This window comes from Catellatospora aurea, from assembly GCF_042663325.1.
GTDB lineage: Bacteria > Actinomycetota > Actinomycetes > Mycobacteriales > Micromonosporaceae > Catellatospora > Catellatospora aurea.
The window spans coordinates 1-91753 of record NZ_JBHTAC010000021.1 but is presented as its reverse complement, the minus strand read 5'-3'; the positions used below and the strand labels follow the sequence as shown (position 1 = coordinate 91753).

Annotated in this window: 60 protein-coding genes and 1 pseudogene; 25 read left to right on the top strand and 36 right to left on the bottom strand. The window is 72.4% G+C overall.

Translation table 11 applies throughout. The features are described 5' to 3' along the window. Positions 1 to 157: 157 nt before the first annotated feature. Positions 158 to 421, bottom strand: a complete 264-nt coding sequence (locus tag ACFQO7_RS21085) for a GlsB/YeaQ/YmgE family stress response membrane protein (protein ID WP_376807939.1) — start codon at positions 419 to 421, stop codon at positions 158 to 160. A gap of 283 nt (positions 422 to 704) precedes the next feature. On the opposite strand from ACFQO7_RS21085, the gene ACFQO7_RS21080 reads away from it, so the two are divergent. The 3 genes from ACFQO7_RS21080 (at position 705) to ACFQO7_RS21070 (ending at position 2325) form a co-directional block, all read left to right on the top strand. Beyond that, on the top strand, positions 705 to 1268 hold the full coding sequence (locus ACFQO7_RS21080) for a signal peptidase II (RefSeq protein WP_376807938.1): 564 nt from the start codon (positions 705 to 707) through the stop codon (positions 1266 to 1268). A gap of 50 nt (positions 1269 to 1318) precedes the next feature. After that, on the top strand, positions 1319 to 1585 hold the full coding sequence (locus ACFQO7_RS21075; RefSeq protein ID WP_376807937.1) for a DUF2283 domain-containing protein: 267 nt from the start codon (positions 1319 to 1321) through the stop codon (positions 1583 to 1585). Positions 1586 to 1755: 170 nt separating this feature from the next. Beyond that, a complete protein-coding gene (locus ACFQO7_RS21070) occupies positions 1756 to 2325 on the top strand; it encodes a tetratricopeptide repeat protein (RefSeq protein ID WP_376807936.1) in 570 nt (189 codons plus the stop codon). A gap of 292 nt (positions 2326 to 2617) precedes the next feature. On the opposite strand, the gene trpD is transcribed toward ACFQO7_RS21070, so the two are convergent. The 3 genes from trpD to ACFQO7_RS21055 form a co-directional block, all read right to left on the bottom strand. Beyond that, complete coding sequence (trpD, locus tag ACFQO7_RS21065) at positions 2618 to 3523, bottom strand: anthranilate phosphoribosyltransferase (protein WP_376807935.1); 906 nt, start codon at positions 3521 to 3523, stop codon at positions 2618 to 2620. A 217-nt stretch (positions 3524 to 3740) separates the two neighbouring features. After that, the gene (locus ACFQO7_RS21060) at positions 3741 to 7451 is read right to left on the bottom strand and encodes a family 78 glycoside hydrolase catalytic domain (protein ID WP_376807934.1); all 3711 of its coding nucleotides are present in this window, start codon (positions 7449 to 7451) and stop codon (positions 3741 to 3743) included. A 204-nt stretch (positions 7452 to 7655) separates the two neighbouring features. Beyond that, positions 7656 to 8990 (bottom strand): M23 family metallopeptidase, encoded by a 1335-nt coding sequence (locus tag ACFQO7_RS21055; protein ID WP_376807933.1) that lies wholly within the window; start codon positions 8988 to 8990, stop codon positions 7656 to 7658. A gap of 191 nt (positions 8991 to 9181) precedes the next feature. Between ACFQO7_RS21055 and ACFQO7_RS21050 the strand changes: the two genes are divergently transcribed. Then, complete coding sequence (locus tag ACFQO7_RS21050) at positions 9182 to 11983, top strand: AfsR/SARP family transcriptional regulator (RefSeq protein WP_376807932.1); 2802 nt, start codon at positions 9182 to 9184, stop codon at positions 11981 to 11983. Positions 11984 to 12010: 27 nt separating this feature from the next. Here ACFQO7_RS21050 and ACFQO7_RS21045 read toward each other — a convergent pair whose 3' ends face one another. From ACFQO7_RS21045 to ACFQO7_RS21015, 7 genes are all read right to left on the bottom strand, one after another. Continuing rightward, positions 12011 to 13012: an endonuclease/exonuclease/phosphatase family protein gene (locus tag ACFQO7_RS21045; RefSeq protein WP_376807931.1), complete on the bottom strand. Its 1002-nt coding sequence runs from the start codon at positions 13010 to 13012 to the stop codon at positions 12011 to 12013. Between the two features lie 81 nt (positions 13013 to 13093). Then, positions 13094 to 14095, bottom strand: a complete 1002-nt coding sequence (cydB, locus tag ACFQO7_RS21040) for a cytochrome d ubiquinol oxidase subunit II (protein WP_376807930.1) — start codon at positions 14093 to 14095, stop codon at positions 13094 to 13096. A 7-nt stretch (positions 14096 to 14102) separates the two neighbouring features. Beyond that, on the bottom strand, positions 14103 to 15497 hold the full coding sequence (locus ACFQO7_RS21035) for a cytochrome ubiquinol oxidase subunit I (RefSeq protein ID WP_376807929.1): 1395 nt from the start codon (positions 15495 to 15497) through the stop codon (positions 14103 to 14105). 151 nt (positions 15498 to 15648) lie between these two features. Further along, positions 15649 to 18165 (bottom strand): DUF4832 domain-containing protein, encoded by a 2517-nt coding sequence (locus tag ACFQO7_RS21030; protein ID WP_376807928.1) that lies wholly within the window; start codon positions 18163 to 18165, stop codon positions 15649 to 15651. A gap of 71 nt (positions 18166 to 18236) precedes the next feature. Next, positions 18237 to 20909 (bottom strand): fibronectin type III domain-containing protein, encoded by a 2673-nt coding sequence (locus tag ACFQO7_RS21025; RefSeq protein ID WP_376807927.1) that lies wholly within the window; start codon positions 20907 to 20909, stop codon positions 18237 to 18239. A gap of 107 nt (positions 20910 to 21016) precedes the next feature. Continuing rightward, positions 21017 to 22381 carry a DUF4832 domain-containing protein gene (locus ACFQO7_RS21020; protein ID WP_376807926.1) on the bottom strand — a complete coding sequence of 455 codons (1365 nt, stop codon included), beginning with the start codon at positions 22379 to 22381 and terminating at the stop codon, positions 21017 to 21019. Positions 22382 to 22448: 67 nt separating this feature from the next. Next, entirely contained in the window at positions 22449 to 25331 is a 2883-nt protein-coding gene (locus tag ACFQO7_RS21015) for a fibronectin type III domain-containing protein (RefSeq protein ID WP_376807925.1), read from the bottom strand. A 258-nt stretch (positions 25332 to 25589) separates the two neighbouring features. On the opposite strand from ACFQO7_RS21015, the gene ACFQO7_RS21010 reads away from it, so the two are divergent. The 5 genes from ACFQO7_RS21010 (at position 25590) to ACFQO7_RS20990 (ending at position 31674) form a co-directional block, all read left to right on the top strand. After that, positions 25590 to 26471: a carbohydrate ABC transporter permease gene (locus ACFQO7_RS21010; RefSeq protein ID WP_376807924.1), complete on the top strand. Its 882-nt coding sequence runs from the start codon at positions 25590 to 25592 to the stop codon at positions 26469 to 26471. A 14-nt stretch (positions 26472 to 26485) separates the two neighbouring features. Continuing rightward, positions 26486 to 27370 (top strand): carbohydrate ABC transporter permease, encoded by an 885-nt coding sequence (locus ACFQO7_RS21005; RefSeq protein WP_376807923.1) that lies wholly within the window; start codon positions 26486 to 26488, stop codon positions 27368 to 27370. Positions 27371 to 27399: 29 nt separating this feature from the next. Further along, positions 27400 to 28749, top strand: a complete 1350-nt coding sequence (locus ACFQO7_RS21000) for an ABC transporter substrate-binding protein (protein ID WP_376807922.1) — start codon at positions 27400 to 27402, stop codon at positions 28747 to 28749. 93 nt (positions 28750 to 28842) lie between these two features. Continuing rightward, entirely contained in the window at positions 28843 to 30339 is a 1497-nt protein-coding gene (locus ACFQO7_RS20995; protein ID WP_376807921.1) for a glycoside hydrolase family 36 protein, read from the top strand. 165 nt (positions 30340 to 30504) lie between these two features. Continuing rightward, entirely contained in the window at positions 30505 to 31674 is a 1170-nt protein-coding gene (locus ACFQO7_RS20990; RefSeq protein WP_376807920.1) for an ROK family transcriptional regulator, read from the top strand. A gap of 98 nt (positions 31675 to 31772) precedes the next feature. On the opposite strand, the gene ACFQO7_RS20985 is transcribed toward ACFQO7_RS20990, so the two are convergent. Continuing rightward, a complete protein-coding gene (locus tag ACFQO7_RS20985) occupies positions 31773 to 32408 on the bottom strand; it encodes a response regulator (RefSeq protein ID WP_376807970.1) in 636 nt (211 codons plus the stop codon). Then, a complete protein-coding gene (locus ACFQO7_RS20980) occupies positions 32402 to 33631 on the bottom strand; it encodes a sensor histidine kinase (protein WP_376807919.1) in 1230 nt (409 codons plus the stop codon). The genes ACFQO7_RS20985 and ACFQO7_RS20980 overlap by 7 nt, the downstream gene beginning before the upstream one ends. A gap of 108 nt (positions 33632 to 33739) precedes the next feature. On the opposite strand from ACFQO7_RS20980, the gene ACFQO7_RS20975 reads away from it, so the two are divergent. From ACFQO7_RS20975 to ACFQO7_RS20965, 3 genes are all read left to right on the top strand, one after another. Next, positions 33740 to 34504 (top strand): ABC transporter ATP-binding protein, encoded by a 765-nt coding sequence (locus tag ACFQO7_RS20975; protein WP_376807918.1) that lies wholly within the window; start codon positions 33740 to 33742, stop codon positions 34502 to 34504. Then, positions 34501 to 36822, top strand: a complete 2322-nt coding sequence (locus ACFQO7_RS20970; protein WP_376807917.1) for an FtsX-like permease family protein — start codon at positions 34501 to 34503, stop codon at positions 36820 to 36822. The genes ACFQO7_RS20975 and ACFQO7_RS20970 overlap by 4 nt, the downstream gene beginning before the upstream one ends. A gap of 91 nt (positions 36823 to 36913) precedes the next feature. After that, a complete protein-coding gene (locus ACFQO7_RS20965) occupies positions 36914 to 37417 on the top strand; it encodes a ribosomal protein L7/L12 (RefSeq protein WP_376807916.1) in 504 nt (167 codons plus the stop codon). 6 nt (positions 37418 to 37423) lie between these two features. On the opposite strand, the gene ACFQO7_RS20960 is transcribed toward ACFQO7_RS20965, so the two are convergent. Then, positions 37424 to 38176 (bottom strand): SDR family oxidoreductase, encoded by a 753-nt coding sequence (locus tag ACFQO7_RS20960; protein WP_376807915.1) that lies wholly within the window; start codon positions 38174 to 38176, stop codon positions 37424 to 37426. 298 nt (positions 38177 to 38474) lie between these two features. Here ACFQO7_RS20960 and ACFQO7_RS20955 point away from each other — a divergent pair, with 298 nt between their 5' ends. Both ACFQO7_RS20955 and ACFQO7_RS20950 read left to right on the top strand, forming a co-directional pair. Beyond that, entirely contained in the window at positions 38475 to 38678 is a 204-nt protein-coding gene (locus tag ACFQO7_RS20955; RefSeq protein WP_155368292.1) for a cold-shock protein, read from the top strand. 95 nt (positions 38679 to 38773) lie between these two features. Then, positions 38774 to 39739 (top strand): acyl-CoA desaturase, encoded by a 966-nt coding sequence (locus ACFQO7_RS20950; RefSeq protein WP_376807914.1) that lies wholly within the window; start codon positions 38774 to 38776, stop codon positions 39737 to 39739. Positions 39740 to 39747: 8 nt separating this feature from the next. Here ACFQO7_RS20950 and ACFQO7_RS20945 read toward each other — a convergent pair whose 3' ends face one another. After that, a complete protein-coding gene (locus ACFQO7_RS20945) occupies positions 39748 to 40731 on the bottom strand; it encodes a hypothetical protein (protein ID WP_376807913.1) in 984 nt (327 codons plus the stop codon). A gap of 129 nt (positions 40732 to 40860) precedes the next feature. Here ACFQO7_RS20945 and ACFQO7_RS20940 point away from each other — a divergent pair, with 129 nt between their 5' ends. After that, positions 40861 to 41247 (top strand): DUF488 domain-containing protein, encoded by a 387-nt coding sequence (locus ACFQO7_RS20940; RefSeq protein ID WP_376807912.1) that lies wholly within the window; start codon positions 40861 to 40863, stop codon positions 41245 to 41247. A gap of 91 nt (positions 41248 to 41338) precedes the next feature. Here ACFQO7_RS20940 and ACFQO7_RS20935 read toward each other — a convergent pair whose 3' ends face one another. The 7 genes from ACFQO7_RS20935 to ACFQO7_RS20905 form a co-directional block, all read right to left on the bottom strand. Further along, a complete protein-coding gene (locus tag ACFQO7_RS20935; RefSeq protein ID WP_376807911.1) occupies positions 41339 to 42703 on the bottom strand; it encodes an alpha/beta hydrolase domain-containing protein in 1365 nt (454 codons plus the stop codon). A gap of 81 nt (positions 42704 to 42784) precedes the next feature. Further along, a complete protein-coding gene (locus ACFQO7_RS20930; protein WP_376807910.1) occupies positions 42785 to 43531 on the bottom strand; it encodes a DUF4184 family protein in 747 nt (248 codons plus the stop codon). Positions 43532 to 43600: 69 nt separating this feature from the next. Then, on the bottom strand, positions 43601 to 43828 hold the full coding sequence (locus tag ACFQO7_RS20925; RefSeq protein ID WP_376807909.1) for a helix-turn-helix domain-containing protein: 228 nt from the start codon (positions 43826 to 43828) through the stop codon (positions 43601 to 43603). A gap of 227 nt (positions 43829 to 44055) precedes the next feature. Beyond that, positions 44056 to 45990 carry a GGDEF domain-containing protein gene (locus tag ACFQO7_RS20920; protein ID WP_376807908.1) on the bottom strand — a complete coding sequence of 645 codons (1935 nt, stop codon included), beginning with the start codon at positions 45988 to 45990 and terminating at the stop codon, positions 44056 to 44058. A gap of 90 nt (positions 45991 to 46080) precedes the next feature. Then, positions 46081 to 48165 carry a putative bifunctional diguanylate cyclase/phosphodiesterase gene (locus ACFQO7_RS20915; protein WP_376807907.1) on the bottom strand — a complete coding sequence of 695 codons (2085 nt, stop codon included), beginning with the start codon at positions 48163 to 48165 and terminating at the stop codon, positions 46081 to 46083. Between the two features lie 31 nt (positions 48166 to 48196). After that, positions 48197 to 48661 carry a GAF domain-containing protein gene (locus tag ACFQO7_RS20910; protein WP_376807906.1) on the bottom strand — a complete coding sequence of 155 codons (465 nt, stop codon included), beginning with the start codon at positions 48659 to 48661 and terminating at the stop codon, positions 48197 to 48199. A 145-nt stretch (positions 48662 to 48806) separates the two neighbouring features. Further along, a complete protein-coding gene (locus ACFQO7_RS20905; protein WP_376807905.1) occupies positions 48807 to 49304 on the bottom strand; it encodes a hypothetical protein in 498 nt (165 codons plus the stop codon). Between the two features lie 205 nt (positions 49305 to 49509). Here ACFQO7_RS20905 and ACFQO7_RS20900 point away from each other — a divergent pair, with 205 nt between their 5' ends. From ACFQO7_RS20900 to ACFQO7_RS20880, 5 genes are all read left to right on the top strand, one after another. Continuing rightward, a complete protein-coding gene (locus ACFQO7_RS20900; protein ID WP_376807904.1) occupies positions 49510 to 50511 on the top strand; it encodes a glycosyltransferase family 4 protein in 1002 nt (333 codons plus the stop codon). Between the two features lie 178 nt (positions 50512 to 50689). Further along, the gene (locus ACFQO7_RS20895; protein ID WP_376807903.1) at positions 50690 to 51814 is read left to right on the top strand and encodes a glycosyltransferase; all 1125 of its coding nucleotides are present in this window, start codon (positions 50690 to 50692) and stop codon (positions 51812 to 51814) included. Beyond that, the gene (locus ACFQO7_RS20890; protein WP_376807902.1) at positions 51811 to 52821 is read left to right on the top strand and encodes a glycosyltransferase; all 1011 of its coding nucleotides are present in this window, start codon (positions 51811 to 51813) and stop codon (positions 52819 to 52821) included. Before ACFQO7_RS20895 ends, ACFQO7_RS20890 begins: the two co-directional genes overlap by 4 nt. Then, complete coding sequence (locus ACFQO7_RS20885; protein ID WP_376807901.1) at positions 52818 to 54290, top strand: glycoside hydrolase family 130 protein; 1473 nt, start codon at positions 52818 to 52820, stop codon at positions 54288 to 54290. The genes ACFQO7_RS20890 and ACFQO7_RS20885 overlap by 4 nt, the downstream gene beginning before the upstream one ends. A gap of 129 nt (positions 54291 to 54419) precedes the next feature. Next, on the top strand, positions 54420 to 55733 hold the full coding sequence (locus tag ACFQO7_RS20880) for an alginate lyase family protein (RefSeq protein WP_376807900.1): 1314 nt from the start codon (positions 54420 to 54422) through the stop codon (positions 55731 to 55733). On the opposite strand, the gene ACFQO7_RS20875 is transcribed toward ACFQO7_RS20880, so the two are convergent. After that, entirely contained in the window at positions 55682 to 57061 is a 1380-nt protein-coding gene (locus ACFQO7_RS20875) for an outer membrane protein assembly factor BamB family protein (RefSeq protein WP_376807899.1), read from the bottom strand. The genes ACFQO7_RS20880 and ACFQO7_RS20875 overlap by 52 nt on opposite strands. A 206-nt stretch (positions 57062 to 57267) precedes the next feature. Here ACFQO7_RS20875 and ACFQO7_RS20870 point away from each other — a divergent pair, with 206 nt between their 5' ends. The 3 genes from ACFQO7_RS20870 (at position 57268) to ACFQO7_RS20860 (ending at position 60467) form a co-directional block, all read left to right on the top strand. Further along, positions 57268 to 59271 (top strand): LVIVD repeat-containing protein, encoded by a 2004-nt coding sequence (locus tag ACFQO7_RS20870; protein ID WP_376807898.1) that lies wholly within the window; start codon positions 57268 to 57270, stop codon positions 59269 to 59271. Positions 59272 to 59350: 79 nt separating this feature from the next. Next, positions 59351 to 59728, top strand: a complete 378-nt coding sequence (locus ACFQO7_RS20865; RefSeq protein WP_376807897.1) for a VOC family protein — start codon at positions 59351 to 59353, stop codon at positions 59726 to 59728. A gap of 55 nt (positions 59729 to 59783) precedes the next feature. Further along, complete coding sequence (locus tag ACFQO7_RS20860; RefSeq protein ID WP_376807896.1) at positions 59784 to 60467, top strand: DUF305 domain-containing protein; 684 nt, start codon at positions 59784 to 59786, stop codon at positions 60465 to 60467. Between the two features lie 23 nt (positions 60468 to 60490). Here ACFQO7_RS20860 and ACFQO7_RS20855 read toward each other — a convergent pair whose 3' ends face one another. The 6 genes from ACFQO7_RS20855 to ACFQO7_RS20830 all read right to left on the bottom strand — a co-directional run bounded on the left by ACFQO7_RS20855 (position 60491) and on the right by ACFQO7_RS20830 (position 66803). Continuing rightward, the gene (locus ACFQO7_RS20855; RefSeq protein ID WP_376807895.1) at positions 60491 to 61105 is read right to left on the bottom strand and encodes a M23 family metallopeptidase; all 615 of its coding nucleotides are present in this window, start codon (positions 61103 to 61105) and stop codon (positions 60491 to 60493) included. Between the two features lie 312 nt (positions 61106 to 61417). Further along, positions 61418 to 63895 (bottom strand): DUF4132 domain-containing protein, encoded by a 2478-nt coding sequence (locus ACFQO7_RS20850; RefSeq protein WP_376807894.1) that lies wholly within the window; start codon positions 63893 to 63895, stop codon positions 61418 to 61420. 83 nt (positions 63896 to 63978) lie between these two features. Continuing rightward, positions 63979 to 64701 carry a VOC family protein gene (locus ACFQO7_RS20845; RefSeq protein ID WP_376807893.1) on the bottom strand — a complete coding sequence of 241 codons (723 nt, stop codon included), beginning with the start codon at positions 64699 to 64701 and terminating at the stop codon, positions 63979 to 63981. Positions 64702 to 64840: 139 nt separating this feature from the next. Next, positions 64841 to 65503 (bottom strand): 4'-phosphopantetheinyl transferase family protein, encoded by a 663-nt coding sequence (locus tag ACFQO7_RS20840; protein WP_376807892.1) that lies wholly within the window; start codon positions 65501 to 65503, stop codon positions 64841 to 64843. Continuing rightward, the gene (locus ACFQO7_RS20835; protein ID WP_376807969.1) at positions 65500 to 66342 is read right to left on the bottom strand and encodes a metallophosphoesterase family protein; all 843 of its coding nucleotides are present in this window, start codon (positions 66340 to 66342) and stop codon (positions 65500 to 65502) included. Before ACFQO7_RS20835 ends, ACFQO7_RS20840 begins: the two co-directional genes overlap by 4 nt. 80 nt (positions 66343 to 66422) lie before the next feature. Continuing rightward, positions 66423 to 66803: a winged helix-turn-helix transcriptional regulator gene (locus ACFQO7_RS20830; protein ID WP_360526602.1), complete on the bottom strand. Its 381-nt coding sequence runs from the start codon at positions 66801 to 66803 to the stop codon at positions 66423 to 66425. Between the two features lie 101 nt (positions 66804 to 66904). Between ACFQO7_RS20830 and ACFQO7_RS20825 the strand changes: the two genes are divergently transcribed. After that, positions 66905 to 67543: an NAD(P)-dependent oxidoreductase gene (locus ACFQO7_RS20825; protein ID WP_376807891.1), complete on the top strand. Its 639-nt coding sequence runs from the start codon at positions 66905 to 66907 to the stop codon at positions 67541 to 67543. Between the two features lie 49 nt (positions 67544 to 67592). Here ACFQO7_RS20825 and ACFQO7_RS20820 read toward each other — a convergent pair whose 3' ends face one another. Both ACFQO7_RS20820 and ACFQO7_RS20815 read right to left on the bottom strand, forming a co-directional pair. Next, positions 67593 to 70049 carry a helix-turn-helix transcriptional regulator gene (locus tag ACFQO7_RS20820; RefSeq protein WP_376807890.1) on the bottom strand — a complete coding sequence of 819 codons (2457 nt, stop codon included), beginning with the start codon at positions 70047 to 70049 and terminating at the stop codon, positions 67593 to 67595. Positions 70050 to 70348: 299 nt separating this feature from the next. Beyond that, entirely contained in the window at positions 70349 to 71128 is a 780-nt protein-coding gene (locus ACFQO7_RS20815) for a thioesterase II family protein (RefSeq protein WP_376807889.1), read from the bottom strand. Between the two features lie 155 nt (positions 71129 to 71283). Here ACFQO7_RS20815 and ACFQO7_RS20810 point away from each other — a divergent pair, with 155 nt between their 5' ends. Continuing rightward, positions 71284 to 72540 (top strand): RNA-guided endonuclease InsQ/TnpB family protein, encoded by a 1257-nt coding sequence (locus tag ACFQO7_RS20810; RefSeq protein ID WP_376807888.1) that lies wholly within the window; start codon positions 71284 to 71286, stop codon positions 72538 to 72540. On the opposite strand, the gene ACFQO7_RS20805 is transcribed toward ACFQO7_RS20810, so the two are convergent. The 5 genes and pseudogenes from ACFQO7_RS20805 to ACFQO7_RS20785 form a co-directional block, all read right to left on the bottom strand. Further along, positions 72515 to 72871: a nuclear transport factor 2 family protein gene (locus tag ACFQO7_RS20805; protein ID WP_376807887.1), complete on the bottom strand. Its 357-nt coding sequence runs from the start codon at positions 72869 to 72871 to the stop codon at positions 72515 to 72517. The two genes, ACFQO7_RS20810 and ACFQO7_RS20805, sit on opposite strands and share 26 nt — an antisense overlap. A gap of 32 nt (positions 72872 to 72903) precedes the next feature. Next, a complete protein-coding gene (locus ACFQO7_RS20800) occupies positions 72904 to 74127 on the bottom strand; it encodes a cytochrome P450 family protein (protein ID WP_376807886.1) in 1224 nt (407 codons plus the stop codon). A gap of 27 nt (positions 74128 to 74154) precedes the next feature. Further along, the gene (locus tag ACFQO7_RS20795) at positions 74155 to 78108 is read right to left on the bottom strand and encodes a type I polyketide synthase (RefSeq protein ID WP_376807885.1); all 3954 of its coding nucleotides are present in this window, start codon (positions 78106 to 78108) and stop codon (positions 74155 to 74157) included. Continuing rightward, positions 78108 to 83453 (bottom strand): annotated as a pseudogene (locus ACFQO7_RS20790) (SDR family NAD(P)-dependent oxidoreductase); the annotation flags it as partial. The pseudogene ACFQO7_RS20790 and the gene ACFQO7_RS20795, both read right to left, overlap by 1 nt. Before the next feature lie 21 nt (positions 83454 to 83474). Further along, a complete protein-coding gene (locus ACFQO7_RS20785) occupies positions 83475 to 91730 on the bottom strand; it encodes an SDR family NAD(P)-dependent oxidoreductase (RefSeq protein ID WP_376807884.1) in 8256 nt (2751 codons plus the stop codon). Positions 91731 to 91753: the final 23 nt, after the last annotated feature.

Here is a 91753-nt window from a genome sequence, read left to right as displayed (position 1 = left end):
TGACCCTCGAAGCGATCGCGCAACTGGTCACCGCGGCCAACCCCTGACCCAAGATCGCGACGATCTTGCGCGAACTGTTGCCGATACGCCGGAATCGAGCGTGTCGTCCCCACAGGTCGCGCAAGATCGTCGCGGTGGGATGAGGGGAGGCGGTGGGTTAGCGGGCGCGGCGGCGCTGGAGGGCGCCCCAGATCAGGAGCACGATGACGGCTCCGATGACCGAGCCGATCAGGCCGGACGGGCGCAGGGCCAGGCCGTCGCCGCTCAGCAGGCTGATGCCGAGGCCGCCCACGAAGGAGCCGATGAGGCCGGCAGCCACCGCCTGCGGCCAGCGGACCTCGCGGAAACCACCGCCGCGAACGATCAACCACGCCAGCCAGCCGACCAGGAAGCCCCACACCAAGATCGCAAGAATCAGCACGTAACGCACCCTTCACGTCAGCGGTGGACATACCCCGATGCCAGTGTCTCGTATGGTTTTGAGATGTTATGCACGAATCGGTAATACGTGCCGCCCCCGGATGATCACTGCGGGCGGCGGCGGCTGTCCCAGGCTCCCCGGGTGACCTGGTTCCGGGAGGCAGTCCATGAGCACGTCCCGACCGGTGCGGTGCCCGCCCTGTGATCACTACTGCCTGGGCGACTCGCGCGTAGGTTAAGGTTGCCAGCCGGCGAGTCGGTCAACGGTGTACGGAGAGATCGTGATGGCAACAGGGCAGTCTGCTTCCACCGTCCCGGCTGCGGAGCGCCGCGGCCCGCGGCTGTTCGTGCTGGTGCTCGTGTTGGCCGCGGTGCTGGTGGTGGTGGATCAGCTGACCAAGTGGTGGGCGGTGGCGGAACTGACCGGCCGTGCGCCGATCGACGTCATCGGCGACCTGCTGCAGCTGCGGCTCACCTACAACCCGGGAGCGGCCTTCTCGATCGGCACCGAGTACACCTGGGTGCTGACGCTGATCGCGGCCGCGGCCGTCGTGGCCATCACCTACGTCTCCCGCAAGGTGCAGTCGCGGGCGTGGGCGATCGGGCTCGGCATGATGCTCGGCGGGGCGTTCACCCACCTGCTCGACCGGCTGTTCCGCGAGCCCGGCTTCATGCGCGGCCACGTTGTGGACTTCATCGACTACGGCCCGTTCGTGGGCAACGTCGCGGACATCGCGCTGGTCGGCGGCGTGGCGCTGATCCTCGTGCTCAGCATGCGCAACATCCCGATGGCTGGACCCGCCGCCGAGCCGGAGACCGCACCCGATCAAGCCGCCGAGACGCGGTAACCGCGCGGCGGGGCAGCGGTGACAACCGGTTCCATGCCGGCCTGACGGCCATGTACATCAAGGCGCGAATCCCGCTGGTCTGCTCCTACGACAGCGAAGCCGATGCGGCGTTCATCTACCTCGATCACCCCATCGCATCCGGGGCAGCGAAGCAGACGATTCCGTTCAACCCCGCGGACGGCATGTTCAACCTGGATGCCGACGCCGAGGGCCGCATCCTCGGCCTGGAGATCCTCGATGCCCGCAGACACCTACCCCCTGCTTTCCTGCAAGCGATCCTGGACAGCAGTAAAGATCGAGTACAGGAAACCCCATGACCTGCCCCGGATCTAGATGATTTGTTGTCGCCTGGACGACCAAAAAACATCTAGATCCGGTTGTATGCCGAAGGCGGGCCGGGATTGGCGCCGGTTCAGGGGTTTGCTGATGCGCCGCCGGGCGGAACGCTGGTCTGTGCGGCGGCGCAGGGTCGCATATCGTGGCTGCCGTGAACGACGCTCAGGTGTGGTTCGACCGGGCTGACGACCTCGCCTCGCAGGGCGGTCATGAGGAAGAGGCCGAGCGGCTTCTTCGCGACGCGATAGCGGCCGGGCATCGACCTGCGCTGGTGCGGCTGGCCGAGTTCCTGTGGCACGAGAGCGGCCGCGATGGGCAGGACGTCATCGTCGAGGTCGAGGAGTTGCTCGCGCAGGCGATCGGCGACGTGCCTGGAGCAGCCAACACGTACGGCAACGTCCTGGCCGACGCCGGGCAGGATCAGCGAGCGGAAGCGATGTTCCGCCGAGCAGTCGCCGACGGCGACCGATACGCCGCGACGAATCTGGCGTCCGTGCTGCATGACCGCGGCGACGACCTGGCGGCCTACGAAGTATTGGTGTCGGCGGCCAAGAACGGCGATGACCTCGCCTACCAGATACTCGGCCACAACCTCGATCCGGCCGAACCGGCATGGGCCGAGATCACCGCCGCCTGGTCGGCCGCACGGCCGGCCGACGAGCCGCCCCAGTTCTACTGCTATATCCGTGGTACATGGGACCTGGGCTTGACCCCTCGCTGAGCGAACCGGAGCGACCGGTACGAGGCCGGTCGGCGAACTATCGCGGGAGGGCCATATGCGAGACGATCACCCGATCGACCGGCTCAGCGCCGTGGTGGAAGGCCGGACGTCTGGTCCGGTCGCCGACGCGGATGCGAGTGTTGTCTCAGCAGTTGGCCCGCCGTCGGCATTGGATCCTCGGGCCACCTGAACTGTTGAACGATTCAGGTGGTCGCCGGGGTTCGTGCTGTCGATCCACGCTGCGCGGCCACCCTGGGGCGAGGAGATGGACCCCGTAGGCCCGTTGCGGGAATCAGCAGCTGGAGGCGGCTATCCAGCGGTGCAGGGTCGCCTCGGCCGCTCCGGTGTCGATCGCGGCGGCGCAGCGGATCAGCGCGGCCGCGATCCGCTCGTCCAGATCGCCGTCCCCGTCGGCCGTCGCGCAGGCCGCGGCCGCGTTGAGCAGCACCGCGTCGCGCACCGGTCCGCGCTCCCCCGCGAGCAGCGCGTGCACGACCTGCGAGGTGGTGCCCGTGGACAGCTTGTCGAGGCCGTCGTCGCCGCGGACGACCAGCGCGCGGCAGCCGCGCCCGGCCAGCACGTACGCGAGCACCGACACGAACCGCGGGTCGGCCACCCCGACCAGCGCGTACGCGGGCCGGGCCGGGTTGATCAGCGGCGCGAGCACGTTGAAGATCGTCGGTACGCCCAGTTCGCGGCGTACCGGCCCGGCGTGCCGCATCCCGGCGTGGAAGGCCGGGGCGAACAGGTAGGCGATCCCCGCCTGCTCGGCCACCTTCGCGACCCGCGCGGGCGGCAGGTCGAGCGGGATGCCGAGGCGTTCGATGACGTCACCGGAACCGGCCGAGGTCGACGAGGCCGCCCGACCGCCGTGCTTGGCGACGGTGAGCCCGGTCGCCGCGACGACGATCGCCGCCATGGTGGAGATGTTCACGGCCCCGGTGCCGTCGCCTCCCGTGCCGACGATGTCCACCGCCGGGCCGGGAAAGTCGACGGGCGCGGCGTGGGCCAGCAGCGCGTCCGCCGCACCGGCGACCTCCACGGCCGTCTCCCCCTTGGCGCGCAGCGCGACCAGGTATGCGGCGAGCTGCACCGGGGTGGCCTCGCCGCGCACGATCTGCGTCATCGCCCACGCGGACTCGGCGGCGGTGAGATCACGTCGGGCCAGCAGCGTGGAGAGGATCGTGGTCCAGGTCATCGTCAGTCCTCGAAGGTCGAGCCGACCGGTCGAGGCCTGTCAACGACGACGGCCGCCTCGTCCGGAGGCGGCCGCGGTGTACGCGTGCAGGGAGTGACCGCCTAAGTGGCGGGCCACCAGCCCTGTCGACGCGCGATCATGCGCGAACGGTAGCACGTATCGACGGGCGGGACCGCCCCGGACGGGCCGGGGCGGTCCCTGGTTCAGCGACGTGGGGTCACGCCGGGGCGGTGAACACGTAGCTGCCCGAGGGCAGGTGGTAGGACGCCGCGCCCTGGCCGTAGCCGAACGGCACGGCCTGCGCCGGGGCGGTGACCGCGGCGGCCGAGGTCGCCGGGACCCGTACCGTCGCCGAGGTGCCCGCCGGAACGGTGACCCGCAGCGTGAGCACCCCGCCGGACACCGACCAGTCGCTGACCGCCTGCCCGTAGGGCGTCTGCATGGCCGACTTCGCCGAGGTCAGCCCGCCGCCGGGACGCGGCGCGACGAGCTGCGTCTGGTAGCCGGGGCTGGCCGCGGACAGGCCGCCGACCTGCCGGTAGAGGAAGTCCCCGACCGAGCCCAGGCCGTAGTGGTTGAAGGAGTTCATTCCGGGGGTCTGGAACGCGCCGTTGGTCTGAATGCCGTCCCAGCGCTCCCAGATCGTGGTCGCCCCCTTGCTGAGCATGTAGCCCCAGCCGGGATAGCCGGGCTGCAGCAGGATCTGGTACGCGATGTCGGCCCGCCCGTTGTCGGCGAGCACCGGCAGCAGGTTCTCGACCCCGAGGAAGCCGACGGTCAGGTGCCCGCCCGCTGCCGCGACCTCGGCGACGAGCTTGTTGACCGCCCCGGCGACCCGGTTGGCGGGCAGCAGCCCGAACGCGAGCGCCAGCACGTACCCGGTCTGGGTGTTGCCGGCCACGGTGCCGTCGGCGGCGACCCAGCGGTTGGTGAACGCCGTGGCGACCTGGTCGGCGAGCGTGCCGTAGCTGCTCGCCTGCGCGGTGCGGCCGGTGGCCGCGGCCATCCGCGACACCAGGCGCGCCGACCAGGAGAAGAACGCCGTGGCGATCAGGTCCCGGGCGGTGTCGTCGTTGACGTTGAGCCAGTCGCCGTAGCCGCCGGTGTTGCGGATCAGGTCCGCGCCGGAGGTGGACCGCAGGTAGTCGACCCAGCGGGCCATGGCGTCGAAGTGCTGGTTGACGACGTTGAGGTCGCCGTAGCGCTGCCAGAGGGTGTACGGCACGATCACGCCCGCGTCGCCCCAGCCGGCGGTGCCCGCGCCGCAGCAGGCGTCGGGTGCGGTGTCGGTGAACGCGCCGTCGGCGTGCTGGGCGTCGACCAGGTCGTCGGCGAACTTGTCCAGGAACGCCTGCATGTCGATGTTGAACGTGGACGTGGCCGCGAAGGAGGCGATGTCGCCGGTCCAGCCGAGCCGCTCATCGCGGTTCGGGCAGTCGGTCGGGATGGACAGCATGTTGGACCGCTGCCCCCAGACGATCGCCTGCTGGAGTTGGTTGATCAGGGTGTTGGAGGTGGTCAGCGTGCCCGGTTGGGAGGCGCTGGTCCAGGCGGCGAGGCCGGTGACGGTGTCCAGGTTCGGGGTGCCGGGGAAGCCGGTGACCTCGACGTAGCGGTAGCCGTGCACGGTGAACCGCGGGGTCCAGACCTCCTGGGCGCCGGTGCCGGCCAGGGTGTACCGGTCGGTGGCCAGTCCCGCGGCGCGCAGGTTGTCGGTGTAGATGGTGCCGTCGGCGTTGAGCACCTCGGCGTGGCGCATGGTGACGACGATCCCGGCCGCGCCGGTGACCCGCAGGCGGTTCCAGCCGGTGAAGTTCTGGCCGAGGTCGAACACCCATACGCCGGGCTTGGGCTGGTTGAGCGAGAGGGGGCGCAGCTCGCTCTGCACGGTGACGCCGTTGTCCACCTGCGACACCAGCCGCGGTGCGGTGCCGGTGCGGGCCGTGGCGGTGGCCCATGAGGCGTCGTTGTAGTCGGGGCCGTCCCAGCCGTTGACGGTGAGCCGGTTGTCGTACTCCTCACCGGCGTACAGGTCCTCGGCGCGGATCGGGCCGGTGGTCACCCTCCACGTGTTGTCGGTGCGGATCACCGCGCTGGTGCCGTCGGTGTAGCTGATGTGCAGCTGGGCGGAGTACCACGGCTGGGTGCCGTAGCGCTGCGAACCGGCCATGCCGAGGCTGCCCGAGTACCAGCCGCTGCCCAGCCACGCGCCGAGGGCGTTGGTGCCCTGCCGCAGCTGGCCGGTGACGTCGTACACCTTGTACTGCAGGCGCTTGTTGTAGTCGGTCCAGCCGGGTGCGAGCGCGTCCGCGCCGACCTTGGCCCCGTTGAGCCGGGTCTCGTGCAGGCCGAGCGCGGTGGTCAGCAGGCGGGCCGAGGCGACCGCCTTGCTGATGGTGAAACCCTTGCGCAGCAGCGGTGCGGCGCGGCGTACGACCACGTTGGAGCCCCACGGGCCGGTGCCGTACGCGGTGAGCGCCCGCGCAGCGGGCCAGGCGCTGTCGTTGAAGCCCACCTGCTGCCAGCCCGACGGGCCGGACTGGAACGCCTTCCAGCTCGCGTCGGTGGTGGCGGTGGTGCCGCCGCCGATGGTGAGCTTGGCGATGACACCGGTCGGCGACTGGGTGGTGTTCTGCGCGGCGACCGCGATGACGTTGTTCCCGGCGGTCAGCCGCCCGGCCAGGTCGACGACCGTGGCCTGCTTCCACGAGTCGACGACCCGCGGCGAGCTGCTGACCTGCGTGCCGTTGACCCATACGTCGGCGGTGTCGTCGCCGGTGACGACCAGGCTCGCCTGGGTGGGCGCGGTCGACAGGCTGACGGTGCGGCGGAAGTAGCGGGTCATCGGCGGGAGTCCGGCGATCGGGTCGCCTTCGGGATACCAGATCCAGCTGGCGCCGCTCAGGCCGTCGGTGACGGCGGGCTGGCCGATGTAGGAGGCCTGCCACTCGGAGGCGGGGTTGCGCAGGCCGGTCTCGAAGAACTGGGTGGTGCTGTACGCGCTGACGCGGCCGTGGGTGTCCCAGACCCGCACGCGCCAGTAGTAGCGGCGCAGCGAGGTCAGCGCGGGACCGGCGTAGGCGACATCGACGGCCTGGCGGCCGACGACCCGGCCGCTGTCCCACACGTCGCCCGTGCCGCTGCCCGCGTTGGCGCTGCTGCTGGCCACGATCACCTGGTACGCGGCCTGGAACTGCTGCCCGGTGCCGGAGGTCAGCTTCCAGCCGAACCGGGGCACGGCGGCGTCGACGCCCAGCGGGTTGACGCGCCGCTCGACGGTCGCCTCCCCCACCGCGAACGGCGACGTGCCGGAGCCCGCCGGTGCGACAACGGAACTGTTCCACGGGGCGACGCCGTAGGCGCCCAGGTCCATGGCGGCAGGCCAGCCGCTGTCGTTGAAGCCGGGCTGCTCCCAGCCTGTCGCCGGGCTCTGCGACGCCTTCCAGCCGCCGTCGGTGATCAGGTCGGTGGTGCCGCCCGCCGTGGTCACCTGCGCCCGGCCGAGCAGGCCCGCCGGGCCCGACGCGGTGTTCTGCGCGGCGATCGCAAGGGTGTTGGTGCCGCTGACCAGGGCGGGGGCCAGGTCGATGTAGAGGGCGTTCTTCCAGGAGTCGACGGCCCGGGGCGACCCTGCGAGGGGTTTGCCGTTGAGCCACACGTCGACGGTGTCGTCGCCGGTCACGACGAGCTGCGCGTCGGTGACCGTGCCGGAGGGCGCGGTGAAGGTCTTGCGGAAGTAGCGGTGGGCGGCGGGCGCGGTGGTGCGCGGGTCGCCTTCGGGATACCAGATCCAGTGCGCGCCGCTGACGCTGACCGGGGTGGCGGCGGCAGCGGGTACGGCCAACAGGACGGCGGTGGCGGTGAGCAGGACGGCGAGGACGGCTGCCACGCGTCCTCGGGGGCTGGGTGCGGGATCGGGACGGTGCATGGCGACTCCTTATGAGAAGATCGCGTCGATTAAAACGTTTCATTTCACGGCCGGTGCCCAGACCCTAGGGCTCTCAATTAACGCTGTCAATATCCCGTCGTAACCCCCCGGCACATCCAGCAAGGTCAGCTAGTGCGACCTCGCCAAGTTGCGGGCCGGAGCCGCTTTCCGGCATGGTTCGGACGGCGGCTCCGGCCCGGGTCTTCAGTTGGAGTAGAGGTACTTCACTCCGCTGAGGGCCAGCACGCTGGTCCGCGAGCCGGTGACGCCCGAGTTGAGGTTGCGCCATCCGTTGTTGCTGCTCGCCTCGTGCACGTAGCCGCCGGCCATCGTGTAGATCAGCTTCTCGCCGTTGAGGTTCGCGGCCGCGACGGTGGCGCTGGAGACGCCGGAGATGCCGGTCCACACGTTCGCCCAGCCCGCGTTGCTGGCCGCTTCGTACACCGAGCCGCCGTTGACGACGTACAGGATCTTCGTGGTGCCGACCGTGATCGCGGCGACGGCCGAGCCGGGCACGCCGGTGTTGAGGTTGCGCCAGCCGTTGGCGCTGTGCGCCTCGTGCACGTAGCCGCCGACGATGCTGTAGATGTACTTGACGCCGTTGAGCGCGATGACCGCGATCGACGAGTTGCTCACGCCGCCGATGTTGGTGTTGAGGTTGCGCCATCCGTTGTTGCTGCTCGCCTCGTGCACGTAGCCGCCGACCACGGTGTAGATCAGCTTCTCGCCGTTGAGGTTCAGCGCCGCGAGCGCCGTGCCCTGCGCCCCGTTGATGCCGGTCCACAGGTTGTTCCAGCCGGTGCTGCTGCCCGCCTCGAAGATCTGGCCGCCCTTGCTGCTGTAGATGATTTTGGTGCTGCCGACCGCGATGGCAGCCGTGGCCGACGCGGTCACCGGTCCGCTGGGGCCGGACACCGGCAGCATGCGCCAGCCGTTCGCGCTGTGCGCTTCGTACACCTGCTGGCCGCCGTTGCAGTTGGCGCTGGTGACGTTGCGGGCGGGCGACACCGGCCCGCTGACGTAGATCGGTCCGGTGGCGGCGCTGCCGTCGGAGGTGATGCCCGACGGGGAGCCGTTGAAGTACGCCTCGGTCTTGCCGCCGTCGCGGGTCACCTCGTAGTGCAGGTGCGGGCCGGTCGAGTTGCCGGTGCTGCCCACCCAGCCGATCGGGGTCCCACCGTTGACCCAGCCTGAGCTCTGGATGGCCGGCTGGATCATGTGCATGTACGTGGTGCGCCAGCCGCCGCCGTGGTCGATGACCGCGTAGTTGCCGCCGCCGCTGCTCCAACCGGCGCTGATGGTGCCGCCGGCCGCGGCCAGGATCAGACGGCCGCTGCTGCCGCCGCCGGTGAACGTCATGTCGATGTCGTAGTCGTCGTGACCGGCGTACGTGGCCAGCCGCCACGTCTCGCCGCACGGGAACGGCAGCTGGAAGAAGGGCATCGGGCCGGCTGCCTGGGCCGGGCCGGCCCCGACCGCCGACACGGCCAGCAGCAGGGCGCACACGCCGGTAACGGCGCGCAGAAGTCCTCTGGACAAGGGGGTGCCTCTCAGTGCGGCAGGCCGTGCCTGCGAACGGGGGTGTCAGGCGCGTGAAAGTCGCGCGGTGATCGATGTGTTTCGAAGGATCAGGCGCGGCAGGATGGTACGGTGGCCGACCTACAACCCGCGCACATCGCCGTACAACCGGTGGGCCGCGACCCCCGGCGCACTGCACGCTGAGGTGAGGATTGTCCGTCCACTTCGACCTGCTCGGCCCGCTGGCGGTGACCCGGGACGACCGGCCGGTGCCGCTGGGATCGACGAAGCAGCAGCTGATCCTGGCGGCACTGCTGCTGCGGCCGGCTGAGGCGATCAGCACCGACGAGCTGACGGCGATGCTGTGGGGCGACCGGCCGCCCGCATCCGCGGCCGCGAACGTGCGCACCTATGTGCGCGGTCTGCGGCTGGCGCTGGCCGGGGAGCAGCGCGCCGAGCGCCGCATCCGCACCACACCGGGCGGCTACCTGCTGCGGGTCGAGCCCGGTGAGCGGGACGTGGACCGGTTCGACGCCGCCGCGGCGCGGGGCCGGGCGGCGCTGACCGGCGGCGACCCCGCGAGCGCGCAGGCGGAGCTTGCCGCCGCGGTCGCGCTGTGGCGCGGTTCGGCGCTGGCCGGGCTGCCGGTGCCGCGCCTGCTCAGCGGTAGGGTCGGGCAGCTGGAGGAGCGGCGGCTGCTGGCCGAGGAGGACTACGCGGTGGCGCGGATCGCGCTCGGCGAGCCGGCCGTGGTGATCCCGCGGCTGCGTGCCCTGCTCGACCGCCATCCGCTGCGCCAGCGGGCCTGGGCGCAACTGATGACGTGCCTGTACCAGATCGGCGACGTCTCGGGCGCGCTCGCGGCCTACCGGCAGGCCTGGCACGTGCTCGCGGAGCAGACCGGGATGGACCCCGGGCCGGAGCTGACCCGGTTGCACGACGACATCCTCCATCACCGCATCGCGGCAAGGCCGGCATCGCCCGGCGGTCGCCCCTCCGGCACGGCGTACGCGCCACCCCGGCAGCTACCGTCGGTGCCTGCGGGTTTCGCGGGCCGCGGCGCCGAGCTGGCCCGGCTCGACGACGAGCTCGACCACGGTGCGGCGCGACCCTCCGGAGTGGGCATCACCGCGGTCAGTGGCATGGCCGGTGTCGGCAAGACCACCCTCGCCCTGCACTGGGCCCACCGCGCGGCCGTGCACTTCCCCGACGGCCAGTTGTACGTCAACCTGCGCGGCTACGACGACGCCGACGCCGTGTCCCCGGCCGACGCGCTGGTCGCCTTCCTGGAGGCCCTCGGTGTGCCGACCGGCCGCATCCCGAGCACCACCGACGCCCGGACCGGGCTCTACCGGAGCCTGCTGGCCACCCGACGTCTGCTCGTCGTGCTCGACAACGCACGCGACGCCGACCAGGTGCGCCCGCTGCTGCCCGGCGCGGGCCGGTGCGTCGTCGTCGTGACGAGCCGGGACCAGCTCAGCAGCCTCGTGGCCACGGAAGGGGCGCGGCCGTTGACGCTGGACGTGCTCACCGCCGAGGAGTCGGCGGACCTGCTGCGCGGTCGGCTGGGCACGGACCGGCTCGCCGCGGAACCGGCGGCCACCGCCGAACTGATCGAGGCGACCGGCCGCCTGCCGCTCGCCCTGTCGCTGGTGGCCGCGCGGATGGCCGGCAAACCCGCCTTCCCGCTCGGAGCCGTCGCGGCGCAGCTGCGTCCGGCCGAGGGCAGGCTTGCCGCGCTGGCCGACGGGGACGTCCGGCGCGTGTTCTCGTGGTCGCACCGTGCGCTGAGCACGGACGCGGCACACCTGTTGCGCCTGCTCGGCCTGCATCCGGGCCCCGACATGACCGGCGACGCCGCCGCGGCGCTGCTCGGGCGGCCCCGAGCCGCCGCGGTGCCGCTGCTGCACGAGCTGACCCGGCTCCATCTGCTGACCGAGCACCAGCCGGGGCGCTACGCGCTGCACGACCTGCTCCGGTCGTACGCGGCCGAGCTGGCGCAGGCGTCCGAGCCCGCCGGCAGCAGGCATGCGGCGAGCAGCCGCCTGTTCGACCACTACCTGCACAGCGCCCATCCCGCGGCGCTGCTGCTCCAGCCGACGTGGACGTCGGTCGACCCGGTGCCGGCACTGGCGGCGAACCTCCACGTGCCGATCCCGGATCGAGCCGCAGCGGTGGCCTGGTTCGCGGCAGAGCATCCCGTCCTGCTGCGGGTGCTGCGGCAGGCCGTCGAGACCGGCTTCGAACGGTACGCAGGCCCGCTGGCCTGGGCGCTGGCGGCGTACCTCGCCCCGCGCGGGCTGTTCGAGGAGCAGCTCGCCGCCCAGCAGGCCGCCCTGCTCGCCGCGGAGCGCATCGGCGATCTGCCCGCACAGGCGCTCGCCGGCCGGATGCTCGCCCGCGCGCTCATGCGGCTCGGCGACCACGATGCCGCCGAGCACCATGTGCGGCAGGCGCTCAAGCTGTACGAGCAGATCGGTGACCTGGACGGTCTCGCGCTGACCCTGCGCCACCTGACCGAGCACTGCACCGCGCGCGGGCGCCTGGCGGAGGCTCTCGCGCACAGCGTCGAGGCGCTGCGGGTCTCCCGGCTGATCGGCAGCGGCTACGCCGAGGCGCGCGCCCTGAACACCAAGGGCTACCTGCACGCCCTCAACGGCGACTACCGGCAGTCCATCGCCGACTGCGCGGAGGCGCTCACCCGGCAGCGGCGGATGGCCGACCGCGTGGGCCAGGCGGCGACGCTGGACAGCCTCGGTTTCGCGCACCACCGGCTCGGCGACCTGGCCCAGGCGGTGACGTGCTACGAGCAGTCCATCGAGCGTTTCCGGGAATCCGCGAACCGCTACCACGAGGCGGAGACGCTGACCCGGCTCGGCGAGGCACACGAGCAGCTGGCGGACCGGCCCGCCGCCGCCGAGGCCTGGCAGCGGGCGAAAGACATCTACGAGGAGCTGGGCGACCCCGCCGCCAACGCGGCCCGGCAACGGCTGGCCCGCGTGCTGTCCGGCTGACCGGGCACCCGTTGTGCGGTGTGGACGCTACGCGGGTGGCAGGGCGAGCACGGCGACGACCGCCCGGTGGTCCGTGCCCGGCACGGTCCGTTCACCGGCGGAGACGCCGACCAGGCCGGGGCCGTGCAGCACGTGGTCGAGCTGCACCAGCGGCGGTACGAGGGTCCTGCCGACCGGCCAGGTGCGGGCCCAGCCGCGCCCCAGCTCGGCGTGGGTGTCGGCCAGCCCCGCCGCGAGCAGGTCGCGCATCGGGGCGTGGTCGAGCGTGGCGTTGAAGTCGCCCAGGAACACCATGTCCGGTCCGGCCATGCGGGCGACGTCGGCGAGCGCGGCCATGTCCCGGGTCCACCGCTCCGGGTCGCCGACCGGGTAGTAGGTATGCACGGCGACCAGGCGTACGGTGCGCCCGCCGACGGTCACCGCCGCGGTGGTCTGCGGCCAGGCCGTGTCGGCGTGCAGCGGGCCGCCGAGGAACAGCGGGAACCGCGAGTAGATCGAGGAGTCGTACTCGGGGCGCAGTTCGTGGTGGGGCAGCAGCCTGTCCAGCCCGGCTTCGGTGAGCGCGGCGATGCCCGCGGTCGGCAGCTGCTGCACGGCGAGCACGTCGATGCGCTCCTCGCGGACCAGGCGCACCAGTTCCTGCGGGTCCGCGCCGCCGACGTTGGCGTTGATCGTGGCCACCCGCAACTCGACCGCCCCGGGCGGGACCTGCCGCCCGTCCGGCAGGAACCGGGGAGCCAGCACCGCGACCTGGCCGGCCACGAGCAGGGCGGCGGCGATCACCGCCCAGCGCGAGCGCAACCCGGGGACGGCGAGCAGAACGCCCAGTCCGAGCAGGCTGAGCACCGCCGCGTACGGGACCAGCACCACGGGCACGGCCAGCGGGGTTCCCGCGTCCAGCCCGGCGAGCCGGACGAGCAGCAGACCGCACGACACCACGAAGACGACGCCGAGGACACAGCGGGCGAGCACGATAGCGACCCGCGCACGCCGCCTGCCGACCACAGGAGTGACGGCGGTGTCTGTCAACTGTCCTCCCCCAAGACCGGAACCCGGCGATCGTAGCGCCTTTTGATCACGCGGCCAGGCCGAGGACCCGGGCGGGGCAGGTCACTCGTCGCCGAGGTCGGTGGCCGTGACGCGCTGGCGGAAGACGTGGTACGTCCAGGCCTGGTAGAGGATGACGACCGGGAGCATGACGACCAGGACGACGGTCATCACCTTGAGCGCGTACGAGCCGGACGCGGTGTTCGCGAGGGTGAGGTCGTTGGCCGCGCCCATCGTGGAGACCATGACGCGCGGATACAGGTTGGTGAAGACGACCAGCACGCTGGTGGCCATGGCGAAGGTGGTGGCGGTGAACGCCCAGCCCTCCTTGCCGTCGCCCGCCAGCCAGGCGGCGGCGAGCACGGCCAGCACCGCGGCGATCTCGATGACGTTGGGGAGGAAGCCCTTGCCCGAGATGACGTGGGACCAGGTGATGTAGACCAGCACCGCGAGCGCGGTGACCGGGGCGAGGCGGCGGGTCAGGCGGGTCGCCCGTTCGCGCACGTCGGCGGTGGTCTTCAGGGCCAGGAACGTGGCCCCGTGCAGCGCGCACAGCAGCACGAAGGTCAGGCCGACGAACAGCGAGTACGGCGGCAGCAGGTCGGCGAACGTGCCCGCGAACTCCTGGTCCGCGCCGATCGGCAGGCCGTGCAGGAGGTCGCCGAGCCCGACGCCGAGCAGGAACGGGGCGATCACGCTGCCGATCGTGAGCAGCACGCTCCAGGTGCGCCGCCAGCGCGGGTGCTTGTCCTTGTCGCGGTACTCGAAGGACATGCCGCGCACGATGAGGCCGACCAGCACCAGCACCAGGGCCAGGTAGAGGGCGGAGAACATGGTGGCGTACCAGCCGGGGAAGGCGGCGAACATGGCCGCGCCGGCGACGACGAGCCAGACCTCGTTGCCGTCCCACAGCGGGCCGATGGAGCTGACCGCCATGCGCCGTCCGGCGTCGTCGCGCCCGACGACCCCGTGCAGCATGCCGACCCCGAAGTCGAAGCCCTCCAGGATGAAGAAGCCCGTCCACAGCACGGCGACGGCGATGAACCACAGGTCGGCGAGTGTCATGGCGGCCTCAGCGGGAGAAGGTCGGCTCAGGCGCGGGGACGTCGTCTTCGGCGGGCACGGTCGGCGGCGGGGCCTTGCGGGCGTAGCGCAGCATCAGCACCAGCCAGACGACGGTCAGCGCGTTGTAGAGCAGGAAGAAGATGGTCAGGCTGATCGCGACGGTGGTGGCGCTGACCGACGGTGAGACGCCGTTCTTCGTCAGCATGAGGCCCTGCACGATCCAGGGCTGGCGGCCGTTCTCGGTCAGCATCCAGCCTGCCGTGTTCATCAGGAACGGCAGGACCGCGGCCCAGGCGGCGACGCCCAGGAACCGGTGCGCGGTCTCCAGCCGTTTGCGCCGCATCACCCACAGCCCCCACAGCGACAGCAGGAAGGCCACCACCGCGGTGTACGCCATCACGCGCATGGCCCAGTACTGGATGAACACGTTGGGCACGTAGTCGCCGGGGCCGTACTGCTGCTGGTACTGGGCGTTGATCTCGTTGAGCCCGATGACCTGGCCGTTCCAGTGGTTGGTGGCGAGCAGCGACAGGATGTGCGGCACTTCGATGATCTTCGTGGGGGTCTGGTCCTGCTTGCCCCCGCCGATCTGGATGATCGAGAACGAGCACGGCTGGCAGGTCTCCCACTGCGCCTCGGCGGCGGCGATCTTCATCGGCTGGTACTTGGCCTCGACGACGCCGAGTTCGCTGCCCACGAACATCGCGAAGATCATGGTCGGGGCCAGGACGATGAGCGAGAGCTTGGCCGTGGGGGCGAAGACCTCGGGGTGGGACTTGCGGCGCAGGTGCCAGGCCGACACGGCGAGCATGAGGGCGCAGCCGGTGGCCGTCGCGGCGAGCAGCACGTGGGCGTACCCCCACAGGAACACCGGGTTGGTCATCACCGCCCAGATGTCGTTGAGCTGGGGACGGCCGGTCGTCGGGTTGATCTCGTAGCCGACCGGGTGCTGCATCCACGAGTTCGCGGCCATGATGAACGCCGCCGACCCGGCGGCGCCCAGCGCCACCAGCCAGATCGCGGCGAGATGGATGCGCGGCGACAGCTTGCCCCAGCCGAAGATCCACAGGCCGAGGAAGGTCGACTCCAGGAAGAACGCGGCCAGGCCCTCCATCGCCAGCGGCGCACCGAACACGTCGCCGACCATCCGGGAGTACGCCGACCAGTCCATGCCGAACTGGAACTCCTGGACCAGGCCGGTGACCACGCCGACGGCGACGTTGATCACCAGCAGCACGCCGAAGAACTTCGTCGCCCGCAGGTACTCGTCGCGGCCGGTGCGGTGCCAGACGGTCTGCAGGATCGCGGTGAGGAAGGCGAGCCCGATGGTGATCGGCACGAAGATGAAGTGGTAGATCGACGTCATCGCGAACTGAATCCGGGCCAGATCTACGTTCGACATGATTGCCACGCCTCCGCCACCAGGGAGCCTTCGTGCTCATTCTGCCCAGGTGACCGCGCCGAGATGACAAAACTGGCAAAATTCTCAGATCCGTCGTAAGGGGCCGGTCGGGCGCGCCTTGAGCGGGTGCGCCCGACCGGCCGGTGTCGGCTTACTGGAAGGTGATGTGGTCGATGGTGACGGTGGAGTTGCCGCCGTACCAGAAGCCCATGGCCAGCTGGGACGGCGAATTGCGGTTGATGCCGTTGGCGACCATCGGGATCTTGATGTCCTGGTACGCAGTGGTGATCGCCGGGTGTGCTCCCCCGTCGAGGGTGAAGTCGGCGAACACCTTCGTCGACCCGCCCAGGCCCAGGTTGAAGTGGGTCTGCTCGCCGCCGGCGGTGCCCTTGATGCGCACGACCAGGTAGGTGTAGGCGCTGAGGTCCACGCCGACGTCGGAGCCGAACCAGCCGCAGTTGTTGTAGCGCAGGCTCAGCGCCCCGCCGGTCACGACGCCGGAACCGCCGCCGTCGAGGAAGCAGTTGCCGCCGGTCCACTTACCCAGGTCGTTCTGGCTCGCCGACGGGTACGCCGGGGTGCCGTCGTAGTTGTCCAGCACCAGCCCGGTCGGCGGCTGCGGCGTCGCATCCGTCGTGACCGTGACCGTGTTGCTCGTCGCCGACCGGTTGCCGGCGGCGTCCCGGGCCTTGACCGTGTAGGCGTAGGCCGTGGACGCGGTCAGGCCGGTGTCGGTGAACGAGGTGCCCGTCGGGCTGCCGACCAGGGTCGCGCCCCGGAACACCTCGTAGCCGGTCACGGCCACGTTGTCCGTCGACGCCGTCCACGACAACGACACGCTCGTGTCGGTCTTGCCGGTCGACGACAGCGTGGGCGCGCTCGGCGCGGTGCAGTCGCCCGAGCAGCCCGTCGTCGTCGCCGACACCGTCGCCGACTGCCCGGACACGTTGCCCCCGGCGTCGACCGCCCGGACCGTGTACTGGTACGTCTGCCCCGGCGAGCGGCCCGAGTCGGTGAACGACGTGCCCGACGCGGTGCCGACCTGCACACCGCCACGGAACACCTGGTAGCCGGTCACGCCCACGTTGTCCGTCGACGCCGACCAGGACAGCGACACGCTCGTGTTCGTCACGCCGGACACGGTCAGGCCCGTCGGCGTCGACGGGGCCGTGCAGTCACCCGTGCAGGAGCCTACGGTGACCGAGGACGCGAGCACGTTGTAGCCCTTGGCCGCGTCCCAGGTTCCGGTGTTGGCCAGCCGGATCGAGTACTCCGGCCGGGACTGCAGTGCCGCGGTCGGGTCCGGCAGCCACAGCGCCAGCTTGTAGTTGCCCGCGACCGCGCCGCCGGGCACGGTGACACTCGCGGTGACGGTGCTCGCGCCGGCCAACCAGCTGCGCGGGTCCACGCTGCTCAGCGGCAGGTTGTAGCGGTTGGTGCCATTGTCGAGCACCAGGTAGGCGGTCCGGCTCTTGATCAGACCGGACCAGCCGTCGTTGTTCAGGTGCGCGGTCAGGGCCAGGCTGCCGCCGGGGGCGACGGTGGTCGGGAAGGTGGCGTCGAGCAGCCTCAGGCGATACCCCATCTTGCGCTTGATGCGGGTGAAGCAGGTCTCGGCCGGGTCGTTGCCGCTCGCGGCGAGGTTGGCGGCCTTCCACTTGTCGGTGTTGACGGCCGCGTAGTCCTCGTTGATCTCGGTGAAGTTGAGTCTGTTCATCTCGGTCTGCGCGTTGACGCAGGCGGCGTCGTTGTAGCCGTCGGAGCCGCAGGTCTCCCCGCCGACCATCTTGTTGAACCCGGTCGAGGTGGCCAGGTCGTACATCCACTGCTTCTTCTGCTCGATGTAGTACCAGCCCATCCAGGACGGGTTGTCGTAGGTGCCCATGTCGTTGACGTCGGCGAGGAAGCAGTCGTTGTGGAAGCTGATCCGGTCCTTCTGCGCCTGGGTCAGCCCGCAGCCCTCGGGCACGACGCAGGACGTCGGGTCGATCATCTCCTTGATGTAGATCGGGTAGCGCATCGCCAGGGGGATGCTCGCCGGGGTGGTGTCGGCGATCTTCTTGACGATGCGGTACCGGGCGGGCGCCTCCTCGACCGAGGACGAGTTGGTGAGGGTGCCGGTGTGCCACTCCCCCCACGCGCCGAGATAGCCGGTCTCCAGGTGCAGCACGACGTCGGCGTTCGCGCTGATCACGGCATTGACCTGGGCGATGTGGGCGAGGATCTGCGACTCGGCGACGCTGGCGTAGCCGTCCCAGGTGTACGCGGGCCGCAGGACGATCTTCATCCCGGCGGTGCGGACGGCGGCGAGGCCGGAGGCGAGGTTGTCGAGCAGCGCCTGCGGCAGGGCCTGGGTCTTGTACTTGTCCAGGTGCAGGTAGCTGTGCACCAGGGTGTTGCCGTTGGCCTTGGCGCGGGCGAAGGTCCGGTCGAGCAGGTCCGGGTTGAAGCCGGGGATGGTGGCGGCGTTGACGTAGTCGTTGACCGCCGGGTCGTTGATGATCTCGTAGCGGTTGTGGTAACCGCGCTCCGGGTTGGCGAACGCGGTGGCCAGGTCGGCCGAGTACGTGACGGTCGCGGCCTGGGCCGGCGTGGCACCGAGCGCCACGGCGGCGACGGTGGCCAGTAACGTTGTCGCGGTGAACATCCGCATGAAGCGGGTGGGCATGGCAGCCTTCCTGTGCATCGGGAGGGTAGGCCGCCTGGCCGGGTCGGGAGCCCTGCCAGGCGGCCGGGCGGTCACTGGAACGAGATGTGGTCGATGGTGATGGTCGAGTTGCCGCCGTACCAGAAGCCCATGGCCAGCTGGGACGGGCTGTTGCGGTTGATGCCGTTGGCGACCATCGGGATCTTGATGTCCTGGTAGGACGTCGTGATCACCGGATGCGCGCCGCCGTCGAGGGTGAAATCGCCGAACACCTTCGTCGAGCCGCCCAGACCCAGGTTGAAGTGGGCCTGCTCGCCACCGGCGGTGCCCTTGATGCGTACGACCAGGTAGGTGTACGAGGACAGGTCCACGCCGACGTCGGAGCCGAACCAGCCGCAGTTGTTGTAGCGCAGGCTCAGCGCGCCACCGGTCACGACGCCGGAACCACCGCCGTCGAGGAAGCAGTTGCCGCCGGTCCACTTGCCCAGATCGTTCTGGCTCGCCGACGGGTAAGCCGGGGTGCCGTCGTAGTTGTCGAGCACCAGGCCGGTGGGCTGCGGCGGCGCCGCGTTCGTGGTGACGGCGACCGTGTTGCTGGCCGCCGACCGGTTGCCCGCCGCGTCACGTGCCTTGACGGTGTAGCTGTAGGCCGTCGACGCGGTCAACCCGGTGTCGGTGTACGACGTGCCCGTCGGACTGCCGACCAGCGTCCCGCCCCGGAACACCTCGTAGCCCGTCACGCCCACGTTGTCCGTGGATGCCGTCCACGACAGCGACACACTCGTGTCGGTCTTGCCCGACGAGGACAGAGTGGGAGCACTCGGGGCAGTGCAGTCACCCGCGCAGCCCGTGGTCGTCGCCGACACCGTTGCGGACGAATTGGACACATTGCCCGCCGCGTCGACCGCCCGGACCGTGTACTGGTACGTCTGTCCCGGCGAGCGCCCGCTGTCGGTGTACGTCGTCCCGGTCGGGGTGCCGACCTGGACGCCGTCGCGCAGCACCTGGTAGCCGGTCACGCCGACGTTGTCGGTCGAGGCGGACCAGGACAACGACACGCTGGTGTCGGTGACGCCGGTGACGGCGAGGTTCGCCGGGACCGACGGTGCGGCGCAGTCGCCGGTGCAGGTCCCCGAGGTGCTGACCGCGCCGAGGTTCACCCAGCCGTCCGCGCCCTGGTTGCTGTTCGCGAACGACAGCGGCAGGCGCGGCCGCCACTGATCGATGATCCAGTCGGTGAGCCTGCTGGCGGCGGGACGGGCTCGTAGCACGTCCTGGGTCACCGCCTCCAGTGGGTTGCGCACCTTCAGGACCAGGCTGTAAGCGCCTGCGGGCACGCCCGCGGTGCTGACGGTCGTGGCGAAGTTGACCGGCCGGCCGAAGTCGAGGTACTTCGGGTCGGCGCCCACGTTCCAGTCCGGGAAGGCGCGGATCTTCAGGGGCTGCACGGTGCGCAGGTCCCAGCTGGTGTCCCAGGTCTTCACGACTGTGCCCGCGCTGTTGCGCAGGCCGAGCTGCACCGTCCACGGGTAGTAGAACGGGGCGACGCCGTCGTTCTGCATCGTGACGCCGACCTTGAAGGTGCCCGAGGCGGTGGCGTTGAAGTTGGCCTGCGGGATGTGCAGGTTGTAGCCCATCTTGCGGACACCGGCGGAGACCTTCGGGTCGCTGGTGCTGTACCCGCCCGCGCCGGTCTGGTTGATCATCCAGGTGATGTGGGTGAGCTCGGTCGCCGCGAGCACGTCGTCGACCTGCCCGGACCCGCCCGGCCAGTTGGCGTAGAGGGTGCCCTGGATCTCGGGCCGGGCCTCGCCGCCGATGGACTGGGTGACCCACCGGTTCTCGGTGCCGGTGTTGAGCTGCAGCTGCAGGAACGCGTCCTCCCAGCCGTTCATCGACATCGGCAGCGTCATGCTCTTGAGCTGCCCGCCGCTGCGGAACTCCTTGTACGGCCAGGAGTCGTCGTGGAAGCCGATGTTCGCCGTCTCGGTGCCGGCGAGCGGGTAGCGGACCTCCAGCTGGATGTTGTCGAACGCGGTGTCGTACGCGCCGATGATGGTGCGGATGGTGGTGTCGGTCGGCATCAGGTTCGGGTAGCCGTCGGCCAGGTCGCGGTCATACGGCCAGGTGTGCCACTCGCCCCACAGGCCGACCAGGCCCAGCGACATGAACCCGATGCGCGGGTCGGCGGTGCCGCCCGGCCCGGCCTTGTCGTAGCGGGCGGCGAACGCGTTGATGAAGGTGACCAGCGCGCTGATGACGTCCGGGTCGTCGTAGTCGGGGCTGACGGTGCCCCAGAACCCGTTGGTGCGCAGCGCCATCTTGCCGTTCAGGCACGGCGGGATGCCGTTGCCGGGGTGGGTGCCGCTGCCGCCCGGGTACTCCAGGTAGAAGCGGAACGCGGTCTGGCGGCTCCAGACGGCGGCCTCGTCGAGCGCCTTCTCGAACACGCTCCAGTCGATGTTGGCGCAGTCGGCCGGGTCCTTCATCACCTCGTTGAGGGCGAAGTAGCTCCAGACCAGGCCGCCGGGGTACTTGGTGGACAGGTTGTCACCGGGGAAGAGATAGGGGGCGAACCCCTTCAGCGGCTGGCCGAGCGCGGCGTCGGCGTAGGTGTAGGTGTGGGTGGTCAGGCTGGTGTCGGGGCCGGGTCCGGCGGGCGGCCGGGCGGGCGGACCCGCGGGTGCGGCGGCCGCGCTGGTGGCGACCAGCGCGATCGTCAGCGCTGCCGCCGTGGTGGCGAGCAGCTTGCGTACGGATGGCATGAACCGTTGTTCCCTTCGGGACGAAGTGCAGGAACAGCAAGGGGTTCGGTGCGGGCGCCGCCGACGGGGTGCCGGCGGCGCCGTGGTGCGGTGGTGCGTCGGCGTCGTCAGCGGGTGGTGACGGCTCCGAGGTGCAGCCAGCCGGTGTGGATGTCCTGGCTGGTGTTGGCGAACCGCAACGGGATGCCGTTGGGCAGCGGGTTGGCCACGCGCAGCACGATGTCGTAGCTGCCGGGGCGCAGGCCGCGGGTGTCGATGCGGCTGGTCAGCTCGGCGGGGTCCTGGCCGGGCTGGATGCCGGTCACGGTCCAGTCGGTCTTCCAGCGCTTCACCAGACGGCCCTGGCTGTCGACGGCGGCCAGTTCGGCGCGCCAGTCGTAGTAGAAGGGCGCGGTGCCGCGGTTGGCCACGCGCACCGAGACGCGGTCGCGGGACAGCGCCGCCTCGGTGACGGTCAGTTCGTAGCCCAGCGACTTGGCGGCGGCCAGGGCGCGGAAGTACTCGTCGCCGGTGTAGCCGTCGGGGGCGAACGCCGCGTGGTTGATCATCCAGCTGATGTGGGTCTGGTCGACGGACTGGGTGAAGTCCTCGTACTGCCCGCAGCTGACCGGATGCTCGAACAGGCAGGACTGGATCTCGGGGCGCAGCTCGCCACCGATCGGCTCACGCTGCCACTTGTCGGTGACGCCCTCGTCGATGAGGCGCTGCACGAAGTGCCACGACTGCACGGGCAGCGTCTCGAAGGCGAACGAGTCGTCGTGGTAGCCGATGCCCAGCTCCTTGTTCTGCGCGCTCGGATAGCGGGCCAGCAGCCGGGTCTCGTCGAACGAGGTCTCGAAGTCGTTCAGGATGCCGGTGAGGATCTCGGTGGACGGCATCCAGTTCTCCGGCTTGGTCCAGCCGTCGTAGGGCCAGGTGTGCCACTCGCCCCAGAAGCCGATCAGGCCGAGGGTGAGGAAGCCGATGCGCGGATCGCCGTCGTACCTGCGCCCGAGCGCGGTGATGAAGTTCTGCAGAGCGCTGACCAGGCGCGGGTCGCTGTAGTCGGGGGCGACGCTGACGCCGTTGTTGCCGAAGTCGTCGTAGGCGTGGGTGTCCAGGCCCTGGTCCAGCAGGTACTGCGGGATGCCGGTGGGCTTGCCCGGGTAGTCGAGGTAGAACCGGAACACGGCCTGGTGGCCGCGGGCGGCGATGGCGTTGAGCTGCCGTTCGACGGCGTCCCAGCGGAACTGGTTCGGGCCGGTCATCACGTCGCGCACCGGCAGGTAGAACCATTCCATGCTGTACGGGAACGTCTGGTAGCTGCCCGCGTATGGCATGAAGCCCTTGAGCGGGTTGTCTGCGGGCGCGGAGGTGTAGGCCAGCGGCGTCCACGCCGGTGTGGTGGGCGCGGGCCGGGCCGCGGCGGGGGTGCCCGCGGCGAGGGTGAGGGCCGCCAGCAGGGCGACCGTGAGGCGGATTGTTCTTCTCATGTGGGTTTCCTCGGTCGGGGGTGGGCCGGCCAGGCCCCCGTCGCCTGGCCGGAGCGTGCGGGCAGGGTCAGCCGACGGTGATGCGGTCGATGTCGGGAGCCCAGTCAGAGGGGTTGGCGAAGGTGATCGTGTTGTTGCCGGCGCCCAGGTTCAGGGTGACCGTGGTGGTGCCGACGGTGTCCCAGTTGGCGGTGGGCGCGAAGTTCACCGTCTGGCCGTTGACCGTGGCGGAACGCGCCACGGCCGACAGGTAGTGGATCGTCACGGTGCGCGCGCCGCCCGTGCCGCCGGCGACGTTGTTGAACGACAGGGTCGCGCCGCTGCCGACGTAGCCGACCTTCGAGCCGCCCGAGCAGGCCGCGCAGGATGCCACGGCCGCTGTGCCGGTGCGGGTGTTGCCGGAGGACTCGGCCTCGTAGCTGACCGGTGTCGTGCCGCCCGCGTTGGTCGTCACGGTCAGCGGGCTGGATGCGGCCGAGTAGTTCCCGGCGGCGTCATAGGCCTTGATCGTGTACGTGTAGGAGGTCGACGCGGCCAACCCGGTGTCGGTGAAACCGGTGGTCGTCGACGTGCCGACCGGGCTGCCGCCGCGCAGGATCTGGTAGCCGGTCACGCCGACGTTGTCGGTGGAGCCGCTCCACGACAGCGTGACGGAGCTTGCGGTCTTGCTCGGCGAGGCCAGGCCGGTGGGGGTGCTCGGCGCGGTGGTGTCGCCACCGCCACCTGCCGTGGACACCGTGATGCGGTCGATGTCGGGAGCCCAGCCGGACGGGTTGGCGACGGTGATCGTGTTGCTGCCTGCGGCGAGGTTGAGCGTGACGGTGGTGGAGCCGACGGTGGTCCAGCTGCCGGTGGAGGCGAAGTTGACGGTCTGCCCGTTGACCGTGGCGGTGCGCGCCTCGGCCGTCAGGTAGTAGACCGTCACCGTGCGCGAGCCGCCGGTGCCTCCGGCGACGTTGGTGAACGCCAGCGCCGCCCCGTTGCCGAGGTAGCCGACCTTCGACCCGCCCGAGCATGTGGAGCACGCCGCCACCAGGGCGCCGCCGGTGAGCGTGTTACCCGAGGCCTCCGCCTCGTAGCCGGTGGGCGTGCCACCGCCTGACGTGGTGGACACGGTGACGGTGTTGCTTGCCGCGGACCGGTTGCCGGCCGCGTCCCGGGCCTTGACGGTGTAGCTGTAGCTCGTCGAAGCGGCCAGGCCGGTGTCGGTGAACGAGGTCCCGGCCGGGCTGCCGACCAGCGTCGCGCCGCGGAACACCTCGTAGCCGGTCACCCCGACGTTGTCGGTCGAGGCGGACCAGGACAGCGAGATCGACGACGACGTCTGGCCGGTGGAGGTGAAGCCCGTGGGGACCGAGGGTGCGGTGGTGTCGCCGCCGCCGGTGCCGACGGTCACCGCGCCCAGGCCGAGCCAGCCGTCCGCGTTCTGGGTGGTGTTGGCGAAACGCAGCTTCTTGGCGTCGGCGTCGACGGCCTCGAGGGGGTTCTTCACCCGCAGCACCCACTGGTAGCTGCCCTGCGGCACCGCGGAGAGGTTGACGCTGGTCTGGAAGTACTGCGGGTAGCCGAAGCTGCGGTAGGTGGGATCGGAACCCACGTTCCAGTCCGGGAACGCCCGGATCGACAGCGGCTGCACGGAACGCAGGTCCCACGGGGTGTCCCAGGTCTGCACCACGGCGCCCGAGCTGTTCTTGAGCCCGAGGGTCATGGTCCAGGGGTAGTAGAACGGGGCGACGCCGGTGTTGCTGATCTGCACGCCGACGTTGGTCGTGCCGCTCGCGGTGTCCTTGAAGTAGGAGTTGCCGACGGTGAGGTTGTAGCCCATCGCCCGCACCGCGGCCGAGACGTTCGCGTCGGTGGGCGAGTAGGCGGCGCTCCCCTCGTTGATCATCCAGGTGGCGTGGGCGAGCTCGATGCACGCCTTGAGGTTGTCGACCGTGCCGGAGCCGTTCGGCCAGGACTGGAACGCGAACGTCTGGATCTCGGGGCGCAGCTCACCGCCGATCGAGCTGCTGATCCACTTGTTCTCGGTGCCGGTGGCGATGTTGCGCTGCAGGTGGGCGTAGGAGGCGCCACCCATCGACTGGGGCAGGGTCACGCCCTGCAGCGGCGAGCCCTCCCGGAAGCAGAACGAGTCGTCGTGGTAGCCGATGTCGCGGGAGTTGGCCGCGCCGCCGGCCGCGTCGGCGTAGCGGATCTCGACCTTGGTGGTGTTGAACGCGGTGTCGAAGGCGGCGACGAGCTGCGCCCCGTTGGCGTCGGTGGGCATGTAGTTGGGCAGCCCGTCGCCGGTGTCGGTGTCGTAGGGCCAGGTGTGCCACTCGCCCCACAGCCCGACCAGGCCCAGGTGGATGAACCCGAGCCGGGGGTCGCCGTCGTAGCGGGCCCCGAACGCGGCGATGAAGTTCTTCAACGCGTTGATCAGGAACGGGCTGTCGTAGTCGGGGTGCGTGACGTTCCAGGTGGCGTCGGCGCGGGTGGCGACGTTGCCGTTGAAGCACGGCGGGATGGCGTTGGCCGGGTGGCTGCCGGTGCCGCCGGGGTAGGTCATGTAGATGCGGATGGCGGCCTGGTTGCCGTAGCCGGCGGTCTCGGCCAGCATGCTGTCGATGATCGACCAGTGGTAGCTGCCGCAGTTCCCGGCGTTGGTCATGATCTCGGACAGGCCGAAGTAGCCCCAGGTCAGCGCGTGCGGGAAGCCGTTGTTCTGGTCGCCGCCGGGCGTGTAGAACCGGGCCCAGCCTTTGAGCGGGTTGTCCACCGGCCCGGGGGCCGCGGTCAGCGCGTGGACCTGCAGGGACGAGTCGGGACTGGCGGGCGCCGCGGGACGGGGCGGCGGCCCGGCGGGAGCGGCTGACGCGCCGGACGGGCTGGTGAGCGTCAGTGCCGCACCGAGGGCGGCAGCGGCGAGGGCGGCCAGGACGGTACGGCCGCGTGAACGTGATTTCACGGTGATCTCCGGTGGGAGTCGGGCTGTTCTCCGGGCGGTGCGGGGTGCCTGTGCCACGCGGGCACACCACTGAGCCGACTCGCAGGGTCCACATAGTCCCTGGTCGGAGCATCGGCACAGCAGTTCTGAGCTGGTCGTCCTCCTCGTCGTTACCGAAGTAATACGAAGAGGTGTTGACAAAATTTCGAAGGTCTACATCATTATTCGAGAGCGGGGCGGCTGGCAAGAGCCGACCGATAGACGGATCCGAGGACGTTGATGAGCTCGACAAAACCGCGAGACGACCGGCGGGCGGCGTGGCTGTTCCTGCTGCCGGTGCTGGTCGGATTCGCCGTCTTCTACGGCTACCCGGCCGCCCGGGGCGTGTGGTACTCGGTCACCGACTACAACATGCTCAACACCGCGACGTACGTCGGCGCGGAGAACTACACCAAGCTGCTGGCCGACGAGCAGTTCTGGAACGCCATGCTGGTCACCGCCTGGTACGTGGTGCTCAACATCGGCTCGCAGACCCTGCTGGCATTGGGCATCGCCTCGCTGATGCACCGGCTGACCCGCTCGGTCGTGCTGCGGGCGACGCTGCTGCTGCCGTGGCTGGTCCCCAACGTCACCATCGGCCTGCTCTGGATGTGGCTGCTGGACACCAACCTCGGCTTCGTCAACCAGCTGCTGCACACCGTAGGCCTGGGCCCGGTCGGCTTCTTCACCGACGAGACCTGGGCGATGCCGACCGTGGCCGGCATCAACACCTGGGCCTACACCGGCTACACGGCGCTGCTGCTCTACGCCGGGATGCTGCAGATCCCGCAGTACCTCTACGAGGGCGCGTCGATCGACGGCGCGGGCGAGTGGCGGATGTTCCGGCGGATCACCCTGCCGCTGCTGCGGCCGGTGCTGGCGCTGGTGCTGGTCGTGTCGCTGATCGGCTCGTTCCAGATCTTCGACACCATCGCGGTCACCACCAAGGGCGGCCCGGTCTCGGCCACGCAGGTCATCTACTACTTCATCTACCTGCAGGCGTTCAAGTACTTCCACATGGGCTACGCCGCGGCGGCGGCGGTCTTCCTGGCCCTGATCCTCGGCGTGCTCACCGCGATACAGATGCGCCTGCTGCGCGCCTCGCGCTCGGACCTGGCGTGAAGGGGACGACAGCCATGACACCGAAATCCTTCAACCTCGGACGCGCCCTGGCCTGGGTGGCGATAACCGTGGTCATCGTGGTGACCGTCTTCCCGTTCTGGTGGATGATCCGCACGGCGCTCACTCCGGCCGCCGACATCTACACCGACAACGCGAGCCTGCTGCCCGAACATCCGACACTGATCAACTTCCTGCGGGTGCTCGGCCTGACCACCGAGGCCGAGGCCCGCGCGGCGGGCGGCTCCGGCGCGCACCTCAACTTCGCCGGCTACCTGTGGAACTCGATCGTCTACTGCGGACTGATCGCCGCGGTGCAGACCCTGTTCTGCGCGATGGCCGGGTACGCGTTCGCCCGGCTGCGCTTCCCCGGCCGCGACCTGGTGTTCGCGATCGTGATCGCGGCCCTGATGGTGCCGCCGATCTTCACGCTGCTGCCCAACTTCATCCTGGTCAAGGACCTCGGCTGGATGAACACCATGGCCGGCATGGTCGCCCCGACGATCCTGATGACCCCGTTCGCGGTGTTCTTCCTGCGCCAGTTCTTCCTGTCGCTGCCCCGCGACGTGGAGGAAGCGGCGATCCTCGACGGCAACGGCCCGTGGGGCATCTTCTGGCGCATCGCGCTGCCGATGAGCCGCGGCCCGCTCATCACGATCGGGCTGACCACGACCGTGTGGGCGTGGAAGGACTACCTGTGGCCGCTGCTGGTCGGCCGGGACGAGGAGAACCGCCTGGTCACGGTCGCGCTCGGGGTGTTCCTGCAGCAGTCGCCCAACACCCAACCCGACTGGACCGGCCTGATGGCCGCCTCGACGCTGTCGGTCCTGCCCGTGCTGCTCCTGCTCGTGTTCGTGGGCAAGCGGCTGGTCCAGTCCCTGAACTTCACCGGAAGCAAGTGACACACCCACCCCCGAGAAAGAAGGAAATGATGATCCGCACATCACGGGTCGGGGCGGCGCTGCTGACCCTGGCTGTGGCGGCCGGCATGGCCGCGTGCAGCAGCAGCACCGAGGAGGAGCCCGGCGCGGCCGTGACCCTCGACTACTGGCTGTGGGACGACAACCAGAAGGCGTCCTACCAGCAGTGCGCCGACGAGTTCACGAAGGCCAACCCGAACATCACCATCAAGATCAGCCAGGCGGCCTGGAACGAGTACTGGCAGAACCTGACCACGCAGATCGCCGCGGGTGACGCGCCGGACGTGTGGACCAACCAGGGCTCGTACTACCCGCAGTTCGTCAGCTCCGGGCAGATCCTCGACATCCAGCCCTACGTCACCGCCGACAAGGTGGACCTGTCGCAGTACCAGGGCGGCCTGGCCGACCTGTTCACCAAGGGCGACCAGCGCTTCGGCCTGCCGAAGGACTGGGACACCATGGCCCTGGTCTACAACACCGAGCACCTCAAGGCCCAGGGCATCGACGCCGCGTCACTGGCGAACCTGACCTGGAACCCGACCGACGGCGGCACCTTCGAGCAGCTCATCGCGAAGGCCACGGTCGACGAGAAGGGCCGCAACGGCCTGGACCCGGCGTTCGACAAGACCAAGGTCAAGGTGTTCGGCTACCTGCCGGAGTGGGCCGACGGCTCGCAGGGCCAGAACGGCTGGGGCAACCTGGCCGCCAGCAACGGGTTCACCTACCTGGACAAGAACCCGTGGGGCACCCAGTACAAGTACGACGACCCCAAGCTGGCCCAGACCATCGACTGGTTCAAGTCGCTGAGCGCCAAGGGTTACGCCCCCGCGCTGGACAAGGCATCCACGCTGAGCCGTGACTCCCTGCTCAACGCGGGCAAGGGCGCGATCACCTTCGCGGGCTCCTGGATGATCAACAGCTACCTGGGTGAGGGCGCGAAGCTGAAGTTCGCGTTCGCTCCGCTGCCGGCCGGCCCGCAGGGCCGCAAGACGGCGATCAACGGTCTGTCGGACGCGATCTGGGCCGGCACCAAGCACAAGGACGAGGCCTGGAAGTGGGTCAAGTTCCTGGGCTCGGCCGAGTGCCAGAACATCGTGGGCGGCAACGGCGTGGTCTTCCCCGCCATCAAGACCGCCAGCGAGAAGGCCCTGGCCGCGCACACCGCCAAGGGCCGCGACGTGAAGGTGTTCGTCGACGAGGCCGCCGCGCCCGGTGGCACGTTCTTCGTGCCGATCACCGAGCACGGCAACGAGGTCAGCCAGCTCGTGCAGGACGCCATCCAGTCGGCGATCCTCGGCCAGAGCGACTCGGCCACCGCCCTGAAGAAGGCCAACGACCAGGTCAACGCCCTGTTCAAGTAGGCCCCGCACGAACCGGTGCGGCGGGACGCGCTGATGCGTCCCGCCGCACCCCCACACCAGCGACTCATTGCATCTCACCCGCCAAGGAGAACCATGGCACTGCTCATCGAGCTGGCCGGCCACACTTTCGCCCTCGAACACGACGGCCCCGGCAGCCCGCAAGCAGCCGACGGGGGCCTGGTCCTGCCACCGGGACGGGTCGCGTTGCTGCACGGACTGGGCGATGCCCTGTTCTACCGGCACGGGCACAACTCATGGAGCCCCTGCGGCTGGCGGCGGCTGAGCGAGGCTCCGCTGCGCATCGCCAACCCGCAGCGGCGGCTCACCGCCGACGACACCGTCTGGGACGACCCGGCCCGCCACCACTCCTCCGCGGTGGCCGCGCTGGACGCCGGTGACGGCAACGTCCTGCTGCTGGGCGCGCTCGGCCTGGGCGTGCCGCGGCTGGCCGCCGACCGGGACACCATCTCCGGCTGGTACGAGACCGGCGCCCACCCCTGGTTCGCCGCGTACGGCCCCGAGGACGAGGTCTTCGCCGCGTACACCCGGCAGTTGGCGCAGCGCCTGGGCAGCAGCGGCCGCCGCGCCGGCAACGTCTGGTGCTCCTGGTACGCCTACTACGAGACCATCACCGAGCAGCAGCTCGCCAAGGACGTCGACGACCTGCGCGGGCTGCCGTTCGACGTGGTGCAGGTCGACGACGGCTGGGAGCGGCTGGTCGGTGACTGGCAGCCCAACCACAAGTTCCCGTCCGGCATGAAGGCGCTGGCGGACCGGATCACCGACGCGGGCATGACAGCCGGGCTGTGGCTGGCCCCGTTCATCGCCCTGCCCGGCTCCGAACTGGCCCGCGAGCGGCCCGAGATGCTGCTCCGCGACTCCCGCGGGGAGCTGGTCATCGCCGGCAACAACTGGGGCAGCGGCTACCACGCCCTCGACCTGTCCCGGCCCGCGACCCGCGAGTACCTGACCGAGTTGACCCACCGGGTGGTGCACGAATGGGGCTTCAAGTACCTCAAGCTCGACTTCGTCAACGCCGGGGCCGCGCCGGGCGTACGCGCCGACGGCGGCGAGCGCGAGCAGTCCTACCGCGACGCGCTCGCGCTGATCCGCGAGGTCGCCGGGGACGACGTCTACCTGCTGGGCAGCGGCGCGATGCTGCTGCCGTCGCTGGGCATCCTCGACGGGCTGCGCAGCGGGCCGGACGTCGCACCGATGTGGCAGAACTACGCCAGCGACGACCCGTCGGACGCGATGGCCCGCAACGCGGTGGTCAACACGCTGCACCGGTTGTGGCAGCAGCCGCTGGCCGAGGTCGACCCGGACGTCATCTACTTCCGCAGCCGCCTGAACCTGCTCACCGAGCAGCAGCTGGAGTGGCTGCGGGACCTGGCCGACATCTGCCGGTTCCGGGCCGTGTCCGACCCGCCGAGCTGGCTGTCGGCCACCGAGCTGGACGACATGACCGGTTACCTGGCGGCGCGCCCGGACATCCGGCAGCTCGGCCGGTACGAGTACGCCGTCGACGGGCGGCGGGTCGACTTCGCCCCGGCGGTGACTCCCGCGGCGCAGGCCTACCCCATCTCCTGAAGGCGCTCCGGCCGCGGCGGCCCGGTTGCACTCCCCCGCCAGGGGGAGCACGCAGCCGGGCCCGGATCGTCAGCTCACTGTCCGTGGGCTTGCCATCACTTCACGATTTTGTAAAGATCAAAGCGTATTGTGCGGGTCTTCCCGCACGCAAACAAGGGACAGAACGTGACAGAGCTAGCAACGACCGGAACGGATCTGCCGCGGCTGCGCGAGCTCAACTCGTTGAGCATCGTGCGGGCGCTGCGTGACCACCCGCCGTCCACCGTCACCGAGCTGTCCCAGCGCACCGGCCTGTCCCGGCCCGCCGTCGACGTCATCGCCCAAGGGCTGGTCACCGACGGCTGGGCCACCGTGCTCGAACCCGGCGCGAGCAGCGCCGTCGGCCGCCCCGCCCGGCGCTACCAGTTCCGCGCCGGTGCCGGGTATGTCGTGGGCGTCGACGTGGGCGTGCACAAGATCCTGGCGCTGCTGGCCGACCTCGACGGCAACATCGTGCACTCCGTACGGCAGTCCGTCGCCGCCGAAGCCGCGCCCACCGAACGTCTCGCCGTGCTCGACGCCGTGCTCGACGCCTGCGTGGCCGGGGCCGGCAAGTCCCCGGGCGACATCTGGGCCGTCACCGCCGCGGTCACCGGCGCCGTCGACGCCGCCGGGCGGACCAGCTTCTTCACCCCGCTGCCGGGCTGGAAGAGCGTCGACCTGGCCGGGCACCTCGGCGGGCGCTTCTCCTGCCCGATTGTGGTGGAGAACGACTGCAAGCTCGCGGCCCTGGCCGAGCGGTGGAAAGGCGCGGCGACCGACGCCGACGACATCGTCTACCTGCTCGGCGGCATGCGCAACGGCGCCGGCCTGATCATCGACGGGGTGCTGCGGCGCGGGTTCGGCGGCGCGGCCGGCGAGATCGGCGCGCTCAAGCACGTACGCTGGCTCAACGCCCCCTCGCACCTGCAGAACTGCCCCGGCGTGCCCGACACGGTCAGCCCGGACGACGCCGCGGCCTGGGTCTTCAACGCCGCGCGGCAGGGCGACAAGGCGGCCCGCGGCGCGGTCAACCGCTACGTCAAGGACCTGGCCGTCGGCGCGGCCGCGCTCGTGCTGACCCTGGACCCGCAGGTCGTCGTGTTCGGCGGCGGCTTCTCCCGGTCGGCCGACCTGGTGCTCGACCCGCTGCGCCAAGAACTCCAGCGGCTGTGCCTGCGCATGCCCGAGGTGCGCGCGTCCACGCTGGGCGCGGACTCGGTCGCTCTCGGCGCGCTCAAGCTGTCGCTCAACGAGGTCGACGCCCGGCTGTTCAGCGCCGGCCTGTCCGCCCCCGTCGCCCCCCGCCGCCAGTGACGCCCGCGGCCCGCACCGCGCCCGGGGCCGCTTGACCCCCGCACGAAGGAAGCGCACCTTCACATCGCTATGCGTTGTAGAAGGTGCCCTTCCTTTCCTCAGGCGCGGAGGAAGGCGAGCACGGCCAGGACGCGGCGGTGCTGGTCGCCGGCCGGTGGCAGGTCGAGTTTGATGAAGATGCTGCTGACGTGCTTGTTCACGGCCGCCTCGGTGACGAACAGGCCGCGGGCGATGGCCGCGTTGGCCTGGCCCTGGGCCATCAGCTCCAGGACCTCGCGCTCGCGAGGGCTCAGCCGCTGCAGCGGGTCCTGCCTGCGGCGCAGCAGCTGCCGAACGACCTCGGGGTCGACGACGGTGGCCCCGGCCGCGACCCGCTCAGCGGCCTGCGCGAATTCCGCCACCGCGCCGACCCGGTCCTTGAGCAGGTAACCGACGGCGTGACCCCCGCCGGTGTCGAGCAGTTTCGCGGCGTAGGACTGCTCGACGTACTGGCTGAGCACGAGCACGGGCAGGGCGGGGTCGGCGTCGCGCAGGTTGACGGCGGCGCGCAGGCCGTCGTCGCTGTGGTCCGGCGGCATACGCACGTCGGTGACGACCAGGTCGGGGCGGTCCGCGGTGACCGCGGCGACCAGCGCCGGGGCGTCGCCGACGGCCGCGGTGACGGTGTGGCCGAAGCGTTCCAGCAGGCTGGTCAAGCCTTCGCGGAGCAGCACGCTGTCCTCGGCGATCACGATCCGGAGTGGCACGGCACCTCCACGTGCAGCAGGGTCGGCCCGCCCGGCGGGCTGGACAGGCGCATCCGTCCGTCGAGGACGGACAGTCGGTCGGCCAGCCCGGCCAGGCCGCTGCCCGCGGCGGCGTCGGCCCCGCCCGTGCCGTCGTCACGGATCTCCAGTACGAGCAGGTCGGTGTGCAGCCGCCCGGTGACCTCAGCCCGCATCGCGCCGCTGTGCTTGGCGATGTTGGCCAGCGCCTCGGCCACCACGTAATAGGCCGTTACCTCGACGGCGGCGGGCAGCCGGTGCGGCAGCCGGATGTCGACCCCGACCGGGACCTGCGACAGCGTCGCCAGCTCACCGACGGCGTCAGCGAGGCCGTGGTCGGTGAGCACCTGCGGGTGCACACCGCGGATCAGCGCCCGCAGCTCCTGCAACGTCAGCGCGACCTGGTCCTGCGCGGCGGCCAGGTGCCGGGCGACCGGCGAACCCGGTTCGGCGTCGAGCCCGGCCAGGCCCAGCTGCACGCTCAGCGAGACGAGGCGCTGCTGCGCGCCGTCGTGCAGGTCGCGCTCGATGCGGCGGCGCTCCAGCTCGAACGCGTCCATCAGCCGGGCCCGGGAGGCGCGCACCTCGCGCAGTTGCGCGCCGAGCTCGTCGTCGCGCGGGGCGAGCACGGCGCGGGTGAACGCGGCCCTGGCCCCGGCCCAGGCGGTGATGGTGTACGGGGCGGGCAGCAGCAGGACGAACCCGAGGATGGCCAGCCCCCACACGTCGGAGTCGTCGACCGGCGAGAGCATCACGATGACGGGCACGGCGAGCGCGCCGAACAGCACGCCGAGGTCCATCCACCACAGCCCGACCAGCGACAGCGCGGTGAAGCCCAGCTCGCGCCAGGTCGCGGGCTCGCGCAGCCGGGTCGTCAGCCAGGCCCGCGTGCCCGGTTGGGCCGGCTGCTGGTGCGGGTCGGGGGCCGGGTCGAGGTCGACCAGCCGCAGCCGCCAGCGCTCGAACCGGGCCACGTAGATGCCCGACAGCAGCAGCGCCAGGATCGCCAGCACGCCGACCAGCACGATCAGCAGGACCAGCCCGGCCGCGGCGAGCATGAGCACGACCGCGCCGACCAGCCCGCCGACGAGCACCCCGGAGACCAGGTACGCCAGGGACCGCCACGGCCACCAGGAGGTCAGGAACCGCAGCGGCCGCTGAGCCAGGGCCTGCCAGGCGGTACGCGCGTGCACGGCTCGACGGTACCCGCCGGTTGATCTCTTGACGGTAGTGCACGCACTACCTCCGAAGTCCCGTCCACGCCAATGCGCCCGCCCCGCCGCACGAGTGGACTGGACGCCATGACGATCACCACATCCCCCGTCGCCGAGGCGGTCGGGCTGACCGGCGCCCGCAAGGTGTACGGGACCGGAGCCCAGGCCGTCACGGCGCTGGACGAGCTGACCCTGGCCTTTGCATCCGGGACCTTCACCGCCGTCATGGGCCCGTCCGGGTCCGGCAAGTCCACCCTGCTGCAGTGCGCCGCCGGGCTGGACCGGCTGACCTCGGGCACCGTCCGCGTCGGCGGCGTGGACCTGGGCGGGCTGAGCGAGCAGCGGCGCACCGTGCTGCGCCGCGAGCGGATCGGCTTCGTGTTCCAGGCGTTCAACCTGGTCGCGTCGCTGACCGCGGCACAGAACGTGGAGCTGCCGCTGCGGCTGGCGGGCCGCCGTCCGGGCGGGGCGGCGGTGCGGGCCGCGCTGGCCGAGGTGGGGCTGGCCGACCGGGCCGCACACCGGCCGGCCGAGCTGTCCGGCGGCCAGCAGCAGCGCGTCGCCATCGCCCGCGCCCTGATCACCCGCCCGGACGTGGTCTTCGCCGACGAGCCGACCGGAGCGCTGGACACCGCGGCCTCGCGGGAGGTGCTGGGCCTGCTGCGGTCTGCCGTGGACGGCCACGGGCAGACGGTCGTGATGGTCACCCACGATCCGGTCGCCGCCTCGTACGCCGACGAGGTGGTGTTCCTGCGCGACGGGCGGATCGCCGACCGGCTGGGCGGGGCCGCGCTGGTGCCCGGCCGCGCCGAGCAGATCGCCGGCCTGATGGCACGCCTGGAGCAGCGATGATCGCGCTCGCTGCGGTTCGCGGCCGGGCCGCGTCGCTGGCCGGCACGTTCGCCGGTCTCACCCTCGGCGTCGCGCTGATCGCGATGACGCTGCTCGTGCACGTGGCGGCGCAGCCGCGCACCCCGCAGCGGCTGGCGGCCGCGCCGGTACTGGTGCACGGGCCGGTCGCGCCGGACGCGGCCGGGGTCGGCAGCGGCGTGCGGCCGTGGGCGGCCACCGACGCCGCCGCGCTGGCCGATCGCTTGGCCGGGCTGGCCGGTGTCGCGGCGGCGGTGCCCGACCGGTCGTTCTACGCGCAGCTCGTCGTCGGCGGCAGGCCGGTCGGCGACGCCGAGGACGCCGGGGCGGGGCACGGCTGGTCCAGTGCCGCGCTGGGCGGATACCCGCTGGTCGCGGGTGCGGCCCCTGCCGCCGATGGGGAGGTCGCCGCCGACGTCGCGAGCGGGCTCGCGGTCGGCGCGCGCACCACGCTGCTGACCGCAGGCGGTCCGGCCGAGGTGACCGTCACCGGCCTGGTCGGCGGGCCGGGGGTCTACACGTCCGATGCCGTGGCGGAGCGGCTGTCGCCCGGCGTGCCGGTGATCGGCTTGCTGCTGCGGGCCGGGGCTGATCCCGAAGCCGTCGCGGCCGCCGCGCGCGACGCCGTGCCCGCGGCGGTCGTCGCGACCGGCGAGCAGCGGGCCGCGCTCGAACCGGTGCAGCAGGCCAAGACCCGCTGGCTGGGCACTCAGCTGTTGATCGCGATGGCGAGCCTGGCGGTGTTCGTGACCGTGTTCGTGGTCGCGTCGACGTTCGCGCTCAACGTCGCGCAGCGGCGGCGTGAGCTGGGCCTGCTGCGCACGGTGGGGGCGACCCCGCGCCAGATCCGGCGGTTCGTGCTGGGTGAGGCGCTGCTCGTCGGGGCGGCCGGTGGCGTCGCCGGGGCGCTGCTCGGCACCGCGGCGGCCGGTCCGGCGGGCGGGCGGCTGGTGCGGTGGGGCCTGGCCGATCCGGGGCTGCAGGTCCGGGCGCAGCTCATGCCGGTGCTCGCGGCGGTCGCTGTCGGCATCGGGGTCGCGCTGGTCGGCGCGTACGCGGCCGGGCGGCGTGCCGCGAAGGTGCCGCCGATGGCCGCGCTGCGGGAGGCCTCGGTCGAGGCGCGGGCCATGGGGCCGGGCCGCTGGCTGCTCGGCGGCGGCGCGCTGCTGCTCGCCGGCTTCCTGGCACTGCGCACCGCGACCGCCGCCGCCGACGAGCGCGTCAACACGGCGCTGTTCGCCGCGATGGCGTTGACCGCCGCCGCGGCGCTGCTCGCCCCGGTGCTGGTGCCGCCGCTGGTGCGGCTGGTCTCCTGGCCGCTGCGCGGCACCCGGGGAGCGGGACCGATGCTGGTGCGGGCCGAGTCGCTGACTGCGGCGCGGCGCACCGCCGCCACCGCGGCCCCGGTGATCGCCACGGTCGGGTTCGCGGTGCTGCTGTCCGGCATGGTCTCCACCATGCGGGAGGCGTACCCCGCCGGACAGGCTGCGAAGCTGGCCGGGATCACCGTCGCCGTGCCCAACGGCACCCCGGGGCTGACCGAAGCCGCCGCGGGCGGCCGATCGGTCCTGCCGAGCCGGGTGTACGCGAACGGCCTGTCCATCGCCGCGTTCGGCACCGCCACCGGCCCGGTCAGCTTCGCGGCCGGCGTCGCCGACGCCCTCGGCGTGCGGGTCGGCGGCACCGTCGACGTGGTGTTCGCCGACGGGAACGCCGAGCGGCTGACCATCGCGAAGATCACCCCCGACGGGCAGGTCGACGACGATCTCATCCTGCCGCGGGACCTGGTCCGCCGCCACGATCCGTCCGCGCTGGCCCAGTCTGTGGTGGGAGTGGACGCCGTCGCGCTGGCCGGGCTGCCCGGGGTCGAGGTCCTCGACGCCAAGGCGTACGCCGACCGCAGCAGCGGCGAGGACAGCCGGCTGCTGTGGCTGTTCGCGACGGTGCTGATCGCCCTGTCCGTCGGCTACACGGGCATCGCGGTCGTCAACACGATGGCCATGTCGGCCGAGAGCCGACGACCTGACCTGGCCGTGCTGCGCCGGGCCGGAGCCACACCGCGGCAGACGCTGCGGTACGCGGCGGCCGAGGCGTTGCTGGTGGTGGCACTGGGCACGGGCCTCGGCCTGGCGGTGACCGTTCCGCCACTGCTGGGCATGGCCGCAGGTCTGGAGCAGGAGGTCGGCGTGCCGGTCGCGCTGCGCCTGCACTGGCCGGTGCTGGTGGCGACCGTGCTGGCCACGGCCGCCGTGGCGGTGGCCGCGTCGTTGACGGCGACCAGACGGGCATTGCAACGGTGACATCGTCCTGAAACGGCCCGCGTCGACCTCCCGACGCGGGCCGTTCCGCGCACCCGATCACGACGGGCGGCCGCCCGCTACCGTGTGCGCCATGACCGAGATCATGCTGGCTGCCATCGTGGTGCTGCTCGTCGTCATCGCTGTGCTGCTCGCCCGGCGGAGCCGCCGCGACTCGACCGACCTGCTCGGATCCGCGATGGCCGCCCGCGAGGACGAGCACGCCCGCGCGAGCGGCACCGGCTCCGCAGTGGCCGGCACACCGGAGGCCGAATTCCTGGTGCAGCAGGTGCGGATGCTGATGAACCAGCGTAAGAAGATCCCCGCCGTGAAGCTGTGGCGCGACGCCACCGGGGCCTCGCTCGCCGACGCCGTCAAGGCTGTCGAGCAGATCGCGGCCGGTGGCACACCGTCGGTGCCGAAGGCGGGCGTGCTGCCGACAGCCGGGTTGCCGGTCGGCCCGATGCTCGGACCCGAGCTGATGACGAACGCCCGCGACCTCAAGCGCCAGGGCCGGGCAATCGAGGCCATCAAGCTGGTGCGCCAGCACACCGGCCTGGGCCTGCGGGAGGCGAAGGACGTCGTCGACGAGCTCTGAGCCGCCTCAACCGGGCAGGAGCTGCTGGCCGCCGTCGATGTCGTACGTCGCGCCGGTCAGCGCCGTGTTGGCCATGAGGTGCACGGCGAGCGCGGCCACGTCCGCCGGTCCGACCACCCGCCCGATGGGCAGCGTGGCGCGCAGCTGCTCGCGGCGCCGGTCGAGGTCGTCGCCGAGCAGTTCCGCGGACAGCGGGGTGTCGACGAACCCGGCGGCGATGAGGTTGACCCGGATCGGCGCGAGTTCCAGGGCCAGGTTGGCGGTCATCGCGGGCAGCGCCGCCGTGCCCATCGCGGCGACGGTCAGGCCGGGACGCGGGCGGCGGGCACCGGTGCCGCCCATGAAGATCAGCGTCCCGCCGGGCCGGACCCGGCCCGGGGCCAGCCGTGCCACGTTGATGGGCAGCCACATGTGCTCGTCGAACGAGCGGCGCGCCTGCTCCACGTCCATGTCGGCGAGCAAGCCGTAGTAGGGCCGGCCGGCGGTGATCATCACGTGGTCGACCGGTCCGGGCAGGTCCTGGAAGAACCGTTCGAGCGCGGCCGGGTCGGTGGCGTCGAACGCGGCGCTGCGTAACGCGCCCAGGTCGGCGGCGGCCCGCGCGAGGCGGTCGGCGTCACGGCCGGTAAGGATGACCTCGGCACCCTCGTTGCGGGCCAGCCGGGCGGTTTCCAGGCCGATGCCGGCGCTGCCGCCGATCACGACGACCGTGGCCCCGGACAGGACGGGCTCGCGCGGGTCGGTGGATGTGATGGCCACGACTCCTCCTCGACCGCTATTCGACAGTGCTCAGCATCTCCCCGGAGCGTAGCCGCAGACCGGCTCCGACCGGGCTGGCCTGCGGTTTCCGGGAATCTGGAGCCGCGTGCCGGGAATCGCGGCGGGTGTGGGAGAGTTGTAGTCATTCAGTCGTGATTTTGCGTGTTCAGTAGTTGATCTTTTGACGCCCGCGAATCAGGTCACGCGGGTGGTTTCGTCTTCCTCTTGGGGCGGATGTTGCCGCCGGGACAACGGCTGGGTGCCGCAGAGTGCGGCCCCATTCCTGAGGAGGAACGACATGGCACAGGGCACCGTGAAGTGGTTCAACGCCGACAAGGGCTTCGGCTTCATCTCCGTGGACGGCGGCGGCGCTGACGTCTTCGTCCACTTCTCCGAGATCCAGTCGAACGGCTTCCGCAGCCTCGAGGAGAACCAGAAGGTCGAGTTCGACATCGTGCAGGGCCAGAAGGGCCCCCAGGCGGCGGGCGTTCGCGTCCTCTGAGCAAACCTGATCACGGCCGGGAACCCATCGGGCTCCCGGCCGTGTCGTATACCGGCCTGCTCGCACCTCACCACCGGATCTCAGACAGGAGTCGCATGGGCGCGACCACACCGACCGCAGTCGTCGATCACCTCGATGTCCCCCGTACCGCGCAGGGACCGAAGCCGATGCTCGCCCCACCGCAGAGCAGAGCAGGCGCGATCGCGATCTGGATCTTCGTGGTCACCCCGTTCCTCGCCCTGCTCGCGGCCGTGCCGATCGCCTGGGGCTGGGGCCTGTCCGGCGTCGACCTGACCCTGGCGATCACCACGTACCTGGTCAGCGGCTTCGGCATCGCGGCCGGGTACCACCGCCACCTGACCCACGGATCGTTCAAGGCACGGCGCGGGCTGCGCGTGGCGCTGGCCGTGGCCGGATCGCTCGCCGTCGAAGGCTCGCCGACCCAGTGGGTCGCCAACCACCGCCGGCACCACGCCTTCTCCGACCGGGAGGGCGACCCGCACTCCCCCTGGCGCTACGGCACCAGCGTCGGCGCGGTGCTCAAGGGGCTGTTCCACGCGCACATCGGCTGGATGTTCCGGCGCGAGGTGAGCAACCGGGCCCGGTTCGCCCCCGACCTGGTCGCCGACCGCGACATCCAGGTGGTCGACCGCCTGTTCGGTCCGCTGGTCGCGGTGTCGCTGCTCTCCCCCGCCCTGATCGGCGGCCTCGTCACCGGCACCTGGGCCGGTGCGCTGAGCGCCTTCTTCTGGGCCGGGCTGGTCCGGATGGCCGTGCTGCACCACGTCACCTGGTCGGTGAACTCCATCTGCCACGTCGTCGGCGACCGCCCCTTCGTCAGCAAGGACCGGGCCACCAACTTCTGGCCGCTGGCGCTGCTCTCCTTCGGCGAGAGCTGGCACAACTCCCACCATGCCGATCCGACCGGAGCGCGGCACGGCGTGCTGCGCGGCCAGCTCGACCCGGCCGCCCGGCTCATCTGGATCTTCGAGAAGCTCGGGCTCGCACGGGACGTACGCTGGCCGGTGCCCGAGCGACTCGACGCCAAGCGCGCGCGATAGCGCCCCGGCTACTTCGCCAGTTCGGGCAGGAAGGCGGCCAGGGCGCTGGTGGCCAGCGGCGCGAAGACGCTCAGCGCGGTCAGCGGCGAGCGCAGCAGCGAGACGTCCAGCTGCAGCAGTCCCTCCCACCGCTTGCGCTGGTCGTCCCAGGCGGGATCGAACACGAGCGTGTCCGGGATCGGCACGATCGTGTCGACCGCCAGGGCCGCCCGCGCCCGCCACGCGGCGAGCATCGGCACGGTCACCAGCAGCAGCAGGAACGCGAACGCCGCGCCGTACAGCAGCACGTAGCTCGATGGGAAGGGATCGGGCCCGTCCTTCGGGGGCGGGAACGCCTCCAGGGTGACACCGCGCATGGCTCCGGTGGTCACGATGGCGGCGATCACGGTGAGCGCGAAGGCCAGCGCGCAACGCGTGATCACCTCCCAGAGCGCGAGGAGCTGCTGCAGCGGCGCGTGCAGCGGCGACGGCCCGGCCTGCGCGGTGGTGGGCTCGGCCGCCGCCTGGCCGATCTCCCGACCGAGGTCGCGGATGCGCGCGTGCACAAGCCAGACCTGCGCCAGCCACGGCACCAGGACGAGCGCGCCGATGGCGACCAGGCCGGAGGTTCGCACACTGACGTAGCCGATCGGCACCGGCTCGCGGTGCGCGGCCACAGCGCGTGCCCCCAGGGTCACCGCGGTGGCGGTGACGGCGACAAAGAGCAGCGCCAGCCAGGTGAACACCGTGATGCGCCGTCGTCCGGCCGGATCGGACTCATGCCTGCTCTGCCGGAGCTGCGCCACGCCGCGTGAGCCGACGACAATGAACAGCAGCAGGCTGGCGGCGCCGACGGCCCGCCAGAGCAGCCAGCTCGTCGAACCGGTCACCGCGTGGCTGTGCGCGGTGCCCGTGTCCGCGCCCCAGCCCAGCAGGGGCACGGCGGCGACCAGCACCACCACCGCCGCGAGCGTGTTCACCGCCGGGGCGAACGGCACGAGCTTCGACGACATGACCGGTCCTCGGGTCAGCGCGACATGACTGCCGGTGACTGTACGGTCCACCATCGACGCCCGCCATCCCCTACGCGACACGTCCGGCATCGCGCCTCTGCGGGTCGGTGCCGTGGCGACAATGGGCGTATGCCGACAAGACGCGCCGACCCGGCGGCAAACCTGCGGATGCGCCGCGTGTACGACCCGCCCTCGCCCGAGGACGGCCTGCGCGTGCTCGTGGACCGGCTGTGGCCGCGTGGCCTGGCCAAGGAACGCGCCGAGATCGCGCAGTGGCCCAAGGACCTCGCCCCGTCGAACGAGCTGCGCCGCTGGTATCACGAGGCTCCCGACGAGCGCCAGGCCGAGTTCGTGGCCCGCTACGAGGCCGAACTCGACGCCACGGCCGCGCAGCAGGCGCTGGCCGAGCTGCGTCAGGCCCTGCACGACGGCCCGGTGACGCTGCTGACCGCGGTGAAGGAGTTCCCCGGCAGCCACGTCGACGTGCTCAGCCGGCACCTGACGGCAAAGGGCTGACGCGGCGCGGGTGGCGCGCCGCGTCAGCCCGTCCGGGCCGGTCAGCTGATGGGTGCGCAGCCCGGCGCGGTGACACGGTGAGCGGTGCGGCTCACCCACCCACGCCCGAGGCGAGGGCGTCGCGGAGGTTGCCCAGCGCGTCGGCGGGGAGCAGGTAGCCGGAGCGGACGTTGCCGAGGTCGGCGTGCACGACCTTCGCGACGTAGCCGCCCCGGGTGCGGTACAGCCCGTCGAGGGTGGCCTGGTCGAACGGCTGGTGGCTGCCGAACAGGAAGCAGAACGACTGCCCGGCGTTGTCCCCGGTGTTGCGCGCCGTCGGCACCGTCACCTGGGAGTACCGGATGCCGCCGAGGGCCAGCCCCAGTTCGTCCCTCGCCTTGGTGCCGTCGGCGTTGAACAGCAGCGGCGGGGCGGTCGGCGGCGCGACGCCGGTGCGCACCCAGCGCACCAGGTGGTCGTAGGCCGCCGCCGTGGCGTGATCGACCGGGACCCGGCTGAACGGCGGCTGGGCGCAGTCGTAGACCGGGGCCGCCCCCAGGTCGCGCACCGAGATCGGGGCCCGGTACTGCTGGCCGCGCCAACCGGAGTGCGCGCCGCCGGCGACCTCCCAGCGGCGGAACTGCGCGGTGTCGGGCAACGGCCGGACCGGGGTGCGCACGTCGGTCTCCGACAGCACCTGGAACACCGGCTCCGGGCCGACCCGGGTCGGCGCGCTGCCGACGATGAAGGCGTACCCGTCGAACACCGGCTCGACCTTCGGCAGGATGCTCTGGTAGTAGACGGTCATCCGCGCGGCGGACTGCGATGCGCCGATCGCGAGGACGGTGCGGACGTCGAGCCGCCCCAGCGGCGAGCCGCCCGCGCCGACCGCCTTCGCGGCCTGGGCGAAGATGTCGTACGACAGCTCGTCGGCGACGTACTGCCCGCCGCCGGTGACGTCGAGGCCGCCGTACCGTGCGGGGCTCCAGCCGCGCAGCTGGTCGACGCCGACCCGCTGGGCGGACACGCCGATCCAGGCGTACCCGGCGCGCATCATGGCAGCGCCGTTCCACAGCGCGTCCAGGTCGTAGCCGGCGGTCACGTTCTGCCACTCGACCAGCGCCGTGCCGTTGAACCTGCGGTCGGCGGACGGGCGGCGCACCACGATCCGGGTCCGGTACGGCACGTCGGTGGCGACCTGGTTGCCTGACGTGTCCCAGCCGTCGGCGACGCCCGACAGGTAGAACTCCTGCTCGACGTACCCCTTGGCGGCGAGGTCGTCGGGAGTGGAGAAGAACGGATAGGTGTCCTCGACGGCCGGCGCGAGCCGGTCACCGGGCACCGTGCCCGGGATCGGCGCGGAGACCACCGGAACCGGGACAGGCGACCGCTCGCCGGCGACCGCGGGCACGGCCGGGACGAGTGTCACGATCACAGCGGCGGCGACGGCCGCGCGGTACGTGCGACGATGCTTCATACACCAGCATCCTGGACAGCCGCACTCGCGCACGCATCGGCGATGTCACCAGCGTCGATCGCCGTGCAGCACGCGGCGAGGTCAGGCCGTGGCCGGGTCGTCGGTCCGCCGCGAACGCGACCACCACACCGCGGTGACGGCGACGAGGCCGAGGGTGCCCGGCCCCGTACCCCACGCGAAGGCGGCGAACAGGGAGTTCGTGAGCAGCCCGTACAGGAATCCGACCGCGGCCGGGACTCCGATCACCGCCCAGGCGAGCACGCGCAGCCGCAGCGGCAGCACGGCCGCGTCCGCGCGTACCGGCGCACCACGCCACCAGGCGACGACCCACCCGGCGACGATCGCGGTCCCGGCGACGTCGCTGACCCGCTGCGCCCACTCCCAGCCCAGCAGCGAGCCGTGCCGAGCCGCCAGCCATGGCACGTATTGCGGTCCCCACATCCAGTCGTGGGTGATGCCGTCCCAGATGAGGTGGGTCGCGGCTCCGATCAGGAGCGCCGCGAGCACCCGAAGGACCCGGCCAGACGACGCGCGGTGGTAGGCGAGTCCCCGGGGCGCGTCCCGCGGAACGCGGGCGGCGATCGTGTGCGGCGCGAGGGCGAGCACCACCGGAGCGAACACCGCCTGCCACAGGATGAAGGCGAGCGTGCCGAGCATCAGGTCCGAGGTGACCAGGCCCCAGGGCGTGTGCCCGAAGTGGACGATCTCCGGGAACGGCAGCATCATCGGCAGATCGGGGGTGACGGTGCCGATCACGAGAGCCGAGCCCGGCAGACCCCAGCGGGTGAGGGCGAGTACGGCAGCCGGATGGCCTGCGGTGAAGGGCATCGCACATCCTAACCTCGCGCGCGTGCCCCGGATGGCCCGCCGGAGTCCGGCAAGCTCGCCACAGCGGGCTCAGCGAAGTTCGTTGCGGGTGATCGCGTTGCGGGCCATCGCCGCGTTGGCCAGGCGCACCCGCCGCCGCTCCCCCTCGCCGACGATGCCGAACTTCTCGTACAGGCGCAGCAGGTGCTGCTTGACCGCGGCCTCGGTGACGACGAGCGCGGCGGCGATCTCGCGGCTGGACGCGGGCTCGGTGAACAGCGCGCCGTCCAGCAGCGGCCGGCACAGCTGGACGAGCACGTCGCGTTCGCGGCCGGTGAGTTCCGGCGGGGCGGCGCTCGCCTCGGTGACCTACCCGGCGGGGACGCGGCCGGAGCGCAGCACGAAGCGGGAGGCGCCGGCGCGGATCTCGTCGCTGGCCGCGAGGTGACAAATCCGGGTCGGCGGGACAGGCCCGTCTTACCTTCGGGTAAGGCCGGGGCGGCGGGAGGCCGGTCGCGACGGTTCCGTGGCGGCCGGTACGCAAGTCAAGGGGCCCCGGTCGGCCTGGTGTCCTGGGTCAGCCGCAGTATCCGCACCGGCCCCTGGAAGTCCTGGCCGTTGTACCGCTCCCGGGCCTGGTACATGGCCGCGTCGGCGCGGGCGATCAGGTCCTCGATCGCGTTCGGGGCGTCCTGGTCGACGAAGGTCGCGCCGACCGTGAGCGCGAGCCGGTAGGGCTGGCGGCTCGTCTCGTTGTGCCGGGTGACCTGCTCGCGCAGCCGACCGGCCCACAGGTCGACGTCGGAGTCCCGGCCCGCCTCGGTCAGCAGCAGGCAGAACTCGTCGCCGCCGATGCGCCCCAGCACGTCGCGGCGGCGGATGTTGGCCCGCAGCAGCTGGGAGGTGCTTTCCAGGGCGTGGTCGCCGACGCCGTGGCCGTAGGTGTCGTTGATGCGCTTGAGCCCGTCGACGTCGACGAACAGCAGCACGCCGGGCCGTTGCGCCTGCTGGGCCAGGGCCAGCTCCCGGCGGGCGGCGAGCAGGAAACCCCGGCGGTTGTTGACGCCGGTGAGCTCGTCGATCACGGCGAGCTGGCGCAGCTCTTCGGCCATCCGCCGCTGGTCGGTGATGTCGGAGAAGGCGGTCAGCACATAGCTGACCTGCCGGCCGTCCCGGATCGGGGTCGCCACCACCCGCAGCTGCCGGCGCTGGGCGTCGCGCTCGACCTCCATGTCCTCGACGGCGGCGACGTGGCCCTGCCGGGCCTGGGCGGCGGGCAGCCGGTCCGGCGGATAGGGCTCTGCGGTGCCGCCGGTGTACAGGTGGGGCAGCTGTGCCGGTGACTGGACCAGCCCGGGGTCGTAGCCGAGGATGCGGCCGGCCACCTGGTTGACGTAAACGGGCCGGCCGGTGTCGGCGTCCCGGACGTCCACCCCGATGGGTATCGCCTCCAGAAACTGCTGGAGGCGGTCCCGCTCGCGCCGGGCCGCAGTGACGATCTTGGTGAGCAGGTCGCCCACCCGCAGCATGAGCAGGACGAACATGATCGCCGAGGCGCACGCGAGCACGATCGGCTCGAGCTGCTGCCCGTGCCGGACCGAGTCCACCACCAGCGCCGGCACGGCCAGTCCGCACAGGCCGAGCGTGACCAGGCGCGCGCGGCCGGCGGTGCTGGCCCCCTCCCGTTGCGAGGTGACGTCCCGCATCGCCGGATGGAGCGCGGCCACGCCCACGAACAGGAACGACACCAGGTAGCCGTAGAACGGCCAGCCACCGTCGTCGTCGACCCCGCGGACCTGCTGGAGGCCGTACACCAGGTCGGCCATGAGCAGGGCGGCTGCCCAGGCGGCGAGCGGCGCGAGCGCGTGGCGTGAACTCCCCGCGCCGAAGAACAGCCTCGTCGCCAGCATCAAAAAGATCATGTCCAGGAACGGGTAGACCCCCGCTAGCAGCTGGCCGAACAGGGACAGCTCCGACGTGGCGAGCAGCTGCGCGACGACGAGCACGAAGTAGGCGCTGGTGAACGCGATGGTGACGATGAGGGCGTCGAGCAGCGCCGACCAGTCCCCGCCGGCCCGCCGGGCCCGGATGAGCAGCAGCAGCGCCAGCCCGTTGAGCACGTACGAGGCCAGGTAGACCTCCATCGCGGGCGAGGGGAACGCGGTCGGTCTGCCCTGTGCGGCTGCCACGACGTACCAGCACACGTTGCCGACCGCGTAGGCCGCCTGCCCGGCGGCGAGCAGGTACCACGCCCCGGGGCTGGTGGGCCGGTTCAGATGGATGCCGGCCAGGATCGCCACGACGGCGGCCAGGCTCGAACCGGTGAATATGATCGCCTGCGCCAAGCCGTGGCCGGCCGTCGCCGCGTACGCCGCCAGCAGTGCCAGCGACACGCCGACGTACCAGATCCACACTTTGCCGCGCTCGCGCAGGCGGGAATCCTCGCCGGCCGCAGTGCCGGAGCTTGCGTCGGTGAACATTCGAGACCGCCTCCGAACCGCGACCATCGTCCCCAGGATGCCCCAGCCCTCGACTCTGAACAAATGGGAACTCAATAATGAAACCGGATGCTAGGGCGGCGGAGCGCGGCGCGCCTCGGCGAGCCAGCCGGCGGTGTCCGTTTCCGGCATGGGAACGGCGAAGAGGTAGCCCTGGCCGTAGGTGCAGCCGGTGGCGATGCAGCCCTGACGCTGCTGCTCGGTCTCGATGCCCTCCGCCACGACGTCCAGGCTCAACGCCCGGGTCAGCGTGACGATGCCCTCCACCAGGTCCCGCTGCCGCCGGGAGGTGGTGAGCCCGCGGACGAACAACCGGTCCAGCTTCACGATGTCCAGCGGGATCTGCCGCAGGTAGCCCAGCGCGGAGTAGCCGGTGCCGAAGTCGTCGATGGCGATCCGCACTCCCCTGGCCCGGAGCAGTTCGAGCGCGTGCCACACCTTGTCGTCGTCGCGCAGGAGCAGGCTCTCGGTGATCTCCAGGACCAGCCGGTGCGCGTGCAGCCCGGTCTGCGCGAGCAGGCCCACGACGGTGTCGACGAAGCCGTCCGACCGGAACTGCTGGGCCGAGACGTTGACGCTCACGTACGGAGCGCGTACCCGCGCCGCGTCGCGCCACCGGCCCGCGGCCCGCATCGCCGCCGCGAGCACCCACTCGCCGATCGGGACGATGAGCCCCGAGTCCTCGGCGATCTCGATGAACTCGCCCGGCAGCAGCCGGCCCCACGTCGGATGCTGCCAGCGCAGCAGCGCTTCGAAGCCCACCGTGCGGCCGGTACGAAGAGCCACGATCGGCTGGTACTCCAGCAGCAACTCCTCGCCGTCGACGGCTGCGCCCAAGGCCGCGCGCAACTCCGACTGCCGCGCCTGGTCGGTCATCGACGGCTCGTACCGGCGCCACTGCCCCGCGCCGGCGCTCTTGGCGCTGCGCAGGGCCAGATTGGCGTTGCGCAGCAGTTCGTGTGCGCTGCCGCCCGGTGTGCTCGTGGCCGCCCCGATGCTCGCCCCGCAGACCACGACCGTTCCGCCGCTGGTCCGCATCGGCTCGGCCAGTGATCGGCAGAGCCGGGCCGCGACGCGCTCGACGTCTGCCACGGTGTCGGCGTCCTGGATCAGCACGGCGAACTCGTCGCCGCCGTACCGGGCGGCGACGCCGTGGTCGCCGACGACGTCGCTCAGCCGCCTGCTCGTCGTGTGGAGGACCTCGTCGCCGACGGCGTGGCCGAAACTGTCGTTGACGGACCCGAAGTCGTCGAGGTCGACGATCAGCACCGCGGTGAGACCCGCCCCGGCGGCGACCGCGTGTTCGGTGCGCTCGGCGAACAGCATCCGGTTGGGCAGGCCGGTCACGGCGTCGTGGAACATGCGGTCCGTCAGGTCGTGCTCGAGCCGCCGCTGCGCGGTCACGTCGTGCAGGGTGAGCGCCAGATCACGGGCCGGGCCGGCCGGGCACAACTCCCGGCAGGCGACCTCGACCATGGGCGTCCTGCCGTCCAGCGCCTGGACGGTCCAGTCGGCGCGGCTCTCTCCCGCACCGGCGCCGCCGGAGCGCACGTGCTGAAGCAGGAACTCGGCCGCTGGTCGCTGCGTGACGTCGATGAAGTCGAGCAGCCTGGCATGGAGCAGCGCAGAGGTGCCGAAAACGTGCCGCGCCGACGGGCTCGCGTACCGGATGCAGCCGTCCTCATCGATGATCAGCACCACGTCGCGGGTCTGCTCCATCAACGCTTCGATCTCACGGAAACTCCGGTGGCGGCTGACCTCCGCGGCCAGCCGTATCCTCTCCACCGCCAGCGCGGCCTGTGCCGACATGACCTCCAGGGCCGGCCGCAGGTGGGGTGTCGCCGCGGTGGCGCGGTCGATCAGCAGGATGCCGACCAGCCCTGACCGGGGCGTGTCCACCTCGATCAGCACCAGCCCGGCAACCTCGTCCGGGCCCGGCAGCCGGTCGGCGGACCCGGCAGAGTCCTCCGGCAGCAGGATGCGCAACTCGTGCGGCGAACCGGCCGGGACGAGCCGGGTGACGGCCCGGTCCAGCGCCTCGACCACGTCCTCGGCGCTCGCGGCCACGGCCAGTTCGGCCGCGACGTCGCGCAGCACCCTGTCCGCGTCGACCCGCTCACGCGGCGGGGAGGACACGTCTGGCTCGTAGGCGGTCATCCACGCCGCCGCGGGGAGTCCGGTTCCGGCCTCAGACGGCCAGGACGCCCGTACGCCCGGCGGGCGCCGAGAGCCTGGCCAGCGCCCGGCCCGCCGCCTCCGCGAGCCGCTCCAGCACGGCCGTCTCGCCGGCGGTCGCCCGGTGCAGGTCCGCCCAGTAGGCCCCGATCGCGCCGACCGGCACACCGGCGACCCGGATGGGCACCATGAGCAGGCTGCGGACGAACGTCGGGCGGTAGGCGGCCTGCGGGATGCGGTCGTCGGCGCGGATGTCGGGAATGGCCACGGTCTGGTCGTGCAGCATCGCCCATCCGCTGATGCACGACGTGGCGGGGAAGCGCTGGCCCTGCCACAGCGGGCTCATCGCGTCCTCGCACAGGTAATGGCACTGGCCGTCCTCGAGTTGCACGACGGTCACACCCTGAGCCTGCACCGCGGCCCGCCCACTGCATCGCAGGGCGGTCTGGACGTCCTCGACGGTTTTCGCACCATCCATCATGTCGATCGCCCAGTCAATGGGACTGACCGAAATAATCTGCATATTCGCCCCCTCCCACTCCCGCTTAACATTCAATATTATATCGGCTGAAATCGCCGCGCATGCGGTCCGGGTGAAACCGCAGTCTGACCGGCGGCAGCGGTCAGACCAGGTTGACCATCTTGTACCCGGAGTACCGGCACTTGCGGATGAGGACGAACTCGGCGGAGACGGTCAACTGCTGCATCGCACCGAACTCGGCGAACGTGGTGAACGACGCCGCCGTCGACGCCGCGTCGGCCAGGTCGTTCAGTGCCAGCTCCACCTCGGCGTCGTCCACTCGGTCCGCCGCCTCGCCGAACTTCGCCGACACGGCGAGGAACATCGGCTCCAGCGCCGCCAGTTCCTTGGCCACCGTCGCCGTGTCGCCGCGCTTCTCCGCCGCGAAGCCGCGCTGGATGTGCGCCTGCGTCTGCTGGTTGAGCGTGGCGTACAGGCCGTCGGCGGCCTCGCAGGCGAACGCGAGGCTCGCGACCGGGTCCGCGGCGGCGCTGCTCGCCGGGGCAGCCGAGGGCACGGCCTGCGGCGCGGCTTCGTCACCGCAGGCTGCCGCGCCCAGCATCGTGAGGGCCAGCAGCACGGAGACGGCGGTACGGCGCATGGGGGAGGCTCCTCGAAGGTTCACGCCGGCACGGCACGGTCCGGACAAAGTGGATGGCACCCGTGGCACCCTAGATGATCGTGACGATCGGCGGCAACGTGATCCACCAGGTCCCGGACTGATCAGCGCGGCCCGCTCCGCCTCCACGCGGCGCCGCGGTCGCGCGGTCCCGTAGGGTGAGCCGCATGCCTCGAACCAGGTCGGCGTGAAGGTAGCCCTGCTAGGACCGGTGGCCTGGCGTACGCCACCGCACCACTACGGGCCGTGGGAGCAGGTCACCAGCCTGCTCGCGGAGGGCCTGACGGCTCGCGGCGTCGACGTCACCCTGTTCGCCACGCTCGACTCGCGCACCGCGGCGACCCTCGACGGCGTGTGCGCCCACGGCTACGCCGAGGATCCGGCGATGGACGGCCGCGTCTGGGAGGCGATGCACGTCGCGCACGCGTTCGGCCGGTCGGCGGAGTTCGACCTGGTGCACAACCACCTGGACTGGCTGCCCTTGGCCTTCTCGCAGCATTGCCGCGCGCCGCTGCTGACCACCGTGCACGGGTTCTCCGGCGCGGCGATCCTGCCCGCATACGCGCGCGCCCGGTCGCGGTACGTGTCCATCTCCGACTCGGACCGCTCCCCCGACCTCGACTACGCCGCGACGATCTACCACGGCATCGCGTTCGACCAGTTCCCATACCGGTCCGCAGCCGGACACGGGCTGGCCGTCTTCGGCCGGGTGCATCCCGACAAGGGCACCCGGACCGCGATCGAGATCGCGCGGCGGGCCGGGCTGCCGCTGACCATCTGCGGCATCGTCGCCGACCAGCGCTACCACGAGGAGCAGATCCTGCCGCACGTCGACGGGGAGCAGGTCGTCTACCTCGGCTCGGTCGGACCCGAGCAGCGCGGCGAGATCCTGTCGTCGGCCGCGGCGCTGCTGCATCCGATCGCCTTCGCCGAGCCGTTCGGGCTCGCCGTGGTGGAGTCGATGGCCTGCGGCACACCAGTGGTGGCGTACGCCCGGGGTTCGATGCCCGAAGTCGTCGACGAGGGCGTGACCGGGCGCCTCGTGCACAACGTCAGCCAGGCGGTGGCGGCCGTGTCCCGCATCGGCGACATCGACCGGCAGCGCTGCCGTGACCGGGCCAGGGAGCGGTTCTCCGCCGACCGTATGGTCGACGACTACCTGCGGCTGTATCACACGATCGTCGATTGACCTCTGCTTACTGCTACTGTCGAGATGCTGAGACGCCCGAAAGGGTGCAATGTGGTTCCCGGGCGACGTCCCGGGAGACCCGGACCGCTCGCCGCACACGCAGGCCGAGCGGACGCCTTCACCGCGTGAGGCCGCCTTCCCGTGTGGAGGGACGCCGATGAACCGGAAGGCATCATCAATGCCCACCAGTTATGGCTTTGTCAGCACCCATCCGCCGACCGCGTGCGGGCTCGCCACGTTCAACTCCGCCCTGTCAGCCGCGCTGTGCCCGGACGGGATGCCCGGCGGCATCGTGCGCGTCACCGCCGCCCGGGAATCGGGCACCGCGGACCCCAAGGTCGTGCACACCTGGTCCGGCGACGACGCCGGCGGCTGGCAGCTCGCCGCGAAGGCCCTCGGCCACTTCGACGTGGCCGTCGTGCAGCACGAGTACGGCATCTACCCCGGCGCGGACGGCCACGACGTGGTGCCGATGCTGAACCAGCTCACCGTGCCGAGCATCGTGGTGCTGCACACGGTCCTGGCGGCCCCCACCGCCCGGCAGAAGTCGGTGCTCGAACAGGTCGCGCAGGCTGCGAACGCCGTGGTCGTCATGACCGCGACCGCCCGGGACCGGCTGGCGGCCGGCTACGACGTCGATCCCGCCAAGGTCACCGTCATCCCGCACGGAGCCCACGACCATGCCGCCGCCCCCGCCGTCAAAGGCTCGCGCCCGCACCTGCTCACCTGGGGACTGCTCGGGCCCGGCAAGGGCATCGAATGGGCCGTGCGGGCAATGGGCCGGCTCCGGAACCTGCCGCAGCGGCCGGTGTACACCATCGCGGGCAAGACCCATCCGCGCGTGCTCGAACAGCACGGCGAGCAGTACCGCGACGGCCTGGTCGAGCTGACCCGCGTGCTCGGCATCACGGACTCGGTCCGCTTCGACCCCGTGTACCGTGACGACGCGTCGCTGGGCCGCCTGATCCGCTCCGCGGACGTGGTGCTGCTGCCTTACGACTCGCGGGAACAGGTCACCTCGGGTGTGCTCATCGAGGCGGTCGCCGCGGGAGTCCCCGTCGTGGCGACCCGCTTCCCGCACGCCGTCGAGCTGCTGACCGGCGGTCCCGGCGTCCTGGTGCCGCACGGCGACGCCGCGGCCATGGCCGATGCCGTCCGCGCGATCCTCACCAGTCCCGACGCCGCGGGCCTGGGCGGCGTGCCCGGCCCTGCCATGCTGTGGCCCGCCGTCGCGGACCGGTATGCCACGCTCGCGCACCGGCTGCTGGCAGCCGACCGGGCACTGACCGCGGCCGCCGTGTGAAGGTCCCCGAACCGAACTTCGCCCATCTCGTCCGGCTGACCGACGACACCGGCCTGTTCGAGCACGCCAGACTCGCCGTCGCCCGCCGTGAGCACGGCTACTGCACCGACGACGTCGCCCGCGGGCTCGTCGTCACCAGCCGCGAGGCCGATCCCTCGGCGGAGCTGGTCCGGCTGGCCGAGTGCTACCTGACCTTCCTCAACCACGCGCAGGCCAAGACCGGGGCGTTCCACAACCGGCTCGGCCATGACCGGCGCTGGGCCGACCCGGCCGGGCTCGGCGACTGGTGGGGACGGGCGCTGTGGGGCCTGGGCACGGCGGCGGCCCGCCACCCGGTGCCCTGGATACGCGACTCCGCCCTGACCGCTTTCAGGCTCGGCACCTCGCAGCGGTCCGCCTACCCGCATGCCATGGCGTTCGCCGGGCTGGGCGCGGCGGAGGTGCTGCGCGCGGACCCGGGCGACGTCGACGCGGCCGCGCTGCTGTCCGACGCCGCCACGGCGGTCGGCCCACCGGGCGCGGATCCGGACTGGCCGTGGCCGCTGCCCCGGCTGACGTACGCCAACGCGGCGCTCGCGGAGGTCGTCATCGCCGACGCGGCCGCGCGCGGGGACGACACCGCACTCGGCACGGGCCTTCACCTGCTGGCCTGGATACGCGATGTGCAGTCGGGCCCGCGGGGCTTGCGCGTCATCCCGGCCGGTGGCTGGGCGCGCGGTGAGGAGCGCGCCGGCCGGGATCAGCAGCCGATCGAGGTCGCCGCGCTGGCCGACGCCTTCGCCACCGCCGCGGCGGTGACCGGGGACCGGGCCTGGGAGGTCGATCTGGATCGGACCGTCGCCTGGTTCCTGGGCGTCAACGACGCCGGTGCGGTGATGTGGGACGAGCACACCGGCGGCGGCTACGACGGGCTGACCGCGTACGGCCCCAATCTCAACCAGGGCGCGGAGTCGACGCTGGCACTGCTGTCCACGCTGCAGCACGCGCGGGCGAAGGTGCCGGCATGACGCCCGCCGAGCTCGCCGTCAGGCACGACGTCACGCTTTCCCCCGACCCGCGGCGCGTGATCGTGAAACTGTTCGTGCCCGGCGAGGACGCCGCGCTCGCGCGGACCCGCGCCTCCGGTCTGGTCGAGCGGATCACCGCCCTCGACGACCGGTCCGCCGCGCAGCTGCTGGACGAGGTAATGGACGGCTACGGCAGCCGGCATCACGAGCTGGCGGCAACCTTCCGGCACCACTTCGACCTGGTCAGGCACCGGGTGAGTCCGGACCGTGAACTGCCGGACACGATGCGCACGCTCATCGGCGCGTTCTTCAGCCACGAGTACGCCGTCGAGGGCGCGGCCCTGTGCAACCCGTCGATGGTGCCGCATCCCGACCAGTCCGGCCTGGCCGACGGGCAGCTGCGGGTCGCGGTCAGCCTGCGGCAGATCGGCGAGGGCCACCTGTCCTCCATCGGGTTCGCGACCGCGGTGCTCGGACCGGGCCGGGACCTCGCCCTGGCTCCGCGACCCGGCCCGCTGGCCGTCGGGGCGCGCGTCGGTGTGCTGCACCGGCGCGACCTGCTCGCCGCCGGGCTGGACGAGGGCGCCTACGACGACGAGGTCTGCGCCACCGTGCTGGGGCTGCTGCCGGAACGCTTCGACGACCAGCAGTTCGAGCGGACGCTGGCGTCGATCCCGCCCGACCTGCTGCATCGGGCCACCGCGCAGCGCACGATGGAGCAGCTGCGCCGTACCATCGCCGACGGCTACTCGGTGGTCTTCCCGGAGCAGGTGCCGCTCAGCGGGCGGGTGCTGTGGCCGAACAACCCGTCGGAGAGCAACGGCATGGAAGACGCCCGCTTCGTCAGGGTCACCGGTGCGGACGGCGAGGCGGCCTACCGGGCGACCTACACGGCGTACGACGGGCGGCAGATCGCGTCGCGAATGCTCGACAGCGCCGACCTCACCCGATTCGAGGTGACCCCGATGCGCGGGCCGGGCGCCCGCAACAAAGGCGTGGCGCTGTTCCCCCGAACCATCGACGGCCGTCACCTGGCCCTCTGCCGGGCCGACGGCGAGACCCTCGGACTGACCGCGCTCGACGGCGACAACCGCTGGGCCGAACCCGTCCCCCTGCTGCGGCCCGGACGCAGCTGGAGCCTGATCCAGGTCGGCAACTGCGGCTCGCCGCTGGAGACCGACGCGGGATGGCTGGTGCTCACGCACGGCGTGGGACCGATGCGGCAGTACGCCATCGGGGCGATCCTGCTGGACCTGCACCGGCCGGAGCGGGTCGTCGCCGAGCTGCCGGGCGTGCTGCTGGCTCCGGCGGAGGCCGACCGCGACGGGTACGTCCCCAACGTCGTCTACTCCTGCGGCGGGCTGCTGCACCGGGGCGAGCTGTGGATGCCCTACGGCGCGAGCGACGCCCGGGTGGGTTTCGCGACCGTCGGCGTCGCCGGGCTGCTCGACGCCATGCGAGCGGCCTGACAGCACGCATCGACGACGGCATGTCGAGGGTGTTGACAGTCTCCGGATCGGCCCTGTTTAGTAAGGAAAGTTACCTTACAGTTCATGGCTTGGCCGCTCCCGAGCCCTGGAGACTTCAGGGAGACGCCGATGCTCCACACCCGACGGCGGATGCCGCTTGCCCTCGCCATCGCACTGATCGCCCTGGTCGGCACCGCGCTCGCCGTGGTCCCCGCCGGGCCGCAGCGCCGCGCCGAGGCCGCTCCCGCCACCTTCGCCCACCCCGGCGTGCTCGTCAGCCGCGCCCAACTCGACTTCGTCCGCAGCAAGGTCAACAGCAACGCCCAGCCGTGGCGGCAGGCCTACGACCAGATGATGGCCAGCCGGTACGCCTCGCTGACCCGCGCGCCGAAGCCGCGCGCCGTGGTCGAGTGCGGCTCGTACTCGAACCCGAACCTCGGCTGCACCGACGAGCGCGAGGACGCGATCGCCGCGTACACCATGGCCCTGGCCTGGTACATCACCCGCGACAACCGCTACGCGGACAAGGCCGTCCAGCTGATGGACGCCTGGTCGGCGGTGATCGTGGACCACACCAACAGCAACGCCCCGCTGCAGACCGCCTGGGCCGGGTCCACCTGGCCGCGCGCCGCCGAGATCATCCGCCACACCTACACCGGCTGGCCCAACGCGACCCGGTTCGCCACCATGCTGCGCAACGTGTACCTGCCCGAGGTGGTCAACGGCAACACCACCAGCAACGGCAACTGGGACATGTCCATGATGGAGGCCACCATGGGCATCGCGGTCTTCCTGGAGGACCGCAGCGCCTACGACCGGGCCGTCACCAGGTTCCGCAACCGCATGCGCGCCTACTTCTACCTCGCCTCCGACGGCGCGGTGCCGTACGGCCCCGGCGGCGGCATCGACACCCCCAGCGAGATCATCGACTACTGGCAGGGGCAGAGCACCTTCGTCGACGGCCTCTCCCAGGAGACCTGCCGCGACTTCACGCACACCGGATACGGCATCTCCTCGGCCACCCACATCGCCGAGACCAGCCGCATCCAGGGCCAGGACCTCTACCCGGAGTTCACCGACCGGCTGCGCCACGCCCTGGGCCTGGCACAGCAAGTACCAGCTCGGCACCGCCGCGCCGTCGTGGCTGTGCGGCGGCAGCCTGCACCTGGGCCTGGGCCCGGTCACCGAGGTCGGCTTCAACGCGCTGAACTTCCGGCTCGGCATCGGCATGACCAACACCCAGACGCTGACCCTCAACCAGCGTCCGGCCGGCACCAACAACCTGTTCACGGCCTGGGAGACCCTCACCCACGCCGCCAACCCGAACTGAAACCCCCGGGCGGTGCCCAGGTGGGACCGGCCTCACCTGGGCACCGCTCGCGCGGCATCGCTCAGTACGCCGACGCGGCGACGCTCCACACCCCCAGCCGGTCGCCGTCGTAGACGCAGGCGATCCGTTGCCGGGTGTGGAAGCAGCGATTCAGTCGGGGCGGCAGCGTGCCCAGCAGCCGGACCTGCCCGTCCTCGATCCGCGCGACCTGGTAGCGGCCGAGTTCGGTCCGCGTGTCCTGGCGGCGGACCGTGCCGTCGTCGGACGCGGAGAGCTGGATCCCGCTCGCGGTCGACCGCAGCAGCAGCGCGTCCCTGCTCCTGTCGGACGAGAGCTGGACGCGCCAGCCTTCCAGATCGAGCAGGGTCCTGCCGTCGGCCAGGTCGATCAGCCGGTCGGCGGTCGCGCCCAACTGAAGCGCGCTGTCCGTCCGGACCGTGATCGCGCCCTGCGCGCTCGGCAGCAGATGCAGGTGGGGTGCGAGCCGGTAGCGCACGGTCAGGGTGTCGCGGTCCAGCACGGCCAGCGGCGAGGAGGTGCCGCCGTCGTCGGCCACCTCGCACAGGTAGTCGCCGCACGCGAAGCGCGTCAGCGACGCGCTCACGTCGATCCCGCGCAGCGTCCGGGTGTCGTAGCGGGCCTCCATGTGCTGGCCGGTAGGCAGGATGGCGGACAGCACGAGCATCCCGCCGTACACCGTGGCAAGCACCGGTCTGCCGGGCGGGAACGCGGCTGTGCCGGTGCGCAGCACCCGCCCGTCGCGCAGATCGCGCACCGTGAACTCGCCCCGCTCGGAGACCGACCACGCCTCCAGCGCCCCCTCGTCGACCGCGGCGTACGGCGTGCCCTGAAGCACCCACCGCACCCGGCCGGTGCTGAGGTCGCGCACGATCATCTCCGTCGGCGCAGGCGCGGACAGCTCGCCCCCCGGCTCCGCCGACATCATGATGGGCGGGCTGTCCAGGGCGTACTCGCCGATCACCCAGACGTACTGCCGCGTGCTCCAGCGCACGGCTCCGGTGTGCACGTCCACGGCGGCCGAGGAGGTGCTGCCGTCCGCGAAGTCCTCGTTGATCACCAGCACGTCGGGGACCTGGGCCGCGACCTGGATGTCGCGCCCCCGGCCGGCCGAGGCCGGCAGCCGCCAGCGCAACGCGCCGCTGTTCATGTCGTACGCCGACACCGCCTTGCTGTTGCGGACCAGCAGCAGGTCGCCCGCCACATCGACGCCGCCGGTGACCGGCCCGTCGACGTCGCCCAGGGCCACGTCGGCGAGCTGCGTGAACATCGGCGTCATCGGCGCCGCGGCTCCCAGCGCGCCCGTGAGCAGCAATGCGATCACCGCGGCCAGCGGCCTGAGGCCTCGGACCGGCCGGCTCCGGCCAGGCGATGGCTCCACTCCGGCCCGGACCTCGCCCAGCTCGATGATCTCCGTATCCACCCAGTGCCTCCCCCGCCGAGATGCGCACGATCACCGCACCATGAGTCAGCGCAGACTAATGCAGGGGCTTGCCTGCTGGGAGGCGAGGCGGCCGGCCCTCTTGCCCCGATCGCCCCACTTCGATACCGTCCGGTGAGGTGCGGCGACCGTCCCACTCATTACACGCCGCGCCGAGTTGAGCCCCCTCCACAAGAGAGGCGCGATACATGCCGACCACTCCACGACGCACCATCCACCGCGTGCTGGCCGCAGGCGCGGCCACCCTACTCATCGCCGCGCTCACGCCGGCCGTAGCTCATGCCGACGAACCGGATCCCCGCATCGGACTCGGCGCGGGCTGGCTCGACGCGCAGTCGGCGATCGGCAATCTCGAACACCTCGCCCACCTCGACAAACCACCGGGCTTCGTCAATCCGGCCAACCCCGGCGACTTCGGCTTCGTCACCTCGGACCTCGCCTTCACCGGCCACTACGCGATCATGGGCAACTTCAACGGGTTCAACGTCGTCGACATCGCGAACCCGGCCGCCCCGGCGGTCGTGACCAGCGTCGTCTGCCCGGGCGGGCAGGGTGACGTGTCGGTCTACGGCGACCTGCTGTTCATGTCGGTCGAGGAGAGCCGCGCCCGCGTCGACTGCGGCGCCAACCCGACCGTCGGCGAGCGCTTCCAGGGCGTGCGCGTCTTCGACATCAGCGACATCACCACGCCGACGCAGGTCGCGGCCGTCCAGTTGTGCCGCGGGTCGCACACGCACTCGGTGGTGTCCGACCCCGACGATCCGGCCAACGTGTACGTGTACGTCTCCGGCACCGCCGGGGTGCGTCCGGTCGCCACGATGGCGGGTTGCAACAACAACCCGGCGAACGGCGAGGACCCTTCGCGCTGGCGGATCGACGTCATCAAGGTCCCGGTCGCCGACCCGGCCGCCGCCGCGGTGGTCAGCGGTCCGCGGCTGTTCGCCGACCCGGACACCGGCGCGGTCGACGGGCTGCAGAACACGCCGCCCGCCCCGACGCACCCGTCCGGCGCGAACTGGGGTCCCACCCCCATCACCGACGCCTGCCACGACATCACCGCCTACCCGGCCCTCGGGCTGGCGGCCGGCGCCTGTGAGGGCAACGGCATCCTGATCGACATCTCCGACCCCGCCCACCCGGTGCGCCTGGACGAGGTCGCCGACCCCAACTTCGCGTACTGGCACTCGGCGACGCTGACCAACGACGGCAAGAAGGTCATCTTCACCGACGAGTGGGGCGGCGGCACGGGAGCCCGATGCCGCCCGACCGACCAGGCCAGCTGGGGCGCGAACGCGGTCTTCGACATCGTCGACGGCAAGATGGAGTTCCGCAGCTACTACAAGCTGCCGGTGCCCCAGACGCTGACCGAGAACTGCGTCGCGCACAACGGCTCGCTGATCCCGGTGCCCGGCCGCGACATCATGGCCCAGGCCTGGTACCAGGGCGGCATCTCGCTGGTCGACTACACCGACTCGGCACACCCGAAGGAGATCGGCTACTTCGACCGCGGCCCGATCTCGGCCACCGCGCTCGTGCTGGGCGGCATGTGGTCGGCGTACTGGTACAACGGCGCGGTCTACGGCAGTGAGATCGCCCGCGGCCTCGACGTGTTCGGACTCAAGCCGAGCGTCCACCTGACCGAGGCGGAGATCGCCGCGGCCCGGCAGATCCAGCTGCCCGAGTTCAACGCCCAGCACCAGACGAAGATCACCTGGGCGCCGAGCTTCGCGGTGGCGCGGGCGCGCTTCGACCAGCTGGCCCGCACCTGCACCACGACCATCGACGGCCGCCACAACGGCCCGCTGACCGTCTCGGGCGTGACCTGCCTGGACGGCGCGACCGTCAACGGCCCGGTCGCGGTCCGCAGGGGCGCGACGCTGCTCGCGATCGACTCGACGATCTCCGGCCCCGTGTCGGCGTCGTCGGCGGCCGCGGTGCACCTCTACCACAGCACCGTCCGCGGCCCGGTGGCCGTCTCCGGTGCGACGGGCAGCGTGGCGGTCGTCGACACGACCTTGCACGGTCCGGTCTCGCTGTCGGGCGGCAGGACGACCGGCGTCGAGCCGATCATCGCCGACAGCACGATCAACGGCCCGCTCGCCTGCTCCGGCAACACCCCCGCGCCGATCAACCTCGGTGCGGCCAACACGGTCAGCGGCCCCGCCGGCGGCCAGTGCGCCACGCTCGACTGAGCACGGCGCGACAAAGCGCAGGGGCGGTCCACCGGTTTCGGTGGGCCGCCCCCTCCGCGTTTCGGGCAAGATGGACGTCATGCCCGTACAGCTCAATCACACCATCGTCATGGCCGCCGACCGCGACCGGAGCGCGGACTTCCTCACCGACCTGCTGGGCCTCGCGCCGGCCGCGACCTACGGCCCGTTCCGGGTGGTCGCCCTGGCCAACGGCGTATCGCTCGACGTCGTGCGCGCCGACGGTCCGATCCGCACCCAGCACTACGCGTTCCTGGTGACCGAGGACGAGTTCGACCAGATCTGGACCCGCATCCGCGAGCGCCGCCTGACGTTCTGGGCCGACCCGTTCCACAGCCGGCCGAACGAGATCAACCACAACGACGGCGGCCGCGGCCTCTACTGGGAAGACCTCGACGGACACAACCTCGAGATCATCACCCGGCCGTACGGCGGCTGACCCGGCCCACTCCGGACGGTCGCCGCGCGGCCGCACATCGGCTACCGTCTTGACCATGCTCGGCTCCCGCCGCCTCGCCATCGCCGCCGTGGCCGCCGCCGTCGCGACCGGAGTCGCGGTGGCCCTGATCGTCCTGCTGCCGGGCGACGACGCCGCCCCGGGCACGGCCGCGCCGACCCTGCGCGTGGTCCAGCCGGGCGCGCCCGGACAGTCCGCGCGCACGCTCTCCCCCGCGGACGTCGCCGGGCTGTCCGCGCCGCCGCACAACGCGGCGGACACCGCCTTCATGGCCAAGATGATTCCGCACCACCGGCAGGCGCTGGAGATGACGGCGCTGGTCGCCGGGCGCAGCCGGAGCACCGAGATCGCCCAGCTCGCCGAGCGGATCACGATCTCGCAGCAGGACGAGATCGCGCTGATGGAGCGGTGGCTGACGGACCGCCGCGAAGCGCTGCCGTCGCCGCACGCCAATCACGTCGGCCACGGCGAGCTGATGCCCGGCATGCTCGACCAGAGCGACCTGACGCGGCTGGCCGACGCCGACGGCCCGGCCTTCGACCGGCTCTTCCTCGACTACATGATCCGGCACCACCAGGGCGCGGTGACCATGGTCGACCAGCTCTACCAGGCCGGTGGGGGCGTCGAACCGGCCAGCGACCGGCTCGCCCGCGAGGTCAACGCGGATCAGCAGATCGAGATCCGCCGCATGAAGGAACTGCTCGCCAAGCTCGCCGCCTGACGGCCCCGGCTCGGCGGGCCCCGTCAGCTGGGCAGCGCCTCGATCTCCAACTCGAAGTCGACGCCGCGCTCCTTGAACCACGACAGCGGGTCCTGCAGCACGCCGTCGACGTACAGCTCCAGGTGCAGGTGCACGTTGCGGGACAGGCCGGTGTTGCCGAGCAGCGCGATCGCCTGGCCGGCCTCGACCTGCTGACCGCGCTTGACGAGGACGTGGCTGGCGTGGGCGTACACGGTCTGCACGCCGTCGCCGTGGTCGATGATGACCGAGTTGCCGAACGCGCCGTTCCAGCCCGCCTGCACCACGGTGCCGGCCCGCATCGCCGCGAACGGCGTGCCCTCGGGCAGCCCGGTGAGGTCCAGCCCGTGGCGCGAGTGGCCCGCGCCGGCGCTGACGCCGGCGGCCAGGTCGTAGTCGTGCAGCGGCAGCTTCCAGGTGACGGTGCTCTCGGCCGTGGTCTCGGTGGTCCGCTCGGCACGGTTGGCGCGGTCCGCGGCCTGCGCGCGGTCGCTGGTGGCACCGCCGGCCTGGACGTACGCGGCTACCGCGCTGTCGGCGGCGTCGCCCTTCGCGTCGTCGACAGCGGCGCCGGTCGCGAACGCGACGACTCCCGCACCTGCCGCAGCCGTCGCCAGCACTGCGGTGTACCTGCGCCGGGACGGGACGTCTGCCCGTCGTCGACCCCGGTAACGGTCGCCTTCGCGGACAACTTCCGGCCGATACTGCACGTGTGCTCCCCGTCATCTCCACCACCGGCCGGCGAGGTCCGCCGGGCGTAGGTGTCCGAACGTCAAGTGAGACTTGAACAAACTAGCCACCCCGCACCCCCGGTCACAAACCGTGATTCGTGGTCCACTGGTGACTGTGCGTTGTCCTCGCTGGTACAGGGCGAGCGGGCCACAACTATCGTTACCTAAGGAAGCGAGCGATATCACCCACCGCGTCGGGCGTCAGTCCCACAGATGCTGGCTTCCGCACATGCTGCAGGCCGGCACGGTCCCGTGCGGCAGCAGACCCAGCTTCTCCAGGGTCCACTCGTCGGTGATCTTCTCGTCCTCGGCCAGCAGCAGGATCCGGGTGAGCAGGCGGGCGGTCGCGTGGTCGGCGCGCTCGACGGGCTGGAACAGCGCAGGATGCGGCGTGTCACCGAAGCCGTACGACAGCTCGCGCGGCCCCGGACGGTCGCCGATCACGACGGCATCGGTGCCCAGGTGCAGCCGGTAGACGGCGCGCGTGCCATCCACCACCACGGTGTCGCCCTGCCGCGTGATCCGGTCCGGTCCGCCGTCGCCGAGCACGGCGGCCAGCAGTTCCGCACGGGACCGCGCCAGGCCCGTCGAGTAGTCGCCGACGCTGCGGCGGCCGGCCCAGGCGGCCTGGTCGAGATCGCGCACCGCCTCGGAGAACACCACCGGCGGCACCCGGTCGGCGGGCACGGCGGTGTCCCGGTCGCGGAACTCCAGCCGGGTGAAACCGACATCGCCCGCTGCCCAGTAGCCTTCCGTGACGGTGTGCAGCACCGCGGTGTGCTCGCCGCACTGCCTGGTCGCGTACGGCTGGGCGGTGTCGTGAAGCGACCAGCCGCGTGACGCCAGTTCCCGGGCCGCCGCGCCGCCGTCGATCACCCGGCCGGTGAAGCGGGTCGCGTCGCCGGTGATTTCTTCGGGCGTCGGCGCGTACCACTCGCGGAACAGCTGCGGCACCGGCTGGCAGAGCCTGCGCCGGGCCGCCTCCGCCTGCCAATGCCCCAGCAGCCCGGCGGCGGCCAGCGAGGCGGGATGCGCCGCGCTGACCGGACCGGTCGCGTCCACGTCGTCGAGCAGCCCGAACCGACCGCCCTGGTCCTGCCACACCAGCAGCGGCAGCAGCCCCGCCCCGGTCGGGGTGGCGCGCAGCCGGGCCAGCTCCGCGGGCGGCACCGGCGCGCCGGTGGTGACGAGCCGGTGCAGCCTGCCGCGCAGCCGCGAGGCGTGGCCGCGCACCAGTTCGTGCTGTTCGCGCAGCGCCGCCACGCCCGGGTCTTCGCGTACGGCCTTGGGCAGCGACTTCAGCACGCGGCCGCCCTTGCTCGCGACGACCGCGGGTTCGCCGCCGACGAAACCGACGGCGGCCGTGTACGGCCCGACGACCAGCGGCGCCGGCACCGGCGTGGGCGAGTGGGCCTCCCCCGCTTCGTCGAGCGCGGCGGCGTCGGCATATCCGCCGACCTGGGCCAGGTGCTCCAGCGCGACGTCCAGGGCGACCGCGTGCTGACGTCGCCGCTCCGGGGAGAACTCCATGCCCCGCCGGTGCACCTCGCGCAGCGCCACCCAGCGGTCCAGCACGGTCTCACCGTCGGCCGGCGGCAGCATCCCGTACGCCGTGAGGCCCACCGGCGAGTCCTTGGCCACCCGGGTCATGACCGGTCCACGACGCAGGCCCAGCGCCGCCGCGACCACGTCGTTGGGCACCAGTTTCAGCAGCCGGGCCACGTCCGCGCCGCCCGCCTCGGCCGCCGCCGCGAGGATCGCCGCCCGGTCGTTGCGCACGACGCGGCTCGTCGCCTGGCCGGTCTGGATCAGACGCAGCAGGCGCTCGGCCCCGGCCAGGCCGAGCAGCGGCAGCAGCGCCTGCGCGTCCCCGGCCGCCAGGCGCAGCGTGAACGCCCGCTCCTGGCGCTCCACGGGCGCGTCGCGCAGCAGTTCGATCAGGTCCGCCCGCTCGGCCGAGGTCAGCGCCGCCGCGCCCAGGTGCCGGGCGACCCGCCAGTTGCCGGTGAAGTCGAGCGCCCACCGCACGAAGCGCAACCCGCGCGGCACGGGCAGCGTCAGCAACCGGTCCTCGTCGACGTCGGCGGCGCAGGCCAGCTCCCACATATTGTTGTGCAGGGCGGGCCGGAACCGGTCGCCGGTGGCCGCGGCGACGACCGGACTGCCGCGGCCGACCAGTTTGCGGACCGTGTCGGCGTCGGCGGCGAACCGCTCGACGACCTCGTCGTCCAGCTCCCCGGCCGCCTGGAGCGCGTCCAGCAGCAGGGCGCGCGAGGTGCCGCAGATCCCACCGAGCGGGGTGAGCGCGATGGCACGCAGCACCTTCAGGTCACCGGCGTCGAGCGCGGCGACGACGAGCGCGTCGAGCCGGCCGTCGGGGCGCGGCTGCCCGCCGAGCAGGGTCGCCAGTGCGGCCCGCCGTGCCGTGGTCGGCCAGGGCGCGTCGAGCACGTCGGCGGGGTCGGCGGGGTCGGTGAGCGGGAACGCCGTGTCGTACAGCCGGTCCAGCTCCTGCTCGTCGGCTTTCGGTAGGCCGCGGCCAGAGCTCGCGGTCTCCAGCTGGGCCAGCATGTCCCGGGCCGTGGTCCGCAGGGCGGCGAGGTCTCCGGTGGCCCCCGCCCGGCGGGCCCGGTGGACCAGCGCCATCATCGCCAGCGTGCCGCCCGACTGCTCGAACATCGCCCAACCCCTGCCGTCCACGCCTGCCGCCCATGATCCGTCCAGACCCTAAGGGACGCCTGCGACAGGCGCGGACGGGCGTGCTATCGGGGCGTGAGCAAGCAGAACTCGTTGCCGCCCGGCGCGGCCATCATCACCCGACCGGCGTCGTCACGCTCCTTGTCCAGCAGAGTCGCGCCGAGGGAGAGCAAGCGGTCGATCTCCGCCTGTTGGTCGCCGCCGGCCGGTGGAATGAGGTCGAAGTACAACCGGTCCGTGCCTGTCTTCGGCATCAGCGGCGGACCACCCCAGGTGATCTTCGTGCCGCCGTATGGCGCCTGGATCGCGGTCTCCTGGTCCTGGTCCCAGACCAGCGGCCAGCCGAGCGCCGCGCTCCAGAAGTAGCCGACCTCCGGCATGCCGTCGCCGGACAGCGCGCCGATGATGCCGCAGCCCGCGAGGAAGTTGTTGCCCGGCTCGATGACGCAGAACTCGTTGCCCTCGGGGTCGGCGAGCACCACGTGGTCGGCATCGGGGCCCTGGCCCACGTCGATGTGCCGGCCGCCGAGTTCGAGCGCCGTGGCCACGGTCTGCCGCTGGGCCTCCAGGGACGCGCTCGGAAGGTCGAAGTGCGCGCGGTTCTGCCCGATCTTCGGCTCGGTGCTCGGAACGAACCGGATCCGGAACGCGGTGTCGTCGTCGGGCAGGAGCACGACGCCGTCGTACGGATCGTCGACGAGCTGCCTACCCAGGACTCCCGCCCAGAACCGTGCGAGCGGCAGCGGTTCGAGCGCGTTGAAGCAGAGTGCGGACAGTCGACTGGTCATCGTGTGCTCACTTCCGATCCGCCGGCCGGTGAGCCGGACCCTTCCGGTTTCTCGCCCGGAACTCTAGACGGGTGCCGGTCTCACCCGCAGCCGAGTATTCGAGCAGCCCGGCGCGGAACTTCGCGACGGCCGAGCGGCGTCACGGCCGGACGGGCACGGTCACGGCGGTGACGACGAGGTCGGCGGAGGCGGCGAAGCGACCGTCGAATCGCGACAGCGGGGTGTCGCCGTACCGGGGAGCGTCGATCAGCACGGTGGCGCTGAACGTGCCCGCGTCCGGGTCGAAGGCGAGGTCGGCCTCGGCGAAGTCGAGCCAGCGCCGGGCCAGCGGAAACCATGCCTTGTAGACCGACTCCTTGGCGCTGAACAGCATCCTGTCCCAGTAGACCGCCGGGTGGGAGGCGGTCAGCGCGCGCAGCCGGGTCAGTTCAGCGGGCAGCGCGATCGTGTCCAGCACGCCGTCGGGCAGCGGCTGGTGCGGCTCGGCGTCGACGCCGACCGACCCGAGGTCGGCGGCACGGGCCACGACGGCGGCACGATACCCGGCGCAGTGGGTGATGCTGCCGACCGTTCCCGCGGGCCACAGTGGCTGCCCGCGCTCTCCCGTGAGCAATGGCGCAGGCGCGAAGCCGTGCTTGGCCAGCGCCTCGCGGGCGCACCGGCGGGCGGTGGCGAACTCGGTGCGCCGCTTGTCGACCGCGCGTGCCACCAGCTGCTCCTCCTCCGGGAACAGCGGTGCGGGCACGGTGTCGTCGAACGCCTCCACCACCGTGGCGGCGACCGGCAGCAGCGGGGCCATCATGCGGGCACCCCGGCCCACTGCACCGGGCGCAGCATCGCGGGCGGGGCGGACCTGGTTTTCCACTCGCGCGGGTAACCCAGCGACACCTCCTGGAACGGCACGCCGTCATACCAGGTCAGGCGAGGAATGTGCAGGTGGCCGTAGACGGCTGCCGCGGCGCGGTAGCGCACGTGCCAGTCGGCGGTCAGCTCGGTGCCGCACCACTGCGCGAACTGGGGGTGCCACAGCACGTCGGTCGGCTGGCGGACCAGCGGGAAGTGGTTGACCAGGACGGTCGGCAGCGCCGGATCGACCGCGTCGAGCCGGGTGCGGGTGTGCTCGACCCGAGCCTGGCACCACTCCTCGCGGCTGGCGTACGGGTCGGGGTGCAGCAGCATCTCGTCGGCGCACACGATCCCGGTGTCGTACGCGTGCTGCAGCGCCATCGCCTTGGTCAGCATGCCGGGCATCCGGAACGAGTAGTCGTACAGCACGAACAGGGGCGCGACGGCGACCGGGCCGCCCGCGCCCTCCCACACGGCGTAGTCGTCCTCGGGGGTCAGCACGCCGAGCTGCCGGCACCGCTGCACCAGGTCCAGGTAGCGGCGCTCGCCGCGGGTCTGCACCGGATCCTGGCGCGGGGTCCACAGCTCGTGGTTGCCGGGCGCCCAGATCACCTTGGCGAACCGCTCGCGGAGCCCGGCGAGCACGTCGACCACGTCGTCGAAGATCTCGCCGACGTCACCGGCGACGATGAGCCAGTCCTGCGCCGAGCTGGGTCGCAGCCCGTCGAGCAGCGCGCGGTTCTCGGCGTAGCCCACGTGCAGGTCGCTGATGGCGTAGAGCGTGCCGGGATGCATCGTCACCTCGTGCGGGGTTCGGGCGGGCGGCAGCGCACAGCACGGGACGGCGGTGTCCCGTGCTGTGTGGACGTGCGGTCTCAGGCCGCGCCGGCGGCGGCCTTCTCCCACTCCTCGCGGGCGGCGAGGATCGTGGGCAGGTGCTCCTTGGCCCACTCGCGGCAGGCGGCGATCGGTTCCAGCAGGGTGCGGCCGAGGTCGGTGAGTTCGTACACGACCCGGGGCGGGATCTCCGGGTACGCCGTACGGGTGATCATTCCGTCGCGCTCCATGCCGCGCAGGGTCTGGGCGAGCACCTTCGCGGTCACGCCGCGCAGCGGGACCTGGATCTCGGTGAAGCGCCGAGGGCCGTCCTCCAGGCAGCAGATGATCAGCCCGGCCCACTTGTCGCCGATGCGGATCGGCATCGCGCTGGACGGGCAGGCCGGATCGAACATCTCTGGGTCCAATGACGTGGTCACTATCCAGAGGGTACTTAGGTACCCTTGCGGTAACAAGTACCTTCCGTTCTAGACTCGGCCACAAAGATCGGGATACACCGATACTAGGGGAAGGTCTGCATATGAGCAGGATTATCGTGTTCGGTGCCGGTGGCAAGGCCGGTCGTGCCGTCGTCGACGAGGCCGTCAAGCGCGGCCACGAGGTGACGGCCGTGGTCCGCGACCCGGCCAAGTACGCCGACCTGGGCGTCGCCGCGGTGGCGGGCGACGTGCGCGACGCGTCCTCGGTGGCGGGCCTGGCCGCCGGGCACGACGCCGCCGTGAACGCCGCGTACGACCCGCAGAGCGCCCCGGGCGACTTCTTCGTGGGCGCGGCCAACGCGTTCCTGGAGGGGCTGCCGAAGGCGGGCGTGGGCCGGGCCGTCGTGGTCGGCATGGTCTCCAACCTGGAGGTCGCGCCCGGCGTGCGCATGCTGGACACGCCGGACTTCCCGGAGGCGTACAAGGAGTTCGCGCAGGGCCACACCGCGGGCCTGGACACGCTGCGCACCGCCGACACCGAGCTGGACTGGGTCGTGCTGACCCCGCCGATGGTGCTGGACCAGGCCGAGCGCACCGGCGTCTACCGCACCGGCGGCGACCAGCTGCTGGCCAAGGAGGACGGCACCAGCCACCTGTCCTACGCCGACCTGGCGGTCGCCATCGTCGACGAGATCGACAACCCGCGCCACCACCGCACCCGCGTCGCGGTCGCGGACTGAATGAGGGCGGCGTGGTGGGGCGGGCGTCATCCTGGCCGTCCCACCACGCTCAACCGAGCCGGACCCGCAGCTCATTGCGGCCGACCACCTGCAGCTTGCGGTACGCGCGGGTCAGGTGCTGCTCCACCGTGCTGACGGTGATCGACAGCTCCCGGGCGATGGCCCGGTTCGTGGAGCCCTTCGCCGCCAGCACCGCCACCTGGCGCTCGGCCAGGGTGAGCCGGTCGAGGCAGTCGGCGTACCGGTCGACGATCTTGTATTTGGCGACCGGCTCGGTCTCCGTCCGGGTGAACACGTTGCGGCACAGGTGCTCGATCGTGGACAGCAGTCCGGGCGTGCCGGCCGAGGTCAGCAGGGATTCGAAGATGGACTCGCACTTGCGGCCGTGCTCGGCGTCGAGCGGATCGTCCGAGCGCCGCGGCAGCGCCTCGGCGATGGTGCTGACCGCCTTGTCGTAGTCGTTCATCGCCATGTACGCCGCGGCCACGCCGAGCTGCCAGCGCGCCAGCTCCTGCGAGTCGACCCGCCACAGCGTCATCAGCCGCCCGCAGCGCAGGTAGTCGGCCAGCGCGAACAGGTGCTCGCCCGCGGCCAGGTAGAAGTGCCCCCGCGCGTAGAGGTAGTGCAGGCCGTACCGGCTGTCGAACATCGGCTCGGGCAGGCGGTGCCGGAAGTAGCGCACCCCCGCCTCGTGGTCGCCGACGGCCGTGGTGCCCAGCAGCAGCGTGGACAGCGGCATGCCGAGGCGGATCCCCCACTGCTCCGGGGCCATCAGCTCCAGCGCGTGCTCGGCCTGGGCGATCGCCTTGGCGGTGTCCCCGCCCCGCATGGTGATCTGCGCCTGGAGCGCGAGCAGTTCGGCGACCGCGGCGACGTCGCCTTCGGCCCGCGCGATCGAGGCGAAGCGCTCGCACCACGCCGCGGCCGGCGCGAACTGGTTCTCGTGCAGGAGGGTGGCCAGCGCGCTGACCACGGCCCGGGAATTCTCGCGGCCGCGCTCCAAGGCGGTCAGCGCCGCGTGCGCGTCGGCCAGCGCGGGTTGCGTGTCGTGGCCGCCGAGCACCCGGCTGAGCGAGTGCACCGCGGCGAAGCGCGGCGACTGCTCGGTCAAACGGCGGCTGTCGGCCTTCACCCGGGCCAGCACCGACGGCAGCAGGCTCGGGTAGTCGCAGCCGATGAGCAGCTGCCGGGCCCGCAGGTCGGCCATGGTGAAGGCACCCGGCGGCAGGCCGGCGATCTCCTGCTCCAGCGCGGCGACGGTCTCGGTGGCGTGCCACAGCGAACGCGGTTCGGCGGTGCGCGGCTGCTCCCCCGCGCCGACATGCCAGTGCCGGCGGCTGCGGCCGTCCCCGGCGAAGTCCAGGTTGCCCGCGGATCCGTCGCCGAGCATCTGCAGCACCCGCACCGGCACGAAACGACTGGCGCTGACCCGCCGCTGGGGCTGCGGCGGCGCGGCTTCGCTGATCGGGTCGAGGTTCTCCACCGCGGCCAGCCACGAGGCCACGTCGTCCGGGCTCGCCCCGGCCGGGACGAGCAGCTCGACGACCAGGCGGCTGAGCGACGCCCGCCGGCTGGCCGACATGTTGTGCAGCACCGCCTCGTGCGCGGCGCGGGTGCGGAACCCGGTGGCGTCGAGCAGGCCGCATGCGGTCAGCTCGGCGATCGCGCCCGCCGCGGGCTGACCGCCGGCCACCTGCGACACCATGTCGACGGAGCCCAGCGAACCGATCACGGCGACCGCCTCGGCGACGTCGCGGTCCTCCGGGTCGAGGGCGTGCAGGCAGTCGAGCACGGCCTGCCGGTAGGCCCGGCCGCCGACCGGGCCGACGCCGTCGGGCACGCGCCTGCCGTACCGGGCGAGGTGGTCGGCCAGCAGCGCGTTCACCAGCGGCGCGCTGCCGTTGGTGAGGGCGGCCAGGCGCTGCGCGAACGCCTCGCCGAGGGTGAGCCCGTGGCCGTGCCAGGCCGTCTTGACGACCTCGCACGAGGTGAGCGGCCCGAGGTCGATCCGACGCAGGTGCGCCTGGTCGAGGAGATCGGCCCACATCCCGGGCACCCCGGCGGCCGGGCGCACCCGGTCGGCGCAGACCAGCAGTATCGGCTGCCCGGCCAGGCCGGACGCCAGCTGCTTGACGAAGCGCTGCGAGGCCGGGTCGGCGTGGCGCAGGTCGTCGACGGCCACCACCACCGCGCTCGTGCCGGCCAGCGCGGTCAGCCTGCCGACGAGTGTCTCGGCGTCGCTGAGCGCGGGTTCGACCGCCTGGCCCAGCGAGCCGAACAGCTGCCGCGGCACGGCCAGATGATCGGTCCGGTCGAACTTGGAGCACACCGCCGTGACCACCAGGTCGCCTTCGTCGCGAGCGAGCTGGACGAGCAGGTCGAGCAGGTAGGACTTGCCGCCGGCGGTCGGCCCGTCGAGCAGGACCACCTGGCCCGCGCCGTCGCGCGCCCGCGCCAGGGCGGACACCAGCTGTCGGTAACCGGATAGATGCACGGCAGCGCTCATCGTCGTCCCTCCCCCGTCGTAGCCCGTACCCGACGCCCCCCAGCGCCTCGCATGCGCAGCAACGAACCTGACACATCGAAGGGTACTGGCCACCTGTTACCGAACCGTGTCCAGAAAGAAAGGCCCCGTTGCCACCGCGACGAACTTACCGTCGGGCCGCCCATCCGGACCACCAACTGCCGACTTTCTCACTCGGTACAACGATTCGGCGTGGCTCGGAGTCCGCATTGGACATCGATGTTCGTAGAACTTTGTGTTCGGGGTGTCCGCGCCGGGCGTCCGCCCGCCCGGCGCGGACCTCACGCCGTGGCGTTCGCGGCGCTGCGTGCGGCCTCGGTGACCGAGCGCAGTTCGCCCAGCACCGCGGCCTGCTGGCCGGTCAGGTAGAAGTGCCCGCCGGGCAGCACCAGCAGCCGGAACTCCCCGCCCGTGTGCGCCGCCCAGGACTCCACCTCGGCCACGTCCACCCGCGGGTCGGCGTCACCCACCAGCGCCAGGATCGGCGCGGCGATCCGCCGCCCCGAGTCGCAGCGGTAGGTCTCCACCGCCTGGTAGTCGGCGCGCAGCGCGGGCAGGATCATCCGGACCACCTCGGCGTCGCCGAGCAGGTCCGACTCGGTGCCGCTGAGCAGCCGCAACTCGGTGACGATGCCCTCGTCGGAACGCTGGTGCACGTTCTCGTGCCGCACCCGCGACGGCGCCCGCCGCCCCGAGGCGACCAGGGCGCGCACCGGATGCCCGGCGGCCTCGAACCGCCGCGCGGTCTCGAACGCCACCAGCGCGCCCATGCTGTGGCCGAAGAACACCACCGGCCGGTCCGTTTGGGGCGCCAGCACCTCGGCCAGCCGGTCGGCGAGGTCGTCGATCCTGGTCAGCGGCGGTTCGGCCCGCCGGTCCTGGCGTCCGGGATACTGCACGGCCAGCACGTCCACCGCCGGGGCGAGCTCACGCGACACCGGGAAGTAGAAGCTGGCCGAGCCGCCGGCGTGCGGGAAGCACACCAGCCGGACGGGCGCGTCGTCGGCGGGATGGAACCGGCGCACCCAGCGCTCGGCGTCGGGAGTCTGTGCCACGGTCATCAGATTCCTTCCGTGGATACTTCGGCCTTCAGGCCGGGGAGGAAACGGAACTCCTGCGCAGCAGGACAGGCACCGCCGATCCGCCGCCAAGGCGGATCGTCGTCCACCCGTACGCCAGTACGAAACCGCACATCCGTCCTGTTAGGATTTTGGTCGTGTCCAGGGCGGTGAAGCGCGCGTTCAAGTACCGCTTCTACCCGACCGACGTGCAGGCCGCGCAGCTGTCGCGGACGTTCGGGTGCGTACGGCTGGTCTATAACATGGCCCTGCAGGCCAGAACCGAGGCCTGGACCCAGCGGCAGGAGCGGATCAACTACAACGCCACCTCGGCCCTGCTCACCGCGTGGAAGAAGACCGACGACCTTGCGTTCCTCAACGAGGTCTCCTGCGTGCCGTTGCAGCAAGCCCTGCGGCACCTGCAGACCGCGTACACCAACTTCTGGGCCAGACGCGCCAAGCACCCCACGTACAAGTCCAAGAGACGCTCGCGCCGCTCGGCGGAGTACACCGCCAGCGCGTTCCGGTGGCGCGACGGCACGCTGACCCTGGCCAAGATGGCCGAGCCCCTGGACATCGTTTGGTCGCGACCGCTGCCGGACGGGGCATCGCCGTCGACGGTGACCGTGTCGCAGGACGCGGCCGGGCGCTGGTTCGTGTCCCTGCTCTGCGACGACGCCATAACCCCGATCCCGGCCACGGGCGCGGTCGGAATCGACGCCGGCCTGGACAGCCTGCTCACCCTGTCCACCGGCGAGAAGATCACCAACCCGCGGCACGAACGCGCCGACCGGCAGCGGCTGACCCGCGCCCAGCGTGACCTCGCCCGCAAGCAGAAAGGCTCGGCCAACCGCACCAAAGCCCGGATCAAGGTCGCTCGCATCCACGCCCGGATCGCCGACCGGCGGCGTGACCACCTGCACCAACTGACGACTCGGCTCGTTCGTGAGACCCAAGCGATCGTGATCGAGGACCTGGCCGTGGCGAACATGGTCAAGAACCACCGTCTCGCGCGTGCGATCAGTGATGCGGCGTGGCGGCAGTTTCGCACCATGCTGGAGTACAAGGCCGCCTGGCACGGCCGGGACCTGACCGTGGTGGACCGCTGGTTCCCCTCGACCCGGCTCTGCTCGGCCTGCGGTGCACTCGCGCAGAAGATGCCGCTGGACGTGCGGGAGTGGACGTGCCCGTGCGGGGCCGTCCACGACCGCGACGTGAACGCGGCACGCAACATCCTGGCCGCCGGACTGGCGGTGACAGCCTGCGGAGACGATATAAGACCTCAAAGAGGAACCTCTCGGACGGGGCAGTCGTCGACGAAACAGGAAAACCCGAGGGCGACCAAGGGAATCCCCGCCCTTAGGGCGGGGAAGATGTCAACGAGCGTACTCACGCCTTCCGGTAGACGTCCTTGACGGCGATCCTGCCGTCGACCACGGTGAACACGTCGATCGAGCGGTCGAGCACCTTGCCGTCGAGGCTGATCACGATCTCCAGGTACACCTTGTCGCCCGCCTCGACGAGGTCGCCGTACGCGATCTTCACGCCCTTCGCCTCGTACTCCTTGCGTACGGCGATGAGCCTGGTCAGCAGCTCGGACATGGCGGGTTTGCGGTAGGTCGTGCCGGGTTCGGACCCCTCGGCGGCGATCCACACCCCGTCCTCGGCGAAGTGCGCGATCGCGGCCGCCACGTCGTCGGCCTCGCCCGCTGCGAAGAATCCCGCGACCACGTCGGTGTTGGACATGCTGTGTCTCCCTGCTCGTTGCGGTGGATGGGTCACTTCAGGACGACCGGCAGCCGCTCCAGGCCGCGGAACTGCGCGGTGTAGCGCCAGGTCAGGTGCTCGACCGGGACGGCGAGCTGCCACATCGCGAACCGCTCCAGCAGCGCCCGGAAGACGATCTCGCCTTCGAGGCGGGCCAGCGGTGCGCCCACGCAGTGGTGGATGCCGTGCCCGAACGACAGGTGCGAACCGGCCCGCCGGTCGACGCGCAGCCGGTCCGGGTCGTCGTACTGGGCCGGGTCGCGGTTGGCGGCCGGGAACGCCACGAAGACGATCTCCCCGGCGGGGATGACGGTGTCGCCGACCGGGATGTCGGCGGTGCTGAACCGGATCGTGGACAGGTTCAGCGGGCTCTCGAAGCGCAGGAACTCCTCGATCGCGCCGGGCAGCAGTGACGGGTCCGCGCGCAGCAACTCCTGCTGGTCGGGGTGGGTGAGCAGGGCCAGCATCCCGCTGCTGATCATGTTGGCGGTGGTCTCGTAGCCGGCGTTCATCACCAGGAAGACCGTCGACATCAGCTCGGCCGGTTCGAGGCGTACGCCGTCGTCGGTCGCCTGGATCAGCGCGGAGATCATGTCGTCGGCCGGTGCGGCGGCCTTGCTCGCGATCAGCTCGCGCAGGTACTGGAACGCCGCGCCCAGCGCCTGCTGCTTCTCCTCCGCGGTGATGTCGACGCTGGCCAGGGCGCTGCTCCAGACCTTGAAGTCGGCGAAGCGCTCCTCGGGCACGCCCAGCAGGTTGCCGATGACGTAGATCGGCAGCGCCAGCGCGATCCGGTCGACCAGGTCGAACTCCTCCCCCGGCCGGACGCCGTCGAGCAGCTCGTCGACCTGCCGCACGATCCACGGGCGCATCTGCTCGACGCGGCGCATGGTGAACGCCTTGCCCAGCAGCCGGCGCAGCCGGGTGTGGTCCGGCGGATCGCTGAACAGCATGCTCTTGGGCTGCTCGGTCGCCGACTGGCTGCCGTCCACCGAGTGGCGGTTGACCACGCCGGGCAGCGCCACCGAGTCCTTGGACAGCCGCGGATCGGCCAGCAGGGCCCGGCCGTGCTCGTGGCTGGTCACCACCCAGGCGTTCAGCTCGGTGGCCAGTGTCTTGACGACCTGCCGGGTGATCGGTCCGTCCTGGCGCAGCCGGGCGTACGTCGTGTAGGGATCCTGCACGAAGCTCCAGCTGAGCAGGTCGACGTCGTCGGCCTGTGGTGCGTAGGTCACGGTGTGGTCCTTTCTCGACTAGGGGGTTCAGCCCCGGGACGTTAGCCAGTGCTCGACGGCCTGCGCCGCCGCCGCGGCGTGCTCCTCGACGAGGGAGCGGTGATCTCCCGCGGCCGCGACCGCGTCGTGCGGCACGGGCCACGCGGTGCGCTCCGCCGGCCCGGCCAGGATCCGTTCGGCGCGCACCAGCAGCGTGGGCACCGGCGACGGGTCCGGCCGCCAGTCCTGGAACAGCCGCAGGTAGTGGCCCATCGCGGCGAGCTTGTCGTCGTCGACCAGCGCCACCACCTCCGGACGGCCGGCCAGGTCCTGGAACAGCACGTCCTGCAGCGCGGTCAGCTCGGGGGCGCCGGGCGCGAAGGTGTCCAGCAGCACGACGCCCGCACACGCGCGGCCGCGGTCGGCGAGTTCGGCGGCGACGGCGTGTGCCAGCCAGCCGCCGGACGAGTAGCCGACCAGGACCGCCTCGCCTTCGGGGACCCGGTGGGCGAGCGCGGCGACGAGCGACGGCACGTCTTCGGCGAGGTCCTCGCCCGGCAGGTAGCCGGGCAGCGGCAGGGCCGACACCCGGCGCACCCCGCGCAGTCCGGCGGCGAGGCGGGCGAACTGCACCGGGCTGGCCGGGGCCACGAACGACGGCAGGCACACGAGCGAGGGCGCGGCCGGTCCCTCAGCCAGCGGCATGGCCTCGCCGACGAGTGGCCTGGCCGACCACGGGCGCGCGGCGGCCGCGTCGGCCAGCAGCTCCATGCCCTCGCCGACCCTGCCCGCCAGGCACTCCCGCCGGAACGTCTCGACCAGGGTCTCCCCCGCCTCGGCAGCGGGCCCGGCGGGCGGCGCGAGGTGCTCGGTCACCGCGGTGACAACGCCGGCCGTGGTGGCGAGGTGCTCGGTCAGCGTGCCCACGCTGGCGCTGTCGAACAGGGCCGCGGCGGGCAGGGCCAGTCCGGTCGCGGCGTGCAGGCGGTCGCGCAGCTCCACGGCGGACAGCGAGGTGAGCCCCAGCGCGGTGAGCGTCGCGGTCTCGTCCAGCTCGCCGTCCAGGTGTCCCAGCACCGCGGCGGCCGCGGCGGCGACGAGCTGCCGCAGCTCGTCACGGCTGCGACCGGGCGACCGTGCCGCCGACGCCGCCGGGCCGGGTTCCGGCGACTGCGCCCGCCGTCGCGCCGACGTGCCGGTCGCCGCGTCCGGAGGCACCGCGCCGCGTTCCGCGTTCGAAGTCCCCGTGGCACGAGCCGCGCCTGGCGTGACGTCGTCGGGCTGCCGCCGCACGCCGGGCAGGCCGCGGGCCGGCCAGTGGCGGCGGCGCTGGAAGGCGTAGGTCGGCAGCGTGGTCCGGGCCGGGTCCGGGAAGAACGCCGACCAGTCCACGTCGGCGCGGACCGCGACCTCGGCGAACGCGGCGACCGCGGACAGCGGTTCGGTGCGGTCGCGGCGCAGCATCGGCACGGCCGGTGCGCCCGTGTCGCCGAGGCACTCGGGCAGCAGCGCCGACAGCACACCGTCCGGCCCGGCCTCGACGAACAGGTCCACGCCCGTGGCGTGCAGCGCGGCCGCGGCGTCGGCGAACCGCACCCGCTGCCGGACCTGCCCGACCCAGTACGCCGGGTCGGCCAGCCCGCCGGGACGGGTCAGGGCACCGGTCACCGTGGACACGATCGGGATCCGGGGTTCGGCGAAGGTCAGGGTGTCCACGACCGCACGGAACCCGTCGAGCATCGGTTCCATCAGCGGCGAGTGAAACGCGTGGCTGACTTCCAACCGCCGCGTCCGGTGACCGCGTTCGCGCAGCTCGGCCACGATCTGCTCGACCGCGTCCTGCTCGCCGCTGAGCACCACTGAGGACGGCCCGTTGACCGCGGCGACGGCGACCGTCGCGGCGTGTGCCGCCAGCAGCGGCAGGACCTCGTCCTCGGGTGCGCCGACGGCGACCATCGCCCCGCCGGGCGGCAGCGCCTGCATCAGCGTGCCCCGCGCGGCGACCAGGCGCGCCGCGTCCGGCAGCGACAGCACTCCGGCCACGTGCGCGGCGGCGATCTCGCCGACGGAGTGCCCGGCCAGCACGGCCGGACGCACGCCCCAGGACTCCAGCAGCCGGAACAGCGCCGTCTCGACCGCGAACAGGGCCGGCTGGGCGAACCCGGTCTCCCCGAGCCCGTCCCCGGACGCGACGACCTCGCGCAGCGGCCGCGCCAGCAGCGGATCGAGGGCGGCACACGCCTCGTCGAACGCGTCGCGGTACGCCGGGAACGCGGCCGCCAGGTCCAGGCCCATCCGTACCCGCTGCGCGCCCTGGCCGGTGAACAGCACCGCGACCCGGCCCGCGTCACGCTGCCCGGCGGCCGCGCCGGGGCCGGTCTCGCCCCGGGCGAGCCGGGCCAGCCCGTCGAGCAGGTGCTCGTGCCCGGTGCCGGACACGACTGCGCGGTGGTCGAACCTTGCCCGGGTATTGGCCAGCGACCAGCCGACCGCCACCGGATCCGCGCCCGCCGCGACCGCCCCGTGCAGGCGCGCCGCCTGCGCCCGCAGCGCCTCGGGCGTACGCGCCGACAGCAGCCACGGCACCACCGCCGGTGCCTGCGGCGAGGCAGTGGGGGGCGGGGCGGGGGCCTCCTCCAGGATGACGTGGGCGTTGGTGCCGCTGATCCCGAACGCGGACACGCCCGCCCGGCGGGGCCGGTCGCCGCGCGGCCACGGCCGGGCCTCGGTGAGCAGCCGCACCGTGCCGGAGCTCCAGTCCACGTGCGGGGTGGGCGCGTCGACGTGCAGGGTCGGCGGCAACTCGCCGTGCCGCATCGCCAGCACCGTCTTGATCACCCCGGCCACGCCCGCGGCGGCCTGAGTGTGCCCCAGATTGGACTTGACCGAACCCAGCCACAGCGGCTCGGCCCGGTCCGCGCCGTACGTCGCGAGCAGCGCGTCGGCCTCGATCGGGTCGCCGAGCACGGTGCCGGTGCCGTGCGCTTCCACCAGGTCCACGTCGGACGGGGCAAGCCGCGCCGCAGCGAGCGCCTGCCGGATGACGCGCTGCTGGGACGGCCCGTTCGGGGCGGTGAGCCCGTTGGACGCTCCGTCGGAATTGACCGCCGACCCGCGCACCACCGCCAGTACCTCGTGCCCGAGGCGGCGGGCGTCGGACAGCCGCTCCACCAGCAGCATCCCGATGCCCTCGGCCCAGCCGGTGCCGTCGGCCCCGGCCGCGAACGCCTTGCAGCGCCCGTCCGGCGCCAGCCCGCGCTGCCGGGCGAACTCCACGAACCCGAACGGCGTGGACATCACGGTGACCCCGCCGGCCAGCGCCAGCGAGCACTCCCCGGCGCGCAGCGCCTGCGCGGCCAGGTGCAGCGCCACCAGCGACGACGAGCAGGCGGTGTCCAGGCTGAGCGCCGGGCCGGTGAAGCCGAACGTGTACGAGATCCGCCCGGACGCGACGCTGGCCGCGTTGCCGGTGATGAGCATGCCTTCCACGGGCCGCGGGTCCTGCGCCAGCAGCAGCGGGTAGTCCTGGCCGTTGCCGCCGACGAACACGCCCGTGTCGGAGCCGCGCAGCGCGGCCGGGTCGAGCCCGGCGCGTTCCAGGGTCTCCCAGGTGACTTCGAGCAGCAGCCGCTGCTGCGGGTCCATGCCCAGCGCCTCGCGCGGCGAGATGCCGAAGAAGGCGGCGTCGAAGGTGTCCGCGCCGTCGAGGAAGCCGCCGGTGCGCGCGTACGTGTGGCCCGAGCTGGCCGGGTCCGGGTCGTACAGGTCCTCCGGCCAGCCCCGGTCCTGCGGGAACGGGCCGATGGCGTCGCCCCCGGCGGCGACCAGCCGCCACAGGTCCTCCGGCGAGCTGACCCCGCCGGGGAACCGGCAGGCCATGCCGACGATCGCGATCGGCTCGGCCGTGGCGTCGACGAGGCTCTGATTCTGCTGCCGCAGGCGCTCGTTCTCCTTCAGCGCCGCGCGCAGCCCTTCGACGAGCTGGTCCACCGAGGCGGCCATCAGCGGGCCGCGCTCTCGCCGGCCAGCCGCAGCAGGCTGTCAACGTCCATCTCGTCGATCGACCCGCCTGCGGCAGGCGTCTCGTCACCGCCGTCCGGTTCGCCGAGCCGCAGCAGCAGGTCCAGCAGCCCGGACTGGCGCAACCGCGACATCGGCACGGTGGCCAGCAGCTCGCGCACCGCGGCCTCCTGCGGGTCCACGGCCGTCGCGGCTTCGGGAGCCAGCTCGCCGAGCAGATACGCCGCCAGCATGGTCGGGGTCGGCTGGTCGAACACCAGCGCGGCGGGCAGGGTCAGCCCGGTCGCGGCGGCGAGCCGGTTGCGCAGGTCCACCGAGGCCAGCGAGTCGAAGCCGATCTCGCGGAAGGCCCGGTCGGGGTCGACGGCCGCCGGGCCGGGGTGGCCCAGCACCACCGCGACCTCGGTGCGGACAAGGTCGGTGAGCAGGCGCGACGCCTCCGGGGCCGGCAGCGCGGCGACCCGCTCGGCCAGCGGCACGGCAGCACCCTGGGCAGCCGCGCGCCGGGCGGCGGTGCGGACCAGGCCGCGCAGCAGCGGCGGGACCGCGGACCGGTCCTGGCCGTGCAGGGCGCGCAGGTCCAGGCGTACGGGCGCGAGCAGCGTCTCGGCCCGCCCGAGGGCCGCGTCGAGCAGCCCCAGGCCCTGGTCCGCGTCTAGCGGCGCGATGCCCGCGCGGGCCAGCCGCCGCAGGTCCGCCTCGGACAGGTCGGCGGTCATCGCCCCGGCCTGCGCCCATATGCCCCACGCCAGCGACTGCGCGGGTAGTCCCGCCGCGTGCCGGTGCGCGGCCAGCGCGTCCAGGAACGCGTTCGCGGCGGCGTAACCGGCCTGCCCGGCCCCGCCGAGCAGGCCCGCCACCGACGAGAACAGCACGAACGCCGACAGTTCCCGATCGCGGGTGAGTTCGTGCAGATGCCAGGCGGCGTCGGCCTTTGCCCGCAGCACGGTGTCGAGTCGCTGCGCGGTCTGCGCGACGAGCAGGCCGTCGTCGAGCACCCCGGCCGCGTGCACGACGGCGGTCAGCGGGTGCTCGGCGGGCACGGTGTCGAGGGCGGCGGCCAGCGCCGCCCGGTCGGACGCATCGGCCGCGACGGTGCGCACCCGCGCGCCCAGTGCGGTCAGTTCCTGCTCCAGCTCGGCCGCGCCCGGCGCGCCGGGGCCGCGGCGGCTCACCAGCAGCAGGCTGCGTACGCCGTGCTCGCGTACCAGGTGTCGGGCGATCAGCCCGCCCAGTGCCCCGGTGGCGCCCGTGACCAGGACCGTCCCTTCCGGCACGAACGCCACCGGGGCCGGTTCCCCGGCCGCCCGGCTGAGCCGCGGGGCGGACAGCCGCCCCTGGCGTACCGCGAGCTGCGGTTCGCCCGCTGCCAGCGCCGCGGGGGTCAGCGCGGCCGAGGTGCTCTCGGCATCCAGATCGACCAGCACGAACCGGTCGGGATGCTCGCTCTGCGCGGTGCGCAGCAGTCCCCAGGCGGCGGCCAGGTCCGGCGTGGCCGCCGCCCCGGTCGCCCCTCGGGTGATCACGGCCAGCCGCGACGCCGCGAACCGCGGCTCGGCCAGCCAGTTCTGGGCCAGCTCCAGCGCCATGCCGGTGGCCGCCCGCACCCGCTGCGGCATCGTGAGGCCGGTGTCCGACGAGAGCTCGACCAGCACCACCGGCGGTGCGGGATCCAGATCGGCCAGATCCGGCACCGACCTGATGCCCAGCTGCCAGGCGAGATCCGAGGCGTCGCCGCCGGTCGTGAGCACGGCCCACCCGGTCGGGTCCACCGGCTCGGCCGGTGTCTCCACGGGGGTCCAGTCCAGGGTGTACAGCGAGTCGGCCGCGGCGGAAGCCCCCTGCCAGGCGGCCCGGGACGCGTAGCCGACGGTGCCGAACACGGCGACCTGCTGCCCGGCCGGGTCGAGGGCGACGACGCGGTGACCGCCGTCGACCGGCGCGGCGTGTGCCAGCAGCCGCTGCGCGCCCGTGGCGTACACGGTCACGTCGGTCCAGCGCACCGGCACCACGTCCGGGTCGGCGGGCGCGCTCCGCAGCGCAAGCTCAGCCAGGCCGGGATGCAGCAGGAAGCCTGCCTGCGTCTCGTCGGGAAGGGCGACCTCGACGGGATCACCGGTGAGCGGCTCGGCCACGGCCTGGCCTGAGGCGAGCACGCCGTGGGCGTACCTGGTCCAGCCGGTGTCGTCGTCCTCGCGGCGGGCGTGCACGGTGACGGCGCGGCGCGCGTCGGCGTCGGGACCGGACACCACCACCTGCAGGCGCAGCGCCTGCTCACCGGCCGGGGTCGGCAGTGGCCGGTCCAGCGTCAGCTCGGCGACCCGGCCGCAGCCGACCTGGTCAGCGGCGCGCAGGGCCAACTCCAGCAGGACCGCGCCGGGCACCGTCGGCTCGGCGGCCAGGACGTCGCCCAGCGTCGGGCGGGTCAGCCGGCCCGTGAGCACCAGGCCACCGCCGTCGGCGAGGGGCACCGCCGCGCCTAGCAGCGAGTGCTCGGCCGGGTCGAGGCCCACCCCGGCCACGTCACCGGACCCGGTGGCGGGTACGAGCCAGAAACGCTCGTGCTGGAAGGCATAGCTCGGCAGGTCCACGCGCCGCGCACCGGTCCCGGCGAACAGGGCGGGCCAGTTCACGGCGTGGCCGCGGGCGTACACCGTGCCGAGGGCCTCCAGGAAGGTGACCGCCTCGTCGCGGTCGCGGCGCTGGGCGGCGACCGCCGTCACGTGGTCCGGCAGGGACTCGGCCGCCATCGCGGTGAGCACGGCGTCCGGCCCGATCTCCAGCAGCGTCGAGACGCCCGCGGCGGCCAGCGCGGCGACCGCGTCGGCGAACAGGACCGGTCGGCGTACGTGCTCCACCCAGTAACCCGGCCGGGTCAGCTGCTCGGCGGCCACCGGCTCGCCGGTCACGGTCGACACGAACGGCACCGTCGGCGGGTGGAACGTCAGCCCGGTGACGACCTGCTCGAACTCCGCCGCCATCGGGTCCATCAGCGGCGAGTGGAATGCGTGGCTGACCTGCAGCCGCCTGCCGGAAACGCCAAGCGCGGCCACGGCGGCGTCGACGGCCGGCTCGGCGCCGGAGACGACGACCGAGGCGGGCCCGTTCACGGCCGCCACGCTCACCTGCCCGGCGTGCTCCTGCTCGAGCCCGGCGATGGCCTGCTCGACCTGTTCGCGGGCGGCGCGCACCGCCACCATCGCGCCGCCTGCGGGCAGCGCCTGCATCAGCCGTCCCCGTGCCGCGACCAGGGTCGCGGCGTCGGTCAGGGACAGCACCCCGGCGACGTGCGCCGCGGCGATCTCGCCGATCGAGTGCCCGGCCACGAAGCCGGGCTGCACGCCCAGGGATTCGGCCAGCCGGAACAGCGCCACCTCGACCGCGAACAGCGCGGGCTGGGTCAGGCCCGTCTCCTGCAGCCGGTCTCCGGCGTCGATCGCCTCGCGCAGGCTGTGTCCGAGCAGCGGATCGAGCACGTCGCAGACCTCGTCGAACGCGGCCGCGTAGCTCGGGAAGGCTTCGTACAGGCCGGAGCCCATGCCCACGCGCTGCGCGCCCTGGCCCGTGAACAGCATGCCCAACGCACCACGCCCCGGCGCGGTGAGCGGCGCACCGCCGCGGGCGAGCGCGGCCAGTCCCGCGGCGAGTTCGGCGCGGTCGTGACCGGCCACGACGGCACGGTGCTCGAACGCGGCCCGGGACGCGAGCAGCGAGAAGCCGACGTCCACCGGCTCGGGACCGTCCGGGCCGGTCAGCGGCAGCAGACGCGACGCCTGGCCGCGCAGCGCGGCGGGGGTACGCGCGGACAGCACCAGCGGCACCACGGCCCGCGGCTGCTCGTGCTGCACGGCGGGCACCTGAGCTGCCGCCGGCGGCGCGACGGCCGACACCGGAGCCTCTTCGGAGCGGGCGGTTCGTCCGTCCGGGATCGGCTCCGCCGGTGGCGCGGGCACGGCGGCGGGGGCCTGTTCGATGATGATGTGCGCGTTCGTGCCGCTGACGCCGAACGAGGACACCGCCGCCCGGCGCGGCCGGTCGAGGTCGGGCCACGGGCGCGCCTCGGTCAGCAGCTCGACCGCGCCCGCCGACCAGTCCACGAACGGCGACGGGTTCTCCGCGTGCAGCGTGCGCGGCATGATGCCGTGGCGCAGCGCCTGCACCATCTTGATCACACCGCCGACCCCGGCGGCCGCCTGCGCGTGCCCGATGTTCGACTTCAGCGATCCGAGCCACAGCGGGCTGTCCTCGGCCCGGCCCTGCCCATACGTGGCCAGCAGCGCCTCGGCCTCGATCGGGTCGCCGAGCCGGGTCCCGGTGCCGTGCGCCTCGACCAGGTCCACATCGGCGGTGGAGAGGCTCGCCGAGGACAGCGCCCGACGGATCACCCGCTGCTGCGAGGGGCCGTTCGGCGCGGTGAGCCCGTTGGACGCCCCGTCCTGGTTGACCGCCGAACCGCGGACGACCGCGAGCACCGGATGCCCCAGCCGGCGCGCGTCCGACAGGCGCTCCAGCAGCAGCACGCCCACTCCCTCGGACCAGCCGACACCGTCGGCCTCGGCGGCGAACGACTTGCACCGGCCGTCGGCGGCCAGGCCGCGCTGGCGGCTGAACTCCACGAACGTCGCCGGGGTGTGCATCACCGCGACCCCGCCCGCCAGCGCCGCCGTGCACTCGCCGTCGCGCAGCGCCTTGACCGCCAGATGCAGCGCCACCAGCGACGACGAGCACGCCGTGTCCACGGTCGCGGTCGGCCCGGTCAGGCCGAAGTTGTACGCGATGCGCCCCGAGACGACGCTGGCGGCGTTGCCGGTCATCAGCACGCCTTCCAGCTCGGCCGGGATCTGGCGCAGCGGCGGGGCGTAGTCGTAGTACATGACGCCCATGAACACGCCCGTCTCCGAGCCGCGCACCGACGCCGGGTCGATGCCCGCGTGCTCGTACGTCTCCCAGACGGTCTCCAGCAGCAGCCGCTGCTGCGGGTCCATGCCCAGCGCCTCGCGCGGCGAGATGCCGAAGAAGGCGGGGTCGAACGCGTCGGCGTCGTGCAGGAAGCCGCCCCGGGTGCAGTACGTGCGCCCGGGACTGTCCGGGTCGGCGTCGTACAGGCCGGTCGGCCAGCCCCGGTTCACGGGGAAGTCCGAGACGGCGTCACCGCCGGCGGTGACCAGGTCCCACAGCCCGTCGGCGGAGGCGACCCCGCCCGGGTAGCGGCAGGCCATCCCGACGATGGCCACGGGTTCGACCTGCTCCAGCTCCTGGATGCGCTGGCGGGCCCGGCGCAGGTCCACCGTCACCTTGCGCAGGTAGTCTGCGATCTTCTCGGTCTCGTGCTGGCTCACGTCAGGCCCCTACAGCTCGAACTCGGTGTCGATGATGTCGAGCAGCCGGTCCAGCGGAACCGTCTGCAGATCGTGCTCGGAGTCCGCCCCCGCGGTCGAGACGGCCGGACCGCGCAGGCCGACCAGCATCCGCTCCAGCCGTGCCGCGATCGGCGCGGCGGCGTCGGCGTCGCGGGTCAGCGCCGCCAGTCCCGCCTCCAGGCGGGCCAGCTCCTGCTCGAACGAGACCGGCGCGGCCGCCGAGGGCAGCTCGGCCGCCAGGTAGCCGGCCACCGCCCCGGCGGTCGGGTAGTCGAACACCAGCGTGGCGGGCAGCCGCAGCCCTGCGGCCGAGCCGAGCCGGTTGCGCAGCTCGACGGCAGCCAGGGAGTCGAACCCCAGGTCGGTGAACGGCCGGTCGGGGTCGATGGCGTCGCGGCCGCTGTGCCCGAGCACCGCCGCGATCTCGGCGCGGACCAGATCGGACAGCAGCTGGTCGCGCTGCTCGGCGTCCAGCCCGGCGAGCCGCTGCGACAGCGGCACGGCCGGGGCGGCGGACGCCTGGGCGCGGGCGCGGACCAGGCCGCGCAGCACCCCGGGCAGGCCGCCGCCGAGGGCCCGCAGCGCGGCGGTGTCGAAGCGCACCGGCACGAGCAGGCTCGCGTCGTGGACCATCGCGGCGTCGAACAGGGCCATGCCCTCGTCCTCGCTCATCGGCACCACCCCGCCGCGGGCGACCCGCCTGCGGTCGGCCTCGTCGAGCTGGGCGATCATGCCGCCCTCCTGCGCCCACAGGCCCCAGGCCAGGGAGACGCCGGGCAGCCCGGCGGCGCGGCGCTGGGCGGCGAGCGCGTTGAGGAACGCGTTGCCCGCCGCGTAGTTGGCCTGCCCCGGCGGCCCGAGCAGGCCGGACACCGAGGAGTAGAGGACGAACGCGGCCAGTTCCCGATCCCGGGTCAGCTCGTGCAGGTGCCAGGCGGCGTCGGTCTTGGGCCGCAGCACCCCGTCGACCTGCTCCGGCGTCATCGCGGTGAGCATGCTGTCGTCGAGCACGCCCGCGGTGTGCATGACGGCGGTCAGCGGCCGGTCTGCCGGCACGGCCGCGATGAGCCGCGCGACCTGGTCGCGGTCGGACACGTCGCAGGCCGTGATCTCCACCTCGGCTCCCTGGCGGGTGAGCTCGTCGCGCAGCTCGTCGGCCCCGGGCGCGGCTGGGCCGCGCCTGCTGACCAGCAGCAGCCGCCGCATCCCGTGCCGGGCGACCAGGTGCCGGGCGAGCAGCGCGCCCAGGCCGCCGGTCGCGCCGGTGACCAGGACGGTGCCGGCCGGATCCCAGCCGAGCGCGGACGGCTCCCGGCGCGAGGCCGCGGCCAGGCGCGGGGTGAGGACCCTTCCTTCGCGTACGGCGAGGTCGGTCTCGCCGGAGCCGAGCGCGACCGGCAGCGCGGCCAGTGAGCGCGCGTCGGAGTCCACGTCGACGACGGCGAAGCGGCCGGGGTTCTCGGTCGCGGCCGACAGCAGCAGCCCACGCGCGGCGGCGTACGGCAGGTCGGTCGCGGCCTCGTCGCCCGCCGCGACGGCCCCGCGGGTGAGCAGAACCAGGCGGGAGTCCGCGAAACGGGGTTCGCGCAGCCAGCGCTGCGCCAGGTCGAGCACCTCGTGAGCGGCCGCGCGGGCCTGCTCGGCGACGTCGGCCGCCGGGTCAGCCGCGACGGGAACGAGCACCTGCGCGGGCACTGGCGTGCCGGATTTGGCCAATTCGGCCAGTCCGCCGTAGCGGGTGCCCGGCAGGGCCGCGGCGAACTCCGCGTCGCCGAGCACCGCCCAGTCCGCCGCAGTCTGTGCCGCGGGCACGTCGGTCCAGTCGACCCGGTAGAGCGCGTCGTGCGGGGTGGCGGCGAGCGCCTCGGCGGGGATCGGGCGGGACAGCATCGACTCGACCGAGACCACGGGGGTGCCGTACTCGTCGGTCAGGTCCAGGCGCACCGTGTCGAGGCCCGCGTCGGCGCTCTGCCGGGTCAGGCGGCCGCGCAGCGCGGTCACGCCGGGGCGGTGCAGTGTCACGCCGTTCCAGGAGAACGGCAGGCCGGGCGTGGTCGATTCGGCGGTCACCCCGGGCAGCAGGGCGTGCAGGGCCGCGTCGAGCAGGGCCGGGTGCACCATGCACCGGCCCGCCGCAGCACGCTGTGCCTCGGGGAGTTCGACTTCGACGTACAGCTCGCCCTCGCGCTGCCAGACCCGGCGCATGCCCTGGAACGCGGGGCCGTAGCGGTAGCCCTGCCCGGCCAGGTCGTCGTAGACGTCGGAGACGTCCAGCTCGGTGACCTCCGGCGGCGGCCACGCCGCACCGGCCGCCTCGGGCACCGCGGGGGTCTCGGTGAGTACTCCGGCGGCGTGCTGCGACCAGGCCGCATCCGGGTCGCCGTCCGGCCGCGAGTGGATCTCGACGGTACGCCGTCCCTTGTCGTCGCGTTCGGACACGGTGACCTGCACCCGTACACCGCCACCGGCCGGCAGCGCCAGCGGCGCGACGAGGGTCAGCTCTTCGATGCGCGGGCAGCCCGCCTCCCGGCCGGCGCGCAGCGCCAGCTCGACGAACGCCGTGCCCGGCAGCAGCACGGCGCCCATCACCGCGTGGTCGTTCAGCCAGGGCTGGGTGGCGGGCGTCAGCCTTCCGGTGAGCACGAGACCACCGCCGGCCAGCTCGACCGTCGCGCCGAGCAGCGGGTGGTCGGCGTCGCCGAGACCGATCGCCGCCGCGTCGCCCGCACCCGGCGGCACGGTGAGCCAGTAGCTCTCGTGCTGGAACGCGTACGTGGGCAGCGGCACCCGCCGCCCCTGGCCACGCAGCACGGCGGCCCAGTCGACGGCCGCCACGCCGCGCACGAAGACCTCGCCCAGCGCGGCCAGCACGCTGTGCTCCTCCGCCCGGTCCCGCCGCAGCAGCGGCACCGCGACGGCGTCGGTGACGGAGTCGGCGGCCATCGCGGTCAGCACCGCGTCCGGCCCGATCTCCAGCAGTGTCGTCGCACCCTGCCGCTCCAGTTCAGCCACCGCATCGGCGAACAGCACCGGACGCCGCACGTGCTCCACCCAGTAACCGGGCCGGGACAGCTCATCGGCCCCCACGAGCCCACCGGTCACCGTCGACACGAACGCGATCTTCGGCGGCTCGAACCGCAGCCCCGACACGATCTGCTCGAACTCGGCGAGCATCGGCTCCATCAACGGCGAGTGGAACGCGTGACTGACCGACAGCCTTCGCCCGCTCACACCCAGCGCGGCGACCACGGCGTCCACGGCCTGCTCGTCACCGGAGATCACCACCGACGCGGGGCCGTTGACCGCCGCGATACCGACCGCCGACCCGGGACCGTCCACCGCCGCGACGCCGGCCGCCGACACCGGATCGTCGCCGACAGGGCTGCCCACCCGGCCCGCGTGCTGCCAGGCCAGCTCGGCCAGAGCCGCGGTGACCTGCTCGCGCGCGGCCCGCACGGCCACCATCGAGCCGCCCGACGGCAGCGCCTGCATCAACCGGCCCCGCGCCGCGACCAACGTCGCCGCATCCGCCAGCGACAACACCCCGGCCACATGCGCGGCCGCGATCTCACCGATCGAATGCCCCGCCACGAAGCCCGGCGTCACACCCAACGACTCGACCAGCCGGAACAGCGCCACCTCCACCGCGAACAACGCAGGCTGCGTCAACCCGGTCTGCTCCAGACCGTCCCCAGACGCGATCGCATCCCGCAACGAACGACCCAGCAACGGATCGAGGACCGCGCACACCTCGTCGAACGCCGCCGCATACACCGGGAACCCCTCGTAAAGGCCCAACCCCATACCCGAACGCTGCGCACCCTGACCCGTGAACAGCAGCGCCGGCGCACCCTTACCGACCACACCACCAGCAGTGCCGTCGGCGACCGCCCGCAGCCCGGACAGCAGTTCGTCGCGATTCCCGCCGACGACCACCGCACGGTGATCGAACACCGTCCGGGAGGTCAGCGTGCGTGCCACGTCAGCGGGTTCGTGGTCCCCCACTGCCGTGAGCAGGCGCGCCGCCTGGTCGCGCAGCGCCGTGGCGGTCCGGCCCGAGACAACCCACGGCACCGTTTCTCGCGCGGACGGGATCTCGGACAGCGAGGACGCGGCAGGCGACTCGACCGGCCGGGCGTCGGGGGTGGGCCGCTGTGGTGGCGCGGCGGGCTGTTCCAGGATCACGTGGGCGTTGGTGCCGCTCACGCCGAACGACGACACCGCCGACCGGCGGGGCGCACCGGACTCAGGCCACGGCCGGGCGGCGCGCAGCAGTTCCACGGTGCCGCCGGACCAGTCGATGTGCGGCGACGCCTCGTCGACGTGCAGCGTCTGCGGCAGCACCCCGTGCCGCATCGCCATGATCATCTTGATGACACCAGCCGCCCCCGCCGCGTGCTGGGTGTGGCCGAGGTTCGACTTCACCGAGCCGAGCAGCAGCGGCCGGCCGGCAGGTCGTTCCCGCCCGTACGTGGCCAGGATCGCCTCGGCCTCGATCGGGTCGCCGAGCCTGGTGCCGGTGCCGTGCGCCTCGACGGCGTCCACGTCGGCCGGGGACAGTCCCGCCGAGGCGAGCGCCTGCCGGATCACGCGCTGCTGCGACGGGCCGTTCGGGGCCATCAGCCCGTTGGACGCGCCGTCCTGGTTGACCGCCGAACCGCGCAGCACGGCGAGGATCTCGTGACCGCGAGCGCGGGCGTCTGATTCGCGTTCGAGCAGCAGCATCGCCACGCCCTCGGCCCAGCCGGTGCCGTCGGCGGCGGCCGAGAACGCCTTGCAGCGCCCGTCCGGGGCCAGGCCGCGCTGGCGGCTGAACTCGACGAACAACGTCGGCGTGGACATCACCAACGCGCCACCGGCCAGCGCCATGTCGCACTCGCCGTTGCGCAGCGCCTGCGCGGCCAGGTGCATCGCCACCAGCGACGACGAGCAGGCCGTGTCCAGGGTGATCGCTGGCCCGGTCAGGCCGAGGTGGTACGCGATCCGCCCGGAGGCGATGCTGTTGGCGCTGCCGGACAGCAGCTGGCCCTCGAAGCCGGGCACGCGGGCCAGGATCGTGGCGTGGTCCTGGCTGCTGACACCGACGAACACGCCGGTCTGCCCGCCTCGGGCCGCCTGCGGGTCGACCCCGGCGCTCTCGAAGCTCTCCCAGGCCGTCTCCAGCAGCAGCCGCTGCTGCGGGTCCATGCTCAGCGCCTCGCGCGGCGAGATCCCGAACAGGCCCGCGTCGAACCGGTCGATGCCGCTGACGAAACCGCCCTGGCGGGTGTAGCTCTTGCCGGCCGCGTCCGGGTCGGGGTCGTAGACGCCCTCCACGTCCCAGCCGCGGTCGGCGGGGAAGTCGCCCACCGCGTCCCCGCCGCGCGCGACGAGATCCCACAGCTGCTCCGGGCTTTCGATCCCGCCGGGCAGGCGGCAGGCCATGCCGGTGATGACGATGGGGTCGTCGTCGGCCACGGCCGTCACCGCGACCGGTGCCGCCGGCGCGGCCGCGCCGCCCAGTTCGGTGTCGAGCAGGTCTGCGATGGCCTGCGGCGACGGGTAGTCGAAGATCAGCGCGGCGGGCAGCCGCAGCCCCGTGACCGCGTTGAGCTGGTTGCGCAGCTCGACGGCGGTCAGCGAGTCGAACCCGACGTCCTTGAACGCCTTCGCGGCGTCGACGGTGTCGGCGCCGGCGTGCCCGAGCACCGCGGCGACCTGGCCGCGTACCAGGTCGAGCAGGACCTTGGCCCGGTCGGCGGCGGACAGGCCCGCCAGCCGGTCGCGCAGCCCGGCGGATCCGCCCTGCCCGCGACCGGCGGCCGCGCGGCGCGGGGCGCGGCGCACCAGGCCGGTCAGCAGCGCCGGCAGGTCGTTCATGGCGCGCAGCGCGGACGGTTCAAGGCGCATCGGCAGCACGGCCGCGTGGCCCTCGGCGAGCACCGTGTCGAACAGGCGCAGCCCCTCCTCCTCGCGCAGCGGCGACATGCCGGCGCGGGCGATGCGGGCGAGGTCGTTGCCGGTCAGTTCCGCGGTGATGCCGCCGTCCTGGGCCCACAGGCCCCAGCCGATCGAAGCCGCGGGCAGCCCGGCGGCGCGGCGGCGCAAGGCCAGCGCGTCGAGGAAGGCGTTGGCGGCGGCGTAGTTGGCCTGGCCGGGCCCGCCGAACACGCCCGCCGACGAGGAGTAGACGACGAACCGATCCAGGTCGGCGTCGCGGGTGAGGTCGTGCAGGTGCCACGCGCCGTCGACCTTCGGCCGCAGCACCCGGTCGAGCTGCTCGGCGGTCATGCCCGCGGCGACCGCGTCGTCGAGCACGCCCGCCGTGTGCACGACGGCCCGCAGCGGGAACGCCGGGTCGATGCCGGTCAGCAGCTCCGCGAGGGCGTCGCGGTCGGCGCTGTCGCAAGCGGCGACGGTGACCTGGGCACCGAGTGCGGTCAGGTCGGTGCGCAGCTGCTCCGCGCCGGGCGCGTCGAGCCCGCGACGGCTGGTGAGCAGCAGACGGCGTACCCCGTGCGCGGTGACCAGATGCCGGGCCAGCAGCGCGCCGAGCCCGCCGGTCGCCCCGGTGATCAGGACCGTGCCGTCGGCCGGCCAGGCGGCGGGCGGTGCCGCAGGTGCGGACTCGACCCGGGCGAGCCGGCCGGCGAGCGCCTGCCCGTCGCGCAGGACGAGCTGCGGTTCACCGGTGGCCAGCGCCGCGCCGAGATCGCCCTGGCCGTCCACCAGCACGAACCGGCCCGGGTTCTCGGTCTGCGCGGTGCGCAGCAGGCCCCACGCCGCGGCCAGGGCCAGGTCCGGCGTATCGCCGACCGCTCCCCGGGTGTGCACCACGAGCCGCGAGTCCGCGTGACGGTCATCGCCGAGCCAGCGCTGCACCAGGTCGAGCGCCTGCCGGGCGGCCTCGCGCACACGGTCCGGCTCCGGCCCGTCCGCAGGGGCCGCCAGCTCGGTCAGGACGATGGCGGGCACCGGACCCGTGGCGGGCAGGTCCGCGAGTCCGGTCCACTCGGCTCGGGTCGCTTCGGCTGCCCGCAGCGGCACCCAGTCCAGCCGGTAGAGGTGGTCGTGGAAGGTCCGGCCCGCGCCGCGCAGCGCGTCGGCCGACACCTGCCGGGACAGCAGCGAGTCCACCGTGGCCACCGGTGCGCCGGTCTCGTCGAAGGCGTCCAGGGCCACCGTGTCCGGGCCGGACAGGGTCAGCCGGACCCGCAGCGCCGCCGCGCCGCCCCGGTGCACGGTCACTCCGGACCAGGAGAACGGCAGCCCGCCGGGCAGGTCGTCGCCGGCCACCCCGCGCAGCAGCGGGTGCAGGGCCGCGTCCAGCAGCGCCGGATGCAGCACGAACCGGGCCGCGTCGGGGCGTACGGCTTCGGGCAGTGCGACCTCGGCGTAGATCGTCGCGCCGTCGCGGTAGACGTGGCGCAGTCCCTGGAAGGCGGGGCCGTAGCCGTGACCCTGCGTCACCAGGCGCTCGTAGAGGCCGTCGACCGGGATCTCCCGGGCACCCGCGGGCGGCCACACGCCCAGGCCGGCGGGGGTCGCCGGAGCCGACGGTCCGAGCAGGCCTTCGGCGTGGCGGGTCCAGGGCTGGTCCTCGTCGGCGCGGGAGTGGATCGTCAGCTCGCGCTGCCCGTCCTGATCTGCCGCGCCCACGACCACCTGCAGCCGCACCGGGTCGGTTCCGGTCAGCACGAGCGGCGTGGCCAGCGTTAGTTCCGTGACGTGGTGGCAGCCAACCTGGTCACCGGCGCGCGTGGCGAGTTCCAGCAGGGCCGTGCCGGGAACCAGAACGGTGTCCAGGATGGCGTGGTCCGCCAGCCACGGGTGGGTCTGCGTGGAGACACGGCCGGTCAGCACGTGCGTGTCGCCCTCGGCCAGTTCGACGGTCGCGCCGAGCAGCGGATGGCGGGCCGCGCCGAGACCGGCAGCGGCGACGTCGCCGCTGCCCGCCGGAGGCAGCAGCCAGTATCGCTCGTGTTGGAAGGCATAGGTGGGCAGGTCGACGGGTTGTGCGCCGGTGCCCTCGTAGGCGGCGGCGAGCGCGACCGGGACACCGCGCGCGAGTAGGCGGCCCAGCGCGGCCCACAGTGCCTGGGGCTCGGGCACGTCGCGGCGCAGCAGCGGCACCGCGACGGCGTCGACGACGGAGTCGGCGGCCATCGCGGTCAGCACCGCGTCCGGCCCGACCTCCAGCAGCGTCGTCGCACCCTGCCGCTCCAGCTCGACCACCGCGTCGGCGAACAGCACCGGACGCCGCACGTGGTCGACCCAGTAACCCGGCC

Excerpts from the sequence above, each read along its gene's own strand:
- ACFQO7_RS20975 (WP_376807918.1), top strand. The coding sequence starts at position 33,740 with ATGACGATCACCACATCCCCCGTCGCCGAGGCGGTCGGGCTGACCGGC.
- ACFQO7_RS20920 (WP_376807908.1), bottom strand. The coding sequence starts at position 45,990 with ATGTTCACCGACGCAAGCTCCGGCACTGCGGCCGGCGAGGATTCCCGC.
- ACFQO7_RS20820 (WP_376807890.1), bottom strand. The coding sequence starts at position 70,049 with ATGAGCGCTGCCGTGCATCTATCCGGTTACCGACAGCTGGTGTCCGCC.
- ACFQO7_RS21020 (WP_376807926.1), bottom strand. The coding sequence starts at position 22,381 with ATGAGAAGAACAATCCGCCTCACGGTCGCCCTGCTGGCGGCCCTCACC.
- ACFQO7_RS20910 (WP_376807906.1), bottom strand. The coding sequence starts at position 48,661 with ATGGATGGTGCGAAAACCGTCGAGGACGTCCAGACCGCCCTGCGATGC.
- ACFQO7_RS20880 (WP_376807900.1), top strand. The coding sequence starts at position 54,420 with ATGCTCCACACCCGACGGCGGATGCCGCTTGCCCTCGCCATCGCACTG.
- ACFQO7_RS20795 (WP_376807885.1), bottom strand. The coding sequence starts at position 78,108 with ATGGCCGCCTCGGTGGACCAGCTCGTCGAAGGGCTGCGCGCGGCGCTG.
- ACFQO7_RS20870 (WP_376807898.1), top strand. The coding sequence starts at position 57,268 with ATGCCGACCACTCCACGACGCACCATCCACCGCGTGCTGGCCGCAGGC.
- ACFQO7_RS21005 (WP_376807923.1), top strand. The coding sequence starts at position 26,486 with ATGACACCGAAATCCTTCAACCTCGGACGCGCCCTGGCCTGGGTGGCG.
- ACFQO7_RS20935 (WP_376807911.1), bottom strand. The coding sequence starts at position 42,703 with ATGAAGCATCGTCGCACGTACCGCGCGGCCGTCGCCGCCGCTGTGATC.
- ACFQO7_RS20895 (WP_376807903.1), top strand. The coding sequence starts at position 50,690 with ATGCCCACCAGTTATGGCTTTGTCAGCACCCATCCGCCGACCGCGTGC.
- ACFQO7_RS20825 (WP_376807891.1), top strand. The coding sequence starts at position 66,905 with ATGAGCAGGATTATCGTGTTCGGTGCCGGTGGCAAGGCCGGTCGTGCC.
- ACFQO7_RS20860 (WP_376807896.1), top strand. The coding sequence starts at position 59,784 with ATGCTCGGCTCCCGCCGCCTCGCCATCGCCGCCGTGGCCGCCGCCGTC.
- ACFQO7_RS20835 (WP_376807969.1), bottom strand. The coding sequence starts at position 66,342 with ATGCATCCCGGCACGCTCTACGCCATCAGCGACCTGCACGTGGGCTAC.
- ACFQO7_RS20865 (WP_376807897.1), top strand. The coding sequence starts at position 59,351 with ATGCCCGTACAGCTCAATCACACCATCGTCATGGCCGCCGACCGCGAC.
- ACFQO7_RS21000 (WP_376807922.1), top strand. The coding sequence starts at position 27,400 with ATGATCCGCACATCACGGGTCGGGGCGGCGCTGCTGACCCTGGCTGTG.
- ACFQO7_RS21035 (WP_376807929.1), bottom strand. The coding sequence starts at position 15,497 with ATGTCGAACGTAGATCTGGCCCGGATTCAGTTCGCGATGACGTCGATC.
- ACFQO7_RS21030 (WP_376807928.1), bottom strand. The coding sequence starts at position 18,165 with ATGCCCACCCGCTTCATGCGGATGTTCACCGCGACAACGTTACTGGCC.
- ACFQO7_RS20950 (WP_376807914.1), top strand. The coding sequence starts at position 38,774 with ATGGGCGCGACCACACCGACCGCAGTCGTCGATCACCTCGATGTCCCC.
- ACFQO7_RS20845 (WP_376807893.1), bottom strand. The coding sequence starts at position 64,701 with ATGACCAGTCGACTGTCCGCACTCTGCTTCAACGCGCTCGAACCGCTG.
- ACFQO7_RS21010 (WP_376807924.1), top strand. The coding sequence starts at position 25,590 with ATGAGCTCGACAAAACCGCGAGACGACCGGCGGGCGGCGTGGCTGTTC.
- trpD (WP_376807935.1), bottom strand. The coding sequence starts at position 3,523 with ATGACCTGGACCACGATCCTCTCCACGCTGCTGGCCCGACGTGATCTC.
- cydB (WP_376807930.1), bottom strand. The coding sequence starts at position 14,095 with ATGACACTCGCCGACCTGTGGTTCATCGCCGTCGCCGTGCTGTGGACG.
- ACFQO7_RS20850 (WP_376807894.1), bottom strand. The coding sequence starts at position 63,895 with ATGTTCGAGCAGTCGGGCGGCACGCTGGCGATGATGGCGCTGGTCCAC.
- ACFQO7_RS20840 (WP_376807892.1), bottom strand. The coding sequence starts at position 65,503 with ATGATGGCCCCGCTGCTGCCGGTCGCCGCCACGGTGGTGGAGGCGTTC.
- ACFQO7_RS21080 (WP_376807938.1), top strand. The coding sequence starts at position 705 with ATGGCAACAGGGCAGTCTGCTTCCACCGTCCCGGCTGCGGAGCGCCGC.
- ACFQO7_RS20915 (WP_376807907.1), bottom strand. The coding sequence starts at position 48,165 with ATGACCGCCTACGAGCCAGACGTGTCCTCCCCGCCGCGTGAGCGGGTC.
- ACFQO7_RS21075 (WP_376807937.1), top strand. The coding sequence starts at position 1,319 with ATGTACATCAAGGCGCGAATCCCGCTGGTCTGCTCCTACGACAGCGAA.
- ACFQO7_RS20885 (WP_376807901.1), top strand. The coding sequence starts at position 52,818 with ATGACGCCCGCCGAGCTCGCCGTCAGGCACGACGTCACGCTTTCCCCC.
- ACFQO7_RS20905 (WP_376807905.1), bottom strand. The coding sequence starts at position 49,304 with ATGCGCCGTACCGCCGTCTCCGTGCTGCTGGCCCTCACGATGCTGGGC.
- ACFQO7_RS20815 (WP_376807889.1), bottom strand. The coding sequence starts at position 71,128 with ATGACCGTGGCACAGACTCCCGACGCCGAGCGCTGGGTGCGCCGGTTC.
- ACFQO7_RS20940 (WP_376807912.1), top strand. The coding sequence starts at position 40,861 with ATGCCGACAAGACGCGCCGACCCGGCGGCAAACCTGCGGATGCGCCGC.
- ACFQO7_RS20930 (WP_376807910.1), bottom strand. The coding sequence starts at position 43,531 with ATGCCCTTCACCGCAGGCCATCCGGCTGCCGTACTCGCCCTCACCCGC.
- ACFQO7_RS20995 (WP_376807921.1), top strand. The coding sequence starts at position 28,843 with ATGGCACTGCTCATCGAGCTGGCCGGCCACACTTTCGCCCTCGAACAC.
- ACFQO7_RS20965 (WP_376807916.1), top strand. The coding sequence starts at position 36,914 with ATGACCGAGATCATGCTGGCTGCCATCGTGGTGCTGCTCGTCGTCATC.
- ACFQO7_RS20970 (WP_376807917.1), top strand. The coding sequence starts at position 34,501 with ATGATCGCGCTCGCTGCGGTTCGCGGCCGGGCCGCGTCGCTGGCCGGC.
- ACFQO7_RS21025 (WP_376807927.1), bottom strand. The coding sequence starts at position 20,909 with ATGCCATCCGTACGCAAGCTGCTCGCCACCACGGCGGCAGCGCTGACG.
- ACFQO7_RS20945 (WP_376807913.1), bottom strand. The coding sequence starts at position 40,731 with ATGTCGTCGAAGCTCGTGCCGTTCGCCCCGGCGGTGAACACGCTCGCG.
- ACFQO7_RS20955 (WP_155368292.1), top strand. The coding sequence starts at position 38,475 with ATGGCACAGGGCACCGTGAAGTGGTTCAACGCCGACAAGGGCTTCGGC.
- ACFQO7_RS21060 (WP_376807934.1), bottom strand. The coding sequence starts at position 7,451 with ATGCACCGTCCCGATCCCGCACCCAGCCCCCGAGGACGCGTGGCAGCC.
- ACFQO7_RS20805 (WP_376807887.1), bottom strand. The coding sequence starts at position 72,871 with ATGTCCAACACCGACGTGGTCGCGGGATTCTTCGCAGCGGGCGAGGCC.